Source organism: Streptomyces harbinensis, from assembly GCF_900116145.1.
GTDB classification, from domain to species: domain Bacteria; phylum Actinomycetota; class Actinomycetes; order Streptomycetales; family Streptomycetaceae; genus Streptomyces; species Streptomyces carpaticus.
Genome location: NZ_FPAB01000001.1, coordinates 807,135 through 920,931 on the forward strand (window position 1 = coordinate 807,135; position 113,797 = coordinate 920,931).

General features: G+C 72.9%; 97 protein-coding genes and 1 pseudogene (1 of these 98 running past the window's edge). 23 read left to right on the forward strand and 75 right to left on the reverse strand.

Going from position 1 to position 113,797, the window contains the following annotated elements; genetic code table 11:
- Positions 1 to 868 precede the first annotated feature (868 nt).
- Positions 869 to 1,057: a DUF397 domain-containing protein gene (locus BM385_RS03615; RefSeq protein WP_093842144.1), complete on the reverse strand. Its 189-nt coding sequence runs from the start codon at positions 1,055 to 1,057 to the stop codon at positions 869 to 871.
- The gene (locus BM385_RS03620; RefSeq protein ID WP_093842145.1) at positions 1,054 to 1,923 is read right to left on the reverse strand and encodes a helix-turn-helix domain-containing protein; all 870 of its coding nucleotides are present in this window, start codon (positions 1,921 to 1,923) and stop codon (positions 1,054 to 1,056) included. The genes BM385_RS03615 and BM385_RS03620 overlap by 4 nt, the downstream gene beginning before the upstream one ends.
- A 165-nt stretch (positions 1,924 to 2,088) precedes the next feature.
- On the opposite strand from BM385_RS03620, the gene BM385_RS03625 reads away from it, so the two are divergent.
- Positions 2,089 to 2,538 (forward strand): ATP-binding protein, encoded by a 450-nt coding sequence (locus BM385_RS03625; protein WP_246338038.1) that lies wholly within the window; start codon positions 2,089 to 2,091, stop codon positions 2,536 to 2,538.
- A gap of 48 nt (positions 2,539 to 2,586) precedes the next feature.
- Here BM385_RS03625 and BM385_RS03630 read toward each other — a convergent pair whose 3' ends face one another.
- Positions 2,587 to 4,884: an MMPL family transporter gene (locus tag BM385_RS03630; RefSeq protein ID WP_175542906.1), complete on the reverse strand. Its 2,298-nt coding sequence runs from the start codon at positions 4,882 to 4,884 to the stop codon at positions 2,587 to 2,589.
- Between the two features lie 149 nt (positions 4,885 to 5,033).
- Between BM385_RS03630 and BM385_RS03635 the strand changes: the two genes are divergently transcribed.
- The gene (locus tag BM385_RS03635) at positions 5,034 to 5,663 is read left to right on the forward strand and encodes a TetR/AcrR family transcriptional regulator (protein WP_093842148.1); all 630 of its coding nucleotides are present in this window, start codon (positions 5,034 to 5,036) and stop codon (positions 5,661 to 5,663) included.
- Positions 5,664 to 6,058: 395 nt separating this feature from the next.
- Positions 6,059 to 7,348, forward strand: a complete 1,290-nt coding sequence (locus BM385_RS03640; protein WP_093842149.1) for an NlpC/P60 family protein — start codon at positions 6,059 to 6,061, stop codon at positions 7,346 to 7,348.
- A 90-nt stretch (positions 7,349 to 7,438) separates the two neighbouring features.
- On the opposite strand, the pseudogene BM385_RS28355 reads toward BM385_RS03640, so the two are convergent.
- The 3 genes and pseudogenes from BM385_RS28355 to BM385_RS03655 form a co-directional block, all read right to left on the reverse strand.
- Positions 7,439 to 8,524: pseudogene (locus BM385_RS28355) on the reverse strand (MAB_1171c family putative transporter); the annotation flags it as partial.
- An 11-nt stretch (positions 8,525 to 8,535) separates the two neighbouring features.
- Complete coding sequence (locus tag BM385_RS03650) at positions 8,536 to 9,096, reverse strand: hypothetical protein (RefSeq protein WP_019436485.1); 561 nt, start codon at positions 9,094 to 9,096, stop codon at positions 8,536 to 8,538.
- 63 nt (positions 9,097 to 9,159) lie between these two features.
- Complete coding sequence (locus BM385_RS03655) at positions 9,160 to 9,708, reverse strand: hypothetical protein (protein WP_254791427.1); 549 nt, start codon at positions 9,706 to 9,708, stop codon at positions 9,160 to 9,162.
- 145 nt (positions 9,709 to 9,853) lie between these two features.
- On the opposite strand from BM385_RS03655, the gene BM385_RS03660 reads away from it, so the two are divergent.
- Complete coding sequence (locus BM385_RS03660; RefSeq protein WP_139275139.1) at positions 9,854 to 10,144, forward strand: hypothetical protein; 291 nt, start codon at positions 9,854 to 9,856, stop codon at positions 10,142 to 10,144.
- A 4-nt stretch (positions 10,145 to 10,148) separates the two neighbouring features.
- Here BM385_RS03660 and BM385_RS03665 read toward each other — a convergent pair whose 3' ends face one another.
- Positions 10,149 to 11,123, reverse strand: coding sequence for a magnesium transporter CorA family protein (locus tag BM385_RS03665; RefSeq protein WP_019436482.1), 975 nt, complete (start codon positions 11,121 to 11,123; stop codon positions 10,149 to 10,151).
- A 389-nt stretch (positions 11,124 to 11,512) separates the two neighbouring features.
- Here BM385_RS03665 and BM385_RS03670 point away from each other — a divergent pair, with 389 nt between their 5' ends.
- The 4 genes from BM385_RS03670 to BM385_RS03685 all read left to right on the forward strand — a co-directional run bounded on the left by BM385_RS03670 (position 11,513) and on the right by BM385_RS03685 (position 14,829).
- Positions 11,513 to 12,745, forward strand: a complete 1,233-nt coding sequence (locus tag BM385_RS03670) for an arginine deiminase (protein WP_019436481.1) — start codon at positions 11,513 to 11,515, stop codon at positions 12,743 to 12,745.
- Positions 12,746 to 12,831: 86 nt separating this feature from the next.
- Positions 12,832 to 13,830 carry an ornithine carbamoyltransferase gene (gene argF, locus BM385_RS03675; RefSeq protein ID WP_019436480.1) on the forward strand — a complete coding sequence of 333 codons (999 nt, stop codon included), beginning with the start codon at positions 12,832 to 12,834 and terminating at the stop codon, positions 13,828 to 13,830.
- A 32-nt stretch (positions 13,831 to 13,862) separates the two neighbouring features.
- Positions 13,863 to 14,444 carry a GNAT family N-acetyltransferase gene (locus BM385_RS03680; protein WP_237751412.1) on the forward strand — a complete coding sequence of 194 codons (582 nt, stop codon included), beginning with the start codon at positions 13,863 to 13,865 and terminating at the stop codon, positions 14,442 to 14,444.
- A gap of 118 nt (positions 14,445 to 14,562) precedes the next feature.
- Complete coding sequence (locus BM385_RS03685; protein WP_139275140.1) at positions 14,563 to 14,829, forward strand: hypothetical protein; 267 nt, start codon at positions 14,563 to 14,565, stop codon at positions 14,827 to 14,829.
- Here the strand turns inward: BM385_RS03685 and BM385_RS03690 are convergent.
- Complete coding sequence (locus BM385_RS03690) at positions 14,826 to 15,428, reverse strand: O-methyltransferase (protein ID WP_093842152.1); 603 nt, start codon at positions 15,426 to 15,428, stop codon at positions 14,826 to 14,828. The genes BM385_RS03685 and BM385_RS03690 overlap by 4 nt on opposite strands.
- 71 nt (positions 15,429 to 15,499) lie before the next feature.
- Here BM385_RS03690 and BM385_RS03695 point away from each other — a divergent pair, with 71 nt between their 5' ends.
- On the forward strand, positions 15,500 to 16,273 hold the full coding sequence (locus tag BM385_RS03695) for an alpha/beta fold hydrolase (protein ID WP_093842153.1): 774 nt from the start codon (positions 15,500 to 15,502) through the stop codon (positions 16,271 to 16,273).
- A 287-nt stretch (positions 16,274 to 16,560) separates the two neighbouring features.
- Here the strand turns inward: BM385_RS03695 and mmuM are convergent, their stop codons facing one another.
- From mmuM to BM385_RS03800, 21 genes are all read right to left on the reverse strand, one after another.
- Positions 16,561 to 17,427, reverse strand: coding sequence for a homocysteine S-methyltransferase (gene mmuM / locus BM385_RS03700; protein WP_019435178.1), 867 nt, complete (start codon positions 17,425 to 17,427; stop codon positions 16,561 to 16,563).
- A complete protein-coding gene (locus BM385_RS03705) occupies positions 17,427 to 18,347 on the reverse strand; it encodes an LLM class F420-dependent oxidoreductase (protein ID WP_026047679.1) in 921 nt (306 codons plus the stop codon). The genes mmuM and BM385_RS03705 overlap by 1 nt, the downstream gene beginning before the upstream one ends.
- Before the next feature lie 24 nt (positions 18,348 to 18,371).
- Positions 18,372 to 18,713: a nucleotide pyrophosphohydrolase gene (locus BM385_RS03710; protein WP_093842154.1), complete on the reverse strand. Its 342-nt coding sequence runs from the start codon at positions 18,711 to 18,713 to the stop codon at positions 18,372 to 18,374.
- A gap of 86 nt (positions 18,714 to 18,799) precedes the next feature.
- A complete protein-coding gene (locus tag BM385_RS03715) occupies positions 18,800 to 19,507 on the reverse strand; it encodes a hypothetical protein (RefSeq protein WP_019435175.1) in 708 nt (235 codons plus the stop codon).
- A 26-nt stretch (positions 19,508 to 19,533) separates the two neighbouring features.
- Positions 19,534 to 20,682: a type VII secretion protein EccE gene (locus tag BM385_RS03720; RefSeq protein WP_093842155.1), complete on the reverse strand. Its 1,149-nt coding sequence runs from the start codon at positions 20,680 to 20,682 to the stop codon at positions 19,534 to 19,536.
- Positions 20,679 to 22,070, reverse strand: a complete 1,392-nt coding sequence (gene eccB / locus BM385_RS03725; RefSeq protein WP_093842156.1) for a type VII secretion protein EccB — start codon at positions 22,068 to 22,070, stop codon at positions 20,679 to 20,681. The genes BM385_RS03720 and eccB overlap by 4 nt, the downstream gene beginning before the upstream one ends.
- Positions 22,071 to 22,073: 3 nt before the next feature.
- Positions 22,074 to 23,543, reverse strand: coding sequence for a type VII secretion-associated serine protease mycosin (gene mycP, locus BM385_RS03730; protein WP_093842157.1), 1,470 nt, complete (start codon positions 23,541 to 23,543; stop codon positions 22,074 to 22,076).
- An 11-nt stretch (positions 23,544 to 23,554) separates the two neighbouring features.
- Entirely contained in the window at positions 23,555 to 25,000 is a 1,446-nt protein-coding gene (gene eccD, locus BM385_RS03735) for a type VII secretion integral membrane protein EccD (RefSeq protein ID WP_019435171.1), read from the reverse strand.
- Positions 24,997 to 29,016, reverse strand: a complete 4,020-nt coding sequence (gene eccCa / locus BM385_RS03740; RefSeq protein ID WP_093842158.1) for a type VII secretion protein EccCa — start codon at positions 29,014 to 29,016, stop codon at positions 24,997 to 24,999. Before eccCa ends, eccD begins: the two co-directional genes overlap by 4 nt.
- Positions 29,016 to 31,709 carry a TPR repeat domain-containing protein gene (locus BM385_RS03745; RefSeq protein WP_093842159.1) on the reverse strand — a complete coding sequence of 898 codons (2,694 nt, stop codon included), beginning with the start codon at positions 31,707 to 31,709 and terminating at the stop codon, positions 29,016 to 29,018. Before BM385_RS03745 ends, eccCa begins: the two co-directional genes overlap by 1 nt.
- Before the next feature lie 56 nt (positions 31,710 to 31,765).
- Complete coding sequence (locus BM385_RS03750; RefSeq protein WP_019435168.1) at positions 31,766 to 32,116, reverse strand: hypothetical protein; 351 nt, start codon at positions 32,114 to 32,116, stop codon at positions 31,766 to 31,768.
- On the reverse strand, positions 32,113 to 33,657 hold the full coding sequence (locus tag BM385_RS03755; protein WP_093842160.1) for a hypothetical protein: 1,545 nt from the start codon (positions 33,655 to 33,657) through the stop codon (positions 32,113 to 32,115). The genes BM385_RS03750 and BM385_RS03755 overlap by 4 nt, the downstream gene beginning before the upstream one ends.
- A gap of 9 nt (positions 33,658 to 33,666) precedes the next feature.
- Positions 33,667 to 34,065, reverse strand: coding sequence for a hypothetical protein (locus BM385_RS03760; protein WP_019435167.1), 399 nt, complete (start codon positions 34,063 to 34,065; stop codon positions 33,667 to 33,669).
- A gap of 47 nt (positions 34,066 to 34,112) precedes the next feature.
- Positions 34,113 to 34,418 (reverse strand): hypothetical protein, encoded by a 306-nt coding sequence (locus BM385_RS03765; RefSeq protein WP_139275141.1) that lies wholly within the window; start codon positions 34,416 to 34,418, stop codon positions 34,113 to 34,115.
- A gap of 57 nt (positions 34,419 to 34,475) precedes the next feature.
- Positions 34,476 to 34,811, reverse strand: coding sequence for a WXG100 family type VII secretion target (locus BM385_RS03770; protein WP_093842162.1), 336 nt, complete (start codon positions 34,809 to 34,811; stop codon positions 34,476 to 34,478).
- Between the two features lie 166 nt (positions 34,812 to 34,977).
- On the reverse strand, positions 34,978 to 37,824 hold the full coding sequence (locus BM385_RS03775; protein WP_093842163.1) for an AfsR/SARP family transcriptional regulator: 2,847 nt from the start codon (positions 37,822 to 37,824) through the stop codon (positions 34,978 to 34,980).
- A gap of 145 nt (positions 37,825 to 37,969) precedes the next feature.
- Entirely contained in the window at positions 37,970 to 38,308 is a 339-nt protein-coding gene (locus BM385_RS03780; RefSeq protein WP_093842164.1) for a MerR family transcriptional regulator, read from the reverse strand.
- A gap of 690 nt (positions 38,309 to 38,998) precedes the next feature.
- Positions 38,999 to 40,483, reverse strand: a complete 1,485-nt coding sequence (locus BM385_RS03785) for a DEAD/DEAH box helicase (protein WP_093842165.1) — start codon at positions 40,481 to 40,483, stop codon at positions 38,999 to 39,001.
- Between the two features lie 330 nt (positions 40,484 to 40,813).
- On the reverse strand, positions 40,814 to 41,017 hold the full coding sequence (locus BM385_RS03790) for a cold-shock protein (protein WP_093842166.1): 204 nt from the start codon (positions 41,015 to 41,017) through the stop codon (positions 40,814 to 40,816).
- Between the two features lie 372 nt (positions 41,018 to 41,389).
- A complete protein-coding gene (locus BM385_RS03795; protein ID WP_367889586.1) occupies positions 41,390 to 42,208 on the reverse strand; it encodes a DUF1963 domain-containing protein in 819 nt (272 codons plus the stop codon).
- Positions 42,169 to 43,527 (reverse strand): class I SAM-dependent RNA methyltransferase, encoded by a 1,359-nt coding sequence (locus tag BM385_RS03800; protein ID WP_019435163.1) that lies wholly within the window; start codon positions 43,525 to 43,527, stop codon positions 42,169 to 42,171. The genes BM385_RS03795 and BM385_RS03800 overlap by 40 nt, the downstream gene beginning before the upstream one ends.
- A 245-nt stretch (positions 43,528 to 43,772) precedes the next feature.
- On the opposite strand from BM385_RS03800, the gene BM385_RS03805 reads away from it, so the two are divergent.
- Positions 43,773 to 44,444 (forward strand): potassium channel family protein, encoded by a 672-nt coding sequence (locus tag BM385_RS03805; RefSeq protein WP_019435162.1) that lies wholly within the window; start codon positions 43,773 to 43,775, stop codon positions 44,442 to 44,444.
- Positions 44,441 to 45,112: a potassium channel family protein gene (locus BM385_RS03810; protein ID WP_019435161.1), complete on the forward strand. Its 672-nt coding sequence runs from the start codon at positions 44,441 to 44,443 to the stop codon at positions 45,110 to 45,112. The genes BM385_RS03805 and BM385_RS03810 overlap by 4 nt, the downstream gene beginning before the upstream one ends.
- Before the next feature lie 7 nt (positions 45,113 to 45,119).
- Here BM385_RS03810 and BM385_RS03815 read toward each other — a convergent pair whose 3' ends face one another.
- From BM385_RS03815 to dut, 7 genes are all read right to left on the reverse strand, one after another.
- On the reverse strand, positions 45,120 to 45,854 hold the full coding sequence (locus BM385_RS03815) for a DUF3159 domain-containing protein (protein WP_026047677.1): 735 nt from the start codon (positions 45,852 to 45,854) through the stop codon (positions 45,120 to 45,122).
- Positions 45,855 to 45,879: 25 nt separating this feature from the next.
- Entirely contained in the window at positions 45,880 to 46,305 is a 426-nt protein-coding gene (locus BM385_RS03820) for an OB-fold nucleic acid binding domain-containing protein (RefSeq protein WP_019435159.1), read from the reverse strand.
- A gap of 31 nt (positions 46,306 to 46,336) precedes the next feature.
- A complete protein-coding gene (locus tag BM385_RS03825) occupies positions 46,337 to 47,017 on the reverse strand; it encodes a response regulator (protein WP_019435158.1) in 681 nt (226 codons plus the stop codon).
- Positions 46,992 to 49,589 carry an ATP-binding protein gene (locus tag BM385_RS03830; RefSeq protein WP_093842167.1) on the reverse strand — a complete coding sequence of 866 codons (2,598 nt, stop codon included), beginning with the start codon at positions 49,587 to 49,589 and terminating at the stop codon, positions 46,992 to 46,994. The genes BM385_RS03825 and BM385_RS03830 overlap by 26 nt, the downstream gene beginning before the upstream one ends.
- Before the next feature lie 70 nt (positions 49,590 to 49,659).
- On the reverse strand, positions 49,660 to 49,938 hold the full coding sequence (locus BM385_RS03835; RefSeq protein WP_019435156.1) for a DUF6343 family protein: 279 nt from the start codon (positions 49,936 to 49,938) through the stop codon (positions 49,660 to 49,662).
- Between the two features lie 72 nt (positions 49,939 to 50,010).
- Positions 50,011 to 50,766: a DUF3710 domain-containing protein gene (locus BM385_RS03840; protein ID WP_019435155.1), complete on the reverse strand. Its 756-nt coding sequence runs from the start codon at positions 50,764 to 50,766 to the stop codon at positions 50,011 to 50,013.
- Between the two features lies 1 nt (position 50,767).
- The gene (dut, locus tag BM385_RS03845) at positions 50,768 to 51,265 is read right to left on the reverse strand and encodes a dUTP diphosphatase (protein ID WP_093842234.1); all 498 of its coding nucleotides are present in this window, start codon (positions 51,263 to 51,265) and stop codon (positions 50,768 to 50,770) included.
- An 84-nt stretch (positions 51,266 to 51,349) separates the two neighbouring features.
- Between dut and BM385_RS03850 the strand changes: the two genes are divergently transcribed.
- Positions 51,350 to 51,799: a DUF3093 domain-containing protein gene (locus BM385_RS03850; protein ID WP_019435153.1), complete on the forward strand. Its 450-nt coding sequence runs from the start codon at positions 51,350 to 51,352 to the stop codon at positions 51,797 to 51,799.
- A gap of 21 nt (positions 51,800 to 51,820) precedes the next feature.
- Here the strand turns inward: BM385_RS03850 and BM385_RS03855 are convergent, their stop codons facing one another.
- The 3 genes from BM385_RS03855 to BM385_RS03865 all read right to left on the reverse strand — a co-directional run bounded on the left by BM385_RS03855 (position 51,821) and on the right by BM385_RS03865 (position 54,382).
- Positions 51,821 to 52,117 (reverse strand): DUF4193 domain-containing protein, encoded by a 297-nt coding sequence (locus BM385_RS03855; protein ID WP_019435152.1) that lies wholly within the window; start codon positions 52,115 to 52,117, stop codon positions 51,821 to 51,823.
- 295 nt (positions 52,118 to 52,412) lie between these two features.
- Positions 52,413 to 53,723: a sensor histidine kinase gene (locus BM385_RS03860; protein WP_019435151.1), complete on the reverse strand. Its 1,311-nt coding sequence runs from the start codon at positions 53,721 to 53,723 to the stop codon at positions 52,413 to 52,415.
- Between the two features lie 5 nt (positions 53,724 to 53,728).
- Positions 53,729 to 54,382 (reverse strand): response regulator transcription factor, encoded by a 654-nt coding sequence (locus tag BM385_RS03865; protein ID WP_019435150.1) that lies wholly within the window; start codon positions 54,380 to 54,382, stop codon positions 53,729 to 53,731.
- A gap of 342 nt (positions 54,383 to 54,724) precedes the next feature.
- Between BM385_RS03865 and BM385_RS27030 the strand changes: the two genes are divergently transcribed.
- Positions 54,725 to 54,895: a hypothetical protein gene (locus BM385_RS27030; protein WP_019435149.1), complete on the forward strand. Its 171-nt coding sequence runs from the start codon at positions 54,725 to 54,727 to the stop codon at positions 54,893 to 54,895.
- Between the two features lie 94 nt (positions 54,896 to 54,989).
- On the opposite strand, the gene BM385_RS03870 is transcribed toward BM385_RS27030, so the two are convergent.
- Together BM385_RS03870 and BM385_RS03875 are read right to left on the reverse strand one after the other, a co-directional pair.
- A complete protein-coding gene (locus BM385_RS03870) occupies positions 54,990 to 55,808 on the reverse strand; it encodes an inositol monophosphatase family protein (RefSeq protein ID WP_019435148.1) in 819 nt (272 codons plus the stop codon).
- 28 nt (positions 55,809 to 55,836) lie between these two features.
- Entirely contained in the window at positions 55,837 to 56,964 is a 1,128-nt protein-coding gene (locus BM385_RS03875; RefSeq protein ID WP_093842168.1) for a ferrochelatase, read from the reverse strand.
- 470 nt (positions 56,965 to 57,434) lie between these two features.
- On the opposite strand from BM385_RS03875, the gene sepH reads away from it, so the two are divergent.
- On the forward strand, positions 57,435 to 58,418 hold the full coding sequence (gene sepH, locus BM385_RS03880; RefSeq protein ID WP_093842169.1) for a septation protein SepH: 984 nt from the start codon (positions 57,435 to 57,437) through the stop codon (positions 58,416 to 58,418).
- A 189-nt stretch (positions 58,419 to 58,607) separates the two neighbouring features.
- Here sepH and BM385_RS03885 read toward each other — a convergent pair whose 3' ends face one another.
- On the reverse strand, positions 58,608 to 59,426 hold the full coding sequence (locus tag BM385_RS03885; RefSeq protein ID WP_093842170.1) for a sulfurtransferase: 819 nt from the start codon (positions 59,424 to 59,426) through the stop codon (positions 58,608 to 58,610).
- Between the two features lie 129 nt (positions 59,427 to 59,555).
- Between BM385_RS03885 and BM385_RS03890 the strand changes: the two genes are divergently transcribed.
- Positions 59,556 to 60,353 carry a VOC family protein gene (locus tag BM385_RS03890; RefSeq protein WP_026047674.1) on the forward strand — a complete coding sequence of 266 codons (798 nt, stop codon included), beginning with the start codon at positions 59,556 to 59,558 and terminating at the stop codon, positions 60,351 to 60,353.
- 13 nt (positions 60,354 to 60,366) lie between these two features.
- On the opposite strand, the gene BM385_RS03895 is transcribed toward BM385_RS03890, so the two are convergent.
- From BM385_RS03895 to BM385_RS03910, 4 genes are all read right to left on the reverse strand, one after another.
- Positions 60,367 to 61,038, reverse strand: a complete 672-nt coding sequence (locus BM385_RS03895) for a thymidine kinase (RefSeq protein WP_019435143.1) — start codon at positions 61,036 to 61,038, stop codon at positions 60,367 to 60,369.
- 17 nt (positions 61,039 to 61,055) lie between these two features.
- Positions 61,056 to 62,261 carry an alkaline phosphatase family protein gene (locus BM385_RS03900; RefSeq protein WP_093842171.1) on the reverse strand — a complete coding sequence of 402 codons (1,206 nt, stop codon included), beginning with the start codon at positions 62,259 to 62,261 and terminating at the stop codon, positions 61,056 to 61,058.
- Entirely contained in the window at positions 62,258 to 62,845 is a 588-nt protein-coding gene (locus BM385_RS03905) for a DUF5998 family protein (protein WP_093842172.1), read from the reverse strand. Before BM385_RS03905 ends, BM385_RS03900 begins: the two co-directional genes overlap by 4 nt.
- 79 nt (positions 62,846 to 62,924) lie before the next feature.
- Positions 62,925 to 65,645 (reverse strand): bifunctional acetate--CoA ligase family protein/GNAT family N-acetyltransferase, encoded by a 2,721-nt coding sequence (locus tag BM385_RS03910; RefSeq protein ID WP_093842173.1) that lies wholly within the window; start codon positions 65,643 to 65,645, stop codon positions 62,925 to 62,927.
- Between the two features lie 111 nt (positions 65,646 to 65,756).
- Here BM385_RS03910 and BM385_RS03915 point away from each other — a divergent pair, with 111 nt between their 5' ends.
- The gene (locus tag BM385_RS03915; RefSeq protein WP_026047671.1) at positions 65,757 to 66,038 is read left to right on the forward strand and encodes an HPr family phosphocarrier protein; all 282 of its coding nucleotides are present in this window, start codon (positions 65,757 to 65,759) and stop codon (positions 66,036 to 66,038) included.
- A gap of 159 nt (positions 66,039 to 66,197) precedes the next feature.
- Here BM385_RS03915 and BM385_RS03920 read toward each other — a convergent pair whose 3' ends face one another.
- The 3 genes from BM385_RS03920 to BM385_RS03930 form a co-directional block, all read right to left on the reverse strand.
- On the reverse strand, positions 66,198 to 66,875 hold the full coding sequence (locus BM385_RS03920; RefSeq protein ID WP_093842174.1) for a GntR family transcriptional regulator: 678 nt from the start codon (positions 66,873 to 66,875) through the stop codon (positions 66,198 to 66,200).
- Positions 66,876 to 67,078: 203 nt separating this feature from the next.
- On the reverse strand, positions 67,079 to 68,503 hold the full coding sequence (locus tag BM385_RS03925; protein WP_380979332.1) for a M16 family metallopeptidase: 1,425 nt from the start codon (positions 68,501 to 68,503) through the stop codon (positions 67,079 to 67,081).
- A 20-nt stretch (positions 68,504 to 68,523) separates the two neighbouring features.
- Entirely contained in the window at positions 68,524 to 69,873 is a 1,350-nt protein-coding gene (locus BM385_RS03930) for a M16 family metallopeptidase (RefSeq protein WP_026047669.1), read from the reverse strand.
- Positions 69,874 to 70,089: 216 nt separating this feature from the next.
- On the opposite strand from BM385_RS03930, the gene BM385_RS03935 reads away from it, so the two are divergent.
- A complete protein-coding gene (locus BM385_RS03935; RefSeq protein WP_093842176.1) occupies positions 70,090 to 72,564 on the forward strand; it encodes a DNA gyrase/topoisomerase IV subunit A in 2,475 nt (824 codons plus the stop codon).
- Positions 72,565 to 72,652: 88 nt separating this feature from the next.
- The gene (locus BM385_RS03940) at positions 72,653 to 73,552 is read left to right on the forward strand and encodes a ferredoxin family protein (protein WP_019435133.1); all 900 of its coding nucleotides are present in this window, start codon (positions 72,653 to 72,655) and stop codon (positions 73,550 to 73,552) included.
- 6 nt (positions 73,553 to 73,558) lie between these two features.
- Here the strand turns inward: BM385_RS03940 and BM385_RS03945 are convergent, their stop codons facing one another.
- Entirely contained in the window at positions 73,559 to 75,676 is a 2,118-nt protein-coding gene (locus BM385_RS03945) for a DNA gyrase/topoisomerase IV subunit B (RefSeq protein WP_093842177.1), read from the reverse strand.
- 414 nt (positions 75,677 to 76,090) lie between these two features.
- On the opposite strand from BM385_RS03945, the gene BM385_RS03950 reads away from it, so the two are divergent.
- Entirely contained in the window at positions 76,091 to 76,321 is a 231-nt protein-coding gene (locus BM385_RS03950; RefSeq protein ID WP_019435131.1) for a DUF7455 domain-containing protein, read from the forward strand.
- 117 nt (positions 76,322 to 76,438) lie between these two features.
- On the opposite strand, the gene BM385_RS03955 is transcribed toward BM385_RS03950, so the two are convergent.
- The 5 genes from BM385_RS03955 to BM385_RS03975 all read right to left on the reverse strand — a co-directional run bounded on the left by BM385_RS03955 (position 76,439) and on the right by BM385_RS03975 (position 82,503).
- Entirely contained in the window at positions 76,439 to 77,266 is an 828-nt protein-coding gene (locus tag BM385_RS03955; RefSeq protein WP_093842178.1) for a S1 family serine peptidase, read from the reverse strand.
- A gap of 90 nt (positions 77,267 to 77,356) precedes the next feature.
- On the reverse strand, positions 77,357 to 78,979 hold the full coding sequence (locus tag BM385_RS03960) for an RNA polymerase sigma factor (RefSeq protein WP_380979224.1): 1,623 nt from the start codon (positions 78,977 to 78,979) through the stop codon (positions 77,357 to 77,359).
- Positions 78,980 to 79,250: 271 nt separating this feature from the next.
- Positions 79,251 to 80,216, reverse strand: coding sequence for a FadR/GntR family transcriptional regulator (locus tag BM385_RS03965; protein WP_078576306.1), 966 nt, complete (start codon positions 80,214 to 80,216; stop codon positions 79,251 to 79,253).
- A 314-nt stretch (positions 80,217 to 80,530) separates the two neighbouring features.
- Positions 80,531 to 81,271, reverse strand: a complete 741-nt coding sequence (locus tag BM385_RS03970; RefSeq protein WP_019435127.1) for an NUDIX hydrolase — start codon at positions 81,269 to 81,271, stop codon at positions 80,531 to 80,533.
- A 32-nt stretch (positions 81,272 to 81,303) separates the two neighbouring features.
- Positions 81,304 to 82,503, reverse strand: a complete 1,200-nt coding sequence (locus BM385_RS03975; protein ID WP_019435126.1) for a DUF4192 domain-containing protein — start codon at positions 82,501 to 82,503, stop codon at positions 81,304 to 81,306.
- 141 nt (positions 82,504 to 82,644) lie between these two features.
- Here BM385_RS03975 and BM385_RS03980 point away from each other — a divergent pair, with 141 nt between their 5' ends.
- A complete protein-coding gene (locus tag BM385_RS03980; protein ID WP_093842180.1) occupies positions 82,645 to 84,849 on the forward strand; it encodes a RecQ family ATP-dependent DNA helicase in 2,205 nt (734 codons plus the stop codon).
- A 12-nt stretch (positions 84,850 to 84,861) separates the two neighbouring features.
- Here the strand turns inward: BM385_RS03980 and rnhB are convergent, their stop codons facing one another.
- From rnhB to nrdR, 6 genes are all read right to left on the reverse strand, one after another.
- A complete protein-coding gene (rnhB, locus tag BM385_RS03985) occupies positions 84,862 to 85,566 on the reverse strand; it encodes a ribonuclease HII (protein ID WP_093842181.1) in 705 nt (234 codons plus the stop codon).
- Positions 85,567 to 85,628: 62 nt separating this feature from the next.
- Positions 85,629 to 86,312, reverse strand: coding sequence for a histidine phosphatase family protein (locus tag BM385_RS03990; protein WP_093842182.1), 684 nt, complete (start codon positions 86,310 to 86,312; stop codon positions 85,629 to 85,631).
- A 35-nt stretch (positions 86,313 to 86,347) separates the two neighbouring features.
- Positions 86,348 to 86,956, reverse strand: coding sequence for a YdbC family protein (locus tag BM385_RS03995; protein WP_093842183.1), 609 nt, complete (start codon positions 86,954 to 86,956; stop codon positions 86,348 to 86,350).
- Between the two features lie 30 nt (positions 86,957 to 86,986).
- Entirely contained in the window at positions 86,987 to 87,772 is a 786-nt protein-coding gene (locus BM385_RS04000) for an SDR family oxidoreductase (RefSeq protein ID WP_093842184.1), read from the reverse strand.
- Between the two features lie 75 nt (positions 87,773 to 87,847).
- On the reverse strand, positions 87,848 to 90,745 hold the full coding sequence (locus BM385_RS04005) for a vitamin B12-dependent ribonucleotide reductase (protein ID WP_093842185.1): 2,898 nt from the start codon (positions 90,743 to 90,745) through the stop codon (positions 87,848 to 87,850).
- Between the two features lie 127 nt (positions 90,746 to 90,872).
- Positions 90,873 to 91,385, reverse strand: coding sequence for a transcriptional regulator NrdR (nrdR, locus tag BM385_RS04010; RefSeq protein ID WP_093842186.1), 513 nt, complete (start codon positions 91,383 to 91,385; stop codon positions 90,873 to 90,875).
- A gap of 445 nt (positions 91,386 to 91,830) precedes the next feature.
- On the opposite strand from nrdR, the gene lexA reads away from it, so the two are divergent.
- Positions 91,831 to 92,601: a transcriptional repressor LexA gene (gene lexA, locus BM385_RS04015; RefSeq protein WP_019435118.1), complete on the forward strand. Its 771-nt coding sequence runs from the start codon at positions 91,831 to 91,833 to the stop codon at positions 92,599 to 92,601.
- A gap of 40 nt (positions 92,602 to 92,641) precedes the next feature.
- Here the strand turns inward: lexA and BM385_RS04020 are convergent, their stop codons facing one another.
- From BM385_RS04020 to BM385_RS04035, 4 genes are all read right to left on the reverse strand, one after another.
- The gene (locus BM385_RS04020; RefSeq protein ID WP_093842187.1) at positions 92,642 to 94,639 is read right to left on the reverse strand and encodes an ATP-dependent DNA helicase; all 1,998 of its coding nucleotides are present in this window, start codon (positions 94,637 to 94,639) and stop codon (positions 92,642 to 92,644) included.
- A gap of 50 nt (positions 94,640 to 94,689) precedes the next feature.
- On the reverse strand, positions 94,690 to 96,381 hold the full coding sequence (locus BM385_RS04025) for an IucA/IucC family protein (protein WP_175542916.1): 1,692 nt from the start codon (positions 96,379 to 96,381) through the stop codon (positions 94,690 to 94,692).
- A 104-nt stretch (positions 96,382 to 96,485) separates the two neighbouring features.
- Entirely contained in the window at positions 96,486 to 97,106 is a 621-nt protein-coding gene (locus tag BM385_RS04030) for a GNAT family N-acetyltransferase (RefSeq protein ID WP_093842189.1), read from the reverse strand.
- 8 nt (positions 97,107 to 97,114) lie between these two features.
- On the reverse strand, positions 97,115 to 99,061 hold the full coding sequence (locus tag BM385_RS04035) for an IucA/IucC family protein (RefSeq protein ID WP_093842190.1): 1,947 nt from the start codon (positions 99,059 to 99,061) through the stop codon (positions 97,115 to 97,117).
- 299 nt (positions 99,062 to 99,360) lie between these two features.
- On the opposite strand from BM385_RS04035, the gene BM385_RS04040 reads away from it, so the two are divergent.
- Complete coding sequence (locus BM385_RS04040) at positions 99,361 to 100,551, forward strand: trypsin-like serine peptidase (RefSeq protein WP_093842191.1); 1,191 nt, start codon at positions 99,361 to 99,363, stop codon at positions 100,549 to 100,551.
- A gap of 85 nt (positions 100,552 to 100,636) precedes the next feature.
- Here the strand turns inward: BM385_RS04040 and panD are convergent, their stop codons facing one another.
- From panD to BM385_RS04070, 6 genes are all read right to left on the reverse strand, one after another.
- Positions 100,637 to 101,059, reverse strand: a complete 423-nt coding sequence (gene panD, locus BM385_RS04045; protein ID WP_026047661.1) for an aspartate 1-decarboxylase — start codon at positions 101,057 to 101,059, stop codon at positions 100,637 to 100,639.
- Between the two features lie 256 nt (positions 101,060 to 101,315).
- Complete coding sequence (locus tag BM385_RS04050; RefSeq protein WP_237751353.1) at positions 101,316 to 102,068, reverse strand: carbohydrate ABC transporter permease; 753 nt, start codon at positions 102,066 to 102,068, stop codon at positions 101,316 to 101,318.
- Between the two features lie 142 nt (positions 102,069 to 102,210).
- Positions 102,211 to 103,119 (reverse strand): carbohydrate ABC transporter permease, encoded by a 909-nt coding sequence (locus tag BM385_RS04055; RefSeq protein WP_019435110.1) that lies wholly within the window; start codon positions 103,117 to 103,119, stop codon positions 102,211 to 102,213.
- Entirely contained in the window at positions 103,116 to 104,387 is a 1,272-nt protein-coding gene (locus BM385_RS04060; RefSeq protein WP_093842192.1) for an ABC transporter substrate-binding protein, read from the reverse strand. The genes BM385_RS04055 and BM385_RS04060 overlap by 4 nt, the downstream gene beginning before the upstream one ends.
- Before the next feature lie 89 nt (positions 104,388 to 104,476).
- The gene (locus BM385_RS04065) at positions 104,477 to 106,081 is read right to left on the reverse strand and encodes an FAD-dependent oxidoreductase (protein ID WP_247481261.1); all 1,605 of its coding nucleotides are present in this window, start codon (positions 106,079 to 106,081) and stop codon (positions 104,477 to 104,479) included.
- A gap of 72 nt (positions 106,082 to 106,153) precedes the next feature.
- The gene (locus tag BM385_RS04070; protein WP_093842193.1) at positions 106,154 to 107,185 is read right to left on the reverse strand and encodes a LacI family DNA-binding transcriptional regulator; all 1,032 of its coding nucleotides are present in this window, start codon (positions 107,183 to 107,185) and stop codon (positions 106,154 to 106,156) included.
- Positions 107,186 to 107,541: 356 nt separating this feature from the next.
- Between BM385_RS04070 and BM385_RS04075 the strand changes: the two genes are divergently transcribed.
- A complete protein-coding gene (locus tag BM385_RS04075; protein WP_019435106.1) occupies positions 107,542 to 108,555 on the forward strand; it encodes a glycoside hydrolase family protein in 1,014 nt (337 codons plus the stop codon).
- Between the two features lie 57 nt (positions 108,556 to 108,612).
- On the opposite strand, the gene BM385_RS04080 is transcribed toward BM385_RS04075, so the two are convergent.
- The 4 genes from BM385_RS04080 to dapF all read right to left on the reverse strand — a co-directional run.
- On the reverse strand, positions 108,613 to 109,380 hold the full coding sequence (locus BM385_RS04080) for a thioesterase II family protein (RefSeq protein ID WP_093842194.1): 768 nt from the start codon (positions 109,378 to 109,380) through the stop codon (positions 108,613 to 108,615).
- Between the two features lie 207 nt (positions 109,381 to 109,587).
- Positions 109,588 to 110,997, reverse strand: coding sequence for a GTPase HflX (gene hflX / locus BM385_RS04085; RefSeq protein WP_019435104.1), 1,410 nt, complete (start codon positions 110,995 to 110,997; stop codon positions 109,588 to 109,590).
- 216 nt (positions 110,998 to 111,213) lie between these two features.
- Complete coding sequence (locus BM385_RS04090; protein WP_026047657.1) at positions 111,214 to 113,343, reverse strand: RelA/SpoT family protein; 2,130 nt, start codon at positions 113,341 to 113,343, stop codon at positions 111,214 to 111,216.
- A 329-nt stretch (positions 113,344 to 113,672) separates the two neighbouring features.
- A protein-coding gene (dapF, locus tag BM385_RS04095) for a diaminopimelate epimerase (protein WP_093842195.1) crosses the window boundary here: on the reverse strand, positions 113,673 to 113,797 show its 3' portion. The gene runs 742 nt beyond the window's last position; the window shows 125 of its 867 coding nt (coding positions 743-867); its start codon lies beyond the right edge, outside the window; the stop codon is at positions 113,673 to 113,675.

Below are 113,797 nucleotides of genomic sequence, written 5' to 3' on the forward strand. Positions count from 1 at the left end.
CGGCGATGTCGGCCCCGCACCTGCGGGGGTGTTCCGACATCCCCGCCGACCGGCCCCTGCCTGCCGGCGTCGGCCCCGCACCTGCGGGGGTGTTCCCGGCGGCACCCCGATCTGCTCCACACACCGGGCGTCGGCCCCGCACCTGCGGGGGTGTTCCCCGCTCTGTGCCTGTTGGTGCTGTCGGCGCTGGCGTCGGCCCCGCACCTGCGGGGGTGTTCCGTGGACGTCCGAGATGTTGCGCACGCCGGAGGGGTCGGCCCCGCACCTGCGGGGGTATTCCCGCGCTCTCCGAGCTGCGCTCGGCGGGCCGCATGTCGGCCCCGCACCTGCGGGGATGTTCCCTCGGGCCGGGCGCACGTCTACGCAACGGCGCGGTCGGCCCCGCACCTGCGGAGGATGTTCCCAGCCGATCGCGGGTGTCCACCCGCACAACGGTGTCGGCCCCGCACCTGCAGGGGTGTTCCACGGGTGCGGTCCTCTCCGGGCGGGGCGTCGGCGTCGGCGCACCTGCGGGGGTGTTCCTCCGTGGTGGCCGCCGTGGTGGTGATGGTTGCGGTCGGCCCTGCACCTGCGGGGGTGTTCCCCGGGACGCGACCATCGCGTGGCTGACGGCGATGTCAGCCCCGCACCTGCGGGGGTGTTCCGCTGATCTCCCTGGTCACCCTGGCCCGTGCCGCGTCGGCCCCGCACCTGCAGGGGTGTTCCCGTCGCCGTGCACGAGGACGTCGTCGGCCGTCTGTCGGCCCCGCGCCTGCGGGGATGTTCCCGACCAACGCGCGACGCAGGTTCAGATGAACGTGTCGGCCCCGCACCTGCGGGGAGGCACCTCGGCGCAGGCGAGGGATCGGGGCCGGCCCGCCGGTGTAGATCAGCGGTGTGCTGCGAAGTGGACGAAGGGAGCCCAGGCTTCTTGGCTGACTGTGAAGTGCGGGCGAGCGCTGTCCTTGGAGTCCCTGACGTGGATGGCCTGGTCGGCGATCGCGACTTCTACGCAGCTGTCGCCCTGGCTGCCGCTGTAGGTGGACTTGAACCAGGCGAGTTCCGTACCACCGCTCATAGCTCTCCTCGCAGTCGTTCCAGCAGGTCCCGGGATGCGTTGGGGCTCAGGGCCTGCGAGCGCAGTGTTTCATAGCGCTGGCAGAGCAGACTCATCTCTTTTGCGTCGGAGATGAGACGTCCGTTTTCCTGTCCCTCTGAGTAGCCGAGTCGGCGGCCTTCCGGGGTTTCCAGAACCTGCAACGGTCCGTCCAGGCACGCGTGGAGGGCTCCGTCGAGCGGCACCAACTGGAGGCTCACGTTGCGCGGGGCGCTGCGTTCCAGCACGTGGTCGATCAGTTCGCGCATCACCTGGGCGTCGCCGAACCGCCGCCGGAACACGTGCTCTTCGACGATGAAGCTGAACGGCACCGTGGGCCGTTCCCGCATCGTCTGCTGTCGGTCCATCCGGGCGGTCAGCTGCGCCTCCAGTTCCTCGTCGGTCCGCAGCGGGATCGTGCCCTCGAACACCGCCCGCGCGTACGCCTCCGATTGCAACAGGCCGGGTACCAGCCGGCACTCATACGTGCACAGACTCACCGCCTCCCGTTCCAGCCGGGCCCAGCGGCGGAACCAGGCCGCCAGACCGGCCTCGCCCCGGGTGAGGTGGCGGGCGGCCTTGCGCAGGGCTCCGGTGTTGCCGAGGGCCTCTTCCGCGCGTTCCACGAAACCCGCGTCCGGCATCCGGCGGCCCAGTTCCACGGATTCCACGGTGTGCTTGGAGTACTGCACCCGGTTGGCGAGTTCGACGCGGCTCAGTCCGGCGTGTTCGCGCAGGTCCTGGACGACCGCGCCGAAGGTGCGGAGACTGTCGGATGGGTGGGGTTCGCGTTCCCCGTCCCCCGCCGGGGTCGCGGCCGGGGCCGTGTTCTGTTCGACGATGTCCATGCGCGCCTTCCTCCTCCGCACCGCGACGGGTTCCGGGCGCCCCCGTACGCGTCCTCCAGCCTGATGACCTTGCCCGCGTACTGTCCACTCCGCGTGTGCGTACGTTGACGCCATGTACGGGGCGAATGGATCGCGCCAGGGTGAAATGGGCACCAGTCTGACGTCATGAACGAAGTGACTTCCCCTGTCGGCGCCCCTGTCCGGACCTTCACGCAGTTGTTCTCGTCCTCCTGGCGCGGGGCCCGGCTCGCCCGGCTGCTCGGGGTGGTCGAACTGCGCGCCTGGGGCGCCCCGCAGGACCTCCGGGAGCGGGCCGAGATCGTCGTCGCCGAGCTGGCCACCAACGCCGTCCAGCACGGCCGGCTGCCCGGCCGGGACTTCCGGCTCGGGCTGTTCTTCGCGCCGTCGGCCGGTTGTCTGCGCGTCGAGGTCACCGATGCCCGGGGGGACGTGTACCCGCAGGTCCCGCCGGTCGTCGGTGATCTCGACGAACTGCTGCCCTGTGGGCGCGGGCTGTCGCTGGTCGCGGCGCTCAGCGACCACTGGGACGCGGTGCCGTACCCGCCGAGCGGGAAGACCGTACGGGCCGTGCTCTCGTCACCGGGTGGCCGTTGAGCGCCGTGGGCGAGGAGGCGGTCCGGAGCGCCACCGCGCTGAACGTTCTCAAGCGATGTGTTTCTGCGTGGACTTGACGGTGTTCACCGCCGTGTGGCGGGCGAGGTGTCCGGCGAGGGCTTCGCCCTCGACGTCCACGGTGGGGACGAGCCGGTCCAGTGCCCGGGGCATCCACCAGATGTGCCGGCCGACGATGAGCATGACGGCGGGCACGATCAGCATGCGGACCAGGAACGCGTCGACCAGGACGCCGATGGCCAGGGCGAAGCCGATGGTCTTGAGGATGATGTCGTCGGTGAGGGTGAAGCCCGCGAACACGCCGACCATGATGAGGGCGGCGGCGCCCACGACACGGGCGCTGTGGGTGAATCCGTCGATCACCGCCTGCCGTGCCGGGACGCCGTGGACGTACGCCTCCCGCATGCGGGTGACGAGGAAAACCTCGTAGTCCATCGCCAGGCCGAACAGGATGCCGGTGAGCAGGATCGGCAGCAGGAACAGGACGGGGCCGGTGGCGTCGAGTCCGATCAGTGTGTTGAGCCAGCCCCACTGGAAGACGGCGACGGTCGCGCCGAGGGAAGCGCCGACGGAGAAGAGGAAGCCGAGGGCGGCCTTCAGCGGAACCCAGATGGAGCGGAAGACGGCGATGAGCAGGACGACGGCCAAGCCCACGACGACGGCGAGGTAGAGCGGGAAGACGTCGATGAGTGCGTTGGAGATGTCGACATCGACGGCGGTGAGGCCGGTGACCATCGCGCGGGCTCCGGTGTGGTCGGGCAGGTCCGCGAGTGCGGCGCGGAGGTCGGCGACGAGGTCCTTGGTGGTGCGGTCCGACGGCCCGGCGACGGGGATCACCGTGAGCGTCGCGAGCCGCGCCGTTTCCAGTTGCTGGGTGTAGGTGTGGAGCGCTTCCGGGCTGTCGCCGGTCAGGGCCGGGATGACGGCGGCGACGTGGGAGTCGTCCCGGGCGGCCAGGGCGTGCAGGCTCTCGGTGGCGGTGTCGACGGCGGCGGCCGGGTCGCGGGCCTCGTCGGTGTCGATGACGACGAGCAGCGGGCCGTTGGCCCCGGCGGTGAAGTGTTCAGAGATGAGGTCGTAGGCGATGCGCGCGTCGCTGTCGGCGGGTTTGGTGCTGTCGCCGGGGAGGGCGAGTTGCAGGGACGCCGCCGGGAGGGCGGCGACGGCGGCGAGCGCGATGCCCGCCACGAGTGCGGACCGGCGGTGCCGGGCGAGTCCTTCGGCCCAGCGGCGGCCGAGGGTACGGGGCGCGGCGGCGGGGACGGCGGAGGTGTCGGCGGTCTGGGGCGCGGTGGCGGTGGGCTGCGCCGGGGTTCGGGTGCGGCGGCCGGTGGCGCGGGGGCCGGTGAAGCCGAGGAGCGCGGGCAGCAGGGTGAGGGCGACGAGGACGGCGACGGCCACGGTGAACGCCCCGGCCAGGCCCATCTCGGTGAGGAAGCCGATGCCGCACACCGCGAGCCCGACGAGCGCGATGATGACGGTGAGGCCGGCGAACACCACGGCCGAGCCTGCGGTGCCCACGGCGCGGCCGGCCGCTTCGTCCAGCGGGCGGCCCCGGCGGACCTCGGCCTGGTAGCGGGACAGGATGAACAGCGCGTAGTCGATGCCGACCGCCAGTCCGAGCATGGTGCCGAGTGCGGGGGTCGTGGTGCCGAGTTCGGCGAAGCCGGTCAGGGTGGCGATGGCGGCCACGCCGATGCCGACGCCGACCAGCGCGGTCAGCAGCGGCATCCCGGCGGCGACGAGCGAGCCGAAGGTGAGGGCGAGCACCACGAAGGCGAGTGCGATGCCGATGGCTTCGGCCAGGGCGCCGTCCATCTCGATGCCGAGCACGTCGCCGCCGATGGCGACCGTCAGGCCGGCCTCCTCGGCGACGGTGCGGGCGGCTTCGAGGGCGTCGCGGTCGGCCGGGGTCAGGTCGGCCGCGCCGTGCGCGTAGCCGACGGAGACGTAGCCGGTACGGCCGTCCTCGCTGATCGTGCCGGTGGTGAACGGGTCGAGGACCGATACGACGTTGTCCGTCGTCAGCACGGCGAGGGCGTCGGTCATGGCCTGCCTGCCGGCCGGGTCGGTGAGCGTCGCGCCGTCCGGTGCCCGGAACACGACCCGGGCGGTCGCGCCGTCGGGGGCGGCGGTGGGGTCGCGGTCCTTGATGAGGTCGAACGCCTCGGTGGATTCGAGTCCTGACAGTTCGAAGGCGTCATGTGTCTTGCCCGACAGGGTCGCCGCTCCCCCGGCGAGGGCGAGGAGCAGCACGGCCCAGATTCCCACCACGGTCCACCGGCGCCGGAACGACCAGCGTCCGAGCCTGAACAACTGCCATGCCATGCCCATTCCTCCTGCCGGGTCGGCGACGTGTTCCGCCGCTGGGCAGACCGTACCGTAAAAATATCCGGCTGGATATTTTTACGGCCGTGGCCATAGGATCGAGCGGGCCGCGCCGGACCGGCCGGGCGAGTGCTGTGGAGAGGTGAGCCATGACCGACCGGAACCCCCGGCAGGAGGGCGCGGCGAAGCGGGGCAAGTACGCGAAGGGCCTGGCGCGGCGGCAGCAGATCATCGACGAGGTGCTGACCGTCTACGACCGGCTGGGCTTCGAGGGCACGTCGCTGCGGGCGGTCGCGGAGGCGATCGGCGTGACGCACCCGGTGCTCAAGCACCATTTCGGCACCCGCGAACAGCTCTTCCTGGAGGTGCTCCAGGAGTACGACCGCCGCTTCCTCGACTCCCCCGACGCGGACGACGGCACTTTCGTCGATCTCGTCCGGCGGTCGGCCGAGCACAGCATGCGGGTGCCAGGGCTGATGGCCCTGTTGAACGGCATGGTGGCGCACGCGCTGGAGGCCGGGAACGACCGCTCGCGGGCGCACTTCTCCGAGCGGTACGCCGATCTCCGGGGGAAGATCCAGTCCCTCCTCGAAGCGGGCCGGGCGGCGGGAACCGTACGGTCGGACATCCCGCTGGACGAGGCCGCCTCGCTGGTCCTCGCGGCGGCGGACGGGCTCAGCACCCAGTGGCTGCTCGACGGAAGCGCCGACCTCAAGAACGGTCTGCTGCTGCTGGAACGCCTTCTCGCGCCGCCGGCCGGCCGGGCGCCGGCGTCCTGACGGGAGCTGGGGAAGGCCGCCGGCGGATCCGGCATGGCGGCGGCGGGGACAGTTCGACTCCACCGGCTGCTTCTTCTGATTCTTTAGTGAAAATTTGAGCCATAAGACAGGGGCAAGCAAGGGAGTCCTCATCTGCGCACTCCGCCGCTTCGAACCGCTATCGTGCGGTATGGCACCGGCTTGATAGGTGCCGGTCAAGCGGAGCTGCTCACTCCTCGTTTTCACTAAAGATTGACTCGCTCTGAGCGACGCCGAATGATGCTCCTGCGTGACCAGCCGTCACATCTGCACCGGGCGCGCACACAAGCCCCACCCAGCGCGCAGGTCATGCACCGGTCCCGCCAAGCGGGCGGGCCGAGCGCTTTCCGCCATCTGTCACACGGGGAGTACCAGTCATGTCCACCCAACACGCCCTGAATCGCGCGCTGGCCGGTACGGCCGTCGCGCTGCTGCTCACCGGCGGCCTCGCCGCCGCACCGGCGTTCGCCTCGGGCGACGACGTTCCGCCGTCCGCCGCCGCCATCGACAAGGGCGGCGCCGGTCAGGGCGCGCCCGCCGAGTTCTCCACCTTCGCCGTCGGGCCGCAGATCACCCGTACCGAGGTGATCAACCGGGCGGCGAACTGGGTCGGCAGAGGACTCCAGTACAGCTGGACCAACACCTACCAGGGGTACCGCACCGACTGCTCCGGCTATGTGTCGATGGCCTGGAAGCTCGGCACCCCCGGGCTCGACACCACCAGCTTCGTGCCCAGGGGTTACGCCTCCTGGATAAGCAAGGACGCCCTGAAGCCCGGCGACGCGCTGCTCAACGACGCGGCGGGCGCCAGCGGTCACATCGTGCTGTTCGCCGGCTGGACGGACGCGTCGAAGAGTGCGTACCGGGGGTACGAGTTCACCGGCAGCGGGGTGCACTACCGGACGATTCCGTACCCGTACTACTCGGGGTACGGGACGTTCAGGCCGGTCCGCAACAACAGCATCGTGGATGACGTCACCCCGCCGGCTCCGGTGGATCCGGGGCCGGACAATGTCGGGATCTACCGGCCGTCCACCAGCGAGTTCCATCTGCGCAAGGACGACGGGAGCCTGCTGAAGATCAAGTGGGGCACGACGGGCGATATCCCGGTCTCGGGGAACTGGGACGGGGGTCATCTGGAGAACGTCGGGATCTACCGGCCGTCCACCAGCACCTTCCACCTCCGCAAGGACGACGGCGGGCTGATCGAGCTGAAGTACGGCACCACCGGGGACATCCCGATCTCCGGGGACTGGGACGGCGGACACGCGGGGAACGTCGGGATCTACCGGCCGTCCACGAACGAGTTCCATCTGCGGATGGATGATGGCAAGACCCGGGTGATCAAGTACGGCACCACCGGCGACATCCCCATCACCGGGAACTGGGACGGCGGACACGCCAGCAACATCGGCATCTACCGGCCTTCGACGGGCGAGTTCCATCTGCGGATGGACGACGGCAAGACCCGGGTGATCAAGTACGGCACCACCGGCGACAAGCCCGTCTCCGCCAACTGGGACGGCGGGCATGCCGGGAACGTCGGGATCTACCGGCCGTCCACGAACGAGTTCCATCTGCGGATGGACGACGGCAAAACCCGCGTCATCAAGTGGGGCACCACCGGCGACATCCCCGTCGCCGGCAACTGGGACGCACGCGGCTGAGGTCAGCCCGGCGCGCCGTTCACCGGTGCGCCGGGCACCGTGTGCAGCTTCGGCGGCGGCCACCACGGCGGGCAGTTCCAGCGCCGCCGCAACCTCCTCGAACCAGCTGATCTCGGCCTCCAGGTCCGACGTTTCCGGGACGGCGGACCGCCCCCCGCACGCCCCCTCGCGACCGGACAGCCGCGCCGAGACGGCGTACCGCAGCAGCACCGCCTCCACCGCCGGGGCCGGCCCGGGCCCGGCGAACCCGGCTGTCCGCAAGGCGGCCTCGGCGGCCGGCGGGTGGCCGGGGCCCAGGTGGGTCTCCAGGGCCAGCGCGCTGTCGCGGATCTCGATGACGTACCGGTACAGCCGCAGCCGGGGGTTCCTGCGGCGTACGTCCGCCGGCAACGGCAGCACCACACCGGGGGTCGCGGTCTGCAGCAGTCGCCACAGCGGCGCGATCCGGTCGGCCTGCCGGGCCGCTGCCCGCTTCAGCCGGTGCTCGGCGTGTGCCGGCCAGATGACGGCGAGCGCGAACAGCAGCACCATGATCGCCAGCAGCACCTGGGTGGCCCCGGTGATCAGGCGCGCGTCCGGCAGCGGCCACTGGGCGAACCTCGCCGTCACATAGCCGAACCGGTGCAGCAGATAGGCGGCGCCGAGCAGGGTGGCGATCCGCATCAGCCGCAGTGAGGTACGGGCGGGGCCCGGCGAGGCGTGGCGTCCGTCGATCCAGCAGATCCGCGCGATCGTCAGCAGGCCGTAGGCGGTGTAGCCGCTCAGCACCGCCCAGTAGGTGTAACCCGCCCAGGAGGACCGGCTGTACGTCAGCAGGTCGATGTCGCCGTGCGGGCGCGGCATCAGTGCGAACGCGGTGGTCAGCACGATCGCCCCGGCCGCCAGCGCGGCCAGGTTCCGCCGCGAGAGCCGCCCCCGGGCCCGTCCCGTCATCTCGCGGACGAACTCCACCAGGGCCGCCGTCCCGGTCAGTCCCAGCAGATGCACCAGCAGGGCGGTGCCGCTGTTGACCCCGATCAGCGCGTCGACCACGCGCCGCACCGCCGGTGTGCCCAGCGTCGCCCCGAGCGCGAGGCAGGTCCAGCCCGCCGTGAGCACCCGGTTGCGCCGCGGCGCGGTCCGCCATCGGCCGAGGTGGTACAGGGACAGGCTCCAGAGCAGCGGCAGCACCGCCATCTCGTACGGCCTCAAGCGGTCGGTCCCCTCCACTCGTAGACCTCGGCGAAGGTGCACATCACCAGGGAGAGGGTGTCGGCCGAGGCGCGCGATGCGCCCGGGCGGGTCGCCGGGAGGGTGTCGAAGTGCTGCCACATCAGGGAGGCCAGCAGCTCGGCCTCCTGCTCCTGGTCGGTGGTCGCCCGGGTGCGGTCACGGGCCAGCAGCCGGGCGGCCATCGCGGGGTCGAGGTCGGGGAAGAGCCGGCGCAGACTCGCGTGGTCCGGTGCGCCGTCCTGCCGGTGCTCCAGCAGGATGTGCGCCAGCTCGTGCAGCACGATGTGGGCCTGGTGGACGGGGCTGGTCACCACCGAGTAGTAGACGTGATCGGCCTCGGCGAAGGCGATCCACACCCCGCAGATCCCCGATCCGCCGCTGTCCGTCCCGGCCAGCGGGATCAGCCGCAGCGGCCGGCCGCGGCGCCGGGCGACCGCCTCGGCCAGGGCCTCGATCGTGAACGGTCCCGGGACGGCCAGCCGGCCGATCAGGCCGTGGCAGCGTGCCGTGAACGCACGCCACTGCCGGTCCTCCATATGTGTCCCCGTGTCAGCACAGTTCCCCGTCCCCCACGGTCCCCTCCGGCACCCGGACGGAGTTTAGACGACCGGGCCCGGCGGATCCGGCCGACCGGTCCCCTCTTCCCCGGCCTCGGCCTCGGCCTCCAGCATCGCGCTGCGTTCGACCAGCGAGCGCACCGTGTCCACGCCGCGCGCCGACATGGTCGCGACGGCGGCGGCCCGCAGCGCCACCGACCGTACGTCGTTGGCCCGCATCGCCGCGATCAGCTCCAGCTGGGCGGCGACCCGGTCGGCCACCTCGTCGTCGATGAAGTACGCGTGCGGGACGCCGAAGAAGTCGCCCAGCGCGCGCAGGGTGCCGATGGTGGGGTTCCCGGCCCGTCCCTTCAGGAGCGTCCACAGCCGGCCGACCGAGATCCTGGAGTCCCCGGGCCGGGCCGCGTCACGGATCCCGTCCACCACTTCCTGGAGCGTGTACCGGCGCCCCAGCGGCTGCACGTAACGGAACAGGAACTCGATCCGGCGCCCGAGCCGTTCGCCCTCCGGTTCCACCGCTCGGTCCTCACCGTGCCGCTCGTCCACGTTCTCCGCCCCCTCCGCCACCGAATCGCCCCCAGTATCGTCCACCGCCGGCCGCGCCCGGTGCGGCAGGCAACGGCGACATCACAAAAGTGTGTGATCGGTGCGGACATCCGTGCATGATCGTGTGCGGGCCCGGGGAACAATTCCTCACCGGACGGTCAACCCTCTGACTGTGCTGAGGAGTTCCGCGATGAACCAGACGACGAGCCGGACGACGACGGATCGGGCGACGGGCCGCACCATGGACCATCGCGCCGCACGCTGGACACTGGTGCTGTTCGCCGTGACGGGCCTGCTCGCCCTGGCGGTCTCCCCGTTCACCGCGCTGTACGGGCTGCTGCTCGGCGCGGGCGGTCTGGTCGCCACCGGGCTGCTGGCCCGGCGGCACGACAGTACGGGGACGACGGCGGCCACCGTGGTCTTCGCCGGGCTGCTGGCCGGGAGCCTGCCCTATCTGCTGGCCGGCGCCTTCCTGCCGTGAGCCGTCACAGCCAGTCGTTGCGGCGGAAGAGGACGTACAGCAGCAGGGTGATGCCCACGATCAGCACGCTGGAGGAGATCAGCCCCGCCTGGTCGCTGAACCCGGGGTAGGGCAGGTTCTGCCCGTAGTAGCCGGTGATCGCGGTCGGTACCGCGATGATCGCGGCCCAGCTGGTCACCTTCTTCATGATGAGGTTCATCCGGTTGCTCTGGATGGAGAGGTTGGTCTCCATCACCGAGGCGACCATGTCGCGCAGTGACTCCGTCCACTCGGCGGCGCGCAGGACGTGGTCGTAGATGTCCTGGTAGTAGGGCATCAGCCGGTCGGTGACCACCCCGGTCCCGGGGCGCATCAGGGTGTTGATCACCTCGCGCATCGGCAGGACGACCCGGCGCAGCCCGACCAGGGACTTGCGCAGTTCGTACGCGTCGCGCTGCACCTGGCGGATCTCGCCGGGGTCCTCGGCGAAGAGCAGTTCCTCCAGTTCCTCGATCGCGTCGTCCAGTTGCTGCACCGCCTGGAAGTGGCCGTCCACCAGATGGTCGAGCAGCCCGTGCAGCAGGAAGCCGACCCCCTGGCCGGCGAGGTCGGGGCTGTCGTCCCACCGGGTGACGACGTCGTCGATGTCGAACCCGTCGTCCTGGCGGACCGTGATCAGCGCCCGCCGGGTGAGGAACGCGGCGATCTCGGTGGTGGTCAGCCGCCCGCCGTGCGGGTCGATGCGCACCGCGTAGCCGCTGAAAAACTCGTGGGAGCGGTAGCGGTCGATCTTGGGGCGCTGGCCGGCGGTGGCGGCGTCCTCCAGGGCCAGTTCGTGCAGGCCGAACTCCTGGCCGACCCGGGCCAGCTTCTGCGGGGTGGGCCGGAAGAGGTCGAGCCAGACCAGCGCCGCCGGGTCGGCCAGGTGCTCGGAGATCTCGTGGACCGGGAAATTCTCCCGGACCAGGGATCCGTCGCGGTACAGCCGGGTGCGCGCCATAGTCCGACATTAGGGGCGCCGGGCGGCGCTCACCACGGCAGTTCGATCACCTCGTGGACGCGCAGGGCCACGAACAGCGGGCTGACCCGTGCCGGTCCCTGGCGTTTCCCGGTCGCCGTACGCCGCCGGGGTGAGGGTGCCGCCGAGGGAGCCGTCCGGCGGGGTGGGGGTCCACATGAGGGTGCGGCCGTCCGCTGCCCGCGACGGTGGTCACCCTCACCTGCCGGGTCCGGTGGACGGCCGGCGCGCCGCCGTGGGGCCGGGCCGCTTCGCGCGTCGTCCTCACCGCGGGAGCCCGCCGGAAAACGCGCGGGCCCCTCCTCGCGATGGTCGGGAACCCGATCACCGGATGAGGGGGCAACTCCGGGCGGATGGCGCAGGATGGGCACATGACCTTCCATGTCGACTCCGAGACCGGCCGGCTGCGCCGCGTCATCCTGCACCGGCCGGGCCTGGAACTGAAGCGGCTGACCCCGAGCAACAAGGACGATCTGCTCTTCGACGACGTGCTGTGGGTGCGCCGCGCGCAGCAGGAGCACGACACCTTCGCGGAGCTGCTGCGCGAGCGCGGCGTCACCGTCCATCTCTTCGGGGACCTGCTCGCCGAGGCGCTGGCGATCCCGGCGGCGCGGGCGCTGGTGCTCGACCGGGTCTTCGACGAGCGGGAGTACGGCCCGCTGGCCACCGACGAGCTGCGGGCGGTGTTCGAGGGGCTGCCGGACGCCGAGCTGGCCGAGGCGCTGATCGGCGGCATGACCAAGCGGGAGTACCTGGAGGCGCACCGCGAGCCGTCCTCGGTGCGGTTCCATGTGATGGCGCCCGACGACTTCCTGCTCCAGCCGCTGCCCAACCATCTGTTCACCCGGGACACCTCGGCATGGGTGTACGACGGGGTGGCCATCAACGCGATGCGCTGGCCGGCCCGGCAGCGGGAGAGCGTGCACTTCGAGGCGGTGTACGGGCATCACCCGCTGTTCGCCGGGCCCGGCGCCGGGGCGTTCCACCGCTGGTCGGAAGGGCAGGGCGGGCACCCGTCCACCATCGAGGGCGGGGACGTGCTGGTGATCGGCGGCGGCGCGGTGCTGGTGGGGATGAGCGAGCGGACCACGCCGCAGGCGGTGGAGCTGCTGGCGCGGCGGCTGTTCGCGACCGGCTCGGCGCGCACGATCGTGGCGCTCGACATGCCCAAGCGGCGGGCGTTCATGCATCTGGACACGGTGCTGACCATGGTGGACGGCGAGACGTTCACGCAGTACGCGGGGCTGGGGATGCTGCGCTCGTACACCATCGAACCGGGCGCGGACGAGGGGGAGCTGAAGGTCACCGACCATCCGCCGGAGCACATGCACCGGGCGATCGCGGCGGCGCTCGGCCTGGACGGGATCCGGGTGCTGACGGCGACCCAGGACGTGCACGCGGCGGAGCGGGAGCAGTGGGACGACGGCTGCAACGTGCTGGCGGTCGAGCCGGGGGTGGTGGTGACGTACGAGCGCAATGTGACCACCAATACCTATCTGCGGCGCAGCGGCTTCGAGGTGCTGGAGATCCCGGGCAGCGAGCTGGGACGGGGCCGGGGCGGGCCGCGGTGCATGAGCTGCCCGGTGGAGCGGGACCCGGTGTGAGCACCTGAAGGCCCTTGCATAGCCATGAGGTGCGCCGTATAGACTTCCATGACCTATTCAGTCATCTTTTCGACCAGGAGCTCGCCATGGCGACAGAACTCACCGGCCGCCACCTGCTCAAGGAGCTGGACCTCACCCCCGGGGAGTTCCGTTCCCTGATCGCCCTGGCCGCCGAGCTGAAGGCCGCCCGGCGGGCCGGGACGGAGCAGCGGCGGCTGGTGGGCCGGAACATCGCGCTGATCTTCGAGAAGAGCTCCACCCGGACCCGTTGCGCGTTCGAGGTGGCGGCGTCCGAGCAGGGCGCGGCCACCACGTACCTGGACCCGTCGGCCAGCCACGTCGGGTACAAGGAGTCGGCGAAGGACACCGCCCGGGTGCTCGGCCGGATGTTCGACGCGATCCAGTACCGGGGCTCCGCCCAGCACACGGTGGAGGAGCTGGCGGCGCACGCCGGGGTGCCGGTCTACAACGGGCTGACCGACGACTGGCACCCCACCCAGATGCTCGCCGACGTGCTCACCATGACCGAGCACAGCGACAAGCCGCTGGACCGTATCGCCTACGCCTACCTGGGCGACGCGCGCAACAACATGGGCAACTCCTACCTGGTCACCGGGGCGCTGCTCGGGATGGACGTCCGGATCGTCGCCCCGCGCGCGCTGTGGCCCGAGGAGACGGTGGTGGCCGAGGCGCGGGCGCTGGCGGAGCGCACCGGGGCCCGGATCACGCTGACCGAGGAGGTGGCCGAGGGCGTGGCGGGCGCGGACTTCGTCGCCACCGATGTGTGGGTGTCGATGGGTGAGCCGATCCAGGCGTGGGAGCAGCGGATCGGGCTGCTGACCCCGTACGCGGTCACCACGGACGTGCTGCGCGCCACCGGTAACCCGGACGTCCGGTTCCTGCACTGCCTGCCCGCCTTCCACGACCTGGGCACCCAGGTGGGGCGGGAGCTGCACGAGCAGTACGGGCTGGACTCGCTGGAGGTCACCGACGAGGTGTTCGAGTCGGAGCACTCGGTGGTCTTCGACCAGGCGGAGAACCGGATGCACACCATCAAGGCGCTGATGGTGGCGACCCTGGGCTGAGCGCCCGGCGGGGCCCGGCGCCGGGAAATGCGTTGAGCGCGGGGAGCGGCGGCTGGTATCTGTCGGGGATGCTGACCGGAGATCTGGTACGACTGCGGGCGATGGAGCCCGAGGACGCCGAGGCGCTGTGGCGCTGGAACCACGACCCCCAGGTGATGCGCTGGCTGGACACCTCCTACCCCCAGTCGCTCGCGCAGACCCGCCGCCGGGTGGAAGAACGGGAGCCCAACAGCAGTTACGAGCGGCTGTTGCTGGCGATCGAGACCCGGGACGAGGGCCGGCTGATCGGGGTCACCTGTCTGCGCGACTTCGAGGCCGAGAACGGCATGGCCGTCCTGGACATCTATCTGGGCGAGAAGGACGCCTGGGGGCAGGGGCACGGCACGGACGCGGTCCGCACGCTGTGCCGTTACGGCTTCGACCAGCTGCGGCTGCACTCCATCACGCTGTGGGTGGTGGCGGACAACGCCGCCGCGCGCCGCGCGTACGCCAAGGCCGGTTTCACCGAGGACGGCCGGCAGCGCGAGGGTTTCCGCCGTGACGGCCGCTGGTACGACCTGATCCTGATGACCGTGCTGGAGCACGAACTGCGGCCACCGGAGCACGCCGGCTGACGGGCCCGGGGCGGCCGGCGGGCGGCGCCGGGCCTGCACGGGCGGCCGGTGGCCGGGCGTCCCCGTACTGCACCGGGCCTGGCACCGCTCCCCCAGGCTGCTCGTGCCGCTGGGCCTGGTGCTGACACTCGGTCTGCTCATCGGGGTCGCCATGAGCTATCCGATGGCCCTGCGCCTGTTCACGGTGGGGCGCACCGATATGACCGGCTGGCAGAGCGCGCTGCTGTTCGCCGCCGCCCCGCTCGCCGCCGCCTGGCGCATGGTCGTGCTCCGTCCGCTGTATCTGTACGCCATGGCCACCTGCCACCGGGTGAACCGCTGGGGCACCCGGTCCGCGGTGGAGGTCGACCTGGCCGTCCGCGGGGAGCCGGCCGGGGCGCCCTAGTCGCGGCGGGTGCCGATCACGGTGGCGAGATCCGGGGCGAGGCGCAGTTCGGTGGCCCGCAGGGCGGGGTGGGTGAGCCAGTGCACGCGGGCGTGGTCGACGGCGCCCTCGTGGCGGGGCGGCCAGGTGGTGGACGGGGTGAAGTCGTCGATGACGACCGTGCCGTGCGGGGCGAGCAGGGCGCGGGGGTCGGCCGGGGTGTCGCCCGGTGTCTTCCCCTGGCCGCCGCCGTCCAGCACCAGCAGGTCGAAGGGGCCGTGTGCGGCGATCGCCGGCCACTCACCGTGCAGGACCGTCACCCGCGCGTCGTCCGCGAAGAGCCCGGCGGCCAGGGCGGCCCGGCCCGCGTCGCGCTCCACGCTCACCAGGCGCACGCCGGGGCCCGCCCCGGCGGCCAGCCAGGCCAGGCCGACCCCGCAGCCGGTGCCGGTCTCGGCGATCGTCCCGGTGGCACCGCCGGCCAGCGCGTGCAGCAGCCGGCCCTGCTCCGGACGGCAGGAGTACGCGAAGCCCGCCGTGCGCGCCGCGCGGACCGCCCGGGCCACCGGCGGCGGCACTTCGCTGAGTTGCTTGTAGGCGTTTGTCCCGCGCTCCGTCATGGGGTGATGATGTCCCTGATCCACTCCCCGTGAACGAGGGGATCCACAGGGTTCCGCAACGAAGGAATCGGATGAGCTTCCCTTATCTCTCCCATGATGTGGCAGGAGAAGGTCCGGCGGTGCTGTTGCTGCACTCCTCGGTGTGCGACCGCCGGATGTGGGATCCGCAGTGGCGGGTTCTGATCGACGCGGGTTTCCACCTGATCCGGCCGGACTTCCGGGGGCACGGCGACAGCCCGGCCGTGCCCGGGCCGCACAGCGACGCGGAGGACGTCCGGGACCTGCTGGACGAACTGAACGTGGACCGGGTCGCGGTGGTCGGCTCCTCCTTCGGGGGGCGGGTGGCGCTGGAGTTCGCCGCCCGCTGGCCCGAACGGGTCGGCTCGCTCGCCCTGTTGTGCGCGGGGTCGCCGGGGCACCGGCCCTCGGCGGTGCTGACCGCCTTCAGCGACAAGGAGGACCAGCTGATCGCGGCCGACGACATCGCCGGAGCGGTGGAGCTGAATGTGAGCACCTGGCTGGGCCCGGACGCCGACGGCAACACCCGGGCGATGGTGCGGCTGATGCAGCGGCGGGCGTTCGACGTACAGCTCGCCGCCGAGGAGTCCGGTGCCCAGCCGCCGGCGGCGGAGCCGGTGCGGCTGTCCCGGATCGGCGCGGTGCCCGTGCTGGCGATCTCCGGCGCGCACGATTTCCCGGACTTCCGGGAGATCGCCGCGTCCCTGCCGCACGAGCTGCCCAACGCCCGCCATCTGGAGCTGCCCTGGGCCGGCCATCTGCCCTCGCTGGAACGCCCGGCGGAGGTGGCGGGGCTGCTGGCCGGTTTTCTGCGCGACCAGCGGTGAGAAGGGCCGGAGCGCACGGCGGCCGGGCGGGGAAGCGATGGCCGGCGAGCGCTCCGGAGGTGGCGGTGCACCTCTGCCCTGCACGGCGGAGGTTCACTGCACGAGCAGTATTCTGCCGCAGCGCCGGGCCGGTCCGGGCGGCCGTCACCATGATCCGGTCACGGTGCGCCATGGTCTGACTACAGAACGTTAAACATTCAAGTGTGCCATGTCGGCGCTCACCTGCGGTTTCCTCCGCCGGCGCGCCACTGGACCCCGTTCGCACGCCCCCGCAACACGGCCGGAATTCACGCCCGCAGCACAGCGGCCAGCTCCGCGATCCGCCCCGGCCCCACCCGGCAGCAGCCGCCGATCAGCTCCGCCCCCGCCGCCCGCCACTCCTCGGCGAGCGCCGGATCGAAGAGGTCGGGGCCGCGCCATGCGCCGCGCTCCCCGTCCCACCGCTCGCCGCTGTTGGGATAGGCGACCGCCGGTTTCCCGGTGAGCCGCACCGCCAGCCGTACCGCGCCGGTCACCTCGCCCGGCGCGCAGCAGTTCACACCGGCCGCCACCACCTGCGGATCCGCCGCCGCCAGGGCGAACGCCTCGGTGAGCGGCTGACCGGCCCGGGTGCGGCCCTCCGCCACGGTGTACGACAGCCACACCGGGACGCCGCAGCCGCGCGCCGCCGCCAGCATGGCCCGGGCCTCGGTCACATCCGGCACCGTCTCCAGCGCCAGCAGATCGGGCCCGGCGGCGGCCAGCTCCGCGATCCGCGGGCGGTGGAACGCCGTCAGCTCGGCCTCGGTCAGCCCGTACCGGCCCCGGTACTCGCTGCCGTCCCCCAGCACCGCCCCGTACGGGCCCACCGATGCCGCCACCAGCACCCCGGGGCCGGCGGCCTCCCGGGCCAGCGCCACGCTGTCGCGCAGCAGCGCCGCGGCGGCGTCCCGGCCGATGCCCCGGCGGGCGAAGCCCTCGAACGACGCCTGATAACTGGCCGTGATCAGCACCCGCGCCCCCGCCCGGACATAGGCGCGGTGCGCGGCGAGCAGCTGCCCCGGATCGTCCGCCAGCAGCCGCGCCGTCCACAGGTCGCCGGACAGCGCGCACCCCTGGGCCCGCAGCTGGTCGGAGAGACCGCCGTCGAGGACCAGGGGGGCGGTGCGCGGCATTACAACTGGCTCTGCACCTGGGAGGCGATCAGCTCCAGATGGTCCAGGTCGGACAGGTCCAGGATCTGGAAGTAGATCCGGGTTGCGCCGAGTTCGGCGTAGCGGCCGATCTTGTCGACCACCTCGGCGGGCGACCCGGCCAGCCCGTTCTCGCGCAGTTCGTCCACCTGGCGGCCGATCGCCGCCGCCCGCCGGGCCACCTCGGCGTCGTCCCGGCCGACGCAGGCGACCAGCGCGTTGGAGTAGATCAGCTCGGACGGGTCCCGGCCGATCTCGGTGGCGGCGGCCCGCACCCGGTCGAACTGGGCGGCCGAGTCGGCGACCGAGGCGAAGGGGATGTTGAACTCGTCCGCGTACCGGGCCGCCAGCGCCGGGGTCCGCTTGGGGCCGAGCCCGCCGAGCAGAACCGGCACCTTCGGCTGGGCGGGCTTGGGCAGTGCGGGCGAGTCGGCCAGCTGGTAGTAGGCGCCGTCGTAGGAGAAGGTGTCGCCCGGCTGGGTCTCCCACAGCCCGGTCACGATGGCCAGCTGCTCCTCCAGCCGGGGGAACTTCTCCTTCGGGAACGGGATCCCGTACGCCGTGTGCTCCTCCTCGAACCACCCCGCGCCGAGCCCCAGTTCGACCCGGCCGCCGGACATGGCGTCCACCTGGGCGACCTGGATGGCCAGCACCCCGGGCAGCCGGAAGGTGGCGGCGGTCATCAGGGTGCCGAGCCGGATGCGGCTGGTCTCGCGGGCGAGACCGGCCAGCGTGATCCACGCGTCGGTGGGGCCCGGCAGGCCGTCCACACTGCCCATCTTCAGATAGTGGTCGGACCGGAAGAAGGCGTCGAAGCCGAATTCCTCGGTGGCTTTGGCGACGGACAGCAGGGTCTCGTAGCTGGCGCCCTGCTGCGGTTCGGTGAAGATACGCAGATCCATGCGCTCCATTGTGACCCCTGGAGATCACCGGACGGGAAAGCGCTCCTCGTTGCGGTCGATCTTGGCGGCGAGCGCGGCCAGCGGATCCACGCCGAGCACGGTGCACAGCTGGAGCAGATAGGCGAGGACGTCGGCGATCTCGTCCTCGACCCGTTCGGCGCTCTCCGCGTCCTCCATGACGGTCAGGGACAGCTCGGGGGTGAGCCACTGGAAGATCTCCAGCAGCTCCCCCGCCTCCACGGTGAGCGCGGCGGCCAGGTTCTTGGGCGTGTGGAACTGCTCCCAGTCCCGGGCGGCGGCGAATTCCGCCAGCCGGTGCTGGAGGGCGGCGATCTGGTCGGGGGGTACGGAGTCGGTCACGTCCATGGGTCTATCACCGTCCGCGCCGGCGCCGGGCACCGGCCCCGTACCGGCACCGGCGGGCGCGGGGGTACGGGGCGGGTACGGTCCGGTCAGCCGCCGCGCCGTGCCTGCGGTGTCCCCGGGGTGAGCAGCGCGGTCTCCCCCGGCGAGACATCGGGGCGCAGCACCTCGGCGGTGCCGGCGGCGGGCCGGAACAGGGCGATCTCGCCGGGGGCGAGAGCGGCGGCGAGCCGGCCGGCGTCCTCGCCCAGCACCCGCGCGGCCATCGGGGCGAACTGCGCGTCCAGCGTCAGGACGGCGTCCGCGCCGCCCCAGAACCGGGAGTGCCGCGGCACCGCCCGGGTCACGTGCAGCACCGTGCGCCAGGGGCCGGCGGCGCTCGCCGCGGGCGGCGGGCGGCGGCGGTCGCTGATCAGCGCCTGCGGGCCGGACTCCACGGTGGGCGGGGCCGGGGTGCGGTCCGGCCAGTCGCCGATGCCCTCGCCCTCCGCGAACTCCAGCCGGTCACCGGCGGCGAGCCGCACCCCCGACCACTGGTCCGGCACCCGGGTGCTCGCGGTGACCCGCGCCCCGGCCGCCAGCAGCCGCAGCGCGAACAGCCGGCCGAACAGCGACTCGCCCAGCACGCCGATCCGGGTCCCGGTGCCGCCGAGGGCAGGCACCGACACCGGCCGCCCGGCCCGGTCCGTGCCCAGATGGATGCCGGCCGCCACCGGCAGCGCGTGCACCCCGCCGCGCTCCTCGTCCCGCCACCGTTCGGCGGGGATGACCGCCGTACCCGTCCCGTGTCCGCGCACCGCGCGCTCCTTTCGCATCGTCCCGCTCACCGCGCGGCCCCGGACGGCACCAGGCCCGCCGCCTCCCACACCGAGCGGGCGGGGTGGGCCAGCGGAAGGGTCGCCAGCAGACCGGCCCGCTGGTCGGCCGCCGGCGGGCCGACGGTCCCGGTACGGATCAGGCGGTCGCGTTCGGCGGCGGCGTGCTGGGCGACGGTGGACACCAGCCGGACCGCCGTGCGTACCCGGATGCCGTCGTCGTGGGTGAGGGTGGCCGCCGTCACCACCCGGTCGGCCGTGCAGCCGCCCAGCGCGGTGATCAGCCGGGCCCAGTCGGCCGCGGCGGCGACCGGCACGGTCATGGTGCAGTGCGTGGCCGCCTTGCCCGCCCAACTGCCCGGCAGGGCCCGGCCCTCGCCGGTGGCGTCGCCCGTCTGCCGCAGCAGCGCCGCCGTCTCCTCCGGCCCCAGCGGCCTCGACGGCATGCCCTGGGCTGCCAGCCGGGCGCGCAGCCGGGCGAGCGCGGCCACCACCGCGGCCCGCCCGCCCACCGCGCCGCCGCCGCGCCGCGCCGCCGCCTCCGGCGCGTCCAGCGGCTCGTAGCGCAGCACCAGATGGGCCCGGACGGCCACCGGGCGTCCCTCGGAGGGCAGTTGCCGGTAGGCGACGGTGGGCTGGTAGCGGTAGTGGAAGTCCCACGGCGGCACCCCGAACTGCTCCACCAGCACCTGGGCGGCGGCCGGGCGCGCCGGGTCCTCGGTGAGCGCGTACGCGATGAGGTCCACCGGCAGCGAGGGCACCGTCCCGCCGGGGAAGGCCAGCACGGCGGCGTGCCCGCGGCCGTCCGCGAGCACCCCGACCGGTGGGCCGTTGCGGTCGGTGACCGCGGTGATGTCCAGGGCGGGGAGCAGCGTACGGGCCAGGTCCGGCGGCCCGCCCCCGTACGGCGCCCCGCCGGGGTGCTCGGGGTCCGGGTCGCCGGCCGGGGCCGGCTGTCGGGTGTCCTGCCGCAGCCGGGCGGTGACCAGCTGATCGGCCCACCGGCCGCGGCGCCGCAGCAGCGCCCCGGCCAGGGTGACGGCGCCGCCGCCGATCAGCGCGCCGCCGGCGGCCCCGCCGACCGCGACCCCGGCCGCCGCCGCGCCGAGACCGGCTTCCAGGGCCACCCAGCGGGCCCGCCCGAATCCCCTGCTCATTCCTGGTTCCCCTTCTGTTCCACCACGGCGGCCAGCGGATCGAGCACGGGCCCGGCCGGCAGCAGTCCGACGAAGCTGGCCGGCACGGTGGGCGCGGCGCCCGGCGCGTACCGCAGCCGTTCCACCGCCTCGGGCGAGGCGAACGGGTAGGCCAGGCCGCCGTCGGTCACCAGGGTGTATGTGCCGCCCGCCCCGGCGGAGGTGGTGGCGCGCACCACCGCGCCGGAGCCGGCCGGCACCCAGATCTCGTCCAGCGCGCCGAGCCGCCCGTCCCCGGACCGCACCGGGGTGAGCCCGCCGGGCTCGGGCAGGGTGGCGGGCAGATGGACGGTGGCCCGCCACGGCGCGTCCCCGGGCTGGCCGCCCGGCGGGGTGCTGACGCACACCGGCTGGTTGCGGCCGGGGTCGGTGGCCACCGGGCGTGCCTCGGGCCACGAGCGGTCGCCGGGGGCGGACTCCGCCGAGCGCGGGGCGCGGGCGGCCTCGGTGGCCGAGACGGTGTGGTCGGTGGTGGCGTGCGCCCCGAGCAGGGTGTGCACCAGCTCCGGCAGCGAGACCAGGCCGTCCGGCCGGACCAGGAAGTACTGCGGGCTGCCGCCGCCGGGGTCGGTGTGCGCGAGGTCGCCGACGGCGGCCGGGAAGGGCAGCTCCACGCCGGGCGTGTCGCCGGTGCCGCTGCCGGGCTCGGGGATGGTGATCCCGGGGCCCTCGGGCAGCGTCGCGATGATCCGCAGCGGGAGCGGGACGGGGTCCCGGGTGAGGCTCAGCAGATCGCGGATGCCCTGCTCCAGTGCGTAGCGGCGGCCTTCGGTGAGCAGCCACAGGGCGCCGTCCTCGTCCTCGGCGAGCACCGTCGCCGGGTCCTCGCCGGTGGCGGCGGCCTCGGGGACGGAGACGTACAGGGCCGTTCTGGCCGGGTCGCCGCCGTTCTCGGCGGGGACGGCGCACAGCGTCCACAGGTCGTCGACGAGCGCGTCGGCCGAGGGCAGCGCGTCGGGCGCGCCGGGGATGCCGACCGGGAGCCCGCGGGGGGCGGCGTCCAGGACGGACTGGCGCACGGTGGTGACCTCGCCGCCGCCCGCCAGCAGCGCGGAGGCGAGGTTGAGCGCCGGGTGGACGGTGCCGTCGCTGACCACGTACCGGTCGCCGCTGCCGCCGGCGACGACGGCCCCGGTCGCGGGCAGGCCGGGGCCGCGCCCCGCGCCGAGCATGCCGGCGATGCCGAAGCCCGCCATGATGAGGACGCCGACCGCCACCCCGCTGCCCAGGGCGCGGTTGAGGCGGCGTCTGGGGTCGGTTCTGGCCTCGTCGGTGCCCCGGAAGAGGCTGGTGGTGCGGCGGCGGTTGTCGTAGGCGTACGCCTCGGCCTGTTCGCGTGTGGTGGCCATGTGTCAGGTCCGGTTCCGGGTGGAGGACGGGGCGGTGGTGGCGGATCTGCCGCGCGGTGCGGCGCGACCGGGCGGGGCGCCGGCGGGGCGGGGGGCGGCGGCCGGCGGGAGGTCGGTGCCGTCCAGCCAGTCGAGGCGGGTCGCCGCCGGGGGGCCGGGCGGGGGGTGGTCGGCCGGCGGGCCGCCGGGGCCCGGGCCGAGCGGGCCCGGGTGCCAGCCCCGGCGGGCGGCGCGGCGGACGGCCGGGACGGCCGGCAGGCCGAGCACGACGGCCAGCAGCAGTCCGCCGCTGACCGCCAGCGCGGTGACGGCGGTGTCGGAGAGCCCGGGCTCGGGCCGGGGCACCGCCTGGACCGGGATGGCGGCGGGCGCCCGGTCCTCGTCGTCGCCCGCGGCGCCCCCGGCGCGTTCCAGGCCCAGCCCGGTCACGGCGCCGAACGGGTCGACGATGCCCGCGCCCGTCAGGTCGTTGCGCCCGCCGCCGACCGGCGAGGCGGAGGCGATCAGCCGCCGGGCGACCTCCTCGGCGCTCAGCTCCGGGAAGCGGGAGAGGACCAGGGCGGCGGCGCCGGAGACCTGGGCGGCGGCGAAGCTGGTCCCCGACTCGGCCCGGTAGCCGGAGCCGCCGGGCGCCACCACGGTGAGGTTCTCGCCGTAGGCGGCCAGGTCGACCCACTCGGCGGCGTTCGAGGACTGCATGGGCGCGCCGGCGCCGTCGACGGCGGCGACCGCCAGCACCCCGTCGTAGGCGGCGGGGTACATGGACTGGGACGGGTCGCGGTTGCCCTCGTTGCCGGCCGCGGCGATCACCAGCACCCCGGCGTCCACCGCCCGTTCGACGGCTTCGCGCACCGGTGCGCGGTCGCCGGGGATGGCGAAGGAGAGATTGAGGACGGCGGCGCCGGAGTCCACGGCGTCGTCGATGGCGGCGGCCAGGGTCTCGAAACTGGCCCGGTCCACACCGTCGGCGATCCGGACCGGGTAGACGGCGGCGTCGGGGGCGACGCCGGCCATCCGATCCCCCTCGGTGCGTTCGGCGGCGATGAGGCCGGCGACGGCGGTGCCGTGGCCCTCGCAGTCCTGTTCCGGTGCGGGGGCGGAGCGCTCGAAGCCGTGCGCGGCCGGGACCATGACGTACTCGCTGCCGGTGACGACGGCGTCCGCGAGGTCCGGGTGCCGGGCGTCCACGCCGGAGTCGACGACGGCCACGGTCACGCCCTCGCCGGTGGCCAGGTCCCAGGTCTGGCGCAGGCCGAGCAGGTCGATCAGCGGGTGGGGGCCGCCGTCCGGCAGGTCCACGCCGGTGACCTCCTGCCGGCACGGTTCGGCGGCCAGGGCGCGGCCGGCGGTGCCGGGCGGGGAGAGCGGGGTCAGGGGCGCGAGGACGAGGGCGGCGGTGAGGGCGAGGAGCGTACCCGCCCGCCGCCGGGCCGCCGCCGCGGGGCCGCCGGGTATCCGGTGGGTGCTGGTCATCCCGGTCTCCCTCACACTTTGAGGTTGAGCAGGGTGGTGTAGACCTGCCAGACCGCCAGCACCAGGGGCACCACGGACACCAGGACGACCGTCTCCAGCAGGTCCAGGCCGCGCAACAGCCGGGGGTTGACCCGGATCCGTCCCGCGGCCACCGCGACGCCGCCCGCCGCCAGCGCGGTGACCAGGGCCACCGGCAGGGCGATGCCCAGCAGGGCCAGGGTGCTGCCGGCCTGGCCGAGGACGAGGGCGGCGGCGCCGCCCAGGAGGGTCAGCAGGGCGGTGACCAGGGAGACGGCCGCCTGGCGGGTCTCCTTGAACAGCCGGGACCGCAGCATCATCAGCACGACCAGCACCGCGCCGAGGACGGTCGGGTACACCCCGCCGGAGGCGAACAGCACCAGCGCGCCGGCCCCGGCCACCAGATGGCTGCCGAGCAGCATGCCGAGCAGCAGCCGGCGGGCCTGTTCGATCCGGGCGCGCAGCCGGGCGTGCTCCAGCTGGCTGGGCAGCGCTTCCAGGTCCTCGGCCGAGGCGGCCACGTACGGGGCGGGGATGCGGGCGAACCGCAGGGCCAGGGTCGGCCACACGGTGGTCAGCGCCAGGGCCAGTGGCGCGGCGACGGCGGCTCCCCGGGCGGGCTCCGCGTCCCACAGGACGGCGGCGAGCGGGGCGACGGCGCCCAGCGGGCCCGCGGTGACCAGGGCGGTGAAGGTGCTTTCGCCGCCGCCGACCAGCAGCGGCCCCACCGCGCCGATGACCGCGAGCGTGGCGCAGGCCAGCAGCACATGGCCGGCGCCCAGGCCGCCGAGGCCCGGCTCGGTGCCCAGCAGCCGGACGGCGCCGAGCACGGCGAGCGGGGCGGCCAGCGCGCCGGCGAAGGTGCCGGCCTCCCGGTCGGCGAACGCCCGGGACATCAGCACGCCGACGGCCAGCGCGAACAGCGCCGTGGCCAGCCCGAGCCAGCCCGGCAGCCGGCCGGGGGCGACGACCAGCGCGCCGCACCCGGCGACGGCGGCGACGACGGCCAGCCCCGCGGCGGTGCGGCGGGTGGCGGCCGGCGGCCACGGGCCGCGTACCCCGTGGTCGCCGATGACCTCCACCACGTCGTCGTACAGCGGCGGGGTGGTGTCGTCGTGGCCGTGCCCGAGGAACAGCAGATCGCCCTCGCGGACGCCCTGCGCGGTGAGCGAGTCGGCGGCGTCCAGGGCGCTGCCGTCGTCCCGGCGCAGGATCCAGCCGCCGTGCCGCACCCCGCCGTCGGCTTCCGGCTCCCCGCCGGCGTGCCGCAGCAGGGTGGGCAGCAGCCGGGCGAGCGGGACGGCGGCGGGGACCGCCAGGTCGGCGCGGCCGGCCGGTCCTGCCAGGCCGATGCGGACGAACTCGGTGGTACGGGCGGCGGGTGCCGGTGCCTGCGGGGGCGGCGCGGTCGCCGGGCGCGGGGTGGTGGGGGCGCTCATGGCTGCTTCCCGGGGGTGGTGTCGTCGGTGGCCGGGGCGAGGGGTGAGGGGGTGTGGATCAGCTGGACGGGGGTGTTGCCGAGCCGGCGGTGCAGCAGCAGGCCGCGGCCCTTCTTGCGCTGGGCGGGCCGCACGCCCCAGATGGGCATCTCGTCCTTGGGGACGCTCATCAGCACGGCGGGGAAGTTGAGTTCCTTCATGCGGCCGAGGACCGGGTCGCCGACGGCGCGGGAGGCGCCGCCCGCCTGCCGGGTGATGTACAGGTGGAGCCCCATCTGCCGGGCCTGGGGCAGGTAGTCGGCCAGGGAGCGCAGCGGGTTGCCCCGGGAGGTGGCGACCAGGTCGTAGTCGTCGACGAGGACGTAGATCTCGGCGCCCTTCCACCAGGAGCGGTCGCGCAGCTGCTCGGGGGTGACGTCGGCGTTGGGGATCCGCTTCTTGAGCCCTTCGGCGACGCCGCCCATGACCTCCATGGAGCGTTCGTGGGTGGTGGAGTAGCCGAGCAGGTGCGGGCCGTCGAACTCCCGCAGCAGCGACATCCGGTGGTCCAGGATGATCAGCCGGGCCTCGTCGGGGGTACGGGTGTCCACGATCTGCCGGGCGATGGCGCGCAGCAGCGAGGTCTTGCCCGACTCGGTGTCGCCCACCGCGATCAGTCCGGGGTCCTCGCCGGGGGTGAAGACCACCGGCTCCAGGCGGTTGCCCTCCAGCGCCACGGTGACTCCGGGGCGGTCGGGGGCGGGTGCCTCGGCCAGGGTGAAGGAGGTGGGGAGCAGCCGGACGCGGCGGGCGCGTGCGCCCTCCCACGCGCTGTCGATCCGGCGGATGAGGTCGGCGACGCCGTCGGATATGCCGTCGTCGGAGTGGACGCCGTCGACGCGCGGTACGGCGGTGAGGAAGTGCAGCTTGTCGGCGGTGATGCCGCGCCCGGGGCGGCCGGCGGGGATGCCGCGCTGCGCCTTGCGGTCGACCTCGGAGTCCAGGGCGTCGCCGAGCTTCAGCTCGACCTTGGTGCCGATCAGGTCGCGCAGGCCCATGCGCATGTCCAGCCAGCGGTTGCCGGTGATGACGAGGTGGATGCCGTAGGTGAGCATCCGGGCGGCGGAGGCCATCAGCGCGGCTTCCAGTTCGGGGTAGCTCTGCCGCAGCACCTGCCATCCGTCGACGACCAGGAAGACGTCGCCGAACGGATCGTCGGTGACGGTGCCCTCGGCGCGGGCCCGCCGGTAGTCGGCCATGGACTCCATGCCCAGGTCGCGGAACCGGCTCTCGCGGCTCTCCATGACCTCCAGCACCTCGGCGACGGTGCGGTTCACGGTCTCCGAGTCCAGCCGGGAGGCCACGCCGCCGGTGTGCGGCAGCTTGCCGAACGGGAACAGGGTGCCGCTGAAGTCGAGGCAGTAGAACTGCGCTTCGGCGGGCGTGTGGCGCAGGGCGAGCGAGGCGATGAGGTTGCGGACGGCGGTGGACTTGCCGCTGTGCGGGCCGCCGACGATCGCGACGTGGCCGCCCGCCCCGGCCAGGTTCAGCTCCAGGGGGTCGCGGCGCTGGTGGAAGGGCCGGTCCACGATGCCGATGAGCGCGGTGAGTTCGGGGCGCCGGGGCGAGCTGCCGAAGCCGCGCCCGGGCCGTACCGCGAGATCGCCGTGCAGGGCGTCCAGCGGTTCCGGTTGGTCCAGCGGCGGCATCCACACCTGGTGGGCGCGCGGGCCCTGGCCGGTCATCTGCTCGACCATGACGCCGAGCACGGTGCTGCCCAGTTCCTCGCTCTCCGCGAACTCGTCGGCCTCCCGCTCCGGTTCCGGTTCGGCCGGCCGCTCGTCGGCGGGGACCGGTACGTAGCCGGCGGGGAACACCCGTACGCCGGTGGTGCCGCCGAGAGCGGGGCCGCCGCCCTGCTCCTCGCTGCGGTAGGGGCCGGAGACGTAGGCGGCGCGGAAGCGCTTGAGGGTGGTGGTGTCGGTCTTGAGATAGCCGTGGCCGGGGGCGCTGGGCAGGTGGTTGGCGTCGGGCACGCCGATGGCGGTGCGGCTCTCGGACTCGGAGAAGGTGCGCAGCCCGACGCGGTAGGACAGATGGGCCTCCAGACCGCGCAGCCTCCCCTCCTCCAGCCGCTGGGAGGCCAGCAGCAGATGCAGGCCCAGGGAGCGGCCGAGCCGCCCGATCTGGACGAACAGCTCGGCGAAGTCGGGCTTCTGCGCCAGCAGTTCGGAGAACTCGTCGACCACCACGAACAGGCTGGGCAGCGGCGGCAGATCGGCGCCGCGCTGCCGGGCGCGCTCGTAGTCGCGCACGGAGACGAGGTTGCCCGCGTCCCGCAGCACCTCCTGGCGGCGGTTCATCTCGCCGGAGAGCGCCTCCTTCATGCGGTCGACGAGGCTGAGGTCGTCCTCCAGGTTGGTGATGACGGCGGCGACGTGCGGCAGTTCGGCCATACCGGCGAAGGTGGCGCCGCCCTTGAAGTCGACCAGGACGAGGTTGAGCTGTTCGGAGGAGTGGGTGGCGGCCATGCCGAGAACGACGGTGCGCAGCAGCTCCGACTTGCCGGAGCCGGTGGCGCCGACGAGCAGCCCGTGCGGGCCCATGCCGTTCTGCGCCGACTCCTTGATGTCCAGGCTGAGCAGCCCGCCGTCGGCCGAGACGCCGATGGGCACCTGGAGCCGGTCGCGCATCGGGCGCGGACGCCACAGGGTGTCCAGGTCCAGCCGCCCGGGGTCGGGGATGTTCAGCAGGGCGGGCAGGGTGTTGACGGCGGTGTCCAGGTCCTGGCTGTCGGCGACCTGGGGGGCGGTGTCCATCCGGTAGGGCGCGATCGAGCGGGCGAGCGCCTCGGTCTCGGGAAGGGACAGCCCGTCCGTGACGCCCAGCACGTCCCGGGTCTCCCCCGCGAGCACCGCCAGTTCGTCGCCGTCGATGTCCAGCCGTACGCCGTGCGCGTCGGCCAGGGCCAGGGCCCGGCCGTCCAGGTCGAGGACCGTGACGCCCTGCATGCCGTGCGGGTCCAGCAGGGCTTCACCGCCGGTGACGAGGCCGCCGTCGAGGACCACCAGCAGGTGCGGCACGTCCGGATCGGGTTCGGCCGCGCGCTGGAAGCGGGTCCTGCGGGTCAGTTCGGCCCCGAGCCAGTCCTCCAGCACGGCCAGGCTGGGATGGATCATCCGGACGGGGCCCACGTGGTCGTACTCCTCGGGGTGGTGGGTGTGCGGGAGCCACTTGGCCCAGCCCCACTCCTCCCCCTCGATGTCGCGGGTGCACACCAGGACCCGCAGGTCCTTCGGCGAGTGGAACGTCACGGCCTGGGCGATCACCGCGCGCAGCAGGGCGCGGGCGCGGTGGCCGTCGTCGGTGTCGGTGAGGGACACGGCGGCGAACCGGCGCAGGGCCAGCTGCACCGGCAGGTCGGGCACCACCGAGTGGGTGTCGACAAAGCGCTTGAGCGCCACGGAGGAGAGCGGGTCCAGATCCTCGACCGGCGCGGACTCCCCCGGCACCAGCGGGGTCGCCAGATAGCGGGGGCCGGTGCCGACCCGCACCACGCCGAAGTCGGCGTCGGCGCTGCGGCGTTCCCACAGCCGGCGGCCCGCGGCGACCCCCCACAGCGCGGCCGGGGCCGGCGCGTCCCACTCCAGCGCCTCACGCTGAGCGCGCGCCGTACGGCGCACGTCGGCGCGGGTGCGCTCCAGATACCGCAGGTACTCACGCCGCTCGTTGCGGGCCTGGCTCTTCCCGGCACCGCGCTGCCGCACGACGGAGCCGATGACCATGGCGAGACAGGAGACCAGGAACATCGTGCCCACGACGTACCCGATGGCACCGCGCCCCATGGTGAGCATGTACAGCACGGAACCCAGCCCGCTGAGCGCGGGCAGCGCGGTCATCCAGACATTGGCGTCCTCGGGCTTGGGCAACTCGGGCGGCGCCTGGAGCACCAGCTCGTTCTGGGGAACGCCGGGCCGCTCCTGCCGGGCCGGCCTGCGCATGACGACCAGCGGACCGGGAGTGCGCGTGTCCTCCATCACCGGTTCCAGTCCTGGTTGGCGGCCCGGCTGTAGGCCGGGGTGTACGAGGTGTCGTTGGTGTTGCCGTAGACGATGGAGTTGACCAGTTCCTTGTCCGGGTCGCTGTAAGCGCTGGCTTCGACCGAGTTCAGGTGGTTGAGGAACTTGCCGCTCCCGATCTCCATGCGGGTGTCGTCGAGCTGAATGGTGGCGCCCAGGTCCGTGACCTCACTGCTGTTGTACACGTCGTTGGCGAGCGCCCGCAGGTCGCTCGTCTCGCTGATCTCGGAGTAGGGGCGGAGATTTCCGTCGCCGTCGAGGAGCTGCTGCGCCCGCTCGGAACTTGTGTTCGCCTGGCCGGCCTCGACCAAGGCTTCCAGAGCGATGTGATTCAGCTCCAGTCTCGCCGTGTCGAGCACGTCGGTCATCGCGTCGTTGCGTATCTGGGCAACGGCCCCCGCATCGGGTGCGGAGAGGTCAAGGGCCTCCTCCACCTTCCCCTGGACCTGCTTCTGGACGTTGGACCACGCAGCGTTCAAGGCGGACTCCACAGGGCCCTGGGCCACCGTCTTGATCGCAGATCCGACGGGGTTGCCGCTGAGAGCGGTATCGAACACCAGGCTCGTCAGCATCTTCTGCCGCTCCTGGGCGAGCACCTGCGCCTGGTACTCGTTCTCGGTGAAGTTGAGCGCGCCGCGCACCTCGGCGTGTCCGAGGTTGCCGTACAGGTTCGCAGCGAACTGTTCGGCGGCCCCGAAGCCGTCCCCTTCTTCCAGAGCGGCGGCGAAACGGTCGGAGGCGTGTTCCCGGGCCGCGATGTGCAGGGTGGCGAAGTCGGTGTCGAGCATGTAGCTCTCCCAGTCCTCCTCCCCTCCCGGCAGACCCATGCCGACGAAGTCGAGGAAATTCATCCCGCCCTCGCCGAGACCCGGCAGCAGGAAGCCGCTCTGGTACAGCCCGTCCGGGCCGAGGCCCGCGTCATAGGGGCCCTCCCCGGGGGCGGTCATGTCGTTGGCGAAGGCATCGATGTACTGGGCGGCCACGGAGGTGAGGGCGTTGCTCATATCGCTGCCCTTGGGGATCAGCGACCGCCAGGTCTCGGGCGATTCACCGATGGTGAGCAGCGCGCTCTGGGCGATCCGGGCGGCGCGTTCGGCGCGGATCGGGTCGTCCTGAGCCCGTTCGGCGGCGTTCTCCAGGACGCTGACGGCGCCGTCGTCCAGGCCGCGCCACTCCATGCCCATCATCGTTTCGAGGTTGTTCTCGTTGAGGAGGAACAGCTGGCTGCCGTCGACATTGCGCGAGACCACCTCCAGCATGCCGTTGGCGCCGGTGTCGATCTCGCGAAGGCTCTCGGTGATGAACTCGAGATCGGTGAGTTCGAGGGGGATCTGGCCGTTGGGATCCGTCGCCTCCAGACCGCTCAGGTCGATCACCGTGTTGATGCCCTGCTGCACCCGCAGCGCCGACTCCCCCAGCTGCTGGGTGAACTCCATCCCGGCTTCCACACTGCTGTGTTCCAGGAGCTTGGAGAAGCCCTGGTACTCCGCCAGTCCGGAGAGGACGAACTCGCCGGTCTCCGGGTCGTAGCCGATGACCGACTGGAACCCGGGGGCGTTCTCGGTGCCGACCTCCAGCTCCATGACCAGGTGGCGCACGGACTCCGGGGCACCCGGGCTCATCGCCGACGGGAAACCACCGGCCTCGATGTTGTACATCGTCATGATGCCGTTGGCCACGATCTCCTGTGCCCCCGCCATGACCTGGCGTTCGTCACTGCCCAGGGCGGCGATGCCGTCGACCCCCAGCGCGTCGTAGTACGCCGAGAGGAAGGCACGCTGCTCCTTCGTCAGCGTGCCGACGCGTTCGCCGTTCTCGTCGTAGACCTGTTCCATGATGGAGTTGACACCGGAGGTGTACCGTTCCAGTTCCTCGGGCGTCGGGTCTCCCGCCATCACTTCGAGAAGCTTCTGGGCCTCGTGCTCGGCACGGGTCTCCGTGTACCAGAATTCGACCGGGCTGTCCCGGACGTCGTACCCGTACTCCCCGAGCTCGCCCTCCTTGAGGTGCAGCAATCCGTAGTAGTCGTCGAGCCGCTCGGTGATTCCTGTGTGCACCTCGGATGCGATATCGGCCACGGCGTCCAGGTGCGCTGTTCTGATGTGGGACTTGACGTTACCCGTGGGAAAGCTCTCGTATCTGCCCGAGAAAGTCTCTCCGTACACCGTGTAACTGATGTCCTCTTCCTTGTCGACGCCCGACTTCGACGAGAGCCACGTCTGGAACGCGCCGAAGTCCGAGTTGGCGTCCGACTCGGATTCCTCCCGCTGCCAGTCCAGCCCCGTGGCACCGGTGATGGCCTCCTCGTTCGTCTCCAGGACGGTCTCCGCCTCGTCGGCGATCTGATCGAGGATGCGGGCGACGGCCTCCAGGCTCTCCGCCCCCAAGTCCTCATATGTGCTGGTCAGGTGCTCGGCCGCTTCGGCGTAGAGAGCGCCGCCGCCGTCGGTGCCGGCCTCCTCCTCGACACTGGAGGCGTACGCCGCGACGCCGCCCGCCTCGTCGGCCTCGCCGGCGCCGGTCTTGAACACGCCCGACAGGGCCATCATGGACTCCAGGTCGGTGTCCGAGGCGAAGTCGCTCTGGAGTTCCCAGGGATCGCATCCCGCGGCCTCGATCACGTCGTCCTTGGTGATGCTGATGTCGCCCATGCCTGAAGAAGCCCCCGGTGCGCGGTGGTGTGCCTGGTGTTCGGTGCTGCGGTCGGTCAGATGCTGTCGGCGATGCCGCGGCTGTAGTCGGTGTTGGCGGCCGTGATCAGGTAGGAGTCGGCGAGCGCCTCCGTCTCGTCGCCCATGTCCGCGGCGCCCAGCGCGCCTTCCCCGATGGCGTCCCGGCCGTCGCCGGCCCGCTGGGCGAGCTGGGAGCGGTCGGCCGCCGCGCCGGTGAGCGCGGTGCTGAAGCCCGCCGCCCCGTCCCCGCCGAACTGCGAGGCGGTGGCGCCGACGTTGCCGATGCGGCGCGAGACGGCCCCGGCGGAGTCCGCCGCGTCGTGGTGGTGCCGCGCGCTCTCCCGGAACTGCTCCGGGAGGTACTGCAGACTGTCCTCGCCGTTCATGCCTGCTTCTCCTGTTCTCCGAGGACACCGCCGAGGGCGTCCCGCCGGGAGGACCACACCGAGGGGTCCTCGGTCAGCCGGGTGGGCCGGCCCTCGCCGCTCTTGCGCTCCGGGCGGTTGCCCGAGGACTTCGCGGCCCCCGCGCCGGGCGGCGCCTGCGGCGCCAGCCGGCCGGCGGTGTCCGCCGCGCGGGAACCGCGCCAGGTGGCGGCCGGCTCCCGCAGAGCGGTGCCCGCGCCCCGGCCGGCGGTGGCGCGCTGTCCCGGCCGGCCCGCCGAGCCGGGCGCCGGGGGCGCGGGGCGGGCCGCGCCCAGCCGGTCGGCGGCGCGGCCCGCCGTGGCCACCGCCGGGTGCGGCCGTACCGTCGCGGCCGGCGGGACGATCCGCCCGGCGGCCGGGGTACCGGCCTGTTTCCCCATCCGGGTGGCCGCCGCCGCGCCCCGCTGCGCCGCCGCTCCGGGCGGCGGGCTGTACGGGCGGCCCCCCATCGCCGCTTCCCGGGCGGCGAAACCGCTGGCCACCGAGGCCCGGTGACTCAGATTGCGCAGCGCCTGCTGCATCATCGGGCCGCGCGCCGGCCCCGTGTGCCCGACACTGGGCGGCATGGTGCCGCCATAGAGCCCCGCCAGCCCGGCGGCGGCAGCGCCGCCCCCGACCGCCGCGAGCCCGCTGCCGGTGACGATCGCGCCCGGCCCGGAGCCCAGCCCGGAGAGCCGGGCGGCGTACTCGGTGACCTCGCCGAACGGCCGGCCCGTGACCGGATCGATCCAGCGGCCCGTCACCGGGTCGAACTCCCTGCCGGTCGCCGGATCGACGAGGAACCCGGTGCCGGGGCTCTGCACCCAGCCCGCGAAATCCCCCCGGTCGGGGCCCAGCACCCGGGCGTCCGGATAGGTGCCCGGACCGACCTGGCCGCCGTTGGCCGTCGCGACCATCGCGGGGCCCTGGCCCGAACCGGCGGCGACCGGCCCCCCCGAGCCGGCCGCCCCGTTCCCACCCGCGGCGCCGGCGGAGATCCCCCCGCCGCCGGCGCCGCCCCCGGAGCCTCCTCCGGGCGCCGTGACCTCGCCCCCGGTCACCTTGGAGAAGTCCGCCCCGAGGTCGCTCAACACGCGTGCGGCCTCGGTGATCAGCCGGCGCTTCTCCTCCAGCTGCCGTTCGTAGAAGGCGTTCGCGGCCATCCCCACATCCGCGCCGGGCGGATCACCGTTGGTCTCCTCGTACTCGAAGAGCAGCACCAGCGCCTCTTCGGTCGCCCGGGCCGACGCGTCGCCGGCGGACTGGAGCTGCCCCGCGACCCGCCCCGCGAGCACCGCGATCTCCTGGGCGGTGGCCGCGCTGTTCTCCATCCGCTCGGCCAGCTCGATCAGGCCCACGCCCGGCTCGGCGGCGGTCTCCGCCGCCGCCCCGCTGAGCCAGTCGTCCGAGGAGGCGGACAGCGAGGCCATCGCCAGCCACGCCCCGGCCGCGCCGTAGATCTGCAGGTGCTCGGCGCTGAAGATCGTGACCAGCAGTTCTCTGAATTCACCGTCGGTCGACATGAGAAACCGTCAGTTTCCTTCCCATGGATGCACGGTCACCGTCGTCGGATCCTCGCCCTCCAGCATCCGCTCGGTGTAGCCGAGGGATGTCACGGCCGCTTCGCCGGTGAGGAGGAAGGTGTGCGCCGCCTCGTCCGTCTCGTCGGCGATGTCGGCCACCCCCGAGGCGCTGGCGCTGATGTCCTCGACCGTCACCTCGTTGGCGATCCACGCGTCCATGACGCAGGCCGCGGCGGACGCCAGCGCGCTCTCGGCCGCCGCCCCCTCCGGCACGGAACCGAACAGCCCCTGGGCCGAGGCGATCCGGACCAGCGCGTCCCGGGCCGACTCCCCCTCGCCGCCCCCTCCGGTGGTCTCGGCCGCCCGGCGCGCCGCCGGGGCGTTGAGGATCTCCTCGCCGTCAGACACGTCGTCTCCCCGTCACCTTCCGCTTCCGCTCCCCGCCCGGACCGCGCTCAGCGACCCGAGGCACGCTGGCGCATCAGCGCGCCACCCTCGATACCGGCCTGCTGCACATTGCGCACGGCCTGGTTCTGCGAGGTGACGCCCTGGTCGTACGAGTCGGACTGCCGCCGGAACTCGCGGTCCCGCTCGTCGATCACCTCGCCGAGGGAGGCGTCGACGAGACCCTGGTCGATCAGTCCGCGCAGCTGGGCGCGGACCTCCTCCCAGATCTCCTGGTACTTCTGCTGCTGTCCCGCGGTCGAGGACTGGATGGTGTCGAGGTCCGCGGACCGGAACGTCACAACTCCGTCAAACATGGTGGTCTCTCTTCCTGTCCGAGTGGATCGCGCTGAGGTGCGTGGCCGGCGACGCGCTCAGCCGAAGACGGTGTTGTTCGCGATGGCCGGGTCGCTGTGCACCCGGGAGAGGATCGACGCGGCCTCGGCGTCGGTCTCGCGGCCCTGGGCGGAGGTGAGGCCCAGGTCCCGGGACAGCCCTTCGAGCGCCTCGGCGAGGGCCTGGCCGTTGCGCCCCAGGTTCTCGTAGGTCTCGACGCCCTGTGCGGTGCCGCCGCCCTGGTACCCGACGGTCAGCGCCTCGCCCTGCCCGCCGATGCCCCGCGCGACGTCCTGCATGTCCCGGAACGCCTGGTCGATGATCGCCTCGACCCGCTCGACCTCTTCCGGTGAAAGCTTGACTTCGTCGCTCATGAGATCTCCCTCTCCGCACTGTTCGCGTGTGCGACGCACTGGAAGTGCGCAACGCCCTGATGCATCGTGGCACCGCGCCCTGCTCCACCGTAGGGAGAGCGCGTAGCAGCGGCGTATCAGATCGGTGGGAGGGGCCGATCGGGGTGGATTCGCACCCCTTGACGGGTCAGCCGATCGCGTACCGCTCCTCGACCCGTACCCGCAGATGAAGGTTCTCGCGGCTGTTCAGGTCGTCGAGCACGGCTTTCGCCCGCGATTCCTCGGCCCGCGCGGCCTCTTCGCGTCCGAGCCCGCGCAAAGCGGCTGCCAGCCAGGTGCGTTGCTGGGCGGCCACGAACGGGTCGAAGGGCTGCTCGGCCGAATGCCGCAGCGCCCGGTTCGCCCAGCGCGCCGCTTCCTCGAACTCCCGGGTCTCCAGGTGGTACTCGGCCAGCAGTCCCGCCGCCATCGTGCGCTCGTACGGCACCGTGACGGCCTCGTAGTTGGAGGTGAACAGCCGGTACGCCTGGTCGTGCTCGCCCAGATAGAGGTGGCAGCGGCCGAGATTGTTGACGATCTGGGCGCGGGAGTCCGTGTTCCCCAGCTCCTCCGCCTCGGCCAGCGCACGGTGCCCCACGTCCACCGCCTCCGCCAGCCGGCCCGAGGAACCGAGGGTCGGCACCATGTTCATCATGGTGCCCAGCGCCTCCTCACGGTCCCCCAGCGCCCGGAACAGCCTCGTCGCCCGCTCCAGCAACTCCATCCCGCGCGGGGCCTCGCCCTGCTGGCCGGCCGCCTTGCCCAGTTGCCCGTACGCCACGGCCTGGGCGAACACATCGCCCTGCCGCTCGCCCACCGCCAGCGCCAGTTCGCACAGCCGCCGCTGCGCCCGCCAGCTCAGCCGCAGCCCGAGGTAGGTCTCCAGCGCCCGGACGCTCTCCAGCGCGAAGCACGACAGCGGGCGCCCGGCCAGTTCCTCACCGCTGTCGAACTCCGGCTCCGCCAGTTGGGCGGCCAGCGCCAGCACGTCCTCCAGAACCTCGTCCGTCCACGGCAGCGACTCGTCCACGGAGCGGAACGAGCGGCCCTTCGCGAACCGCGCCGCCCCCTGCGCGTACCGGGTGGCGAAGTGCCGCGCCAGCGCCAGCGGGGCGTTCGAGCGGTGCAGCGACCCCACGCACCAGCGGGCCAGCCCGGCCAGTGCCTCCCGCGACCGTTGTGGCGGCAGCCGGTCCGCCTGCCAGACCGCCGCCGACCGCACGAGATCGTGCAGTACGTACACCCCCGGCCGCGGCGAGGTGGCGATCTGGGCGTCGGCCAGCCGCTCCAGCGCCTCCCGTGCCCGGGGCACCGGGCAGCCGGCCAGCTCCGCCACCGCCTCCGGGCTGTAGGAGAGAACCGCGGCCGTGCCCAGCAGCGGGAAGACCCGGGCCGCCGGTACGTCCCCCAGCTGCTCGATACTTACCGTCAGACTGGTCCGCAGGTCGAGGTCGTCCACGGACAGTTCGTCCATCCGCAGCCGCTCGTCGCGCAGCACCGCCGTCCAGTCCGCGACGCTCCACCGCGGCCTGGCCGCCATCCGGGTGGCGATGATGCGCAGCGCCAGCGGGAGATGTCCGCACAGCTCGACCAGCTTCTCCCACTGCGCGGGGGTACCGCGCTCGGCGGACCCCTCGGCGATGGCCTGGACGAAGGCGATGGCATCGGCCGTGGACAGCGTGGACAGATGCAGATGGTGCCCGCCGTGCACCCCCGTCAGCGCGGCGCGGCTGGTGACCAGCGCCGCGCAGCCCGGCTCGGCCGGCAGCAGCTCGGAGATCTGCGCCGAGTCCAGCGCGTTGTCCAGCAGCACCAGCATCCGGCGGCCGGTGAACCACTCCTGGTAGTACGCCGCCGCCGCGACCGGGTCGGCCGGGATCTCCTTGACCGCGGCACCCAGCGAGGCCAGCAGGCGCTGGCGTGCCTCGGCCGGCGACAGCGGCGCGTTGCGCGGGTCGGCGCCGCGCAGGTCCACGTAGAGCAGCCCGTCGGGGAAGCGGTCGGCCACCTCCCGGGCGGCGCGGACCGCCAGCGCGGACTTGCCGACCCCGCCGGGGCCGTCGATGAGACAGACCGCCGGTGCCGCCACCGCGTCGCTCAGCCGGGCACGGATCCGGCCCAGTTCGACGGCGCGCGCGACGAAGGTGGCGATGGCCGGCGGGAACGCCGCCCGTCCGCGTGCCGGGAGGGGGGCGGGCGCCGGCGCCGCCGCCGCGGCGTCAGCCGCCCGGACGGGCTCGGCCACGGACGCCGGCCGCGCGGCCGGCACGTCCCCGCGCAGGATCAGCGTCTCCAGCTCGCGCAGTTCGCCGCCCGGCTCGATGCCCAGCTCCTCGACCAGCCGCTGCCGGGCCTCGCGGTACACCGACAGGGCCTCGGCCGTGCGCCCGGTCCGGTACAGGGCCAGCATCAACTGCCGCACCAGCCGCTCCCGCAGCGGATGCGCGCGGGCCATCGTGGCGATCTCGTCCACGACCGGCCCGTGCTCGCCGAGGCCGAGCTTCAGCTCGAAGCGCTCCTCCACGGCGGTCAGATACAGCTCCGTCAGCCGGGGCCGCTCCACGGTGCGCAGCGGACAGTCCGGCAGATCGGACAGCGGCGTGCCACGCCACAGCCGTACCGCCCCGTCCAGCAGCGCCGCGGCGCCGGCCGGCTCGTGCCCGGCCAGCTCGCGCGACCGGCCCAGGGCGGCGCGCAGCCGGCCCTGATCGGTCTCCTCCTCCCGGACCTGAAGCTGGTATCCGCCCGGGACGGTGCGCAGCGGCTCCCCGGGGAGGAGCTTGCGCAGCCGCATGACGTAATTGCGCAGGGTGGTGCGGGCTGTGAGGGGCACATGGGCGCCCCACAGCTGCTCGGCCAGCTCGTCCACCGGCACCACCTGTCCGGGGTGCAGGGCGAGCGCGGCCAGCGTGGCCCGCAGCATGGGAGCGCTCACGCCGATCTCGCGCCCGCCATCGGTCCGCACCTCCAGCGGTCCGAGCAGCCGGATGTCCATGAATCCCCCAACCGGTCACCCCGCCGCGTGGTCAGCGCGGCGGAAGCTGGTGCTGTCCCGCGCCATTCTCCCGCACCTCACCGACGACGGCGCCGGGCCGTCAGCACACCCGGTCCCCGGGCCCGTTGACGGCAGGCGCGCGAGCTCAGTCCCCTTCCGGCGCGTCGGTCCCTCCTGCGGCGCGGCGGTATTCGGCGTTGATGCGCTGGGCTTCTTCGAGCTGGTCCTCAAGGATGACGATGCGGCAGGCGGCCTCGATGGGGGTGCCCTGGTCGACGAGTTCCCGGGCCCGGGCCGCGATGCGCAGTTGGTACCGGGAGTAGCGGCGGTGGCCGCCCTCCGAACGGAGCGGGGTGATCAGCCTGGCCTCGCCGAGGGCGCGGAGGAACTGGGGGGTGGTGCCGAGCATCGCGGCGGCCCGCCCCATGGTGTAGGCCGGGTAATCGTCGTCGTCGAGACGGCCGAAGGTGTCGTCCGCTGTCATCTTGCCTCTCTGGGGAACGCTTTCAGGGCCCTGGTGCCGTACGGCACCAGGGCCCTGAAGGAACTGCTACACCATGTGCCGGTCTCGTCGTGCGCCGGCTCATGTCTTCCGCCGGCCCACCCGGTCACGGATGGGGAACGCGGGATCGGGACGCGTGACCGGAGACCACCTGCCTGTCGATGTCCTGCGGAACCCGGGCTCCATCCGCCGCCCGGGCGATCCCGATGGCGCTGATCCTCCATTCTTCCTTCCGGACCCATCACTTACCAAACGGGTACTGCGTGCTGCCGGCGCCGAGGGCGCCGGCAGCGCTACCACTCGCGGCGACCCCTGATCACTGCGGGCCACCCGGTGCGGCCGTCAGCCCCGTCGCCATCCAGCAACCCGGCTCCGGAACTCCACCGCCGCACCGTCCTGCGTACTGCCTGTACTGCTGGGTACTGCTGCCCGGCAGTTCATCCCTGCCGGGCCTTCTTGGATCTCCACTACAAGAAAAACTTTAATCGCGCCAGAACCGAATGTCTACTCCGGCGAGGATAGATTTTCGCTTGGCCGGAGGTGAGATAGTCGTGAGCCGCCGACCGCGGGCCGCAAACGCGCCGACCCCCGCCGCCAGGGGCGACAGGGGTCGGGGTGGCCTTGCGGCCGGTTGCTGCGGGAACCTCGGATCCGGCGGGACGTTATCCGTGCCTAAGCGGCCGCTGACATGCGGGCGGCCGCGCGCCGGGCCGGCGCGGAAGAGCGGCGCCTGCCCCGGGAGGACGAACCGGACCTGGGTCCCGCCGCGGCCGGGGCCGCGACCACGACCGGGATACCGGAGGGGGCCTGGGCCCCGGTGATCCGGCTCAGAGCCTCACCACCCGGGCGGACCTGCGTGGTGTGCGGCCGGATCCTCGCGTCCGCCATGAGCCGGACCATCGCCCGCCGCTGGTTCGGGGTGACCAGGGTGACGACGCTGCCGGACTCGCCGGCGCGGGCGGTCCGGCCACCGCGGTGGAGGTAGTCCTTGTGGTCGGTCGGCGGATCGACGTTGACCACCAGGTCGAGTTGGTCGACGTGGATGCCGCGCGCCGCGACGTTCGTCGCCACCAGCACACCGACCTCCCCGGTCTTGAACTGGGCGAGCGTCCGGGTCCGCTGCGACTGCGACTTGCCGCCGTGCAGCGCGGCCGCCCGGACACCGCTCCTGAGCAGGTCCCGGACCAGCCGGTCCACACCGTGCTTGGTGTCCAGGAACATGATCACGCGGCCGTCCCGGGCGGCGATCTCGACCGTGGCAGCACGCTTGTCGGTGTCCTGGAGGTGCAGGACGTGATGCTCCATGGTCGTGACCGCGCCGGCCGACGGGTCGACCGAGTGCACGACGGGGTCCGTCAGATAGCGGCGCACGAGCAGATCGACGTTGCGGTCCAGGGTGGCGGAGAACAGCATCCGCTGCCCCTCGGGGCGCACCTGGTCGAGCAGCGCGGTGACCTGCGGCATGAAGCCCATGTCGGCCATCTGGTCGGCCTCGTCCAGCACCGTGATCTCCACCTGGTCCAGCCGGCAGTCGCCCCGGGCCATGAGGTCCTTGAGGCGCCCCGGGGTCGCGACCACGACCTCCGCCCCGCCGCGCAGCGCACCGGCCTGCTTGCCGATGGACAGCCCGCCGACCACCGTGGCGAGCCGCAGCCCGACGGACCGGGCGTACGGCGTGAGCGCGGCCGTCACCTGCTGCGCCAGCTCACGCGTCGGCACGAGCACCAGCCCTCGTGGCCGGCGGGCTTCGGCACGCCGCCCCGCGGTGCGGGCCAGCAGCGCGAGGCCGAAAGCGAGGGTCTTGCCGGAGCCGGTGCGCCCGCGCCCCAGGACGTCGCGGCCGGCCAGGGAGTTCGGCAGCGTCGCGCTCTGAATCGGGAAGGGTGCCGTCATCCCCTGCCGGCCCAGTTCGGCCAGGAGAGGGCCTGGCATGCCGAGATCCGCGAATGCCTCGGCCGCGGGGAGCGCCGGGGTGATCGTCTCGGGAAGGGCGAACTCACCCTTGAGCGCCGTACCCCGACGGCCGTGACCGGCCGGCCGGGCGGGCTCACCGGAGCGGCGCGCCGCCGGAGAACCGGCACGGCTGCCGCCCTTGCCGGTGCCCGGTCCGGCCCTGCGGGGACGGCCGGAGTGATCGTTCGAACGGGTGCGGTTCATACGGAACCTTCCTCGATGCGGCACATGCCAAGGAATTCCGCAGCGATTCGCAGCCTGGAGAATTACAAGTATGAACCGGTGGCAGAATAAGGCCGCTCCGGGGCCGGCACGGCTGCACGCGGCAACGGATGCGGAATTTTTTTTCTGGCGCACGGGGACGGGTATCGGACGTCCCACTCGCAGCATGACTTTTCAGAATGCGCCAGAATACTGAAAGGCCGGAGCGGAGTGCTCCCGGTCACCGGACGGATGAGGGCCGATACACAAAAAGCGCGGAGCTGGGCCCGCATCCCGGAGGAGACGGGCCCAGCTGCCGCGTGCGCTTCTGTGTCAGGCCGGAACGATGTTCTCGGCGGTCGGGCCCTTCTGGCCCTGCGCGATGTCGAAGGTCACCTTCTGGCCTTCGAGCAGCTCACGGAAGCCCTGGGTGGCGATGTTCGAGTAGTGGGCGAACACATCGGCGCCGCCACCGTCCTGCTCGATGAAACCGAAACCCTTTTCGGCGTTGAACCACTTCACGATGCCAGTAGCCATGTCATATCTCCTCGGGGCAGTATCCCGACGCCAGCAAGCACGCGGGCGTCGCATTGCCGCAATGATCAGCCCGCCCGGAAATGACCGGAAATACAAAGGCGCTCCCGCCGGGCACAGGCGGACGGGGGCACTTGAAATTTCGGGAACCACAACTGCAACTGATAAGGACCGTAGCACACCGGAACGGCGCGTGCGCGGCGAACAATTACTGTTTCCCCGTTGCCGCACAAACCCTACCGGCGCGTCCACTCACATTCTTATCTCTCGGGTGCAGATATGAGGACACTCCGGAGGCAACATCGCGGGGCCCGGCCCCTCGGTGGGCACGGACAGCACCGCGTCGAAGCCGGCAGGCGCGGGCCGGAGCGGGCGTCATGCCCGGTCGACGTGCACGTACACCCGGTCGAAGCGCGAGGAGGCCAGGTCCTGGCGGCGGATCATCCAGCTGACGACGGCGGCGTCCAGCCCGCCGGCCCGCTCATCGCACCGCCAGGTGGCCAGCAGGGCCCAGTCGCCGCCGTCCGGCGCCTCGTCGCCGACGAGGCGCAGCGGGTCGTCGTTGATGACGACGGGGTGGGCGCCGAGCGCGAACGTCCAGGTCGGCCAGGAGCCGCCCACGTGCGTCCAGGCGCTCTCCAGTTCCTCGGCGAGTTCGTACTCCTCGTCGTCCGGGTCCTCCCACCTGGCCTCCGCGAAGCTCTCCGGCATCGGAGGGGACAGGTGGTGCCACATCGTGCGCATGTCCTGCGGCTCGAACGGCCCGCGCCCGGCCGTCACGCGCCGCACCGCCGCCGGTGTCCCGGCGGGGACATGGCGGACCGCGTCACTCATCGGGCCCCGCAGGCCCAACTCCGGGTCGGCGAAGAACAACAGGTGGCCCGCCGCCGGCAGCGGGAGCCCGGTGGCGCCCGGCGGTATCAGCGGGCAGTCGACGCGGGCGATCAGCGGGTGACACGGATCCGGCGCGTTGTCCGGCAGGACCGGATCGCCCCCATCCGCACCGCGAGCGGCCCGTCGCCGCCCTGAGCGACGAACGTGCCCGGCACAGTGGCCCGTATCCACGCCTCGGCCTCCCGCGCCGGCAGACCACGGGAGGCCGCCTCGGCGCGGAAGCGGTCCGCTCTGCCGGTGTTCCCGTCTTCGATCACGGCTCAGCGGGCTTTCTCCACCGGCTCCAGGATCGCCACGCACTCCATGTGGTGCGTCATCGGGAACAGGTCGAACGCCCGCAGGAAGCGCGGGACGTAGCCGGCCGTGCGGAAGTGGGCCAGGTCGCGGGCGAGGGCGGCCGGGTCGCAGGCCACGTAGCCGATGCGGCGGGCGCCGAGGGTGGCCAGGTGTTCCACGGTGCGCTTGCCCGCGCCCGACCGGGGCGGGTCCAGCACGATCAGGTCGGCGCGGGTGATGCCGGTGCGCGGCAGCACCTGCTCGACCCGGCCGTGCTCGATACGGACCCGGGGGGCGTCGGCGAGGTTGTGCCGGGCGTCCTCCACCGCGCGCTTGGAGGACTCGATGCCGACCACGGCGCCGCTCTCGCCGACCCGCTGGGCCAGCGCCCCGGCGAACAGGCCCACGCCGCAGTACAGGTCGAGCGCCGTCTCGCCCTTGCGCGGGGTGAGGCCGCGCATGAGCGCGTCCACCAGCAGGTCGGGGGCCTGCGGGTGCACCTGCCAGAAGCCGCCCTCGCCGACCCGCCAGGTGCGGCCGTCCGCGCGTTCGCGCACGAAGGTCCGGCCGTGCACCGGGTGCACGGTGCGCTGCCCGGGGCCGCCGCCCTTGCCGCGGCGTTCCTGGGCGCGCAGGACGGAGACCGGCCGGTCCAGCTCGACGAGCGGGAGCCGTCCGCCGGGGCGCGGGGTGAGGACCACCATCCGGTCGTTCGAGCCGGTGGCCGCGATGGCGTCCACCGAGGCGATCTGCGGCCAGCGGCGGGCCTCGACGCCCAGTTCGGAGACTCCCTCGGCGGCGATCAGGCAGTGGTCGATCGGCTCCACGTCGTGCGAGCGGCTGCGCCGCAGCCCGGCCCGGCCCTCGGCGTCGACGGCGTACTGCACCCGGGTGCGCCAGGCGGGCACCTCGCCGGGGGCCACCTTGTCGCCGGGCGCGGGCTCGACCGTGCCGTCCCAGCTGACTTCCTCGGGGGTGACCCCGGCCAGCTGGCGCAGCAGCTCGGTGAGCACGGCGGCCTTGAGCTTGCGCTGCGCGCCCGGCTTCACGTGCTGCCAGTCGCAGCCGCCGCAGCGGCCGGGCCCGGAGAACGGGCAGGGCGCCTCGATTCGCTCCTTGGCCGCTTCGAGCACGGTGACGGCGTCGGCGCGCAGGAAGCGCGAGTCGGCGCGGCCCTCGGTGACCTTGGCGACGACCCGCTCGCCGGGGAAGGTGTGGCGGACGAAGAGGACCTGGCCGGCCGGGGTGCGGGCCACGCAGTGCCCGCCGTGGGCGACCGGGCCGATCTCGACCTCGTACTCCTCGCCGACCAGCGACGCCGCCGCGGGGGTTGATTCAGGCATGGTGGCGACGGCTCCAGAGCGGGAAGGGGGTGGGCGGAAACAACGGCCGCCCAGTCTACGGGCTCCCCCACGGCCCGCCGCACGCCCTCTCCCGCGCCCCGGCCGCGCCGGTGGTGCGGCCGGCGATCCTTGACGCCATCCGTACGGGTGGCGGGCCGGACAGCGCGGGGGCGGCCGGGTAGCGTGGGCCGCACGGGCCGGGTGCCGGGCCGGTGTACGCAAGAGAAGGTGCGGGGCGCAGCGCTATGCACATCGTGATCATGGGTTGCGGCCGGGTCGGCGCGACCCTGGCCCACACCCTTGAGGAGCGGGGGCATTCGGTCGCGGTCATCGACCAGGACGCCACGGCGTTCCGCAGGCTCGGCTCGGGGTTCGGCGGGCAGCGGGTGACCGGTCTGGGGTTCGACCGGGACACGCTGAGCGAGGCGGGTATCGCGGACGCGGGCGCGTTCGCGGCGGTGAGCAGCGGGGACAACTCCAACATCATCGCCGCCCGGGTGGCGCGCGAGGTGTTCGGCGTGGAGAACGTGTCCGCCCGGATCTACGACCCGCGCCGCGCGGAGGTGTTCGAACGGTTCGGCATCCCGACGGTGGCCACCGTGCGCTGGACCGCGCACCAGATGCTGCGCCGGCTGCTGCCGGCCGGGGCGGAGCCGCTGTGGCGCGATCCCAGCGGCGGGGTGCAGTTGTCGGAGGTGCACATCACCCCGGCGTGGGTGGGGCACAAGGTGAGCCGGTTCCAGCAGCACACCGGGGTGCGGGTGGCGTTTTTGACCCGGATGGGCGAGGCGATGCTGCCGACCTCGCGCACCGTCCTCCAGGAGGGCGATCTGGTGCACGTGATGATGTACAGCGATCAGGTGGCCGAGGTCGAGGCGGCGTGTCTGCTCGGTCCCGACGAGGAGCGGCAGCCATGAGGGTGGTGATCGCCGGGGCGGGCGCGGTGGGCCGCTCGATCGCCGGGGAGCTGCTGGAGAACGGCCACGAGGTGCTGCTGATCGACAACGATCCGGACGCGGTGGCGGTACGGCGGGTGCCGGAGGCGGAGTGGCTGCTGGCCGACGCCGCCGAGATCGCCACGCTGGACGAGGCGGCGCTGGAGCGCTGTCAGGTGGTGATCGCCGCCAGCGGTGACGACAAGGTCAATCTGGTGGTCTCGCTGCTGGCCAAGACGGAGTACGGGGTGCCGCGCGTGGTGGCGCGGGTCAACAACCCGAAGAACGAGTGGCTGTTCAACGACGCGTGGGGCGTCGATGTGGCCGTCTCCACCCCGCGGCTGATGTCGGCGCTGGTGGAGGAGGCGGTGAGCGTCGGCGATCTGGTGCGGCTGCTGCGCTTCAGCCAGGGCGAGGCCAATCTGGTGGAGCTGACCCTGCCGCAGGGGGCTGCGCTGGTGGGCACCCGGGTGGGCGAGGTGGCGTGGCCGCAGGACACCGCGCTGGTGACCATCATCCGGGGCGTGAAGGTGCTGATCCCGGATCCGGACGACGCGCTGGCGGCGGGCGACGAGTTGCTGTTCGTCGCCGCGCCGGCCCGCGAGGCCCAGTTGCAGGCGCTGCTGTCGCCGCGCCCGGGGAAGGAGTGAGCGCGGGTCAGGGCCCCTGCTCGGTGGCCGCCTCGGCGGCCCGGGCCGCCTCGCGTTCCTTCTGGGCCCGTTCCTCCGCCTCCATCTCGGCGATCACATCGATGGGGGCCGGGGCCTTCACCAGGATGATCCAGGTCAGATAGACGGCGAGCAGGAACGGCGGGATGCCGAGCGCCACCCGCAGCCAGCCCAGCTGGGTGGCGTCGCCCCAGAAGTAGATGGGGAAGGTGATCGCCGACTTGGCCAGCAGGATCGCGCCCCACACATAGCTCGCCTTGACGTAGGCGGCCTTGCGGCCGGGGTTGCGGGTGCGCCAGGAGAGCATCTCCCGGAACACCGGCCCCAGGATCAGCCCGAGCAGCGGTACGCCCGCCGCGGCCGTGGCCACGTACGCGATGCCGAGGCCGAGGGTGTAGAGCATGCCGGGGAGGTAGAAGTTCTTGGCGTCCCCGGACATCATCGCGAAGGCCGCGCCGAAGGCCACGCCGAAGACGCCGCTGAAGGCGTGCTTGACGGTGTCGCGCTGGATCAGCCGGCCGACGGCCAGCAGGGCGGAGATCGTCAGGGCCGCGACGGCGGAGATCTTGATGTCCCGGTTGATGGTGTAGCTGAGCACGAACACCAGACCGGGCACCGTGGTCTCCACCATGCCGCGCACGCCGCCGAACGCCTCGAAGAAGGCCGCCTTGGTGGCCTCCTGGTCGGGCGCCTGGGGGGCGACGCCGGGCCGGCCGGACGGGATCTCCTGGTCAGGTGGGGTCACCTGGCTACTCCTTGTCGAGGGGTCGCAGCTGGTATCGGGGGTTGAACAGCACCGGACGGCCGTGGGTCACCGCGATCCGTCCGGAGGCGACCAGCTCCCGGCCGGGGACGATCCCGGCGATGGCGGCGCGGCCCAGCCAGATGACCTCCAGCCGGGCGGAGCCGTCGTCCAGCTCGGCGGCCAGTGCGGGCAACCCCGCCACCGTACGCTCGCTCACCGAGCGCAGCGTACCGGTCACGCTGACGACCGGGCGGCCGGCCGGGCCTTCCGCGCATTTGCTGATGGGGGTGCAGCGGGCGCGCTCGGCCTCCTCGGCGGCCCGTTCGGCCTCCTCGGCGGCGTGCGCGTCCGCGGCGGCCCGGCCCGGCCACCAGCGGGGCCGTCCCCGCCGCCTGCCGGGGTGACCCCCGCTGCGTTCACCCGCGCTCATGCCGTCCAGCGTAACGTCCCCCGCGTTCCGTTCAGCGTTCGAAGCGGTAACCCATGCCCGGCTCGGTGACGAAGTGCCGGGGGTGCGCGGGGTCGGTCTCCAGCTTGCGGCGCAGTTGTGCCATGTAGACCCGCAGGTAGTTGGTCTCGGTGCGGTACGCCGGGCCCCAGACCTCCTGGAGCAGCTGTTTCTGGCTGACCAGCCGGCCGCTGTGCCGGATCAGCACCTCCAGCAGATGCCACTCGGTGGGGGTGAGCCGGACGTCGCGGCCCTCGCGCTGGATCTTGCGGGCGGCGAGGTCGACGGTGAAGCCGGCGGTGTGGACCACGGAGTCCTCCTCGGCGGCGGCCGGCTCCGCGCGGCGGACGGCGGCCCGCAGCCGGGCGAGGAGTTCGTCCATGCCGAACGGCTTGGTCACGTAGTCGTCCGCGCCCGCGTCCAGGGCCTGCACCTTCTCGTCGGAGGTGTGCCGGGCGGAGAGCACGATGATGGGCGTCCTGGTCCAGCCGCGCAGCCGGGCGATGACCTCGGTGCCGTCCATGTCGGGCAGGCCGAGGTCCAGGATGACCGCGTCGGGATGCCGGTCGCGGGCCAGGCGCAGCGCGGTAGCGCCGTCCGGAGCGGTGTCCACCTCGTACTGGCGCGCCTTGAGGCTGATCACCAGGGCACGGAGTATCTGCGGCTCGTCATCGACCACGAGCACCCGGTGCATGCGCTCCCCCTTGTTCCCCTTGTTCGGATGGTCGGCTGTCCGGCACGGCGTCCGGGGTGTCGGCGGGCAGGGTGAGCACCATGGTCATCCCGCCGCCGGGGGTGTCCTCGGCGTCCAGGGTGCCGCCCATGGCCTCGGTGAAGCCGCGGGCGACGGCCAAGCCGAGGCCGACGCCGTTGCCGCGCGGGATGTCGCCGTGCCGCTGGAAGGGCTCGAAGATCCGGCCCTTGTCGGCGTCCGGCACCCCGGGGCCCCGGTCGACGACCCGCAGCTCGACCTGGTTGCCCAGCGCGCTGCCGCGCACCAGGACCCGGGTGTGGGCGGGCCGGTACTTGACGGCGTTCTCCACGACGTTGGCCACCGAGCGCTCCAGCAGCCCGGGGTCGGCGGCCACCCAGGGCAGCGATTCGGGGATGTCCAGCGTCACGACGTCCGGTGCCACCCCGCCGAGCGCCCGCAGCACCACCTCGTCCAGGGCGGTGCGGCGGATCAGCGGCCGTACGGTGCCGGTGTGCAGCCGGGACATGTCCAGCAGGTTGCCCACCAGCTGGTCGAGGCGGTCGGCGCCGTCCTCGATGCTCTCCAGGAGCCCGGCCCGGTCCGCCTCCGACCACTCGACGTCGTCGGAGCGCAGCGAGGACACCGAGGCCTTGATGGCGGCCAGCGGGGTGCGCAGGTCGTGCGAGACGGCGGCCAGCAGGGCGGTGCGGATGCGGTTGCCCTCGGCGAGCTTGTGGGCGCGGGCGGCCTCGGTGAGCAGCCGCTGCCGGTCCAGGATGGTGGCGGCGTGGGCGGCGAAGGCGCTCAGCACCCGGCGGTCCTCGGCCGGGAGGACCCGTCCGGAGAGCACGAGCATGGTGTGCTCCCCCACCGGCACGTCGACGTCGGCGTCCTGGGGCCGCAGCAGCGGGCGGGGGTTGTCGGCGATGGCGGAGACACTTCCCACACAGCGCCAACGACCGCCGTCGTGGTCGCGTTCCAGGAGGGCCGCGCAGTCCATGCCGAAGGTCTCCCTGGCCCGGCCGAGCAGGGCGCGCAGGGTGTCCTCACCGCGCAGCACGCTGCCGGCCAGCACGGTGAGCGTCTCGGACTCGGCGCGCAGCCGGGCGGCCTGCTGGGTGCGCTGGGCGGAGAGATCGACCACCGAGGCCACGGCCAGCGCGATGGCGAAGAAGATCACCACGGTGATCACGTCGTGGCCGCTGCCGACCCCCCAGTGGTGGAGCGGTTCGGTGAAGAAGTAGTCGAGCAGGACGGTGGCGAGCGCGGCGGAGACCAGGCCCGGGTAGAAGCCGCCGATCAGCGCGGCGAGCACCGTCATGGACAGGAAGAGCAGGACGTCGCTGGCGAACCCGGCCAGCGGCTGCGGGGGCGCGGCCAGCAGCACGGTGAGCAGCGGCGGCCCGGCCAGGCCGATGAGCCAGCCGGCGAGGGTGCGGGAGCGGCCGAGGCGGGCGCCGCGGGCGCTGGGCAGGCCCCGGCCGCGGGCCACCTCGTCGTGGGTGACGATGTGCACGTCGAGGTCGGGGCCGCTGTCGCGGGCCACGCTGGAGCCCACGCCGGGTCCCAGGGCGTGCTGCCAGGTCTTGCGGCGGGAGGAGCCGAGCACGATCTGGTTGGCGTTGACGCCGCGGGCGAAGTCGAGCAGGGCGCTGGGGATGTCGTCGCCGATGACGTGGTGGAAGGTGCCGCCCAGCTGTTCGACCAGGGTGCGCTGGCTGGCCAGTTCGCGCGGCGAGACGGCGGTGAGCCGGGCGGCGCGCGAGACGTGGACGGCGAGGATCTCGCCGCCGGAGCTCTTGGCCGCCATCCGGGCCGCGCGGCGGATGAGGGTGGAGCCCTCGGGGCCGCCGGTGAGGGCGACGACGATCCGCTCGCGGGCGTACCAGGTGGAACGTATGCCCTGTTCGGTGCGGTAGCGCTGGAGGTAGGCGTCGACGCGGTCGGCGGTCCACAGCAGGGCGAGTTCGCGCAGTGCGGTGAGGTTGCCGGGCCGGAAGTAGTGCGAGAGGGCGGCGTCCACCTTGTCGGGGGCGTAGATGTTGCCGTGTGCCATCCGGCGGCGCAGCGCCTCGGGGGTCATGTCCACCAGTTCGATCTGGTCGGCACGGCGCACCACGGCGTCGGGGACGGTCTCGCGCTGCCGGACCCCGGTGATGGCGGTCACCACGTCGGCCAGCGACTCCAGGTGCTGGATGTTGACGGTGGAGATGACGTCGATGCCGGCGTCGAGCAGGCTGTCGATGTCGCGCCAGCGCTTGTCGTGGCGGGAGCCGGGGGCGTTGGTGTGGGCGAGTTCGTCGACGCAGACGACGGCCGGAGCGCGGCGCAGGACGGCCTCGGTGTCCATTTCGCCGCGTCCGCTGCCCTGGGGGGCGGCGGGGCGGCGGGGGACCGTCTCCAGGCCGCGCAGCAGGGCCTCGGTGCGGGGGCGGTCGTAGGTCTCGACGAGTCCGACGACGATGTCCGTGCCGCGCTCGGCGCGCCGGTGGGCCTCGCTGAGCATGGCGTAGGTCTTGCCGACTCCGGGGGCGGCCCCCAGATAGATGCGCAGTGTGCCGCGTCGTGCCATGGATCCATTGTCGGTGCCCGGCCGGCAAGCGGCCGGGGCGGGCGGTGGTGGGGCCGCCCGGGACGGGCGGTCAGCGGCGGGAGGCGCGCTCCTCGCGTCTGCGGCGGCGGATGACCAGCAGGTCGAGGAAGGCGACCACGGTCAGCACGCCGCAGACGATGGCCAGGGTGAGCAGCGGGGCGCGTCCCGGTGAGGATCCGGGGTCGCTGTTCGCCGCCCAGATGGCCAGCAGGACGGTGCCGGCCGCGAACAGCGGGAGGAAGATCAGCGACAGCAGCCGGCGCAGCGGCAGATCGCTCTTGGCGGTGATCGGCTCGGTGCCGGTCCGCCGGTGACGGCGGTTGTCCATGGTTCGGCCTCCTCGCGGGTGACCGGGCGGGTACCCGCGAGGAGGCCGGTGACACGGACGGATCCGGTGCGGTCAGCGGACCTCGGAGATCTCCGGGCCGCGGCGCAGGTGGTCGAGGCCGCCGGCGAAGCGGGAGGTCTCGGTGGGCTGGCCCGCCTGCTCCTGCTTGACGCCGTCCGGCACCATCTGGGCGTTCTCCGGGAGCTTGAGGACGATCGGGTCGCGCGGGGCCATCGGCCCGTCGCCGCGCACCACGACGGTGTCGCGGAAGATCTGCTCCAGGACCCCGGCAGCCTGCGGGTGGACGGCGCCCTGGCCGGAGATCACGCCGCGCAGGAACCAGCGGGGGCCGTCGACGCCGACGAACCGGACGGTCTGCATGCCGCGCTTGCCGTCCGGCAGCTGGACGGGCACCTGGGCGCGCAGCTCCCAGCCGAGCGGGCCCTCGGTCTCGTCGATGACGCCGCCCTGCTGGGTGATGCCGGAGGCGATCTCCTCGCGGACCTCGGACCAGATGCCCTCGCGCTTGGGCGCGGCGAACGCCTGGAGCTGGACCGCGCTGTCCTTGAGGACGACGGTGGCGGCGACGATCGCGTCCCCCGCGACCTCGACCCGCAGCTCCATGCCCTGGACGCCGGGGACGAAGAGGCCGCCGAGGTCGACCCGGCCCTCGGCGGGGTTGCCGACCTCGCTCAGATCCCAGGGACCCTCGGGGCGCGGCGCGGGCTCCAGTTTGACCCGGCGCACCTCCGCCTCGTCGGGTGCCTCCTCGGCCGTGGCCTCGACGGCTTCCTCGGGTTCCTCGTTCTTGCGACGACGTCCGAACACGTCACTGTCCTTTCCGGCCGGCGATCCCGCCGGAGCCGACCGCAGCGTAGGGGTTGTCCAGGCCGGCATGACCGCCCGTGGAGCCGAAACCCCCCGTGGCGCGTACGGATTCCGGCAGCTGATCGACCTCGTGGAACCGTACGGTCTCGACCCGCTGGACGACGAGCTGTGCGACCCGGTCGAATCGTTCGAACCGCACGCTCTCCCGCGGATCGAGATTGATCGCGATGACCTTGATCTCACCACGGTACCCGGCATCGATGGTCCCGGGGGCGTTCACCATGGAGACCCCGTAGCGGGCGGCGAGTCCTGAACGGGGGTGCACAAAGGCCGCGTACCCCTCGGGGAGGGCGATGGAAACCCCGGTGGGCAGGACGGCCCGCTCGCCGGGGGCCAGCTCGGCGGCCTCGGTGGTGACCAGGTCCACCCCCGCGTCACCGGGCTGCGCCCGGGAGGGGAGGGGTACCTCGGGATCGATGCGCCGCAGGAGGACGTCCAGGGCGGTTGGGTTCACATGGGCACTCACGGTGCAGACCCTACCGCCGCCCGCGACCGCCGGGGACTGCCTGCCATGCTTGGCCGTATGAAGCCGTACGACGAACGACTGACCGTGCCCCGTTCCTGGTGGCTGATGGCCGCGGGCGGGGTCGCCCTGCTGGGCGTCTCCCTGCTCCCGCTGGGCACGGCGGCCCTCATCGCGGGCCTGGTGGTGGGGGTGGCGGGTGCCGGGGTGGCGCTGAGCAGTTACGGCGCCGCGCGGATCCGGGTGGTGGCCGGCGCGCTGGTGGCGGGCGACGCCCGGATCCCGCTGTCGGCGCTGGGCGAGGCCCGGGCGCTCGACGCCGATGAGGCGCGCGCCTGGCGCACCCATCGGGCGGATGCCCGGGCTCATATGCTGCTGCGGGCCTATATTCCCACGGCGGTCCGGGTCGAGGTGACGGATCCGGCGGATCCGACGCCCTACCTGTATCTGTCGACCCGGCGGCCGGAGCGGCTCGCCGCTGCGCTTTCGGCCCGCCCGGACGCGGTCTGACACCTCAGTCCGGGCGGACGATCACTCGCAGTCCTTGCAGATGGGCTGTCCGCCACGCTCGTAGGCGAGCTGTGAGCGGTGGTGCACCAGGAAGCAGCTCATGCAGGTGAACTCATCGGCCTGCCGGGGCAGCACCCGGACGGACAGTTCCTCGTTGGAAAGGTCCGCTCCGGGGAGCTCCAGGCCCTCGGCCTGTTCGAACTCGTCGACATCGACCGTGGAGGCGGACTTGTCGTTCCGCCGGGCCTTGAGTTCCTCGATGCTGTCTTCGTTGACGTCGTCGTCGGTCTTGCGTGGACTGTCGTAATCCGTAGCCATGCTTCTCTCCCCCTCTGGGTTCTGTGGTCTCTCCAGCGCAGGTAACGCGGGAGGGCCGAACTTTGTGCCCGACCCGAGGCGGAGATTTTGCCTCACATCAAGTCCTGTTACTCAATCGACACCCGATCGAACGCCTGAAGAGGTGATCATCTCCGCCCGTCGATCAGGCTCAGGACAGCGGACAAGCCGGTAATCATCGCTGCAATCCCCCGGAAAATGGTGGGTTGCGTATGCGATATATCACATACGGCTCAATTCCGCTCAATGCCGACTGAGATCCCGCCCGTGCATGATCTCAGACCGGCAGGGTCACCCGCATCACGAGCCCCCCGGTCTCCCGGGGGACGGCCACCACGTGGCCGCCGTGCGCCCGGGCCACCGAGCGGACGATCGACAGGCCGAGCCCGACGCCCTTGTCGCTGCCGGTGCGGTCCTTCCCGAGCCGGCGGAAAGGCTCGAACATATTATCGACCTCGTAGGCGGGCACCATCGGGCCGGTATTCTCCACGATCAGCACCGCCTGTCCGGGCCGCGCCTGGGTGTCCACCCGGACCCAGCCGCCCTCGGCCACGTTGTGCCGCACCGCGTTCTGCACCAGGTTCAGCGCGACCCGCTCCAGCAGCACCCCGTTGCCCTGGACGTACACCGGAGGCCGCACCCCCGCCAGCTCCACCCCCCGCTCCTGCGCCTCCCCGCGCGTCTGCTCCAGCGCCTGCCCCGCCACCTCGGCCAGGTCCACCGGCTTGCGCTCCACCAGCTGGTTGTCGCTGCGCGCCAGCAGCAGCAGGCCCTCCACCAGCTGCTCGCTGCGCCGGTTGGTCGCCAGGAGTGTGTTGCCCAGCTGCACCACCTCCGGCGAGGCGTGCGGATCGGACAGCTGCACCTCCAGCAACGTCCGGTTGATCGCCAGCGGCGTCCGCAGCTCGTGCGAGGCGTTGGCGACGAAGCGCTGCTGCGCCGTGAAGGCCCGGTCCAGCCGGTCCAGCATCTCGTCGAAGGTGTCCGCCAGCTCCTTCAGCTCGTCGTCCGGGCCGTCCAGCTCGATCCGGCGGTGCAGATCGGATCCGGCCACCTGCCGGGCGGTGCGGGTGATCCGGCCCAGCGGCGAGAGCACCCGGCCGGCCATCACGTAGCCGAACGCGAACGCCGCCACCGCCAGCCCCAGCAGCGCCATCAGCGAACGGCGCAGCAGCGCCTTGAGCGCCACGTCCCGCTGGATGTCCACACAGCCCGCCAGCCAGTCCTTGAACTGGTCGCTGGTCACATTCCCGGAGATCCCCTGACAGGAGTCGGAGGTGATCTGCACCCGGGTGTCGCTGGTGATCAGGAACGGCAGCGCGTTCCCCTTGTGCAGTGCCTCGGCCGCCAGCAGATAGATGATCGTCAGCAGCAGCATCCCGGCGAACAGGAACATCCCGCCGTACAGCAGCGTCAGCCGGATCCGGATGGTGGGCCGCAGCCAGCTGCGCGGCGGATCCGCCTCGGGCGGGTCGAAATCCGGACGCGGCGGGGCGGCCGGCCGCCGCAGCCCCGAGCGGCCCGGGTACGGGGGCTGTACGGGCGGTGGCGGGGGCGGCGGGGAGGAGGGGGAGGACGGAGCGGTCATGGCGGTCAGATCCGGTATCCGGCGCCCGGCACGGTGGTGATCACCGGAGGCTCGCCCAGCTTGCGGCGCAGCGTCATCACGGTGACCCGGACCACGTTCGTGAACGGGTCGGCGTTCTCGTCCCAGGCCTTCTCCAGCAGCTGCTCGGCCGAGACCACCGTGCCCTCACCGCGCATGAGGACCTCCAGCACGGCGAATTCCTTGGGCGCCAGATGGATCTCCCGGCCGTCCCGGAAGACCTCCCGGCGGTTGGGGTCCAGCCGGATGCCGGACTGCTCCAGCACCGGCGGCAGCACCGCCACCGAGCGCCGTCCCAGCGCCCGGACCCGGGCCACCAGCTCGGTGAAGGCGAACGGCTTGGGGAGATAGTCGTCCGCGCCCAGCTCCAGGCCCGCCACCCGGTCGCTGACGTCACCGGAGGCGGTCAGCATGAGGACCCGGGTGGGCAGCCCCAGCTCCACTATCCGGCGGCACACGTCGTCCCCGTGCACCAGGGGCAGATCGCGGTCGAGCACGACCACGTCGTAGTCGTTGAGATCGATGCGCTCCCCGGCGGCGGCACCGTCGTACACCACGTCCACCGCCATGGCCTCCCGGCGCAGCCCGGTGGCCACCGCGTCAGCGAGCAGCTGCTCGTCCTCGACGACGAGTACGCGCACGTCCCTGGTCCTTCCTCGCACAGCCCGACGGGAGCCCGGAAAGGCTCCCCGCTCCATCCTGCCTCGCCCGGCGGTAAACCGGTGGTAAGGGACCGGCGGGCACCCCGGGTGACGGGACGGTGGTGCGGCGGTGACATCCGGGTGGCCCGCGGGCGGCATGCGGACTTTTCCCGGGGGCGCAGGTTTCCGCTCCGGAAGGGCCGGGGAAGACCCCAGGACACCCCGCGATCACCCCCCTGAAGGCGGCAAGCCCACGCGTGCTGCCGACCGGTCGGGCCCGCCGTGACCGCACCCACCCCGGCACCTCCCCAGTGCCGCCGATCGAAGACGAGGGGGCGCACCATGGACGCGTTCACCACTGGAATCCTGCAGCGCATCGAGAGCACCGAGTCCGATCTGCACCGCGCTCGTGAAGCAGGAGACGTGTTCACCGTGGATGTCGAGCAGGCCGAGCTGGACGATCTCCGCCGGCTGGCCGCGGAACACGGTGTGCAGGTCGGCTCCGCCGTCTGACACGGAACAGGGTGAGGGCCCCGGGAGCCATGCGCTCCCGGGGCCCTTGTCGTGCGGTGCCGGCCGCCCCGGCGGGGGCGGCGCGCCCGCGCCGTCAGTCGTGCCAGGCGCCCAGGTCCTCCAGCAGCGGCTGCAGTACCTCGAAGACGGCCGGGGTGGCCGCCACCGTCAGCTCGCCGTCGGGCACCAGGCCCGGCCGGCCGCCGGTACGGGCACCGCTCTCCCGGGCGATCAGATCGCCGGCGGCCAGGTCCCAGGGGTGCAGGCCGCGCTCGTAGAACCCGTCCAGCCGTCCGCCGCCGACATCGCACAGGTCGATGGCCGCCGAGCCGGACCGCCGGATGTCCCGCACCTGCGGGATCAGCCGCTGGGCCAGTGCCGCCTGGGCGGTGCGCACACGGGCCACGTAGTTGAACCCGGTACCGATCAGGGCGCGGTCCAGCGGGGCCGCCGGGCGGCAGCGCATCCTCTCCGGCGCGGCGCCGGAGAGCACCCGGAAGGCGCCGCCGCCGCGCACCGCGTAGTACGACTCCTGGCGCATCGGCGCCTCCACGGCCGCGGCCACCACCTCCCCCTCGTACTCCGCGGCGATGGACACCGCCCACTGGGGCAGCCCGTAGAGGTAGTTGACGGTGCCGTCCAGCGGGTCGACGACCCAGCGCACCCCGCTGGTGCCGGCGCTGCTGCCGCCCTCCTCGCCGAGGAAGCCGTCCTCGGGCCGGTGCTCGGACAGATAGCCGGTGATCAGCTTCTCGGCGGCGATGTCCATCTCGGTGACCACGTCGATGGGGCTGGACTTGGTGGCCGCCACCCCCAGGTCGGCGGGCCGCCCGTCCCGCAGCAGCAGGCCGGCGCGCCGTCCGGCCTCCCGGGCGAGGTCGAGCAGTTCGGACGGGGACACGGACTCGGGCATGGGCCGGGGCTCCTCGGTGGTCTCGGTGTCAGGCATAGGGACTGTCGGCGCCCGCGGCGGCCGGGCGGGGGGTGCGGGCGGCGCAGCAGCCCACCGGGCACACGTCGTGGCCGGCGCCGAGGGTGCCCAGGGCGCAGCGCTGCGGCTGCTCGCCGCGTTCGGTGGCGGCCCGCTCCAGCACCAGGTCGCGCACGGCCGCCACGAACCGGGGGTCGGTGCCCACGGTGGCGGAGCGCACGGCGGGCAGCCCGAGTTCGGCGGCGACCGCCAGCGCCTCGGTGTCGAGGTCGTAGAGGACCTCCATGTGGTCGGAGACGAAACCGATCGGCACCATCACCACCGCCGGGGCACCCGCCTCGTGCAGGGTGCGCAGATGGTCGCAGATGTCCGGCTCCAGCCACGGGATGTGCGGGGCGCCGCTGCGCGACTGGTACACCAGCTCCCACGGGCGCCGTACCCCGGTGCGTTCGGCCAGGGCTTCGGCGATCCAGCGGGCGGCGTCCATGTGTTCGGAAACGTACGCGCCGCCGTCGCCGTGACCGGCCGGGGGTCCGGAGGTGTCGGCGGCGGCGGTGGGGATGGAGTGGGTGGTGAACGCCAGCACCGCGCCCTCGCGGACGTCCGCGGGCAGTTCGTCCAGGGCGCGCAGCACCCCGTCGGTCATGGTCTCCAGGAAGCCGGGGTGGTTGTAGTAGACCCGGAGCTTGTCGACCCGGGGCAGGTCCAGGCCCTCCTCGGCCAGGGCGGCCAGCGCACCGGCCAGGTCCTCGCGGTACTGGCGGCAGCTGGAGTAGGAGGAGTAGGCGCTGGTGGCCAGGGTGAGCACCCGGCGGTGGCCGTCGCGGACGATCTCCCGGAGGGTGTCGGTCACATAGGGCGCCCAGTTGCGGTTGCCCCAGTAGACCGGCAGGTCGAGGCCGTGTTCGGCGAAGTCGCTCCGCAGGGCGGCCAGCAGTTCGCGGTTGTGGCCGTTGATCGGGCTGACCCCGCCGAAGAGGTGGTAGTGGGCGCCGACTTCGGCCAGCCGTTCCCGGGGGATGCCGCGGCCCCGGGTGACGTTCTCCAGGAAGGGCAGCACGTCGTCCGGGCCCTCCGGACCGCCGAAGGACAGCAGCAGCAGGGCGTCGTAGGGGTGGGGGTCTCGCGCGCGATCCATGCCCCCGATCCTGCCACCCGCCCCGGACGATCGGGGTCCGAGGTTCCCCCGGGTGCCGGACACCGCTGTACTCCACCCGGGAACACGGCCCGGTGGGCGGCGGCCTCGTCAGCGGCGCATCCGTTTTCACCTGATTGAGCTGGGTAGTAACCGGAATGTGATCTGTTGTTCCTCCGTCAACTCCCTTGTCCGGGGAGAACTTCCACGGCGCGGCGCCCCACCCCCGTGGCCCTAATGGAGTAGTGTGAACATTCCTGGCCTCAGCCCCTGTCCGGACCGCTCGGATCGCCACATCCGCGCCGGTCACCACACGTGGCAAAGTGGTGACTGTGCCACAACGGAGGTGGCGGGCCCTGGCCCGACACGCCGGGCAAGTCGGCAAGGTTGTGGCAGGCTGCACCCGGGCAGGTCACACTCGTCCAGCGGAGCAGCGACGTACGTGACGTCGGCAGGCACACCGGGAGGTCCTCGTGCCCGAACTGCGTGTCGTGGCCGTGAGCAACGACGGCACACGTCTGGTGCTCAAGGCTGCCGACAACACGGAATACACCCTGCCGATCGACGAGCGGCTGCGGGCCGCGGTGCGCAACGACCGCGCGCGTCTCGGGCAGATCGAGATCGAGGTGGAGAACCACCTGCGCCCCCGGGACATCCAGGCGCGGATACGAGCCGGGGCCACGGCGGAGGAAGTCGCCCAGCTCGCCGGCATCCCGGTGGACCGGGTGCGGCGCTTCGAGGGCCCGGTGCTGGCCGAGCGGGCGTTCATGGCGGAGCGGGCCCGCAAGACCCCCGTCCGGCGCCCGGGCGAGAGCGCCGGGCCGCAGCTCGGTGACGCGGTCGCCGAGCGGCTGATGCTGCGCGGCGCGGACAAGGACGCGGTGCGCTGGGACTCCTGGCGCCGGGACGACGGCACCTGGGAGGTGCTGCTGGTCTACCGGGTGGCCGGGGAGACGCACTCCGCGAGCTGGATGTACGACCCGCCGCGCCGGCTGGTGCAGGCCGTGGACGACGAGGCGCGGGCGCTGCTGGGCGAGAGCGAGGACCCGCCGGAGCCGAGCACCCCGTTCGTGCCGCGGATCGCCCGGCTGCCCCGGGAGGGCTCGGCGCCGCCCCGGCCGCAGCCGGAGAGCGAGCCGGACTCGCTGACCAGCCTGCTGGAGGCGGTGCCCAGCTTCCGGGGCGACCTGGTGGTGCCCGACCTGGCGGGCCCGGAGGATCCGCCGGACGAGGCGGTCGCCGAGGAGGCGGCCGTGGAGCCGCCCGCCTCGGCGGCGAGCGCGGGCTCCGCGTACGCGGATGTGCTGATGCCGCGCACGGTGGCCGGCCACCGCGACCGGCTGACCGGCAGCACGGACCGCCAGGCGGAGGCGGACGGCGTCCGTCCGGGCCGCAGGGCGGCGGTCCCCAGCTGGGACGAGATCGTCTTCGGGACGCGCCGCAAGAAGAAGGACTGAGCCGCAGGGGGCCCGGCGGGGGCCGGTGTCCCGGGTGGCGTGGTCGCGCACTCGCGGCCGGGCCGGGCCGTACCACCTGCCCAGCCGCCGTACGCCGAGGTCTCCCGGTGGCGGGCGATCCGGGCCGAACGGGCGGCCCCGCCCGCACACGGCGCGGGTGGACGGGGCCGCCGGCCGCCCGCGGACCGCTCAGCCGGGCTGCGGGCCGGTCGCCACCGGGCGGGTGGGGTCCGCCGTCCACTCGCTCCACGAGCCCGCGTACAGCGCCGCCTCGATGCCCGTCGTGGCCAGGGCCAGCACCGTGTGGGCGCCCGAGACCCCCGAACCGCAGTACACGCCCACCGGCGTGCCCTCCGCCGCGCCCAGCGCCGTGAAGCGCTCCCGCAGCTCGCCCGGGGCCCGCAGCAGGCCCGCCGGTGTCACGTTCTCCGTGGTCGGCGCGGACACCGCGCCGGGGATGTGCCCGCCCACCGGGTCGATCGGCTCCACCTCGCCGCGGTACCGCTCCCCCGCCCGCGCGTCCAGCAGCAGCCCCTCCCGGGCCAGCCGGGCCGCGTCCGCCGCGTCCAGCAGCGGCATGCCACCGGGCCTGGGGACGAAGTCGCCGGGCTCCGGCACGGGCACCTCGCGGGTCAGCCCGCCCTCCCAGGCGGCCAGCCCACCGTCCAGCACCCGGACCCGCCGGTGGCCCGCCCAGCGCAGCAGCCACCAGGCGCGCGCCGCCGCCCAGCCCTGCCCGCCGTCGTACACCACCACCGGGCGGCCCTCCCGCACCCCGGCCCGGCGCATCGCCGCGCCGAACGCCTCCGGGTCCGGCAGCGGATGCCGCCCGCCGGGCCCCGCCGGGCCCGCCAGTTCCGTGTCCAGGTCCACGTACACCGCCCCGGGCAGGTGCCCGCCCTCGTAGGCGGGGCGTCCCGGCGGGCCGCCCAGCTGCCAGCGGACGTCGAGCAGGACCGGTTCGGAGAGGTCGGCCGCGAGGTCGGCCGCCGTGATCAGCACGCTCATCCCACCATTCTCGCGCCGAACAGGCATGGCGAGGCGCCATAGCGGTAGGGACCTTGATCAGGGGACACTGGAGATGAGCGGCACCGGCGTACGCCGGACCGCATCGATGAGGGTCACAAGGAGACGAGCATGACCGTAGGAGCGGCTCCACCCAGACCGGGCACACCTTGCTGGGCGAGTCTGATGGTGCACGACCTGGCGGGAAGCCAGGAGTTCTACCGGAGCCTGTTCGGATGGGAGTTCGAGGAAGGGCCCCGGCAGCTGGGCCTGTATGTCCGCGCCCTGCACGAGGGGCGCCCCGTGGCCGGGGTCGGGGAGATCGCGGCCGATCTGCAGCGTCCCTCCGCCTGGCTGCCGTACATCGCCACCGCCAACGCCGACGCCACCACCGCCATGATCCGCGACTGCGGCGGCACCCTGGCGGTCGGCCCGCTGGACGCCCAGCAGGTGGGGCGGCTGGCCATCGCCGCGGATGTGTGCGGTGGCGCGTTCGGGGTCTGGGAGGGGCGTACGTACCACGGTGCGCCGTTCCAGGAGACCCCCGGCGCCCCGGCCTGGACGGAGCTGATCACGCCGGAGACGTCGCTGGTCAGCAAGTTCTACTCGATGGTCTTCGGCTATGAGGCGGTGCCCACCCCGGCGCTGCCGCAGGGCACCGACCATCTGACGCTGCGGCTCGGCGGCCGTTCGGTGGCCGGGATCGCCGGGGTCGGCTCCGATCTGCCGCACGACCGGGGGCCGCACTGGATGACGTACTTCTCGGTGCGCGATCTCGACCGGGACGCCGTCCGGGTCGGCGAGCTGGGCGGGCGGCTGCTGAAGGAGCCGCACGACACCCCGTTCGGCGTCGTGGCGGCGGTGGAGGACCCGGAGGGCGCGCCGTTCGCCCTGGTGGACCCGAGCCGGCGGCGGCCCGCGGAGGGCTGACCGGCGCGGAGGGCTAGCCGGCGCCGCGGGCGCTGTCGACCGGGAGCACCTCGGGCGACAGCGCCCCGGCACCCGCCGTGGCGGCGGTGAGCCGGCGCCGGTGGTGGCGCCGGCACAGCACCTCGTACCCCACCTCGCCGCGGGCGCCCGCCGGGTCACCGACGTCCCCGACCACCACCTGGGCGCCCTCGACCACCATCCGGCCACCGACCGTCCGGGCGTTGTGGGTGGCACGGGCGCCGCACCAGCACAGCGCCTCCACCTGGAGCACCTCCACCCGGTCCGCCAGCTCGATCAGCCGCTGGGAGCCGGGGAAGAGCCGGGTGCGGAAGTCGGTGGTGATGCCGAACGCGAAGACGTCGATGCCCAGGTCGTCCACCACCCGGCCCAGCTGGTCGACCTGCTCGGGCGAGAGGAACTGCGCCTCGTCCGCGATCACGTAGTCCACCCGGCCGCCCGCCGTGAGGTGCTTGACCAGGTGGACGTGGAAGTCGAAGGACTCGTCGGCCTCCACCGCGTCCGTCACCAGCCCGAGCCGGGAGGAGAGCCGCCCCTCCCCCGCCCGGTCGTTGCGGGTGAAGATCATGCCCGACAGGCCGCGCGCGGACCTGTTGTGCTGGATCTGGAGTGCGAGGGTGCTCTTCCCGCAGTCCATCGTGCCGGAGAAGAAGGCGAGTTCAGCCACGGATCGGTTGTTTCCCTTTAGGTGCGTACTTCAAGGAGCGGGACGAACTGCTCGGCGGCCGTGAGCGAACCGTGCATGCCGATGAGCGCGGACTCCTTGGGCTCGGTGGTGGTCGCGGTGACGGCGTGGTTGCCGGTCATCGCGACCACCACATCGCCTATCCGGTCCGCGACCCGCGGCTCGACGGGGGTGCCCGGCGGGCCGAACCAGCCCAGCTCGACGGCCTCCTCACGGGTCACCACCCACGCCTCGTCCGCCAGCACCTCGCGCCACACCGCGTGCACGTCGGCGGCGGCGCCGGGGACCGCGTACAGATGACGCGCCCGGCCCTCCCCGCCGAGCAGCGCCACCCCGGCGCGCAGCTCCCAGTCCTCGTCGAAGTCGTGCCGGAACTCCTCACCGGGCGGCACGTCGACCATGCCGTGGTCGGCGGTGATGTACAGCACGCTGCGCGGCGGCAGTTGCTCGGCGAGGCGCTGGGCGAGCGAGTCGACGTAGCGCAGCTGGCCGCGCCATGCCTCGGAGTCCATGCCGAACGGGTGGCCCGCGCCGTCCAGTTCGGCGTAGTAGGTGTAGACCAGGGTGCGGTCGGCGGCGGCCAGCCGCTGGGCCGCCAGGTCCATCCGCTCGCCCGCGTCCAGCCGGCCGATGAAGGTGCCGCCGCTGAGGGCGACCTGGGTGAGCGGCGTGTGGGCGAAGTGCGGCGCCGACACCTGCGAGGTCTCCACCCCGGCTGCCTGTGCCCGCCGGAAGACCGTGGGGTGGGGCTGCCAGTGGGCGGGCTCGGTCCACGGGTTCCAGCGCAGCTGGTTCATCAGGACGCCGCGCTCGGGATCGCGCACCTTGTAGCCGGCCAGGCCGTGCGCGGCCGGGGTCAGCCCGGTGCCGACCGAGGCCAGCGAGGTGGCGGTGGTCGACGGGAAGCCGGCCGTGATGGGGGTACCCGTGCCGCCGCCCGAGGTGGGCAGCAACGAGGTGAGGAACGGGGCGAGATGGGGGTGGTCGTGCAGCGCCTGCCAGCCGAGCCCGTCGATGAGGAAGACCGCGACCCGGTCGGCGGGCGGCAGCTCGAACCCGGTGCCGCCGTGCGGGGAGCGCAGCTCCGGGACGGCGGCGGGCAGCAGATCGGCGAGCGACCCGGCTCCGTACGCGGGCGCCGGGGCCGCGCGCGGGTCCAGCGGTACGGGGTCCGGTGCGTGATCGTGAGCCGGGACGCGTGTCACGTGCCGGCCACCGCGGTGGCCTCCGACAGCGCCTGGGCGAACTCCAGGGTCCGGCGGACGGTCTCCGGCCCGTCCCCCGCCTCGCTGATCCGCAGCGAGAGGTCGTCGGCGGTGGTGGAGCCGGTGTAGCCGTGGTCGGCCTCGCAGTTGGGGTCGCCGCAGTTGGCCGGCTCCATGTCGATGCGGGAGACGGCGCCCCAGCCGATGGTGAGGACGACCTCGCGCGGCAGGGTGCCCGGCTTGTAGGACTGCGGGTTGGAGACGACGCGGCTGAGCACCACCGAGGAGATCCGGTCGAGCTTCACGGACTCGGTGGAGGTGGTGGCGTACGGGGCGGGCGCCGTGCTGTCGGCGGACTGCTCGTCGGTGTGGCTGACGATGAACCGGGTGCCGGTGAGCACCAGGACGGTGGCGTGCCGGCGCACCTCGTTGCTGTCGAACGTCGTTTCCTGGTGCACGAGATAGGACGCCACGGCCTCGCGGCCGACGGCCGCCTCCACCGCATCGGCGACCAGCGCCGGGTAGTAGCCGCTGCGCTCGATCGCCTCCCGCAACCCCTGGGATGTCGTACCGGTCTTCGCCATGGAGTCCATCCTACGGGGCGCCACCGACACCCATGGGCCCCTTGCCCGGGTACGTGCCGTCCGCCCGCCGGTGCGGGTGTCAGTAGGCGGGCAGCCGGCGCGGACCGAGGTCGGGGCTCGGCGGGGGCGGTGCCAGCGTCACCGAGGCGGCCAGCACGCTCAGCCCGCGCGGGGCGACGACGACCGGTTCCAGATGGACGGCGGCGATCTCCGCGTGGTCCTCCAGCAGCCGGCCGAGCCGCAGCAGGAGTTGCTCCAGAGCTGCGGTGTCCACCGGGCGGGCGCCGCGCCAGCCGAACAGCATGGGAGCGGCCCGGATGGAGCGCACCAGGGCGGCGGCGTCGCGGTCGGTGACCGGCAGCAGCCGGTGGGCGATGTCGCCCAGCAGTTCGGAGGCGGGGCCGGCCAGGCCGAAGGAGAGGACCGCGCCGACGGAGGCGTCGGCGACGGCGCGCACCACGGTGTCCACGCCGCGCGGTGCCATGGCCTGGACGACCGGGCGCGGGGCGCCGAGCCAGCCGAGTTCGGCCGCCAGTTCGGCGTGGGCGCGGCGCAGTTCGCCCTCGGTGGCCAGGCCGAGACGGATGCCGTCGAGGTCGGCGCGGTGCCGCAGCCCGGGGGCGGTGGTCTTCAGGGCGACCGGATAGCCGAGCCGGCGGGCGGCGCGGGCGGCGGCGTCCGGGTCGGGGGCGGGGAGGGCGGGCAGGACGGTGATGCCGTAGGCGGCGAGCAGCCGGTGGGCGCGGTCGGGGGCCAGCGGGTGCCGGCCGGCCGCCTCGGCGGGGCCCGCGGCGGTGATGATCCGGTGGGCGGCGGCCTCGTCGATGTCGTCGAAGGCGGGGAGCGTCCCGGGGTCGGCGGCGTCGGCGCGCCAGCGGGCGTGCCGTACGGCGTGGGCGAGGGCGCGGACGGCGCGCTCGGCGGAGGGGTAGCCGGGGATGCCCCGGGCGCTGAGGGCGGTGGCCAGCCCGTCGATGGCGAGATGGGCGGCCACCACGGGTATCTTCCGCTCCGGCGCGGCGTCGATCGCGGTGCGCAGGGCGGCGGCGAGGGCGTCGGCGGTGAGGCCGGGGGCTCCGGTGGGGACGGCGGTGACGACCACCGCGTCGGTGTCCGGGTCGGCGAGGGCGGCGCCGAGGGCCTGCCGGTACTCGGCCGGGCCGGCGCCGGGGGGCAGGGCGGCGCCGGTGAGCGGGGTGAGGTCCTGGGCGCGGCACGCGTCGTGGGCGATCAGGCCGAGCGCCTCGGCGTTGCCGAGCACGGCGACGCGTCCGCCGGTGGGCAGGGGCTGGCCGGCGAGCAGGACGCCGGTGTCGACGAGTTCGGTGACGGTCCCGGCTTCGATCACCCCGGCCTGCCGGATGAGCGCGGCGGCGGTGTCCTCGGGGGTATGGGTGGCGGGGACCAGGTGCCCGGACGGCAGCGCGCCGCCGCTGTGCCGGCCGCCGCGCACCACGACCACGGGTTTGCCGGCGGCGGCCGTGCGGCGGGCGAGCCGGGTGAACTTGCGCGGGTTGCCCAGCGACTCCAGGTACATCAGCACCACGTCGGTGGCCGGGTCCTCGTCCCAGAACTGGAGGGCGTCGTTGCCGGAGACGTCCGCGCGGTTCCCGGCCGAGATGAAGGTGGACAGTCCGGCGCCGGAGCCCTCCAGCTCGTCCAGGACGGCGATGGCGATGGCGGCGGACTGGGTGAAGATCCCGACCCGGCCGGGCGGCGGCAGGTACGGGGCGGGGCTGGCGTTGAGCCGGATGTCCTCGGCGGTGTTCAGGACGCCGAACGCTCCGGGGCCGATCAGCCGCATCCCGTAGGAGCGGGCGCGGCGCACCAGGGCGCGCTGGGCCTCCTCGGTGTGGCCGGCCGAGAGGACCACGAGTCCCTGCACGCCGTGCTCGCCGCAGTCGGTGAGCACCCGGTCGACCTGCTCGGCGGGGACGGCGAGCACGGCGAGGTCGACCGGCCCGGGTATGCCGCGCAGCGAGCGGTGCGCGGGTACCCCGGCCAGCTCGGTGGTGCCCTCGGGCAGCGCGTGGTTGACGGCGTACAGCGGTCCGGTGAAGCCGCCGGCCCGCAGCCGGCCCAGGACCTCGCGGCCCGCGCCGCCGGGCCCGCGGCCGGCGCCGACGACGGCGACCGAGCGCGGGGCGAGCAGCCGCTGGACGGAGCGGGCCTCGGCGCGCTGCTCGCGGGCGCGCATGACGGCGAGCGAGGCGGCGGTGGGTTCGAGGTCGAGGGTCAGGTGCACGGTTCCGTCGGCGAAGCTGCGCCGCTGGGAGTAGCCGGCGTCGGTGAACACCTTGATCATCTTGCGGTTGGCGGGCAGCACCTCGGCCTCGAACCGGCGGATGCCGCGCTCGCGGGCGACGGCGGCGATGTGCTCCAGCAGGGCGGAGGCCAGCCCGCGGCCCTGGTGGGCGTCCTCGACGAGGAAGGCGACCTCGGCGCGGTCGGCCCTCGGCGCGCCCCCGCCGCCGGGCCCGGGGCGGGCGGCGGGCCGGCCGTGCTCGTCGACGCGGTCGTAGCGGACGGTGGCCAGGAAGTCGTCGCCGACGGTGGCGGCGAGGCCGACCCGGTCGTCGTAGTCGTGGTGGGTGAAGCGGTGCACGTCCTTGTCGGACAGCCGGGGGTGGGGGGCGAAGAAGCGGTAGTACTTCGCCTCGTCCGAGACCCGTTCGTAGAAGCGGACCAGCCGCCCGGCGTCGTCGGGGGTGATCGGCCTGATCCGTGCCGTGCCGCCGTCCCGCAGCACCACGTCGGCCTCCCAGTGGGCGGGATAGACAGGCTGTTCGGGTGTCGGCATGGCTTCAGCGTACGGTTGAGGGCAGCCGTACGGGATGCCGAACGTCTCCGTGCGTGCTGGAACCACGCATGACAGGCCTTGCGGGGCCGTCCGAGTTTGAAGGGCAACACCATGGCTGAGCGCCGCGTCACCATCGGCTGGGCGGAAGGGCTGCACGCCCGGCCCGCCTCGATCTTCGTCCGCGCCACCACGGCCGCCGGCGTCCCGGTCACCATCGCCAAGAAGGACGGCGCCCCGGTGAACGCCGCTTCCATGCTGGCGGTCCTGTCCCTGGGGGCGGAGGGCGGCGAGGAGGTCGTCCTGGCGTCCGAGGCGGCCGAGGCCGAGGCGGTGCTCGACCGGCTGGCGAAGCTGGTCGCCGAGGGCCTCGAGGAGCTTCCGGAAACCGTCTGAAGGGTACGCCTTCTTTTCGGCGGAGTGGTTTTCGCACGGGATGCGACACCACTCCGCCGTCTTTTTGTGCCGGCGCCGTGAAATCGGGCAGCAAGAAATGCGCCCGGGAATGTTTCCGGAGAATTCCCAGCCGCTCGTCACAGGTGTATACGACCGGCGTTAAATCTGGGCGCGCCCCGTGTTTACGGCAGGTTTCCAGGGCTGCGCGGGGGTGGTGCGCGGCAGCTTGCGGGCCGGGGCCGCGCGCTCCAGCTGGGCGGTGGTCAGGACCCGGGCGCGTTCCGCGTCGCCCCGGGCGATGGCGTCCACCAGCGCGCCGCGCTCCTGCCAGGAGGCCACCGCGCGGCCGACGGGCTCGGCCGCGTACAGCCAGGTGATCTTGCGGCGCAGCTGGATGAGCAGCGTGGTGAGCGCGGGGCTCCCGGTGGCCTGGGCGACGGTCTCGTGAAACCAGTCGCCCAGCGACCGCAGGTCGCCCTCCTGCCCCTGACCTGCGCGCTGCCGCCCCAGTCTGACCAGGCCGCGCAGCACTTTCAGATGCGCCTCGGTACGCCGCTGGGCGGCCCGGGCCGCGCCCAGCGGCTCCAGCAGCGCCTGGATGTCCAGCAGATCGGCGGCCTCCCGCTCCCCCGGCTGGGCCACACAGGCCCCGGCGTGCCGCTTGGAGACCACGAACCCCTCGGACTCCAGGGTGCGCAGCGCCTCGCGCACCGGCACCCGGGAGACCCCGTAGCGCTGGGCCAGCTGTTCCTCGGCGAGCCGGGAGCCCAGCGGCAGCACACCGTTGACAATGTCGTCACGAATCGCCGTGCATACCGTGTGCGCGGAGATACGCATCAAAACCCCCATTGCCATGTCCGGGGAAGCCTTCTGCGTTTCCACCGGTGCTGATCGCACTGTATGGCAAGGGCGCCGGAATGCCGATAGGGCCCCCGGGAAAGGGGCTGGATTTCGGCCGTGGCGTGAATTCAGGACACGGCACCGCCCCGGCGCCGCGAGGGTCGCCGGGGCGGTGGTGGCACATGCGGGCGCGGGCCGGATCAGACCTCGTCCGCCGCGGCGCCCTCCGTCTCGCCGGCGCCGTCGCCGTCGCCGTCGCCGTCGCTGAGCACCGTGACCTCACCGATCCCCAGCTCCCGCACCGGGCCCTCGATCTGCTCCCGGTCCCCGACCAGGACGGTGACCAGCCGGTTCGCCGGGAAGGCGTTCACGGCGGCGGCCGAGGCCTCCACCGTGCCGGTTTCGGCCAGCCGCTGGTAGAGCTGCGCCTGGAAGTCGTCCGGCAGCTCCTGCTCCACCTGGTCGGCGAGCGTGTTGGCCACCGCCGCCGCCGTCTCGTACCGCAGCGGCGCCACCCCCACCAGGTTCTGCACGGCGAGGTCGCGCTCCTCGTCGGTCAGCCCTTCCTCGGCCAGCGTGCGCAGCACCTGCCACAGGTCGGCCAGCGCCGGGCCGGTGACGTCGCTGGCCACCGAGCCGTGGATGGCGAGCAGCGACAGGCCCGTGCCGTCGGCGGCGGAGTACAGCACCTGGGCGGTGGCGCGCACCCCGTAGGTGTAGCCCTTCTCCTCGCGCAGCACCCGGTCGAGCCGGGAGGTGAGGGTGCCGCCCAGGCAGTACGTGCCGAGCTGCTGCGCCGGCCACACCCGGTCGTGCCGGTCGGTGCCGACCCGGCCGAGCAGCAGCTGGGTCTGCACCGAACCGGGCCGGTCCACGATGACGACCCGGCCGGTGTCGTCGGCGGTGACCGGCGGGATGGTGAACGGCACGGCGGGCTCCGCCTGCCACACGCCGAGGGTGTCGGCGAGCGCCGCGTCCAGGTCGACGCCGGTGAGGTCGCCGACCACGACGGCGGTGGTGGAGGAGGGCCGCACATGGGCGTCGTAGAAGGCGCGCACCGCCTTGGCGTCGATGCGCCGTACGCTCTCCGCCGTGCCCTGCCGGGGCCGCGACATGCGGTGGTCGGCCGGGAACAGCGCGGCGGACAGCGCCATGGCGGCCCGCCGGGCGGGGTTGGCCAGCTCGTGCGGGATCTCGTCCAGCCGGTTGTGCACCAGGCGGTCGATCTCGTGTTCGGGGAAGGCGGGCGCGCGCAGCGCGTCGGCGAGCAGCCCCAGGGCCTTGACCAGGCGGGAGGCGGGCACCTCCAGGGAGACCCGGATGCCGGGGTGGTCGGCGTACGCGTCCAGGGTGGCGCCGCAGCGCTCCAGCTCGGCGGCGAACTCCTCGGCGTCCAGCTTGTCGGTGCCCTCGGACAGGGCGCGGGCCATGATGGTGGCGATGCCCTCCTGCCCGGCGGGCTCGGCGGTCAGCGGGGCGAGGAGGTTGACCTCGACCGCGATGACCTGCTGGCCGGGGCGGTGACTGCGCAGCACCGTCAGGCCGTTGGCCAGGGTGGACCGCTCGGGGGCGGGGAAGGCCCAGGGCTTGGGCTCGCCGCCGGCCGGTCGCGGGTGCAGGTCCATGGTGGGGGAGATCGCGTCGGTCACCGCTGGGCCCCTTCGCTGTCGTCGTGGTCCGCCTCGGCGGCGGCGGTCGTCGGCTCGTACACCAGGACGCCCCGGTTGTCGCGGCGCAGCCAGGCGGCGGCCACCTCGCGCACCTCCTCGGGGGTGATCTCCAGGATCCGCCGCACGGCGGTGAGCGCCAGTTGCGGGTCGCCGAACAGCACGGCGTACTTGCACAGTTCGTCGGCCCGGCCGCCGACGGTGGCCAGCCGGTCCAGCCATTCGCGCTCCAGCTGGGCCTGGGCGCGCTCCATCTCCTCGGGCGTGGGGCCCTCCTGGGCGAAGCGGGTCAGCTCCTCCTCGACGGCCGCCTCGATCTCGGGGATGCGCGCCTCGCCGGAGGTCTTGACGTCGAGCCAGCCGAGCGAGGGGGCGCCGGCCAGCCGCATCATGCCGAAGCTGGCGGCGACGGCGGTGCGGTCACGGCGTACCAGGCGGTTGTGCAGCCGGGAGGACTCGCCGCCGCCGAGCGCGGTGAGCGCCAGGTCGGCGGCGTCGGCGGCCCGGGTGCCGTCCTGCGGCAGCCGGTAGGCGGCCATCAGCGCGCGGGAGGGCACGTCCTCGTGCAGGGTCTCGCGCAGTTCGGTGCCGATGATGCCGTCCAGGGCGCCGTCGCGCGGCGGCTGCTTGCCGTCGTGCGGCGGGATGGAGCCGAAGTACTTCTCGATCCACGCCAGGGTCTGCGCGGAGTCGATGTCGCCGACCACCGCGAGCACCGCGTTGCCCGGCGCGTAGTAGGTGCGGAAGAACTCCCGCGCGTCCTCCAGGGAGGCGGCGTCCAGGTCGGCCATCGAGCCGATGGGCGTGTGGTGGTAGGGGTGGCCCTCGGGGTAGATCTTGGCGACCAGCCGCTCGAACGCCGTGCCGTAGGGCACGTTGTCGTACCGCTGGCGGCGTTCGTTCTTGACGACGTCGCGCTGGTTCTCCATGGACTCCTCGTCCAGCGCGGTGAGGAGGGTGCCCATCCGGTCGGCCTCCAGCCACAGGGCCAGTTCGACCTGGTGGGCGGGCATGGTCTCGAAGTAGTTGGTGCGTTCGAAGCTGGTGGTGCCGTTGAGCGAGCCCCCGGCGCCCTGGACCAGCTCGAAGTGGCCGTTGCCCTTGACCTGTGCCGAGCCCTGGAACATCAGGTGCTCGAAGAGGTGGGCCAGTCCGGTACGGCCGGGGACCTCGTGGCGCGAGCCGACGTCGTACCAGAGGCAGACCGCGGCGACCGGGGTGAGCCGGTCCTCGGAGAGCACCACCCTGAGCCCGTTGGCCAGCTTGTGCTCGGTCGCTGTCAGCCCGCCTGTGCGCTCCTGCGGGGTGGCCGTGTGGGCCATGGGCATGAGGTCCCTTCGCTGTCGAGGTCGAGACATGTGTCACCTTATGCAAGGTAGGCCGCAAGGTGTGAAGTTCCCGTACGGTACGGGACCGCGGCCGGGTCGGATTCGGGCTGTCGGTGGGTCGGGCCACAATGGTCCGCAGCACCGGGCCTGTTCACGGCCCGTTTGGTCGCTGGTTCGTATGTTCTGTTCAGTTCACAACTAAGGAGCCCGCGCGCGATGGCCCGCCGCAGTTCGAAGACCCCGTCTGGCAGGGGTGCCGCCGGAACATCGTCCGGGGCCGATGTGGAGGAGCGCATCCTCGACATCGACGTCGTCGACGAGATGCAGGGCTCATTCCTTGAGTACGCGTACTCGGTGATCTACTCCCGGGCGCTGCCCGACGCCCGGGACGGTCTCAAGCCGGTGCACCGCCGGATCCTGTACCAGATGCACGACATGGGGCTGCGCCCCGAGCGCGCGTACGTGAAGTGCGCGCGGGTGGTCGGCGAGGTGATGGGCAAGCTGCACCCGCACGGCGACACCGCCATTTACGACGCGCTGGTGCGGATGGCGCAGCCGTTCTCCATGCGGCTGCCGCTGGTGGACGGGCACGGCAACTTCGGCTCGCTCGGCAACGACGACCCGCCGGCCGCGATGCGGTACACCGAGTGCCGCTCGGCGCCGGCCTCGTCGCTCATGGTGGAGTCCATCGACGAGGACACCGTCGACTTCTCCCCCAACTACGACGGCAGCGAGCAGGAGCCGGTCGCCCTGCCGGCCGCGTACCCCAATCTGCTGGTCAACGGCTCCAGCGGGATCGCGGTGGGCATGGCCACCAACATGCCGCCGCACAATCTGGTCGAGGTGATCCAGGCCGCCCGGCATCTGATCCGGCACCCGAACGCCGATCTGGACGCCCTGATGCGTTTCGTGCCAGGCCCTGACCTGCCGACCGGCGGGCAGATCACCGGGCTCTCCGGCATCCGCGACGCGTACGAGAAGGGCCGGGGCACCTTCCGGATCCGCGCCACCGTGTCGGTGGAGACGGTCACGGCACGCCGCAAGGGCCTGGTCGTCACCGAACTCCCGTTCGCGGTGGGACCCGAGAAGGTCATCGGCAAGATCAAGGACCTGGTCAACGCGAAGAAGCTCCAGGGCATCGCGGACGTCAAGGACCTCACCGACCGCGAGCACGGGCTGCGGCTGGTCATCGAGGTGAAGAACGGCTTCAATCCGGAGGCCGTGCTCGCCCAGCTCTACAAGCTGACGCCGATGGAGGAGACCTTCGGCATCAACAACGTGGCGCTGGTGGACGGGCAGCCGCTCACCATGGGGCTCAAGGAGCTGCTGGAGGTCTATGTCGACCACCGCTTCGAGGTGGTGCGCCGGCGCAGCGAGTTCCGCCGCACCAAGCGGCGCGACCGGCTGCACCTGGTGGAGGGGCTGCTGATCGCCCTGATCGACATCGACGAGGTCATCCGGATCATCCGCTCCAGCGACAACGCCGCCCAGGCCAAGGACGCGCTGATGGAGCGGTTCGCGCTGAGCGAGATCCAGACCCAGTACATCCTGGACACCCCGCTGCGCCGGCTCACCCGGTTCGACCGCGTCGAGCTGGAGTCGGAGCGGGACCGGCTGACCGAGGAGATCGAGCAGCTGACGCAGATCCTCGACTCGGACGCGGAGCTGCGCAAGCTGGTGTCGCAGGAGCTGGCGCAGGTCAGCAAGAAGTACGGGACGCCGCGCCGTACCGTACTGCTGGACGCGGACGCCGCGCCGGTCGAGGAGGTACCGCTCCAGGTGGCGGACGACCCGTGCCGGGTCCTGCTGTCCTCCACCGGCCTGCTGGCCCGTACCGCGGACGGGAACGCCGACTTCGCGGAGCCGGCGGCCCGGGCCAAGCACGATGTGATCGTCTCCTCGGTGCACGCCACCGCGCGCGCCGAGATCGGGGTGGTCACCTCGGCCGGCCGGCTGCTGCGGGTGTCGGTGGTCGATCTGCCGCAGCTGCCGGCCTCCGCGTCGGCGCCCGCGCTGGCGGGCGGGGCGCAGCTGTCGGAGTTCGTGTCGCTGGAGGCACGGGAGCGGGTGGTGTGCCTGACCACCCTGGACGAGTCCTCCCCGGGGCTGGCGATCGGCACCGCGTCCGGTGTGGTGAAGCGGGTGGTGCCCGACTATCCGTCCAACAAGGAGGAGCTGGAGGTCATCGCCCTGCGCGAGGGCGATGCGATCGTCGGCGCGGTGGAGCTGCGCACCGGTGAGGAGGATCTGGTCTTCATCACCGACGAGGCACAGCTGCTGCGCTACCCGGCCTCGCAGGTCCGGCCGCAGGGCCGGCAGGCGGGCGGGATGACGGGGATCAAACTGGGCGACGACGCCCGGGTGATCTCCTTCACGGCGGTCGACCCGGCGGCCGAGGCCGTGGTGTTCACGGTGGCGGGCGGCGAGGAGACGCTCGTCGGCTCGCACGGGTCCGCCAAGCTGACGCCGTTCGACCAGTACCCGCGCAAGGGCCGGGCCACCGGTGGGGTGCGCTGCCAGCGCTTCCTGAAGGGCGAGGACCACCTGATCTTCGCCTGGGCGGGTGCCGCGCCGCCCAGGGCCGCCTCGCGGACGGGCGCTCCGCTGTCGCTGCCCGAGATCGACCCGCGCCGCGACGGTTCCGGGGTGCCGCTGGAGAAGGCGGTGGCGGTGGTGGCCGGTCCGGTGTGACCGACCCCGGCCGGGGCCCGTCCCCGGGTCCCTCGTCCCGTCCGGCTCCGCCGAGCCGGGTGGGGCGAGGGAGGTTAGGCTCACCTGTGTGACCCTGTGCGCGAGCGCGTCCTGGACGCGGGAGGAACCGCCGGCGGCCACCGCCGCCACCGGCACCAGCTGGCTGCTGCTGGAGCAGCCGGGCCCCTGGGGCCCGCGGGCGCTGACCGGCAGCCGGCTCGACCCCGCGCTCGGTGCGGCCCTGGAGTCGGCCGCCGAGGGCACCGGCGTCCGCGTGGCGCTGATCCGCCGCCCCGGCCGCGCCCCGTCCGGCGCCGTGTCCGGTGCCCGCCAGGTGTATCTCGCTCATACCCGCCCGGGCCGCTCCTGGGTGCGGACGCTGCGGATCACCGCGCCGGAAGAGCTGCTCGGCCTGGATTTCGCCCGTCTGGGCGGCGGCGAGCACGACGGCACGGGGGACCCGTATCACGGTGATCCGCTGGCCCTGGTGTGCACCAATGGGCGGCGGGATCGCTGCTGCGCCGAACTGGGCCGGCCGCTGGCCGCCGAGCTGGCGGTGGGCGGTGGCGTCGAGGTGTGGGAGATCAGCCACATCGGCGGCCACCGGTTCGCCCCGACCCTGCTGACCCTCCCGCACGGCTACGCCTACGGCCGGGCCTCCGCGCCGCTGGTCAAGGAGGTGGCCACCGCGCTGCGCGAGGGCCGGATGGTCACCGAGCGCTGCCGGGGGCGCTCCGCGTGGGGCCGCGCGGGACAGGCGGCTGAGCTGGCGGTGCGGGAGCTGACCGGCGAGGACGGGGCGGACGCGCTCGGCGTCGAGGAGAGCGGCACGGACGGGGCCGGCGCGGTGACCGTCACGCACAGCGACGGCCGCCGCTGGTCGGTCACCGTCGAGGCGGCGGACGGACCGGTGCTGCCGGCGAGCTGCGGCGCGGCGGCGCTGCCGCAGACCCGGATGGCCGTCACCGCCGTCCGCCCGCTCCCCTGATCACCCTCAGGTGTCGATCCGCGACCGGTCCAGCGTGGCGGCCGAGGCGGTGATGAATTCCCGGCGCGGGGCCACCTCATTGCCCATGAGCAGGCTGAACGCGGTCTCGGCGGCCTCCAGGTCGGAGATGTTGATCCGCCGCAGCGTGCGGAACCGGGGGTCCATGGTGGTCTCCGCCAACTGGTCGGCGTCCATCTCGCCGAGGCCCTTGTAGCGCTGGATGGCCTCCTTGTAGCGGGTGCCGCGCCGGTCGAGGTCCAGCAGGGTCTGCCGCAGCTCGTTGTCCGAGTAGGTGTACAGGTACTTGTCCTGGCCCTTCTTCGGGTTGCTCAGCTCGATCCGGTGCAGCGGCGGCACCGCCGAGAAGACCCGGCCCTGCTCGACCATGGGGCGCATGTAGCGCTGGAAGAGGGTCAGCAGCAGACAGCGGATGTGGGCGCCGTCCACGTCCGCGTCGGCGAGGAAGATCACCTTGCCGTAACGGGCCTGGTCGATGTCGAAGGTCCGCCCGGAGCCGGCCCCTATCACCTGGATGATGGCCGAGCACTCGGCGTTCTTCAGCATGTCGGAGACCGAGGACTTCTGGACGTTGAGGATCTTGCCCCGGATGGGCAGCAGCGCCTGGAACTCGGAGTTGCGGGCCAGTTTCGCGGTGCCGAGCGCGCTGTCCCCCTCGACGATGAACAGCTCGCTGCGGTCCACGTCGTCGCTGCGGCAGTCGGCCAGCTTGGCGGGCAGCGCCGAGGACTCCAGGGCGGTCTTGCGGCGCTGCGCCTCCTTGTGCTGCCGGGCGGCGATCCGGGTGCGGGAGGCCGCCACGACCTTCTCCAGGACGGCGCGGGCCTGCTGCTTGTCGTCCCGCTTGGTGGAGGTCAGGAACGCCTTCAGCTCCTTGGCCACCACCTGGAGGACGATCCGGGAGGCCGCCGAGGTGCCCAGGACCTCCTTGGTCTGGCCCTCGAACTGCGGCTCGGCCAGCCGGACGGTGACCACCGCGGTGAGCCCCTCCAGCGCGTCGTCCTTGACCACGTTGTCCTCGGCGACGCGCAGCAGCTTGGTGGCGCGCAGGACGTCGTTCACCGTCTGGGTGACGGCCCGCTCGAAGCCGGAGACGTGGGTGCCGCCCTTGGGGGTGGCGATGATGTTGACGAAGGACTTCACCGTGGTGTCGTAGCCGGTGCCCCAGCGCAGCGCGATGTCGACGTCGAGGTCGCGCTTCACCTCGGTGGGGATCATGTGGCCGCGGTCGTCGAGAACGGGGACGGTCTCCTTGAAGGTGCCGGAGCCGCGCAGCCGCTGCACGTCGCAGATCGGCTTGTCCTGGGCGAGGAACTCGCAGAACTCGCTGATGCCGCCGTCGTAGTGGAAGGTCTCCTCGACCGGCCCCGCACCGTCGGTGCCGCGTTCGTCACGGACGATCAGGGTGAGGCCCGGCACCAGGAAGGCGGTCTGCCGGGCACGGGCGTGCAGGGTCTCCAGGGAGAGCCTGGCGTCCTTGAGGAAGATCTGCCGGTCCGCCCAGTAGCGCACCCGGGTGCCGGTCCTGGTCTTGGGGATCTTCTTGCCCTTGAGCAGGCCGTCGGCGGGGTCGAAGGGCGCCTCGGCGCCGGATTCGGTGAAGATGCCGGGGGTGCCGCGCCGGAAGCTGATGCTGTGGGTGGCGCCGCCGCGGTCGACCTCGACGTCCAGGCGGGCGGAGAGGGCGTTGACGACGGAGGCGCCGACGCCGTGCAGGCCGCCGGAGGCCGCGTACGAGCCGCCGCCGAACTTTCCGCCCGCGTGCAGCTTGGTCATCACCACCTCGACGCCGGAGAGGCCGGTCTTGGGCTCGATGTCGACCGGGATGCCGCGGCCGTTGTCCCGGACCTCGACCGAGCCGTCCTCGTGGAGGATCACCTCGATGCGGTCGCAGTGGCCGCCCAGGGCCTCGTCGACGGAGTTGTCGATGATCTCCCACAGGCAGTGCATGAGCCCGCGGCTGTCGGTGGAGCCGATGTACATGCCGGGGCGCTTGCGCACCGCCTCCAGGCCCTCCAGGACGAGCAGGTGCCGCGCGGTGTAGTTGCCACCGGTGTCACTTCCGGTCAGCAGTGCGGTGGATGGCACGGACGTGTCGGCGGTCACGCAGTTCGCTCCTCGCTGAATTCTGCTTCGGGTGGCAGGTTCGCCGCTCAGAGGGTACCGAGGCCCTGTAGAGCGGTTGTGCACTCCCCGGTGGAGTGTCCGGAACGGTACGAAATCGATCCCTTGTTCGATAACTCTTTCGGGTGACGTGTACATCACGTTCCCTTCGACGCATGAACCATTTAGGCTCCGGGCACGTCCTCCTGAACAGAGCAGGACCGGATACACCGAAGTAGCCGACCACCACCACGACTGTCCACACACCCTGCAATACGGCTCATTCGCCGCCACCCGGCAGCGTTCGGCCACCTCGACCGACGAATTTCGGGGAAGAAAGCCGCGAGCGGGAACGTTTTCGGCCTGGTTGGATGTTGACCCTGGTACGACAGCTCGTCGAGCTAGAGAAGAGGCGACGTGACTACTGTTCTGACTCCCGCGACCCCGCTGACGGCTGGGGACCGCTGCGACCGCTGTGGTGCCCAGGCGTATCTGCGCGTGGTCCTCATCAGCGGCGGAGAGCTGCTGTTCTGCGCCCACCACGGCCGCAAGTTCGAGCCTGAGCTCAAGAAGATCGCTGCGGAAATACAGGACGAGACGGAGAAGCTCACCGCGACTCCGGCCACCGCGGGCGACGACGAGCGCTGACGCGCGCGCCGTATCGCGCCTCCCGCCGCTGACGACGGGCGGTCCGTCCCCGAGACGGACCACGGGCGGTCCTCCCGGTACCACCGGGAAGACCGCCCGTTCCTGTCCTGAAACCGTTCAGTCGGCGGCCGGGGCGCTCCCGTCCAGCAGCTCCGCGATCAGCGAGCCCCTGGTGTAGACGCCTGGGTAGGCCGGATCCCCGCAGCCGGTGCCCCAGGACACCAGGTCCACCAGCGCGCCCTCGGCCACCAGCGGCCCGCCGCTGTCGCCCTGACAGGCGTCCTGGCCGCCCTCCGGGGCCGCCGCGCACACCATGGAGGCGGCGCTGAAACCGCCGCCCACCGGCTCGTAGGCGCGCGCGCAGTCCTCGTCGGCCAGCATCCGCACGGACGCCGCCCGCAGCAGATCCTGATAGCCGCCGTCCCCTGTGGTGTCGCCCCAGCCGTGCACCAGGGCCGGGGTACCGGGGGCGTAGCCGGGATGACCGGCCCCGGCCACCCGGATGGCGTCCTCGGCGGGCAGCGATTCGGCGAGGGTGAGCACGGCGACGTCACCCGCGTTGGTGCGGGCGTCGTAGTCGGGGTTGATGCGCACCTCGCGCACCGGCACCTCCCGGCCGGTGTCCCGGCCGAGATCGTCCCGGCCGGCGATCACCGTCAGATCACCGGGGTCGTCCGCCGGACGGCTGCCGAGCACGGCGGAACTCAGACAGTGCGCGGCCGTGACGACGGTGTCGGGGCCGACCAGCGCCCCGCCGCAGAACTGTCCGGAGCGGGCATCGCCGTACCGGTCACGGCTGGCCAGGGCGACCACCCAGGGGTACTCGGCCACCGAGACCGGGTCGCCGCCCACGATGTGCTCGTCGGCGGCGGACGAGGCGGGCAGCAGCGCGACGGGCAGGGCCGTCAGCAGGGTGAGGAGCAGCGGCCGGGGAAAGTGCGACATGGGGACTCCTGACCGTACGAGGTCTTGTCGTCACCCAGCGTCATCGCGGCGGCCCGATCGCGCATCCGGAGCGGGCCGCCGTCCAGCGGTCTAGTCGAGGTAGTCCCGCAGCACCTGCGAGCGGGAGGGGTGCCGCAGCTTGGACATGGTCTTGGACTCGATCTGGCGGATCCGCTCCCTGGTCACGCCGTAGACCTTGCCGATCTCGTCCAGGGTCTTGGGCTGCCCGTCGGTGAGACCGAAGCGCATGGAGACCACGCCGGCCTCCCGCTCGCTGAGCGTGTCCAGAACCGAGTGCAGCTGCTCCTGCAGAAGGGTGAAGCTGACGGCGTCGGCCGGGACCACGGCCTCGGAGTCCTCGATGAGGTCACCGAACTCGCTGTCGCCGTCCTCGCCGAGCGGGGTGTGCAGGGAGATCGGCTCGCGGCCGTACTTCTGGACCTCGACGACCTTCTCGGGCGTCATGTCCAGCTCCTTGGCCAGCTCCTCCGGGGTGGGCTCGCGGCCCAGGTCCTGGAGCATCTGCCGCTGGACGCGGGCGAGCTTGTTGATGACCTCGACCATGTGCACCGGGATACGGATGGTGCGGGCCTGGTCGGCCATCGCGCGGGTGATCGCCTGCCGGATCCACCAGGTGGCGTACGTGGAGAACTTGTAGCCCTTGGTGTAGTCGAACTTCTCCACCGCGCGGATCAGACCGAGGTTGCCCTCCTGGATGAGGTCCAGGAAGAGCATGCCGCGACCGGTGTAGCGCTTGGCGAGGGAGACGACCAGCCGGAGGTTGGCCTCCAGCAGGTGGTTCTTGGCGCGCCGGCCGTCCTCGGAGATGATCTCCAGCTCGTGCTTGAGCTTGGGCGCGATCTTGTCGGAGCCGGCCAGCTTGTCCTCGGCGAAGAGACCGGCCTCGATGCGCTTGGCCAGCTCGACCTCCTGCTCCGCGTTGAGCAGGGGGACCTTGCCGATCTGCTTGAGGTAGTCCTTGACGGGGTCGGCGGTGGCACCCGCCGCGGCGACCTGCTGCGCGGGGGCGTCGTCCTCGTCCTCGTCCGAGAGCACGAAGCCCTCGTTCTCCGGCTTGCCGTCGGGGCCCTCGGTGAGCTTGCCGCCCTTGGCGGCGCGCTCGGCCGCCGACTCCTCCAGGACGTCCTCGTCGCCGTCGAGCAGCTCGTCGACGACCTCCTTCTTGGCGGAGGTCTTCTTGGTGGCGGTCTTCTTGGCCGTGGCCTTCTTCGCGGGCGCCTTCTTGGCCGCGGTCTTCTTGGCCGTGGTCTTCTTCGCGGCCGTCTTCTTGGCCGCGGTCTTCTTGGCGGCGCCCGTGGAGCCGTCCTCGGCCTCCGCGCCCTCGGGGTCGGTCACCGTGGCACCCGGACGAGCCGTGGCGGTGGCCTGGTGGACGGAGACGGTCTTGGCGGCGACGGTCTTGGTCGCGGTGCGCTTGGCCGACGTCTTCGCGGTGGCACTCTTCCGGGTGCGCTTGGGGGCCTCGGCGGCACTCACCATCAGCGTCACGCCCTCCTCGTCGAGGATCTGGTTGAGGCTGCGCAGAACGTTCTTCCACTGGGTTGACGGGATCTGGTCGGCCTCGAAGGCCCGGCGCACGTCATCGCCGGCGATCTGCCCCTCGGCCTTTCCCCGCTCGATGAGCGCCATCACAGAATTGGATTCGGCGATCTCCGCGGGGAGAGTACGGGAAGTGCTGGCCGACACGAACAACCTCTCGGAAACTCTGGGAAACGGCTTGGGCCCCACTCACAGGAAGCGGGACCGCGACCGGCGGCCGGACGGACCACCGGTGGCGGAAGCGGAGCGGTCCTCGGGACCTGCCAACGCTGCCACCTCTTGAATCATCGCGTTGCTTCCCGAAGTGTTACGCCGCAATCGCGTGGCCCGAGTCACATCGCACGCCCGACTGTAGCGGGCCGGAGCCGCGACGGCGCCGGAGCCCTGCCCGGGTGGCTCCGGCGACGCCGCGGGGCGCACCCGCTCAGTGCTCGCGGGGGGCGGGCACCACATGGTCCGCGGACCCGGCCGGAGCGGCCGGCTCGGAGTGCACCGTGAGCAGCTGCCGCATGGCGCTCTCGGCGGCGGCCGGCTCCCCGGAGCTGATCGCGTCCAGGATCCGCTGGTGCAGCACCAGGGACGCCTCGGAGGGGTGCTCGCAGCCGGAGACGGCGCCGCCGGAGACCTGGAGGGCGGCGGCCACGATGCCGGACAGGTGCTCCAGCATGCGGTTGCCCGCGGCCTGGAGCAGCAGCGAGTGGAACTCGGCGTCGGCCCGCGCGAAGGTGAGCCCGTCGCCCTGGCCGAGCGCGTGGTTCATGATCTCCACCATGTCGGCCAGCCGCTGGCGCACCTCGTCCCGGATGTCGCCGGCGGCGAGCCTGGCCGCCAGCGGCTCGATGGTCAGCCGCAGCTCGCACAGCTCGCGACGCTGGTCCTCGCGCTGCGGGCCGAAGGCACGCCACTCGATGATGTCCGGGTCGAGGAGATTCCAGTCGCCCACCGGACGGACCCGGGTGCCGACGTTGGGCCGGGCACTGACCAGCCCCTTGGCCTCCAGGACCCGCAGGGACTCGCGGACCACGGTGCGGGAGACCTCGAACCGCTGCCCGATCTCCTCGGGCACCAGCGGGCGGTCGGCGCCGAGGTCGCCGGAGACGATCATCTGACCGAGCTGCTGCACGAGTTGACCGTGCAGCCCGCGGCCCCGGCTGCCGGCGGCACGACGGCCGACGCGGCCGAGATCGGGATCAGCTCCTTCCCACACGGGGGCGTTGGTGGTGCGTGCCGAGCCGGTGGACTCGGCGTAGGAGTAGCGGTCGAGGCCACCGGAGCCGGCCGGACCGGAGTCGGTGGAGCGGGTGGCGGTCATCATCGAGTGCGCAAGGGTAGTCACGCCTCCTTTGTCGGCGGACCCCGCAACCACCTTGAGGTCTTTGGTGAAAAGCACACGAAAGGGTGATCGGCGACTCCCACATAATTGACGCCTAATCGGACGGAAATGGACTTCTCGCTGGCAATGCCGGGAAGCTCCGGGCAGTTGGGCACACCGCCCCGCCGCCCCGTGCGGCCGGCCCGGACAACTGCCCGCCGCCCAGGCCCCGCTGGGTCCGCGGCGGCGGCGCCGCGCACCGCCACCGCCACGGCTCGCACGCCCCGGCGCACGATCGCCGCACGGCAATCCGGCTGCGCCGGTGCCGAGATCCGGCGCTCCGCCCGGCCGGAACCGGCCGGGGCCCGCGTGCCCACGGGCCGGGCCGGCCCTCACACGTCCGGGCGCAGCATCGGCGGGTTGAGGATGGTGGCGCCGCCGGCCCGGAACAACTGGGCCGGGCGACCGCCCTGCCGGGTGGTGGTGCCCCCGACCGGCACCAGGAACCCGGGGGTGCCGGTCACCTTGCGGTGGAAGTTGCGGGGGTCCAGGGAGACGCCCCACACCGCCTCGTAGACCCTGCGCAGCTCGCCCACCGTGAATTCGGCGGGGCAGAACGCGGCGGCCAGCGAGGAGTATTCAATCTTCGAGCGGGCGCGCTCCACTCCGTCGGCGAGGATGCGCGCATGGTCGAAGGCCAGCTTCTCCACCGGCCCGCCCCGCGCGTCGCCGAGCAGGGACGCCACCGGCTTCCACTCCGCCCCGCCCGCGTCTCCTCCGGCGACCGGGGCCGGAAGATCGGGAGCCAGCACCAGATGCGCCACACTGACCACCCGCATGCGCGGATCACGGTCCGGATCGCCGTATGTGGCCAGTTGTTCCAGATGCGCGCCGGCCAGCCCGTCACTCTCGCCCTGCGCCCGCAGCCCGGTCTCCTCGGACAGTTCCCGGGCCGCTGCCGCGTCGAGGCATTCGCCGTCCCGGACGAAACCGCCCGGGAGCGCCCATGTCCCCCGGTACGGCTCCTCACCACGCCGCACGGTGAGGGCGCACAGGGCGTGCCTGCGGACCGTGAGCACGACCAGATCGACGGTGACGGCGAAGGGCGGGAAGTCGGACGGGTCGTAGGGCATGCCGTGATCATAGGGGTCACCATGACGCCTTATCAGGGCCTTGGACCGGACTGCGGCTGCCGCATGCAGCGGCGCAGCGGTTCGGGGTCCATGCCGTCGTTCATCGCCTGGTGCAGCAGCGCGGCGAACAGGTACTCGGAATCCGTCTCCAGTGCCCGCATGAGGGCGATCCGGGCACCGACCGCGTCCCCGGTGCACCAGGCGACCCAGCCGGCCAGGGTGAGCGGTGGGGCGGCGTGCCCCTCGTAGGCGCCCACGCAGCGGCGGGCCAGCGCCCGCCACAGGCGCAGGGCCGGTGCGGCGTCGGGGCCCTCCATCCAGGAGGCGAGGGTGTCGCGCAGGGGCAGGTCCTGGAGTCCCAGGATCATCCGGGCGGCCTCGTCGGAGGTGATCAGCGCGTCGTCGCGGTCGTCCGCCGCCTGCACGGGATCGACCCGCTCGGCGCGCTCGCCCTGGTGGCTGTCGGCGCCTCGCTGGGCCGGGATCGCCGCCCGGTGCGGGGCCCGGCGCAGCCGGGCGAGCAGCCGCCGCGCCAGCTCCAGGGTCTCCTGTCGCACCGACTCCGCCTCCGGCCCCAGCAGCTTGGGCATCAGCGCTCCGGCCGCCGCGTCCAGCTCCCGGACCTGGCGGGCCACCGCGGGGCCGCGCAGCGGGCGGATCCGCCGCTCCAGGGCGCGCTGGGTGCCCTGGACCCGGATGCCGCTGACGGCCGAGGCCGCGGCCAGCGGGGTCGAGCCGGCGTCCGGGACGGGGGTGCCGTCCGCGTCGCAGCAGCCGGAGCGGACGCAGAGGTAGGACCAGAAGCGGCGCTCGGCGAGGTACAGCGCCTCGCACACCGGGATCTCCCGGGCGCCGCAGGCGATCCGCAGCAGCTGGGCCAGGGGCCGCAGCCGTTCCATCCCTTCGCGGCCGGTGCCCGGTGCGTCGGCGTCCGGGCAGAGGTAGACGACCGCACCCGTCAGCTCCTCGGGGCCCGGCTCACCGCCGGTCGCCAGGGCGGAGGCCAGCGCTTCGGCATGGGCGGGCCACTCGGCGGGGTCGGCGGGCAGTGTGGCGCGGATCCGGCCGACGACCCGGCTGCGCGGCCCGTAGAGCCCCGCGATCACGATGCAGTCCTCCGGGTGGTACCCGAGCAGGTACGGAAGGGCGTCGGCGAGGTCTCCGGGGTTGCGCAGCACGACGTCGGCGTCGAGAGCGGTGACGGGCTGAACGGTGTTGCCGTGTGGAGTCATGCCATGACTGTGCCTGACATCAGCGGATTCTTGCTGAAAGTTATCCACAACCCCACTCATACTGTTTCATTTTGGGATTGTCCCTCCGGTTTTCCACAGGGGGCATTCGCATCCGGACCGGCTTTCCGTTTGCATGGGGGCATGGAGCAGCAGACCACCCCGGGATCCACCCCACCCACCCCGACCGACACCGAGGACCTGCGCACGGCGGCCGACACCGTCCTCGCGCGGCTGGTGGGCGACCCCACCGGCGCCGCCCGGCTGCGCCCCGACCAGTGGCGCGCCGTGGAGGCCCTGGTGGCCCACCGGCGCCGGGCCCTGGTCGTCCAGCGCACCGGCTGGGGGAAGTCCGCCGTCTACTTCGTGGCCACCGCGCTGCTGCGCGCACGGGGCGACGGCCCAACTGTGATCATCTCGCCGCTGCTCGCCCTCATGCGCAACCAGATCGACGCCGCCCGCCGGGCCGGTATCGCGGCCCGCACCATCAACTCCGCCAACCCCCAGGAGTGGGCCGACATCCGCGCGGAGGTCGCGGCAGGCGACGTCGACGTCCTGCTGGTCTCCCCCGAGCGGCTCAACTCACCCGACTTCCGTGACGACGTCCTTCCCGAACTCGCCTCCTCCACCGGCCTGCTGGTCGTCGACGAGGCGCACTGCATCTCCGACTGGGGGCACGACTTCCGTCCCGACTACCGGCGGCTGCGCACCCTGCTGTCCGAGCTGCCCGCCGGGGTGCCGGTGCTGGCCACCACCGCGACCGCCAACGCCCGCGTCACCGCCGACGTCGCCGAACAACTGGAGACCGGCGGCGGCCCCGACGGCGGCACCCTCGTACTGCGCGGCCCGCTGGAACGCGAGAGCCTGCGGCTCTCCGTCCTGCGCCTGCCCGACGCCGCCCACCGGCTCGCCTGGCTCGACGGACATCTGGAGCAGCTGCCGGGATCCGGCATCATCTACACCCTCACCGTCGCCGCCGCCGAGGAGGTCACCGCCTACCTGCGCGCCCGCGGCCACCGGGTCGCCTCCTACACCGGCCGCACCGAGAACGCCGACCGCGAGGCCGCCGAGGCCGACCTGCTCGCCAACCGGGTCAAGGCCCTCGTCGCCACCTCGGCGCTCGGCATGGGATTCGACAAACCCGATCTCGGCTTCGTCGTCCACCTGGGCTCCCCCTCCTCCCCCATCGCCTACTACCAGCAGATCGGCCGCGCCGGACGCGCCCTCGACCAGGCCGAGGTGCTGCTGCTCCCCGGCCCGGAGGACGAGGCGATCTGGCGGTACTTCGCCTCCCTGGCCTTCCCTCCCGAGGAACAGGTCCGGCACACCCTGGCGGTCCTGGCCGAGGCGGGGGCGCCGATGTCCCTCCCCGCGCTGGAACCGCGCGTCGATCTGCGCCGCTCCCGGCTGGAGACGATGCTCAAGGTCCTCGACGTGGACGGCGCGGTACGCCGCGTACGCGGCGGCTGGGCCGCCACCGGTGCCGCCTGGGAGTACGACACGGAGCGCTACGCCTGGGTGGCCCGGCAGCGCGCTGCCGAGCAGCAGGCCATGCGCGACTACGTCACGGCGGCCGGCTGCCGGATGGAGTTCCTGCGCGGCCAGCTGGACGATCCGCAGGCCACCCCCTGCGGGCGGTGCGACAACTGCGCGGGCGCCCGGTTCGACGCGGTCGTCGCACCGGACGCGCTGGCCGCCGCGCACGGCGAGCTCACCCGCCCCGGCACCGCCGTGGAACCGCGCCGGATGTGGCCCACTGGACTGCCCTCGATCGGCCTCGACCTCAAGGGCCGTATCCCGCCCGACGAGCAGGCCGCCGCCGGGCGGGCCCTGGGCCGGCTCTCCGACATCGGCTGGGGCAACCGGCTGCGCCCGCTGCTCGCCCCCGGTGCCGCCGACGCCCCGGTGCCGGACGACGTGGCGCACGCCGTGGTCACCGTGCTGGCCGACTGGGCGAAGGGCCCCGGCGGCTGGGCCAGTGGTGAACCGGAGGCCACGCCCAGGCCGGTCGGGGTGGTCGTCCTCGATTCCCGCTCCCGGCCGCGCCTCGTGCACTCCCTGGGCGAACGCATCGCCACCGTGGGCCGGCTCCCGCTGCTGGGCAGCGTGCGGCACACCGGGGAAGCCGGGCGGTCCGCACCCGGCAACAGCGCCCAGCGGCTGCGCGCTCTGCACGGCTCCCTGGAACTGCCGGCCCCGCTCAGCGAGGCCCTGCGCTCGGCCGGCGGCCCTGTGCTGCTGGTCGACGACTACACCGAATCCGGCTGGACCCTGGCCGTGGCCGCCCGGCTGCTGCGCCGCGCCGGCGCCTCCGCGGTACTCCCCCTGGTCCTGGCGGTGCAGGGATGAGCCGGGTACCGGTCAGAAGAAGCCGAGCTGGCCGGCGTCCTCCAGGGACTCCCGCTCCGGGGCCTCCCGGTGCGGGGGCAGCTTCAGATGACGCCACCGCGGCAGCTGGTCCAGATAGGCCCAGGAACGGCGATGGTGCTCGGTCGGTCCCTCCTCCTCCAGCGCGGCCCGGTGCACCGGGGAGGGGTAGCCGGCGTTGCTGTCGAAACCGAACGCCGGGTGGTCCCCGGCCAGTTCCGCCAGCATCGCGTCCCGGGTGACCTTGGCGATGACCGAGGCGGCGGCCACCGACACACAGGAGAGATCGCCCTTGATCACCGTGCGGACCTGCCAGGGGGCGCCCAGATAGTCGTGCTTGCCGTCCAGGATCACCGCGTCGGGGCGCACCGGCAGCCCCTCCAGGGCCCGCACCGCGGCCAGCCGCAGCGCGGCGGTCATCCCCAGTGCGTCGATCTCCTGCGCCGAGGCGTGCCCGAGCGCGTGAGCGGTCACCCAGCCGCTGAGCACCTCGGCGAGCGCCGCCCGGCGGGCCGGGGTCAGCAGCTTGGAGTCCGTCAGCCCCTCGGGCGGACGGCGCAGCCCGGTGACGGCGGCGCACACCGTGACCGGCCCCGCCCAGGCGCCGCGGCCGACCTCGTCCACCCCGGCGACGATCCGCGCCCCGGTGGTGGCGCGAAGTGACCGCTCGACACGATGAGTAGGAGGTTCGTAGGCCATGACACCACCCAGCCTAGTTGCCGCCGCGCCACCGCCCCGACCGAGGGTCGGCCGCGCCCCGCTCAGCGCCGGTTCGGCGGCCTCGTTCCCGCGCTCTCGAAGGGGAGTTCGGGGGTGTGCCAGTGCTCGAAGGGCCGGTCCAGGTGGTACCGCCCGTTGCGGCCCAGACGCAGTTCCCTGGTCTCGCCGTTGCCCGGATTGGACAGCGACTCGAACTCGGCCACCGACCAGTGCAGCCAGCGCATGCAGAACAGCCGCATGGTCAGCCCATGGGTCACCAGCAGCACGTTCGGCGGATGGTCGGGCGACTCGAAGCTGCGCCACAGACTCTCCAGGAAGGCGCCCACCCGGTCGTACACATCCGCGCCCGACTCACCCTGTGCGAAGCGGTAGAAGAAGTGCCCGTACGCGTCCCGCGCCCGTTTCTGCCGGCGCACGTCCTCCCGGTCCTGCCAGTTCCCCCAGTCCTGCTCCCGCAGCCGGGGCTCCTCGCGCACCCGCACCAGCGTGGGGTCAAGGCCCAGCAGCTGGAACGTCTGGAGCGTGCGCCGATAGGGAGACACATACGCCGACACGCCCTCCTCGCCGAACACCGCCCGCAACCGCGCGCCGGCCTCCACGGCCTGCCGCCGTCCCTGGTCCGTCAGCTCCAGGGCGTGGTCGGGGATGCGCTCGTAGACCGAGTCGTCGTAGTTACCCTGTGACTCTCCGTGCCGGAGCAGAACAATGCGCCTGGGCTGTGCCATGCGCTCAGCCTAGTTCTCGTCGGGGCGCCGGCCGCTCAGACCGTCCAGGACGGCTCCACATCGATGACATCGCCGGTGAGCGAGGCGATGTCGTCACCCGTCTGCGCCCGCACGCCCAGCCGCTCCACCCGGTCGGCCCGGTACTTGGCGCGTTCGGCCGACGAGTTCCACATCGACAGCACCAGGAACGCGTGGTCGTCCGCCGCTTCCGCGAAGACCCCGCGCAGCATGCCGGGCGAGCCGGCCATCGCCGGGTTCCACACCCGCTCCTGCATCAGCGCGAAATGCTCGGCCCGGTCCTCGTGAACCGTGCAGTGCGCCACCCGCAGCAGATCGGCGTCCGTGAACCGCGGCTCGAACCCCATCTTCACATCGAAGCGGTACTCGAACAGCCGCACCACCGGGTCCCGGTAACTGTCGCGCTGACCTGCCGCGATACGGTCGTGCGCGTCCACCATGAAGGAGTCGTAGGACGAACGGCTCTCCCAGAAGGTGAACAGGTGCACCACCCCCGGCTCCCGCCGGCTCCAGCCGCCGCCCTGCCCCCGGAACCCCGGCTCACGGGGCAGCACGGCCCACTCCTGTTGCCCCCGGTGAAAGCCGCTTCGGTCGATCACGGTGCAGCGTGTCCACTTGACCAGCACCGCGCCATCGTACGGCCATCCGGGGGACCCTCACCGCATCGCGCCCCGCCGTGTCAGGAACTCCTCGAAGGTGCCGCGCCCCTGCGCGTGATCCGGCGCCAGCAACCCGCCGTCCCGCACCGCCCGCACCACCTTCCCCGGAAGCCGCAGCGGCAGCACCGGCCGGTGCCACCCCTGGGCCCGCGCCGTCAGACGTGCCAGCTCCCGCAGCTCACGCACCCGGGGTCCGCCGAAGTCGGCCACCCGCCCGGCCGGCTCCCCCACCGCCAGCTCCGCCAGCCGATCGCCCACCTCCCGCACCTCCACCGGCTGCACCCGCGCGTCCCCGCCCAGCGTGCACACCACGGGCGCCGCCCGCTGCACCGTCGTCAGCCGCGCGATCAGATCGTGGAACTGGGTGGCCCGCAACGTGGTCCACGGCAGACCCGAGTCCGCCACGATCCGCTCGCACGCCACCTTGTGCCGGTAGTAGCCCAGCGGCACCCGGTCCGCGCCCACGATCGAGATGTACACCAGGTGCGGCCGGGAGCCGCGCAGCGCCGCCTCCACCAGATGGCGCGTGGCCACGGTGTCGTCCTTCGCCGGCGCACTCGCGCAGTGCACCACCGTCGCGGCCCCCTCCAGCGCCGCGTCCAGACCGACACCGGTGGCCAGATCACCCACCGCCCACTCCCGGGGCGTGCGATCGGCCCGCGGATGCGGGCGCCGGCTGAGCACCCGCACCTCGTACTCGTCCTCCAGCAGCCGCCGCACCACCTCCCGGCCCAGCGTCCCCGTCCCCCCGGTCACCACGATCGCACCGCTGCTCGGCTCCATCCCCCCATGGTGCGCGGCGACCCGGCGGGGCCGGGGAAGAACCGCCGCACGGTCCTCCCCCGGCCCCGGGACGGATCAGCTGCAGCCGCTGGTGGAGCCGCAGCCCTCGCACAGGTAGCAGCTGCCGGCCCGGCGCATCTTGGTGCCGCACGACAGACACAGCGGGGCGTCCGCGTTCAGGCCCAGCTGCATCTCCAGCAGCTCCGTGGAGCTGTGCGCCTCACGCGGCGCGGGGCGCTCCTCGGCCGCCACCTCGGGCTCGGGGCGCGGCGGGCTGGTGTCCGCGCCGCGCGGCGCGGACTGGGACAGCGCCTCGATGTCCAGGTCGTCCTCGACCGGCTCGTAGGAACCGGTGTCCAGGTGCCGCTGGCGCTCGGCCGCCGTGTGGATGCCCAGGGCCGAACGGGTCTCGAACGGCAGGAAGTCCAGCGCCAGCCGGCGGAAGATGTAGTCCACGATGGACTGCGCCATCCGCACGTCCTGGTCGTCCGTCATGCCGGCCGGCTCGAAGCGCATGTTGGTGAACTTCGAGACGTAGGTCTCCAGCGGGACCCCGTACTGCAGACCCACCGAGACCGCGATGGAGAAGGCGTCCATCATCCCGGCGAGCGTCGAGCCCTGCTTGGACATCTTCAGGAAGACCTCGCCCAGGCCGTCGTCCGGGTACGAATTGGCGGTCATGTAGCCCTCGGCCCCGCCCACCGTGAACGAGGTGGTGATACCGGGCCGCCCCTTCGGCAGCCGCTTGCGGACCGGGCGGTACTCGACCACCTTCTCCGGCTCGGCCGCCGCGGCCGGCGCCTCCTTCTCCTGCGTGGTGGTCTTCTTCGCCGACAGCGGCTGACCGACCTTGCTGTTCTCGACGTAGACGGCCAGCGCCTTGGTGCCCAGCTTCCAGCCCTGGAGGTAGATCTCGGCGACGTCGTCGACGGTCGAGGTGCTGGGCATGTTGACCGTCTTGGAGATCGCGCCGCTCAGGAACGGCTGTGCGGCGGCCATCATCCGCACATGCCCCATCGGCGAGATGGTGCGCTCGCCCATGGCGCAGTCGAAGACCTCGTAGTGCTCGGTCCGCAGCCCCGGCGCGTCCACCACATTGCCGTGCTCCGCGATGTGCGCGACGATCGCCTCGATCTGCTCCGGCTGGTAGCCGAGCCGCTTCAGCGCCTTGGGCACGGTGTTGTTCACGATCTGCATCGACCCGCCGCCGACCAGCTTCTTGAACTTCACCAGCGCCAGGTCGGGCTCGATGCCCGTGGTGTCGCAGTCCATCATCAGGCCGATGGTGCCGGTGGGCGCCAGCACCGAGGCCTGCGCGTTGCGGAAACCGTTCTTCGCGCCCAGTCGCAGCACGTCCTGCCACGCCTCGGTGGCCGCCGCCCAGACCGGGGTGTCCAGGTCGTCCATCCGGCGGGCCGCGTCGTTGGCCTGCGCGTGCTGCTCCATGACCCGGTTGTGCGCCTCGGCGTTGCGCGCGTAGCCCTCGTACGGGCCGACGATCCCGGCCAGTTCGGCCGAGCGCCGGTAGGAGGTACCGGTCATCAGCGAGGTGATCGCGCCGGCCAGCGCCCGGCCGCCGTCCGAGTCGTACGCGTGGCCGGTCGCCATGAGCAGGGCGCCCAGGTTGGCGTAGCCGATGCCCAGCTGGCGGAAGGCGCGGGTGGTCTCGCCGATCTTGTGGGTGGGGAAGTCGGCGAAGCAGATGGAGATGTCCATCGCCGTGATGACCAGCTCGACGACCTTGATGAAGCGCTTGGTGTCGAAGGACTGGTGGCCCTCGTCGTCGTCGCTCAGGAACTTCATCAGGTTCAGCGAGGCCAGGTTGCACGAGGAGTTGTCCAGGTGCATGTACTCGCTGCACGGGTTCGAGGCGCTGATGCGGCCGGACTCGGGCGAGGTGTGCCAGTGGTTGATGGTGTCGTCGTACTGGATCCCGGGGTCGGCGCACGCGTGCGCGGCCTCCGCCATTTTGCGGAACAGCGCCCGGGCGTCGACCTCCTCGACGGTCTCGCCGGTCAGCCGGGCCTTGAGGGCGAACCTGTCGCCGTTCTCCACCGCCCGCATGAACGTGTCGTTGACGCGCACCGAGTTGTTGGCGTTCTGGTACTGCACCGACGTGATGTCGTCGCCGCCCAGGTCCATGTCGAAGCCGGCGTCCCGCAGCGCCCGGATCTTCTCCTCCTCCTTCACCTTGGTCTCGATGAAGGCCTCCACGTCCGGGTGGTCCACGTCCAGCACCACCATCTTGGCGGCCCGGCGGGTGGCGCCGCCGGACTTGATGGTGCCGGCGGAGGCGTCCGCGCCGCGCATGAAGGAGACCGGGCCCGAGGCGTTGCCGCCGGAGGACAGCAGTTCCTTGGAGGAGCGGATCCGGGAGAGGTTCAGGCCGGCGCCGGAGCCGCCCTTGAAGATCATGCCCTCTTCCTTGTACCAGTCGAGGATCGACTCCATGGAGTCGTCGACGGACAGGATGAAGCAGGCGCTGACCTGCTGGGGCTGCGCGGTCCCGACGTTGAACCACACCGGGGAGTTGAAGCTGAAGATCTGGTGCAGCAGGGCGTAGGCCAGCTCGTGCTCGAAGATCTCGGCGTCGGCCGGGGAGGCGAAGTAGTCGTGCTTCTCGCCGGCCTCGCGGTAGGTGCGCACCACCCGGTCGATGAGCTGCTTGAGGCTCGTCTCGCGCTGGGGCGTGCCGACGGCGCCGCGGAAGTACTTGCTGGTGACGATATTGACCGCGTTCACCGACCAGCTGTCGGGGAACTCGACGCCGCGCTGCTCGAAATTGACCGAGCCGTCGCGCCAATTGGTCATGACGACGTCACGGCGTTCCCAGACCACCTCGTCGTAGGGGTGCACGCCGGGGGTGGTGTGGACGCGTTCGACCCGCAGCCCCTTGCCGGCCTTGCCTCCGGTGCCCTTGCCGCCCTTGGCGCGGGAGCCACCGCGTGCCGGGCCGCTCGTCGTCTCAGTCATTCCGCCTCCCTGTCGGGCACAAGGCCCTGGTGCGACCGGATCGTTCCTCGGTCGCGTGTTTCTGTTCTTCTGGCCGGGCGCGGCAGTGCGCTCCGGCCGGTCCGTGGGGTCACGCCGCGGGTGCCGCTCAGCCGGCGGCGGGCGGCACCGTGACCTCGGTGTGGGGGCCCGGGCCGCTCCCGGCGCCGGGCTCGTCCTCCGGTCCGCGCAGCTCCGCGATGGCGGCCTCGAAGTCCTCCAGCGAGTCGAACGCCCGGTAGACGGACGCGAAGCGCAGGTAGGCCACCAGGTCCAGCTCGCGGAGCGGGCCGAGTATGGCGAGACCGACGTCGTGCGTGGAGAGTTCGGCGCTGCCGGTGGCCCGGACGGCCTCCTCCACGCGCTGGCCGAGCAGGGCCAGGGCGTCCTCGGTGACGGGACGGCCCTGGCACGCCTTGCGCACCCCGGCGATGACCTTGGTGCGGCTGAAGGGCTCGGTGACGCCGCTGCGTTTGATGACCATGAGCGAGGCGGTCTCCACCGTGGTGAAGCGCCGCGAGCAGCTCGGGCACTGGCGGCGCCGGCGGATCAGCGCGCCGTCGTCCGCGGTGCGGCTGTCGACGACCCGGCTGTCGGGGTGCCTGCAGAAGGGGCAGTGCATGCCGCCTCTCCCTTCCTCCGGCCGCGATGACGCAGCGTGCTCGCCAGCTGCTCTCCGACACGGCTCATCAGCCCTCACGGGGGCCACTGGCGTACCCCCTGAGCACTCCCCAGCATAGGCGATCCTCATCGCCGGTGATGACGGGGGACCACAACTTGTGGGATGTCGTCGCTTATCAAACCACTAGATCTAGGGTTGGGGCGCGAGGACCCCCGGGCCGCGTGTCGGACGGCGGACGCGGGCGGACGGGGGTGGGCGGCGGTGCGCGGCCCACGCGCGCATGGGAGGCTATCGCATCAGCCTGTGACCGGTTGCCGTCGCATACACCCCGGCGGCCGAGCACGTCAGCTGATCAGCGATATTTCACTCGAACGTGTGTTTGGCGCAACCTTTCGATAGCAACTACCGTTGTCTGACTAGGGAGTACCACCACGAAGGGGCCGACATGACCACCGCAGCAGACGACGCCATCACCGCCGCCGAGCGCCGCCAGGACCGGCTCTCCGCACCGCACGGTGCGGCCCTGCGCCCGGACAACGGCGCCGCACGGTCGCTGCCGGGGCGCCCGCCGGGCATCCGGGCCGACAGTTCGGGGCTCACCGACCGCCAGCGGCGGGTGATCGAGGTGATCCGTGACTCAGTGCAGCGGCGCGGCTACCCGCCGTCCATGCGGGAGATCGGCCAGGCCGTGGGGCTCTCCAGCACCTCCTCCGTGGCGCACCAGCTGATGGCGCTGGAGCGCAAGGGCTTCCTGCGCCGCGACCCGCACCGGCCGCGCGCCTACGAGGTACGGGGCGCCGAGACGCCCACCCCGCCCCCCGCCGACACCGCGGGCAAGCCGGCCGCCTCCTATGTGCCGCTGGTCGGCCGGATCGCCGCCGGTGGCCCGATCCTCGCCGAGGAGTCGGTCGAGGACGTCTTCCCGCTCCCCCGCCAGCTCGTCGGCGACGGCGAGCTGTTCGTCCTGAAGGTCGTCGGCGACTCCATGATCGAGGCGGCCATCTGCGACGGCGACTGGGTCACCGTCCGCCGCCAGCCGGTCGCGGAGAACGGCGACATCGTGGCCGCCATGCTGGACGGCGAGGCCACCGTCAAGCGCTTCCGGCGGGAGGACGGCCAGGTCTGGCTGCTGCCGCACAACCCCGCCTACCAGCCCATCGCCGGCGACGAGGCGACCATCCTCGGCAAGGTCGTCGCCGTCATGCGGCGCGTCTGAGCAAGCCCGCGCCGCACCCTTCCCTCCCTCCCCGGTGCCGTCAGGACGCGGCAGCGTTCCGCGCTGCCGCGTCGATCGCCGCGAGAGAGCGCCGGACCTGATTCCGGTCCGTGGTCGTCCAGAAGTCGGGCATCGAGGCCCGCAGGAAGCTTCCGTAGCGGGCCTTGGCCAGCCGGGGATCGAGGACCGCCACCACACCGCGGTCCCCCGTCGCCCGCACCAGCCGGCCCGCGCCCTGCGCCATCAGCAACGCCGCATGGGTCGCGGCCACCGCCATGAACCCATTGCCGCCCGCCTCCTCCACCGCCTTCTGCCGCGCGCTCAGCAGCGGATCGTCGGGCCGGGGGAACGGAATGCGGTCCATCACCACCAACTGGCAGCTGGGGCCCGGCACATCGACGCCCTGCCACAGGGAGAGCGTGCCGAACAGACAGGTCGGCTCGTCCTCGGCGAACGCCCGGATCAGCTCGCCCAGCGTCTCCTCGCCCTGCAGCAGGATCGGCATCTCCAGCCGGCCGCGCAGCTCTTCGGCGGCGGCCTGCGCCGCCCGCATCGAGGAGAAGAGCCCCAGGGTGCGCCCGCCCGCCGCCTCGATCAGCTCGGCCAGCTCCTCCAGCATGTCCGCCCGGCCGCCCTCCCGGCCCGGGGTCGCCAGATGCTTGGCCACATAGAGGATGCCCTGCTTGGGATAGTCGAAGGGCGAGCCCACATCCAGGCCCTTCCACTCCGGGAACTCCTCGCCGTGCGCCCCCTCGGGCGCGAGCCCCAGCGAGGCACCCACCCCGTTGAAGTCCCCGCCCAGCTTGAGCGTGGCCGAGGTCAGCACCACCGACCGTTCGGTGAACAGCTTCTCCCGCAGCAGCCCCGACACCGACAGCGGAGCGACCCGCAGCGAGGCACCGTACCGCTCGTGCCGTTCGCACCAGATGACATCGAACTCCGAGGACTCCACCAGGCGTTCGGCCACCTCGTGGACATGCTCCACCGAGGCGAGCGCCTGCTTGCGCACCGCGTCCTCGTCGCTCAGCGCGGCGTCCCGGGTGGCGCCGAGCGCCGTGATCACCGTCCGGGCGGCATCCCGCAGCGCCACCAGGGCGTACCCCAGGTCCTCGGGCAGCTCGGTCAGCCGCCCGGGCTCGGCCACGTCCATCAGCCGTTCGAAGGTCTCGGACGCGGTGAGCATCTCGTCCGCCGCCTTCTCGTCCACGATCTTGGCGGCCCGGCGCACCGCCCGGCCGACACTGCCCGGGTTCAGCTCGCCGGTGGCCACCCCGGTGACCCGGGACACCAGCTCGTGCGCCTCGTCCACGATCAGTACCTCGTGGCCCGGCAGGACCGGGGCGCCCTCGATCGCGTCGATCGCCAGCAGCGCGTGGTTGGTGACGATGACATCGGCGACCTTGGCCCGCTCCCGGGCGGCCTCGGCGAAGCACTCCGCACCGTAGGCGCATTTGCTCGCCCCCAGGCACTCCCGCGAGGAGACCGAGACCTGCGACCAGGCCCGGTCCGACACGCCCGGTGTCAGCTCGTCCCGGTCGCCGGTCTCCGACTCGTCCGCCCAGTCCCGCAGGCGCAGCAGATCCTTGCCCAGCTTGCTGCTGGCGCCGCCGGAGCGCTCGGCCGCCTCGAAGGGGTCGAACAGGCCCTGGTCCTCCTCCTGCGGCACGCCCTCGTGCAGCCGGTGCAGGCACAGATAGTTGGCCCGCCCCTTGAGGGTGGCGAACTCCGGGCGGCGGCGCAGCAGCGGGCGCAGCGCCTCCACGGTGCGCGGCAGGTCCCGCTCCACCAGCTGCCGCTGGAGGGCGAGCGTGGCGGTGGCCACGACGACCCGGTCGCCGCCGGCGAGCGCGGGCACCAGGTAGCCCAGGGACTTCCCGGTGCCGGTGCCCGCCTGCGCCAGCAGATGCGTGCCGCCTTCGATCGCTTCCGCGACGGCCTGCGCCATCGCGACTTGGCCGGGCCGCTCGCTGCCGCCGACGGCGGTCACGGCAGCGTGCAGCAGGTCGGTGAGGGCCGGCCCCCCGGATGTGACAGTCATAGGCCAGACACCATACGCGGCGCCACTGACACCGCCGTCGGACCTCGGCCTCAGCCGGCGTGCAGCGGATTGGCCACGGTGCCCTCGATCGCGGCGTGCGGACGCTCGGAACGGTCCCGGTAACCGTCCAGATGCAGCCGGTTGCGGTTCAGGCACAGCCGCTGGATGCGCGGGGCCAGCAGATCGAAGGCGTCGAAACGGTTCTTCAGCTCGGGGAAGCGCCGCTGGTACCGGAGAATCTCCGCCCGTACGAGTGACCAGAAGTCGTCCTCCGGCACACCGAGCTGTTCCGCGCACAGCGGTGCCAGGTACCGGAAGACCCCGACGAACAGCCCGGAGTGGATGAACTGCGGCAGGAAGTGCGGCGGCTCGGTGAGCAGGACCGCGCGCACCTCCTCGGGGATGCCGGCGAACTCCGGCAGCGGATCGGCGCTGAGGTTCACGTCGTCCACGAAGTCCTTCACCGCGAGCCGTACCGGTACCTCCCGCTCGTCGAAGACCACGATCGCGTTCTCCCCGTGCGGCGAGAAGACCGTGCCGTACCGGTAGAGGAAGTGCAGCAGCGGCGGCAGCAGGGCGCCGAAGAGCCGCCGCAGCCAGTCGTCGGCGGCCAGCCCGGAGCGGCGTACCAGCTCCGCCGTCAGGGCCCGGCCGTCCCGGCCGCGCTGGAGCAGGGCCGCCAGTGTCCGGGCCCGCTCCCCCGCCGCCAGCTGGGGTCCGATCGGCTCGCGCCAGATGCAGCCGAGCAGTTCCCGGAACTGGTACGGCACCTGCGGCAGCCGGTCGTACAGCGGGTGGGCGACGGTCACCGAGGCGGTCTCGCCGAGCAGGATGACCCGGGTCTCGGCGAGGTACGGGTCGGCGTCGCGCAGCGCATGGATCCAGCCGGTGACGGCGGGCGCGGCCAGCGTACGCTCGGTGGGGAGGCCGCGGAACACCAGGGTGTTGAGGATGGACAGCGGCAGTTTGACGCTGCGGCCGGTGGGCCGGCTGACGTTGAGGAAGGTTCTGATGGACTGCTGCGGCAGCCGGAGTTCGCCGTCGCTCGGCAGTTCGATGAGCTGGCCGGCGGCGAGTTGCGGGGCGTACAGCGGGGCGATGGTCTCGTCCCACTGCCAGGGGTGGACGGGGAGCCACAGATAGTCGGCGGGCTCCCGGCCGGCGCCGGCGACGGTCTCGGCGAAGGCGCGGCGTACCGGTGCGGACAGTTCCTCGGCGTACAGCGTGCCGGGGTCGGCCAGTTCCGGGACTCCGCGGTAGCGGGCGAGGTCCCGGTGGACCGCGAGCCACGGCAGGGCGCGCGGGCTGCGGGCCTCGGGGGCCCACTGGGCGGCGTCGGCGGCGGAGAAGCCGACCCGGCCCTTGTTGGCGACCAGCCAGGGGTGGCCGGTCTGGTGGCCCTCCAGGGCCCCGTAGTCGAGGTCGGCGAGTTCGGCGGCGGTGCGGGCGTTCTCGGCGAGCACCACGTCGGCGGCGAGGGTGGCGGTGAGTTCGCGCAGCAGATGGCCGAGCGTGTCGCCGTTGATCCCGAGGACGGTGCTGTGGCCCTCGGCGACGAAGGAGAGCGGGTCGGCGCCGGCGGGCAGCGACGCGGGGTCCACCCGCCAGTGGCCGTAGGCGCCCCGGGCGGCCCGGAAGCGGTAGACGGTATCGGGGGCGACCGGCAGCCGGTAGGCGTGCGGGCCGTGCTCGTGGTCGGGATCCGGGGTGATGACCCCCTCGTAGGCGAACTCGGCGAGCATTTTGGCGAGCAGGTGTCGCGCGGCGTCGTTCCAGGCCGCTTCGGATATGGGCAAGGGGACTCCTCGGTCGGGGACGGGGGACGGTCGGGATCCGCGCTCGGCGTTCAGCGGTCCCGGAGCATGATCGCGGCGCGCTTGTCCGGCAGTTCGGCCTCGGCGGCCTTGCGGAAGCCGGCCGCCCGGAAGGCCGCGACGGAGGCCGCGTTGCGGACATCGGGTTCGGCGACGATCCGCGCGCAGCGCGGGTGGTGCCGCAGCACCAGGGCGGACACCGCGCGCAGCAATTCGGCGCCGAGGCCGCGGCTCCGGTCCCGGGCGGTGCCGATCAGCAGGTGGAGCCCGATGTCGTGCGGCGCCGCGGGGTAGTACCGGGCGAGCGGGTCGAGGTCGGCGCGGTAGACCTCCCAGTAGCTCATCGGCCGGCCGTCCAGCAGGCCAAGGCACGGCACGCTGCGGCCGTCCCCGGCGAGCTGGGCGCCGAGGTGCGCTGCGGTGCGCTCCTGCGGGCCGGCGAGCGACCACCAGCGGTCCACCACCGGGTCGTTCATCCAGCCGGCCAGCAACGCCAGATCGCGCCGCGGCTCCACCGGGAGCAGCCGGAACCGCCCACCCGCGGTGGCGGCCGGCCCCCACGCGCCGACCGCACCGACCGGCGCGGGGTACGCGGCGGGGCGCGGCAGCTCCAGTTCGAGGGTGTCCTCGCAGCCGGGTTCGCGGATGGACACGGCGCCTCCTAGCAGGTGGTGAGGGGGTTGGGGACCGTGACGTAGACGGACTGGCCGTCCACCGGTCCCACCAGTTCGTCCAGGCCCCGCAGCCGGGTGAGCAGATTGCCCTTGCACCGCAGGGTGGCGCTGTCCAGGAGGTGCGCGGCGAGCCGGGAGACCGGACGTCCGGGGTCACCGGAGGTGGCCAGGCCGCCGAGGAAGCGGCGGAAGGCGGCCAGCAGGAGCGCTTCGTCCGCCAGCCGCTGGGAGCCGAAGGCGCCGATCAGGCCGAGCACGTTGTTGATGCCGAGGTAGTACGCGAACCGTTCGTCGGTCACCTCGTCGCCGACGAAGGTGTCGGAGCGCTCGCCGATGCCGGGCAGTCGCCGGTCGAGGGCGTCCCGGGCCGACTCACGGAAGTAGTAGCCCTGATTGTCGCGGTACCGGCCGCCCACCGGCCAGCCGTCGGCGTCCAGGAGCACCAGCGTGTTCTGCTGGTGGGCCTCCAGCGCCACGCCGGCCTCGGCGTCCAGCCACAGGATGGGGCGCACCACGGTCTGGAGGTAACGCAGGAACCACTCGGCGGAGATCGAGGGGACGCCGCGGCCGGTGCGTTCGGCGAGGGCGTTGACGGCGTCGGCGAGCCGGGAGCGCAGCCGGCCGGGGGCGATGCCCGGCCAGGGGCGCGGTGCGGTGAGGCCGGCCAGGCACACCGGATCGTCCCCGGGGGTGAAGGGGTTGTGCCGCAGCAGGGTGTCCAGGCCGGGGACCGGGGTGCCGGAGGGGTCGTCCACGGCGAGGTAGGCGGGGTCGCGGACGATGTCGAAGCCGGGGCCGTCGGGGAAGGCCGCGCGCCACTGCGCGCCGAGGCCGGTGCCCAGCAGCCGGTGCACTTCGACGCCCCGGTGCAGTTCCTTGCGGAGGTTCTCGCGGCGGGAGTTGGTGATGCTCAGTCCGAGCGAGAGCTTGAGCATGAAGGGGGCGCCGGGCCGGTGGACGGTGCGCACCGAGGAGGTCGGGTACCAGGGTGCGCCGTGTTCGCCCAGGTCGTGCAGGGCGCCGGCGGCCAGGAGCCCGGCGACGGCCGGGCGCTGGAGGATGTCGCGGGCCTGCCAGGGGTGCAGCGGCAGCGGGGCGGTGTCCCGGGGCAGCGGCAGCGGGGCGTCGGCCAGCCGGACGGCCAGTTCGGTGGCGGGGACGAGAGTGCCGTCGCCGTCGTGCCAGGCGGAGTCGGTGGCCAGCAGCGCCCGGTCGACGGCGAGCCAGTGCAGTGGGAAGGAGCCGCGCAGTTCCGGGGAGAACCGGCGGGCATCCGCGCCGGCCAGTCCCTCGCGGCTCTTGGGCGTGGGGTGCAGCGGATGGCCCAGGAGCAGGGCCTGTTCGGCTTCGAGGAAGGCGTCGCGGTGGTCGGCGGGCCCGGGGGCGCAGCGGCGGTCGGCGAGGAAGACGGCGGTGCGCTGGACGGAGTCGGCGACCCGTCCGACCAGGGCGACCGCTTCGCGTACCCCGCGCGCCTCCCGCGGTCCGGCCGTTCCTTCCCTGGCCAGCAGCGCGGCGAGGGCGGCGGCGTCGAGCGGCGGCGCGTCGTGCGGGGCGCCGTCGAGTGCGGGGAGGCCGAACCGGTGCCAGCCGGTGGGCGACCAGTAGCGCACCGGTACCCGCAGGGCGGTGCCGGAGGCGGCCAGCGGCACCCGCAGTTCGTGGTCGGCGGGGCGTTCCAGGCCGGTTTCGCGCACCCAGCAGCGCAGCAGGTTCTCGATGCCCGCCGCGTCGGCGGCCAGTTCGGGATCGGGCTGCTCCAGCGGGTCGCCGGTGGCGGCGGCCGGCGGGAGGCCGGCGGTGCCGGGCCCGTTCTCGGAGGCGGCGGGGCGGCGGTGTCCCGGGATCGCCGGCTCGACGAGCCGGGCCAGCCGCCGGCGCACCGGCTGACGCTCACGGGCCGGGCTGGGCTCCGGGCGGGGGCGTGCGGTCATCGGGGTACGGCGCGCGCGGGCCGGAGTGAGCCGCCGCGCCTCCCTCCTTCGGCCATGGGGGGTCTGTCATGTCTGCGGCATCCCGCCGCATAAGGAGTAACGACACAACCGCCGGGGGATCACGGCCTGTATCAAGATCCTTTGCACGAAGCACCACGCAACGCCGCCGCACGGTGGCCGGAACCGGGGACCCCGTGACCGCCGTCTACGGGTGCACCGGCATAGTGTGAGAACGCTCCCGCACCATGGCGGGGCACATGACAAGCCGCACTCAGGCACAACTCCGGGGGAGTTCACCCATGTCTTCGATACGCGGGCGGCTCGGACGCCGCCGTACCGCTCTGGCCGCCACGGCCATGGCGGCCGCGCTCGCGCTCACCGTCAGCGCCTGCAACGGCGACGACGAGCCCAGCACCGACGCCAAGCCCAGCGACGGCGGCCAGATGCAGGACCTGCTGGACAACCTGCCCTTCGACGTCGACGTCGAAGCCTGGATCAACGGCGGCTGGGAAGACTGGGACACCGACAAGTGGATGCGCGACATCGGTGAGTTCATCAACCCGATCATCGAGGGCCTGTGGGACTCCGACCGCATGGAGGAGGCCCAGGACCCCGACCAGGCGATCGACGAGACGGAGATCGAGGAGGACGTCAACCCGCCGGAGAGCGAGGACCCGCAGGCCGACCGGGGCATCACCGACGTCGAGCCGCTGCCGGTCGACGCCCAGCAGGTGCCCTTCCCCTACACCGACAACGCGGCCCCGATCGGCAAGGTGTTCTTCGACACCCCCGAGGGCTCCATGGTGTGCTCCGGCACGGTCGTGAAGGACCCGGCCAAGCCCGGCCAGTCCAACCTCGTCGCCACCGCCGGCCACTGCGTGCACGCCGGCACCGAGGGCGGCTGGTTCCGGAACATCGCCTTCGTTCCGGCCTTCAACAACAACGGCGCGCCCGACCCGTACAACGCCCCGTTCGAGGAGATGGCCCCCTACGGCATCTACTGGGCCAACTACGTCTCCACCACCCAGTACTGGATCGACAACGGCACGGCCATGGGCGGCGGCGGCGCGCACGGCGACTTCGCCATCCTGGAGGTCGAGAACGAGGACGGCTCCTCGCAGTCCCTGGAGGAGACCGTCGGCAACGCCGTGGAGATCGACTTCGACGCCCCGGCCGTCTCCGGCCTCGGCGACGTCACCCTCTACGGCTTCCCGGCCGCCGATCCCTACGACGGCAACCTCATGTACAACTGCTCCGACACCCCCTCCCGGCTGTCCCTGGACAGCGCGATGCCCGGGATGTACTGGGCCGGCTGCACCATGACCGGCGGCTCCTCCGGCGGCCCCTGGATCCGCTGGGACGCGGACAACGAGCCCCGGCTGATCTCGGTGAACTCCATCGGCCCGATGGAGAGCACCTGGCTGGCGGGCCCGCGTCTCGAGGACGACGCGCAGGCGGTGCTCGACCACGTCAGCAGCGGCCAGCGCTGATCCGCTCCGCGCGCACGGGCCGGGCCCGTACCCCTCACACCGAGGGGTACGGGCCCGGCCCATTCTCGTTCCGCCCGCGGTCCGGTCAGCCGCGCGGCACGGCCAGCGGACCGCGGACCGCGGCACCGCCCGGCACCGGCTCCGAGGGGTCGGCGCCCAGCGCCACCACCCGGTTCTCCGCGTCCACGTGCACCACCCGGGGCCGCAGCGCGCGCGCCTCCGCGTCGTCCACCTGCGCGTACGAGATGAGGATGACCAGATCGCCCGGCTGCACCAGATGCGCCGCCGCCCCGTTGATGCCGATGACCCCGGAGCCGCGCTCGCCCTCGATCACATAGGTCTCCAGCCGGCTGCCGTTGGTGATGTCCACGATGTGCACCAGCTCACCGGCGAGCAGATCGGCCGCCTCCATCAGCTCGGCGTCCACCGTCACCGATCCCACGTAGTGCAGGTCGGCCTGGGTCACCGTGGCGCGGTGGATCTTGGACTTGAACATCGTTCGCAACATGAAGCCACTCCTGTGCCTCGGCTCCCTGCCTGCGCAATCGCAGGTCAAGGGCTGTTTTGCCACTCTACAACGCGTCGTGCGACCGGGCGGCGGTCCCCGGAATCCGCGGGGGCGGGCACGGTGTCGCCGGGACGACGGCATCCCAGCCTACGCAGTGGCCCCCGGCGGCGCCGCGGCCCCGGGGTGAGTGCCGGGTACCGCCGCCGGGCCAGGGGTGCGGGTCCGGCGGCGGTACGGGGAGGGGGTGGCTTCGGTGTCAGCCCTTCAGGCCGGTGTGGGCGAGGCCCTCGACGAACTGGCGCTGCATGGCGATGAAGAACACCAGCACCGGCAGCGCCGTCATCGAGGCCGCCGCCAGCTGCACGTCCCACATCGGGCCGCCGTAGGCGTCCACGAAGTGGGTGAGGGCCTGCGGCAGGGTGAAATTCTCCGGCGTGGAGAGGAAGACGATCGGCTCCAGATAGAGATTCCAGCTGTGCAGGAAGGTGAAGATGGCCACCGCCCCGAGCGCCGGCCGGGCCAGCGGCATGGCGATCCGCCAGTACAGCGCGAACCGGCCGAGCCCGTCCAGGCGGCCCGCCTCCTCCAGTTCGTGCGGGATGGCGATGAAGAACTGCCGCATGATCAAGGTGGCCAGCACGCTCGGCGCCCCGAGGATCGGCACCAGGATCAGCGGCCAGTGGGTGTCGATCATGCCCCACTCGTTGAACATCTGGAACAACGGGACGATCGTCACCTCGCTGGGGATCAGCAGGCCCACCAGCACCACCAGGAACAGCGCGTTCTGCCCGGGGAAGCGGATGCGCGCGAAGGCGTACCCGGCCAGGGAGGAGACCGCGAGCGTCCCGAGGGTGACCACCAGCGCGATGTACATCGAGTTGAGGTACTGCGCGGCGAACGGCTGGACCTCGAAGACCCGCTGGTAGGCGTCCAGCCGGGGACTGTCCGGCAGCAGCGACGGCGGGAAGGCGAAGATCTCGCCTGCCGGCTTCAGGGAGGACGTCACCATCCACCAGGTCGGGAAGAGGAAGGGGACGGACAACAGCGCCAGCACCCCGTAGACGGCGAGCCTGCCCCGCGCCGAGTCGCCGCGCGGCCGGCGGCCACCGGCCGGCGTACCGCGGGGGTTGCGGGGGCGGCGGGTCGCGACCTCACTGCTCATGGAACACCCACTTCTTGCGCAACTGCCACTGCACGAACGTCAGGACGAAGACGATCGCGAACAGCAGCACCGACAGCGTCGCCCCGTATCCGAAGTGGTGGAACTGGAACGCCTGCTGGTAGAGGTAGTAGACGAGCACCGTGGTCGACGTCCCGGGCCCGCCGCTGGTCAGCACATCGATCTGCGCGAACACCTGGAGCGAGCCGACGACGGTGATGATGGAGGTGAGCAGGATCGTCGGGCTGATCATCGGCACCGTGATGCTGCGGAAGCGCCGCCACCGCCCCGCGCCGTCCACCGTCGCGGCCTCGTACAGCTCCCGGGGGACGCCCTGGAGCGCGGCGAGGAAGAGCACCATGTTCAGGCCGACGTTCTTGAACACCTGCACCACGATCACCGACAGCATGGCGGTGCCCTCGCCGCGCAGCCAGTTGGGCCCGGTCATGCCCACCAGGTCGAGCAGGCCGTTGACGCCGCCGTTCTCCTGGAGCAGGAACCGCCACACGATCGTCCAGGCCACCAGCGACACGACCACCGGCGAGAAGAACACCGTCCGGAAGAACGTGGTGCCGGCCAGCCGCCGGTTGAGCATCAGCGCCAGCCAGAGCGCCAGCGACAGGTTGAACACCACCAGACCGACGGAGAACACCCCGGTGGCCGCCAGCACGCCCGGCAGCGCGGGATCGTTCAGCAGTGCGTCGTAGTTGTCAAGGCCGGTGAACTCGAAGGTGCCGGCCAGGACGTTCCACTCGTGCAGGCTGTACCAGAACACCAGGCCCAGCGGCAGCAGGACGAACACCAGGCTGCCGATGAGCTGCGGCGCGACGAAGAGGTACCCGGCGAGCACCTCGCGGCGCCGCCCGGTCCAGAACCGGTGGCCGCCGCGCGGGGAACTCATCGGTCCAGCAGGGGCTGTACGGCCCCGCACACGTCCCCGAGCACCGCGGGCACGTCCGCGTCCGGCCGCCACAGCGCGTCGAGCTGGGCGCGCACGGTCTGCGCGATCTGCTCCTGCCCCAGGTGGCTGGGCTTGACCACGCCACTGACGGTGCCGGCCACGACGGTCTCCCGCAACTGCTCCTCGGTCAGCAGCGGGTTGCTGCTCGCCAGCGTCTCGGCGGTCAGCTGGGAGGCGCGCGGCGGCGGGAAGTACTGGGCGAGTTCGGCGGAGTTCTCCGGGGCGGTGAAGTGCGCCAGGAAGTCGGCGGCGATGTCCGGGTGGTCGCCGACCCGCAGCACGCCGAGGCCGGCCTGCCCGATCACCGCGTACTCACCGGCCGGTCCGGCGGGCAGCGGCAGCAGGTCCCAGGCGAAACCGGCCTCTTCGAGCAGCGAGGCGCGGGATATCTGGGTGACGGTGTAGGCGGCCTCCCCGGCGAAGAAGTCGGCGCTGGTGCCGGGGCCGGGCAGCGCGCCGTGCTCGAAGACCGCCTCGTGCAGGAAGCCCATCGCCTCGACCATCTCGGGCCGGTCGAAGCCGCACACGGAGGACTCGTCCCAGGCGCGGGCGTCCCAGCCGGTCCACAGGGTGGCGAGGTAGTCCCAGCCGGTGTAGTCGAAGTCGCGGATCACCATGCCCGAGGCGCCGGTCTCCCCGGCCACGGTGGACGCGGCGGAGATCACCTCCTCCCAGGTCCACTCCCCCGCGCCGCGCATCTCCGCCGGGGTGGGGACCCCGGCCTCGGCGAGCAGATCGAGGTTGGCGAAGACCGCGAACGGCGAGGTGGAGAACGGATAGGCGAAGAGCCGGCCGTCCTCGCTCCACAGTTCGGTGGTGGCGGGCAGCAGATCGTCGAACGCGTACCCCTCGGTCTCCGTCAGCACCTCGTCCAGCGGCACCAGCGCCCCGGAGGAGACGAAGTCGGGGGCCGAGCTCTCGAAGATCCACGCCAGGTCGGGGGCGTTGCCGCCGGCGATCTGGGTGGTCAGCGCGGTGGTGTAGCCGTCGAACGGCAGCGGGTCGAAGGTGATCTTCTCGACCCGGGGGTGCTCGGCGATGTAGGCGTCGGCGATCTCGTCGAACAGCGCCAGATGGGCGTCGTTGGCGGTCCACACGGCGACCCGCAGCGACACCGGCCCGTCCGGGTCACCGCCGCTGCCGGAGCCGCCGCAGGCGGTGAGGGTGAGCAGACCGGCCAGGGTGGCGGCTGCCAGGGGTGTGCTCATGGATGGCCTCATTGCGCATCTCCTTGAGTGGTGCCGGGGGTTCGTGAGGTCGGGGGCCGGCGCTCGGGGTGGGGCGGTGTCGGCGCCGGTCAGTAACCCGCGATGTCGGGCCAGCGCAGTTCGACGCCCTGGGCGGTCAGCCGGTCCTGGAAGGAGGCGAGCTGCCGCGGGTCGTTGCGGACGGCGCGGGGGGTGGTGGACTGCTGGAGGCAGTGGGCGGCCAGGGTTCCGGCGGCCTCACCGATGTTCCATTCGACCGGGTGCAGGCGGTAGCAGCCGTTGGTGATGTGGGTGGTGCCGATGTTCTTCCCGGCCGGCAGCAGGTTCTCCATACGGACCGGGATGAGGGCGCCGAGGGGGATACGGAACGGGCTGGCGGCGACGTCGATGTAGTTGTCGCCGCCGGTCGAGGGGTGCAGATCGATGCGGTACATGCCGACGCCGACGGTGTCCTCGTACGGGACGGCGCCCCGGTCGCCGCGCACCGCCACCGACAGGTCCTGTTCCACGACGGTGTACTCGGCGGCGATCCGCCGCGACTCGCGGTAGTACGGCGCCTGGGCCAGGCCGTCGGCCGAGCCGGTGATGTCGCCGCGCAGCCGCAGTCCGGGGAAGCCGGTGCCGCCGTCGGGGCGCGGTGCCTCGGTCTGCAGCCAGTAAAGGACGCTGTACGACAGCCCGCGGGCGGCGGCCAGATGGTGTGCCGCGTCGGGGACGTCGATGACCGGGGCCAGGAAGTAGTCGATCATCGGCCAGTTGACCAGGCAGATGTCGCTGGCGTAGGCGCCGGGTACGAAGTTGCGGCGGGCGGCGATACGGCGGAAGGTCCAGAGGTTGGAGTCGCCGCCGGACAGCCGCTGGTCGGCGACGACCGCGTCCGGGTCGTCGTCCGGGTTGGGGGTGAAGCTGCGGGTTCCGGTTTCGAGGGTGCGGGGGTTGGGCGTGGTCCAGCCGAGCAGGTTGCCGCCCCAGAAGTCGGTGCGGAACTCCCGCCAGAACCCGTAGTCGGCGGGCCGGTCGATGGTGTGGTCGCCGTCCACGTGGTCGACGGCGAAGCAGACCGAGACCGCCTGCATGTTCATCGGCTGGGCCTCGGCCGGGGCGCTGGGCTCACCGGTGACCTCCCGCGACTCGAAGCCGGTGACGTACTCGGTGCCGGTCAGCGGCAGCAGTTCGCCGCTCTCGGTGGCGTCGATGACGTACCGGCCGGTGACGGTGATCTCCTCGCCGCTGTCCCGGTGGGCGAGCCGGACGGCGCTCACCCGGTCGCCGTCGGTCTCCGCGCCGACCGGCCGGTAGGGCTGGAGCACCCGGAGCCGGCCGCTGCCGCGGTGGGGGGCGAGCATCTCCTCGATGACGGCGACCGCGACCCGGGGTTCGTGGCAGAGCCGGCTGACGTGCCCGGCCCCCGGGTTGAGGTCCCGGCGGGCCCGGGCGCGCGGCGTCAGCGGGTAGTTGCGGCGGTAGTAGGCGCGGATGCCGTCGCGCAGTTCGCGGTAGGAGGCGGTGACGCCGAACTGCTCGACCCAGGAGTGCTCGTCCGGCGGCACCGCCTGACTGGTGAGCTGGCCGCCGAGCCAGTCGTACTCCTCGGACAGGATGACCCGCCGGCCGGCGCGCAGCGCGGCGAGGGCGGCGGCGACGCCGCCGAGGCCGCCGCCGACGATCACGAGGTCGGTGTCCAGTTCCGTCATGGTGCGCCTCTCATCGGGTGGAACTTACGAGCGGGTGCGGGGTTCGGGGTTCGCGGTGGCGACGGGTGCGGGTCAGCCGGGTGGCGGCGCGAGGCTGGCGCCCCGGTGGCCGTCGCAGGCCAGCAGGCGCTGCGCGGTGGTGCTCTCCTCCGCCAGGAGGGCGCTGAGCACCTCCACGGCCTGCCGCCCCATCTCCCGGCGGGGGATGCGGAAGCCGGTGAAGTCGATGTCGGCGGTGGCCGGCCGGGTCGGGTCGCCCAGCGCCACGACGGAGATTCCGGCCGGTACGGGGTGACCGAGTGCGGCCAGCCGGTCGGCGAGCGGCTGGCAGTCGGCGGGTTCCTCGACGAACAGGGCCGTCACCCCGTCCGCCAGCAGCTCCGGCAGCCGGGCGATCAGCTCCTGGGTCTCGCCGGCCAGCACCGTCCCCGTGGCGCCGGTCCGGGCGAGCGCGGCGGTGAACCCGTCCCGCCGGTCGGCGCGCGACTCGGCGCGGCTGCCGCTGCCCAGATAGGCCAGCCGGCGGTGCCCCAGCTCCCGGGCCCCGGCCACCAGAGCGGCGACCGCGCCGGGGTAGTCGGCGCCCACGTACGGCACCGGTCCGCCGGCGTCGTCGCGGCGGCCGACCGAGACGAAGGGATAGTCCTCCGCCACCAGCCGGGCCAGTTCGCCCGCGTCGGTCTCCCGGCCGAGCAGGATGCAGCCGTCGGCGAGCCGGAAGCGGTTGCCATCGTCGAAGATGCGCCGTCGTCCCGCCACGACCGGGGCGCTGGTCAGCAACAGCAGGTCGCAGCCGAGCCGTTCGGCGCTCTCCTCGATGCCGGCCAGGAAGGGCTGGTAGAAGTCCCGGGTGCCGCTGGGGAAGACCGCCTCGTAGGTGAAGACGCCGATGATCCGGTTGCGCCGGGCGACCATGCGCCGGGCCACCGGGTCGGCCACGTAGCCGGTCTCGGCGATGGCCTCCAGCACGCGTTCCCTGGTCTCCGGGGCGATGCGGGTCCCGGCGTCGAGCCGGTTGTTCAGCACCAGGGAGACCGTGGTCTGGCTGACGCCGCTGATCCGGGCGATGTCCTGCTGGGTGACCCGGCGGCGGTGTCCCGTCACGGCCCTGTCCTCTCGACGTTTCTCGCGGGCCCATCCGCGGCCCTTCGCCCGGCACGCACGCCCGATCGAGCCGATCTCTCATCGGCTAATACGTATTAGTGGGCGTTGCGTTCCGCCATGCTGCATTCCCGGCCGAGGGCCGTCAAGGTGCTAATTCGTATTAGCACTTGACGCTGCCCCGCGCCGCCCCGAAGCTGGGCTGCCATCGGCTCCCCGCAGCGGAGCACCGAGCACCACCAGTGTCCGGCCACGCCACCGCCGCGCGGCGGGCCGCCCTCCCCACCCCGGGCGGCCCGCTGCCGCACGACCCGGCGCCATCACTTTCTGTCAGCATTCAGTCCCACTCTGGAGTCGCCATGACGGACGACGCGCATCCCTCCCCCACCACCGCCCTGAGCCGCCGCCGGCTGCTGCGCGGCGCCGCGGCGCTCGGCACCGCGACCGCGGCCGGCGGAGCGCTCTCCCTCGCCGGGGCCCCGGCCGCCCACGCCGCGGTGCCCGGCTTCCCCACCTTCAGCTACTACGGCCAGGTGTTCGACAAAAGCCGGCTGCGCTACAACCCGACCAACGAGCTGATCTTCCCCTCCGTCCGCCACGTCGCCGGGCGGATCGCCAACCCGCTGGGCCGCTGGTACATGTACTACGCCCCGCACGACAACCCCGGCGGGATCTGCCTGGCCTACGCCGACACCATCACCGGCCCCTGGCGGGAGTACCCGAACAACCCGGTCATCCCGCGCACCTGGGCGAGTTTCGACGTCTCGCACGTCTCCAGCCCGGACGCCTTCTACAATCCGGCCGACCGGAAGATCTATCTGTTCTTCCACGGCGAGAACCACACGACCCGGGTGGCGAGTTCGTCCGACGGGCGCACCTTCCAGTACCACAACCGGGTGGTGGGCACCTATATGCTGCCGGGCGTCAGCGAGACGTCCTATGCCCGGGTCTTCCCGCACCCCACGAAGGCGGGCATGTACATCATGCTCTTCATGGGCAACCACGGCGGCACCCGCAAGATCTACATCGGCTGGTCCCATGCGCTGACCTCCGGCTGGCAGGTCAAGCCGGACCCGCTGATCTCACCGCGGGCGGGCGAGGGCGGCCAGCTCTCCGGGGCGCACTACTGGTCGCGCAACGGCGGCGGGCACGTGGTGTACCACTCCGGCGCCGGGAACATCCATGTCGCCCGGGTCGGCACCGGGTTCGACCGCGAGGACCATCTCGGCGTGCTGTACGACTCCCGGTCCGGCGCCCCGGACAACGGGCGGGCCGCCGCGCCGTCCTTCGTCGAGGTGGACGGGCGGCTGCACATGTTCTACGAGGCCGGGCAGCGCGGCTCCACGAACATCGCCCTGGCCCGCGCGAACTGACCCGCCGGGTGCCGCCGGCCGCGCCCCGGCCGGTGGCACCCCGGGCCCGGGCAGCGGTTACACGGCCCCGAAGGCCGTCAGCGCGGTGCGGATCGCACCGGCCACCGCCGGCCAGCGGTCGTTGAGGTAGAAGTGCCCACCGGGGAAGGTCCGCAGCTCGAAGGCGCCCGAGGTGTGCTGTTCCCAGCCCTTCACGTCCGCCACCGGGGCTTTGGGGTCCTCCGCGCCGACCAGCGCGGTGACCGGGACCGTGAGTTCGGGTCCCGGCCGGTGCCGGTAGGTCTCGATCGCGTGGTAGTCGGCCCGCAGCGCCGGAAGGATCATCTCCCGCATCTCCGGGTCGTCCAGCACCACGGAGGAGGTACCGCTCAGCGCGCGCAGCTCGGCGATCAGCGCGTCGTCGCCGCCCCGGTGCACCGCGTCGGGCCAGGCGACGCCCGGGGCCCGGCGGCCGGAGACGATGAGTCCGATGGGCCCCGCGCCGGGTGCGGAGGTCATCCACCGCAGCACCTCGTAGGCGACGACGGCGCCCATGCTGTGGCCGAAGAGCACCAGCGGGCGGTCGCTCCACGCCGCCAGCTGGGGCCGGATCCGGTCCGCGAGCCCTTCGACGGTGTCGATGGCGGGCTCCCCGTAGCGGTCCTGCCGGCCCGGGTACTGCACGGCGAGCAGTTCGACGGCGTCCCCCAGCTCCGCCGCCAGCGGGAAGTAGGCGGTCGCCGCGCCGCCGGCGTGCGGGAAGCACAGCAGCCGGGCGGCGGGGTCGGCCGGCGGCGGTCCGACATGTCGTATCCACAGGTCAGCGCGGTGGTGGGTCGGTGCCATGACGGGTCTTCTCACTCCTGTTCGCTGGACGGCGACCGCCCGGGATCGGCGCGGGCCCGGCCCGGCCCGGCGGTGTGGATCTCCATCATCACCCGCCGGACGCCCAGGGGTTGGGCAAACGCGGAAACGCGGGAAACACCGCAGGGCTCCCCCGGCGTACCGGGAGAGCCCTGCGGTGCGGTGCGCGGGACGGCGCCCCGCGCGCGATCAGCCCTGGGTGGCCGGTGTGAACGGCTCCAGCTGCGCTGCCAGGTCCGGATGGACCCGGACGGTCAGGAGCGTGCCGTCACCGGTGTGCTCCTCGCTCAGCACCTCGCCCTCGGAGTGCACCCGGGAGACGAGCCCGCCCTGGGTGTACGGGACCAGCGCCGTCACCTCGACGTCCGGCCGCGGCAGTTCGTCGTCGATCCACGCCTGGAGCTGCTCGATGCCCAGCCCGCTGTGCGCCGACACGGCGATCGCCCGCCGCTCCGCGCGCAGCAGCCGCTGCACCGTCAGCTCGTCGGCGGCGTCGGCCTTGTTGATCACCACGATCTCCGGCACCTGGGAGGCGCCGACCTCGCGGATGACCTCGCGCACCGCGGCCAGCTGCTCCTCGGGCGCGGGGTGCGAGCCGTCCACCACGTGCAGGATCAGATCGGCCTCGCCGACCTCCTCCATCGTGGACCGGAACGCCTCCACCAGGTGGTGCGGCAGATGCCGCACGAACCCCACGGTGTCCGCCAGGGTGTACAGCCGCCCGCTGGGGGTCTCGGCCCGCCGGACGGTCGGATCCAGGGTGGCGAACAGGGCGTTCTCCACCAGGACCCCGGCGCCGGTGAGCCGGTTGAGCAGCGAGGACTTGCCGGCGTTGGTGTATCCGGCGATGGCGACCGACGGCACGTGGTGCCGGCGCCGCTCCTCGCGCTTGACCTCCCGGCCGGTCTTCATGTCCGCGATCTCCCGGCGCATCTTCGCCATCTTCTCGCGAATCCGCCGCCGGTCGGTCTCGATCTTGGTCTCACCGGGACCACGGGTGGCCATGCCGCCACCGCCGCCGCCACCCATCTGCCGGGACAGCGACTGGCCCCAGCCGCGCAGCCTCGGCAGCATGTACTGCATCTGGGCGAGCGAGACCTGCGCCTTGCCCTCACGGGACTTGGCGTGCTGGGCGAAGATGTCCAGGATCAGGGCGGTGCGGTCCACCACCTTGACCTTGACCACGTCCTCCAGCTTGATCAGCTGTCCGGGGCTCAGCTCACCGTCGCACACCACCGTGTCGGCGCCGGTCTCCAGCACCAGGTCACGCAGCTCCTGTGCCTTGCCGGAGCCGATGTACGTGGCGGGGTCGGGCTTGGTACGGCGCTGGGTGACCCCTTCGAGCACCAGCGCTCCCGCCGTCTCGGCCAGGGCGGCGAGCTCGGCGAGGGAGTTGTCTGCGTCCTGAGCGGTGCCCGAGGTCCACACGCCCACCAGCACCACACGCTCCAGGCGCAGCTGGCGGTACTCGACCTCGGTGACGTCCTCCAGCTCGGTGGAGAGCCCGGCCACCCGGCGCAGCGCGGCGCGCTCGTCGCGCTCGTACTGTTCGCCGTCCCGCTCTTCGTCGAACGTGCTCCAGTCCGCGTCCTCATCCATCAGGGCGTCGGCCCGGCGGCTCGCGGCGGGGCGTGATTGTTCCTGAGGAAGGGATGAAAACGTCAATGCGATCCTTAGTCGTCGGCGGAGCGGCTGCGACGGCAGCCGTCTGTGATGTCCACAACGCCCGGGAGCGGCGGAAGATTCCCCCGCTGTCCGGTGCGCTCTCCATGGTGGCACGCGGGAACCGGGGCGTCACCCGGGTTTGCGGCCGGCTCACCCCCGCGGCCGGGCCGCCCGGGACACGTCGTAGACCCCGGGGACCGAGCGCATGGCCCGCATCAGGGCGGGCAGCCCGGAGGCATCGGGCAGTCGCAGCGTGTAGGTGTGGCGCACCCGCTGCTGCCGGGGCGGCTCCACCTCGGCCTGGAGGACGGCCGCGCCCTGGGCGGCCAGCGCCTCGGTGAGGTCGGCGAGGAGATGCGGGCGGCCCAGCGACTCGGCGTACAGGGTGACCCGGCAGCCGATGGAGGGCGAGCGCCAGCCGACCTCCAGGGCGTGGCGGCCGGCGGCGGTCATCCGGCCGGCGACCGGACAGCTCTCGCGGTGCACGGTGACCGCGCCGCCGCGCACCAGGAAGCCGCACACCCGGTCCGGCGGCACCGGCGTGCAGCAGCGGGCCAGCCGCACCGGGGCGCCGGGCGCCTCGCCGACCAGCGCGACGGGCTCGGCGGCCGGCTCGGTACGGGCGGGGGCCGGGGTGTGCGGGGCGGCGGCCACGGGGGCCGGGGCGGCGGCGCGCTCGGCGGGGTGGGCCTGCTCCTCCAGCCGGCGCCGGATCGGGATCCGGGCGGCGGGGGTGGTGGCGTACTCCAGCCACTCCGGGGCGGGCCCGGCGGACGGGCCCGGGTCGGGGTCCAGCAGCAGCCGTACGGTGTCCCCGTCGCGCAGCACGGTGCGCAGCGTGGCGAGCCGGCCGTTGACGCGGGCGCCGATGCAGGTGTGGGCGAGCCGGCCGTGCCGGGCGTAGGCGGCGTCGACGCAGGTGGCGCCGGCGGGCAGTTGCAGCGGGCCCTCGTCGTCGGCCTCGGCGAAGACGGTGATCTCCCGGTCCTCGGCGAGTTCGGCGCGCAGCGCGGTCCAGAAGGTGTCGGGGTCGGGCTCCTGGCGCTGCCAGTCCAGCAGCCGGGAGAGCCAGCCGGGGCGGCCGGGCTCGCCGCCCGCCGCCGGCTCCGCCGTCTGCGGGTTCTCCGGCGCGGTGGCGCGGTGCGGATCGCCGAGGGCGATCACCCCGGCCTCGGCGACGCGGTGCATGGCGTGGGTGCGCACCAGGGCCTCGGCGACCAGCCCGTCGCGGTCGGCGAAGGCGGTGTGCAGGGAGCGGTAGAGGTTGAACTTGGGGGCCGCGATGAAGTCCTTGAACTCGGAGACCACCGGGGTGAAGCAGGTGTGCAGCTCGCCGAGCACGCCGTAGCAGTCGGCGTCCTCCGCGACCAGGATCAGCAGCCGTCCGAAGCCACCGGGGCCGAGGCCGCCGCGTTTGAGCAGGGCCCGGTGGAGCGAGAGGACGTGCCGGGGGCGGATGAGGACCTCGGCGGCGATGCCCGCCTCCCGCAGGATGAGGCGTACCCGCTCGGCGACCTTCTCCAGCGGCTCCGGGCCGGCCTGGTGGGCGCGCAGCAGTTCCAGGGCGCGGGCGTGCTCGGCGGGCTGGAGGATGGCGAAGACCAGGTCCTCCAGCTCGGTCTTGAGCGCCTGGACGCCGAGGCGCTCGGCCAGCGGGATCAGCACCTCGTCGGTGACGCGGGCGATGCGGGCCTGCTTCTCGGGGCGCATCACGCCCAGGGTGCGCATGTTGTGCAGCCGGTCGGCGAGCTTGATCGACATCACCCGGACGTCGGTGCCGGTGGCCACCAGCATCTTGCGGAAGGTCTCGGGCTCGGCGGCGGCGCCGTACTCCACCTTCTCCAGCTTGGTGACGCCGTCCACCAGCAGTTCCACCTCGGCGCCGAAGCCGGCGCGCACCTGGTCGAGTGTCACCTCGGTGTCCTCGACCGTGTCGTGCAGCAGCGAGGCGGTCAAGGTGGTGGTCTCGGCGCCGAGTTCGGCGAGGATGAGGGTGACGGCGAGCGGATGGGTGATGTAGGGCTCGCCGCTCTTGCGCAGCTGACCGCGGTGGGCGGACTCGGCGAGGAGATAGGCGCGGCGCAGGGCGTCGAGGTCGGCGCCGGGGTGGTGACGGCGGTGGACCTGGGCGATGTGCTCGATGGCGTCGGGCAGCCGGTGGCGGGGGGCCGCGGGGCCGAACACGGCGGCGCGGCCGAGCCGGCGCAGTCTCAGCACGTCGATCCGGTGCCCGCGCCGCGCACGGGCGGCCTTGCTGGGTCCGATCGCCTCTGCACTCAAGGGGCACCTCCCGGCTGTGTCACCGGGCCGCGTCGCTCCCGTGACAATCTCCGCAGCGGCGCCGGTGCTTGATGGTACCGAGCTGATCACCCCGGCCCGTCCGCCGGTCGCCCCTTCCCGCCCGGATCACCCGTTCGAGCGACGAATGTCCCGGCCAGTCTGTCCGAAAGCCAGCCCTGGAGGGGGAGTTGACCGGCTGTCGGGCCGCCGTCGTGTGATCCGGGTCACCGGTGGGACAGCCGGGGCGGAGGACGGTGCCCGGGGCCCGTGACCGGCCCCGCGCGCCCGCGGGTGCGCACCGGATCGCGGGACGGATCCCGCGCCGGGCCTCAGGGCAGGGTCACCGTGCCCTCGGCCACGATCTCCGCCGGACCCGTCATGGTGATGTCGCCGTCCGGGTGCTCGGTGATGTGCAGGGTGCCGCCGGGCACGTCCACGGTGTACGCGGCGGGCT

What these genes read in the sequence shown, in the direction of transcription:
- BM385_RS03745 (WP_093842159.1), bottom strand. Translation starts at nt 31,709, where the DNA reads ATGGGCGACATCAGCATCACCAAGGACGACGTGATCGAGGCCGCGGGA.
- BM385_RS03690 (WP_093842152.1), bottom strand. Translation starts at nt 15,428, where the DNA reads ATGACGGAGCGCGGGACAAACGCCTACAAGCAACTCAGCGAAGTGCCG.
- BM385_RS03615 (WP_093842144.1), bottom strand. Translation starts at nt 1,057, where the DNA reads ATGAGCGGTGGTACGGAACTCGCCTGGTTCAAGTCCACCTACAGCGGC.
- BM385_RS03695 (WP_093842153.1), top strand. Translation starts at nt 15,500, where the DNA reads ATGAGCTTCCCTTATCTCTCCCATGATGTGGCAGGAGAAGGTCCGGCG.
- BM385_RS03670 (WP_019436481.1), top strand. Translation starts at nt 11,513, where the DNA reads ATGACCTTCCATGTCGACTCCGAGACCGGCCGGCTGCGCCGCGTCATC.
- BM385_RS03805 (WP_019435162.1), top strand. Translation starts at nt 43,773, where the DNA reads ATGCACATCGTGATCATGGGTTGCGGCCGGGTCGGCGCGACCCTGGCC.
- BM385_RS03870 (WP_019435148.1), bottom strand. Translation starts at nt 55,808, where the DNA reads ATGCCCGAGTCCGTGTCCCCGTCCGAACTGCTCGACCTCGCCCGGGAG.
- argF (WP_019436480.1), top strand. Translation starts at nt 12,832, where the DNA reads ATGGCGACAGAACTCACCGGCCGCCACCTGCTCAAGGAGCTGGACCTC.
- mmuM (WP_019435178.1), bottom strand. Translation starts at nt 17,427, where the DNA reads ATGCCGCGCACCGCCCCCCTGGTCCTCGACGGCGGTCTCTCCGACCAG.
- BM385_RS03850 (WP_019435153.1), top strand. Translation starts at nt 51,350, where the DNA reads ATGAAGCCGTACGACGAACGACTGACCGTGCCCCGTTCCTGGTGGCTG.
- BM385_RS04080 (WP_093842194.1), bottom strand. Translation starts at nt 109,380, where the DNA reads ATGGCACCGACCCACCACCGCGCTGACCTGTGGATACGACATGTCGGA.
- BM385_RS03790 (WP_093842166.1), bottom strand. Translation starts at nt 41,017, where the DNA reads ATGGCTACTGGCATCGTGAAGTGGTTCAACGCCGAAAAGGGTTTCGGT.
- eccCa (WP_093842158.1), bottom strand. Translation starts at nt 29,016, where the DNA reads ATGGAGGACACGCGCACTCCCGGTCCGCTGGTCGTCATGCGCAGGCCG.
- BM385_RS04035 (WP_093842190.1), bottom strand. Translation starts at nt 99,061, where the DNA reads ATGACCGCACGCCCCCGCCCGGAGCCCAGCCCGGCCCGTGAGCGTCAG.
- BM385_RS03835 (WP_019435156.1), bottom strand. Translation starts at nt 49,938, where the DNA reads ATGGACAACCGCCGTCACCGGCGGACCGGCACCGAGCCGATCACCGCC.
- rnhB (WP_093842181.1), bottom strand. Translation starts at nt 85,566, where the DNA reads ATGGCCTACGAACCTCCTACTCATCGTGTCGAGCGGTCACTTCGCGCC.
- BM385_RS04025 (WP_175542916.1), bottom strand. Translation starts at nt 96,381, where the DNA reads ATGCTCGCCGAGTTCGCCTACGAGGGGGTCATCACCCCGGATCCCGAC.
- BM385_RS03660 (WP_139275139.1), top strand. Translation starts at nt 9,854, where the DNA reads ATGAACCAGACGACGAGCCGGACGACGACGGATCGGGCGACGGGCCGC.
- BM385_RS03970 (WP_019435127.1), bottom strand. Translation starts at nt 81,271, where the DNA reads ATGCCCTACGACCCGTCCGACTTCCCGCCCTTCGCCGTCACCGTCGAT.
- BM385_RS04005 (WP_093842185.1), bottom strand. Translation starts at nt 90,745, where the DNA reads ATGACTGAGACGACGAGCGGCCCGGCACGCGGTGGCTCCCGCGCCAAG.
- BM385_RS03765 (WP_139275141.1), bottom strand. Translation starts at nt 34,418, where the DNA reads ATGTTTGACGGAGTTGTGACGTTCCGGTCCGCGGACCTCGACACCATC.
- BM385_RS03720 (WP_093842155.1), bottom strand. Translation starts at nt 20,682, where the DNA reads ATGAGCAGGGGATTCGGGCGGGCCCGCTGGGTGGCCCTGGAAGCCGGT.
- BM385_RS03955 (WP_093842178.1), bottom strand. Translation starts at nt 77,266, where the DNA reads ATGTCGCACTTTCCCCGGCCGCTGCTCCTCACCCTGCTGACGGCCCTG.
- eccD (WP_019435171.1), bottom strand. Translation starts at nt 25,000, where the DNA reads ATGAGCGCCCCCACCACCCCGCGCCCGGCGACCGCGCCGCCCCCGCAG.
- BM385_RS03800 (WP_019435163.1), bottom strand. Translation starts at nt 43,527, where the DNA reads ATGCCTGAATCAACCCCCGCGGCGGCGTCGCTGGTCGGCGAGGAGTAC.
- BM385_RS03890 (WP_026047674.1), top strand. Translation starts at nt 59,556, where the DNA reads ATGACCGTAGGAGCGGCTCCACCCAGACCGGGCACACCTTGCTGGGCG.
- BM385_RS03930 (WP_026047669.1), bottom strand. Translation starts at nt 69,873, where the DNA reads ATGCCCATGGCCCACACGGCCACCCCGCAGGAGCGCACAGGCGGGCTG.
- BM385_RS03620 (WP_093842145.1), bottom strand. Translation starts at nt 1,923, where the DNA reads ATGGACATCGTCGAACAGAACACGGCCCCGGCCGCGACCCCGGCGGGG.
- BM385_RS03860 (WP_019435151.1), bottom strand. Translation starts at nt 53,723, where the DNA reads ATGACCGCTCCGTCCTCCCCCTCCTCCCCGCCGCCCCCGCCACCGCCC.
- BM385_RS03630 (WP_175542906.1), bottom strand. Translation starts at nt 4,884, where the DNA reads ATGGCATGGCAGTTGTTCAGGCTCGGACGCTGGTCGTTCCGGCGCCGG.
- BM385_RS03925 (WP_380979332.1), bottom strand. Translation starts at nt 68,503, where the DNA reads ATGGACCTGCACCCGCGACCGGCCGGCGGCGAGCCCAAGCCCTGGGCC.
- BM385_RS04050 (WP_237751353.1), bottom strand. Translation starts at nt 102,068, where the DNA reads ATGGTGACGTCCTCCCTGAAGCCGGCAGGCGAGATCTTCGCCTTCCCG.
- BM385_RS03665 (WP_019436482.1), bottom strand. Translation starts at nt 11,123, where the DNA reads ATGGCGCGCACCCGGCTGTACCGCGACGGATCCCTGGTCCGGGAGAAT.
- BM385_RS03935 (WP_093842176.1), top strand. Translation starts at nt 70,090, where the DNA reads ATGGCCCGCCGCAGTTCGAAGACCCCGTCTGGCAGGGGTGCCGCCGGA.
- BM385_RS03825 (WP_019435158.1), bottom strand. Translation starts at nt 47,017, where the DNA reads ATGCACCGGGTGCTCGTGGTCGATGACGAGCCGCAGATACTCCGTGCC.
- BM385_RS03980 (WP_093842180.1), top strand. Translation starts at nt 82,645, where the DNA reads ATGGAGCAGCAGACCACCCCGGGATCCACCCCACCCACCCCGACCGAC.
- mycP (WP_093842157.1), bottom strand. Translation starts at nt 23,543, where the DNA reads ATGACCAGCACCCACCGGATACCCGGCGGCCCCGCGGCGGCGGCCCGG.
- BM385_RS04065 (WP_247481261.1), bottom strand. Translation starts at nt 106,081, where the DNA reads ATGACGGAACTGGACACCGACCTCGTGATCGTCGGCGGCGGCCTCGGC.
- BM385_RS03855 (WP_019435152.1), bottom strand. Translation starts at nt 52,117, where the DNA reads ATGGCTACGGATTACGACAGTCCACGCAAGACCGACGACGACGTCAAC.
- panD (WP_026047661.1), bottom strand. Translation starts at nt 101,059, where the DNA reads ATGTTGCGAACGATGTTCAAGTCCAAGATCCACCGCGCCACGGTGACC.
- BM385_RS03640 (WP_093842149.1), top strand. Translation starts at nt 6,059, where the DNA reads ATGTCCACCCAACACGCCCTGAATCGCGCGCTGGCCGGTACGGCCGTC.
- BM385_RS03770 (WP_093842162.1), bottom strand. Translation starts at nt 34,811, where the DNA reads ATGAGCGACGAAGTCAAGCTTTCACCGGAAGAGGTCGAGCGGGTCGAG.
- BM385_RS03750 (WP_019435168.1), bottom strand. Translation starts at nt 32,116, where the DNA reads ATGAACGGCGAGGACAGTCTGCAGTACCTCCCGGAGCAGTTCCGGGAG.
- BM385_RS04075 (WP_019435106.1), top strand. Translation starts at nt 107,542, where the DNA reads ATGACGGACGACGCGCATCCCTCCCCCACCACCGCCCTGAGCCGCCGC.
- nrdR (WP_093842186.1), bottom strand. Translation starts at nt 91,385, where the DNA reads ATGCACTGCCCCTTCTGCAGGCACCCCGACAGCCGGGTCGTCGACAGC.
- BM385_RS03705 (WP_026047679.1), bottom strand. Translation starts at nt 18,347, where the DNA reads ATGGATCTGCGTATCTTCACCGAACCGCAGCAGGGCGCCAGCTACGAG.
- BM385_RS03635 (WP_093842148.1), top strand. Translation starts at nt 5,034, where the DNA reads ATGACCGACCGGAACCCCCGGCAGGAGGGCGCGGCGAAGCGGGGCAAG.
- BM385_RS03910 (WP_093842173.1), bottom strand. Translation starts at nt 65,645, where the DNA reads ATGCCGACACCCGAACAGCCTGTCTATCCCGCCCACTGGGAGGCCGAC.
- BM385_RS03820 (WP_019435159.1), bottom strand. Translation starts at nt 46,305, where the DNA reads ATGAGCGCGGGTGAACGCAGCGGGGGTCACCCCGGCAGGCGGCGGGGA.
- BM385_RS03830 (WP_093842167.1), bottom strand. Translation starts at nt 49,589, where the DNA reads ATGGCACGACGCGGCACACTGCGCATCTATCTGGGGGCCGCCCCCGGA.
- BM385_RS04060 (WP_093842192.1), bottom strand. Translation starts at nt 104,387, where the DNA reads ATGAGCACACCCCTGGCAGCCGCCACCCTGGCCGGTCTGCTCACCCTC.
- hflX (WP_019435104.1), bottom strand. Translation starts at nt 110,997, where the DNA reads ATGGATGAGGACGCGGACTGGAGCACGTTCGACGAAGAGCGGGACGGC.
- BM385_RS03990 (WP_093842182.1), bottom strand. Translation starts at nt 86,312, where the DNA reads ATGGCACAGCCCAGGCGCATTGTTCTGCTCCGGCACGGAGAGTCACAG.
- BM385_RS04020 (WP_093842187.1), bottom strand. Translation starts at nt 94,639, where the DNA reads ATGACTGTCACATCCGGGGGGCCGGCCCTCACCGACCTGCTGCACGCT.
- BM385_RS03920 (WP_093842174.1), bottom strand. Translation starts at nt 66,875, where the DNA reads ATGCGTATCTCCGCGCACACGGTATGCACGGCGATTCGTGACGACATT.
- BM385_RS03885 (WP_093842170.1), bottom strand. Translation starts at nt 59,426, where the DNA reads ATGAGCGTGCTGATCACGGCGGCCGACCTCGCGGCCGACCTCTCCGAA.
- BM385_RS03780 (WP_093842164.1), bottom strand. Translation starts at nt 38,308, where the DNA reads ATGACAGCGGACGACACCTTCGGCCGTCTCGACGACGACGATTACCCG.
- BM385_RS03625 (WP_246338038.1), top strand. Translation starts at nt 2,089, where the DNA reads ATGAACGAAGTGACTTCCCCTGTCGGCGCCCCTGTCCGGACCTTCACG.
- BM385_RS27030 (WP_019435149.1), top strand. Translation starts at nt 54,725, where the DNA reads ATGGACGCGTTCACCACTGGAATCCTGCAGCGCATCGAGAGCACCGAG.
- BM385_RS03755 (WP_093842160.1), bottom strand. Translation starts at nt 33,657, where the DNA reads ATGTCGACCGACGGTGAATTCAGAGAACTGCTGGTCACGATCTTCAGC.
- BM385_RS03905 (WP_093842172.1), bottom strand. Translation starts at nt 62,845, where the DNA reads ATGGCGAAGACCGGTACGACATCCCAGGGGTTGCGGGAGGCGATCGAG.
- lexA (WP_019435118.1), top strand. Translation starts at nt 91,831, where the DNA reads ATGACCACCGCAGCAGACGACGCCATCACCGCCGCCGAGCGCCGCCAG.
- BM385_RS03810 (WP_019435161.1), top strand. Translation starts at nt 44,441, where the DNA reads ATGAGGGTGGTGATCGCCGGGGCGGGCGCGGTGGGCCGCTCGATCGCC.
- BM385_RS03650 (WP_019436485.1), bottom strand. Translation starts at nt 9,096, where the DNA reads ATGGAGGACCGGCAGTGGCGTGCGTTCACGGCACGCTGCCACGGCCTG.
- BM385_RS04040 (WP_093842191.1), top strand. Translation starts at nt 99,361, where the DNA reads ATGTCTTCGATACGCGGGCGGCTCGGACGCCGCCGTACCGCTCTGGCC.
- BM385_RS03875 (WP_093842168.1), bottom strand. Translation starts at nt 56,964, where the DNA reads ATGGATCGCGCGCGAGACCCCCACCCCTACGACGCCCTGCTGCTGCTG.
- BM385_RS03915 (WP_026047671.1), top strand. Translation starts at nt 65,757, where the DNA reads ATGGCTGAGCGCCGCGTCACCATCGGCTGGGCGGAAGGGCTGCACGCC.
- BM385_RS04055 (WP_019435110.1), bottom strand. Translation starts at nt 103,119, where the DNA reads ATGAGTTCCCCGCGCGGCGGCCACCGGTTCTGGACCGGGCGGCGCCGC.
- BM385_RS03710 (WP_093842154.1), bottom strand. Translation starts at nt 18,713, where the DNA reads ATGGACGTGACCGACTCCGTACCCCCCGACCAGATCGCCGCCCTCCAG.
- eccB (WP_093842156.1), bottom strand. Translation starts at nt 22,070, where the DNA reads ATGGCCACCACACGCGAACAGGCCGAGGCGTACGCCTACGACAACCGC.
- BM385_RS03975 (WP_019435126.1), bottom strand. Translation starts at nt 82,503, where the DNA reads ATGACTCCACACGGCAACACCGTTCAGCCCGTCACCGCTCTCGACGCC.
- BM385_RS03775 (WP_093842163.1), bottom strand. Translation starts at nt 37,824, where the DNA reads ATGGACATCCGGCTGCTCGGACCGCTGGAGGTGCGGACCGATGGCGGG.
- BM385_RS03785 (WP_093842165.1), bottom strand. Translation starts at nt 40,483, where the DNA reads ATGAACCGCACCCGTTCGAACGATCACTCCGGCCGTCCCCGCAGGGCC.
- BM385_RS04000 (WP_093842184.1), bottom strand. Translation starts at nt 87,772, where the DNA reads ATGGAGCCGAGCAGCGGTGCGATCGTGGTGACCGGGGGGACGGGGACG.